The organism is Pseudomonas sp. Irchel 3A7, from assembly GCF_900187565.1.
In the GTDB taxonomy this organism is placed as follows: Bacteria; Pseudomonadota; Gammaproteobacteria; order Pseudomonadales; family Pseudomonadaceae; genus Aquipseudomonas.
In genome coordinates this window covers 113486-227367 of sequence record NZ_FYED01000011.1, presented here as the reverse complement: position 1 = coordinate 227367, position 113882 = coordinate 113486, and the positions used below count along the sequence as shown (strand labels likewise).

The window sequence follows — 113882 nt, the reverse complement described above, 5'->3', positions numbered from 1 at the left end:
CTTGAAGCTGCCTTTGTCGATTTTGGCTCTGAGCGCCACGGCTTCCTGCCCCTCAAAGAAATCTCCCGCGAATACTTCAAGAAGGCCCCCGAAGGCCGCGTCAATATCAAGGACGTCCTGAGCGAAGGCCAGGAAGTCATCGTGCAGGTCGAAAAAGAAGAGCGTGGCAACAAGGGCGCTGCCCTGACCACCTTCATCAGCCTGGCCGGTCGTTACCTGGTACTGATGCCGAACAACCCGCGTGCCGGCGGTATTTCCCGTCGCATCGAAGGTGAAGAGCGTAATGAACTGCGTGAAGCCCTGAACGGTCTGGTTGCCCCGGCCGACATGGGTCTGATCGTGCGCACTGCCGGCCTGGGCCGCAGCAGCGAAGAAATGCAGTGGGACCTCGATTACCTGCTGCAACTCTGGACCGCCATCAAAGAAGCGTCGCTGGATCGTTCCGCGCCATTCCTGATCTACCAGGAAAGCAACGTGATCATCCGCGCCATCCGCGATTACCTGCGCCAGGACATCGGCGAAGTGCTGATCGACAGCGTCGAAGCCCAGGACGAAGCCCTGACCTTCATTCGCCAGGTCATGCCGCAGTACGCCAGCAAGATCAAGCTGTACGAAGACAGCGTTCCACTGTTCAACCGCTTCCAGATCGAAAGCCAGATCGAGACCGCCTTCCAGCGCGTCGTCGAACTGCCTTCCGGCGGCTCCATCGTGATCGATCCGACCGAAGCCCTGGTGTCCATCGACATCAACTCGGCGCGCGCCACCAAAGGCAGCGACATCGAAGAAACCGCCCTGCAGACCAACCTTGAAGCCGCCGAAGAAATCGCCCGTCAGTTGCGCCTGCGCGACATCGGCGGCCTGATCGTCATCGACTTCATCGACATGACCCCAGCCAAGAACCAGCGCGCCGTGGAAGAGAAAGTCCGCGAATGCCTGGAAGCCGACCGCGCTCGCGTGCAAGTCGGCCGTATCTCGCGCTTCGGCCTGCTGGAAATGTCCCGTCAGCGCCTGCGTCCATCCCTGGGTGAAAGCAGTGGCATCGTTTGCCCTCGCTGCAGCGGCACCGGCATCATCCGTGACGTTGAATCGCTGTCGCTGGCGATCCTGCGCCTGATAGAAGAAGAAGCCCTGAAAGACCGCACTGCCGAAGTGCGCGCCCAGGTGCCGATCCCGGTCGCAGCATTCCTGCTCAACGAAAAACGCAACTCGATCACCAAGATCGAACTGCGCACCCGTGCCCGCATCGTCATTCTGCCGAACGATCACCTCGAAACGCCGCACTTCGAAGTTCAGCGCCTGCGCGATGACAGCCCGGAAGCTGCCACCAACCAGTCCAGCTACGAAATCGCCGCTGCCGCTGCCGAAGTGGAAGAAGTCCAGCCAGCCGCTGCGACCCGCACCCTGGTTCGCCAGGAAGCCGCGGTCAAGACGGCTCCGGCCCGCGCCAACGCTCCGGTTCCAACCGAAGTCGTCGCTCCGGTTGCTGCACCGGTCGCCGCACCAGAGCCAAGCCTGTTCAAAGGCCTGGTGAAGTCGCTGGTCAGCCTGTTCGCCACCAAGGAAGAGCCTGCCGCTCCGGTCGTGGTTGAAAAACCGGCTGCCGAGCGCCCTGCCCGCAACGAAGAGCGCCGCAACGGTCGTCAGCAGAGCCGCAACCGTAACGGTCGCCGCGATGAAGAACGCAAGCCTCGCGAGGAACGTGCACCGCGTGAAGAACGCGCACCACGTGAACCACGCGAAGAGCGTCAGCCACGCGAAGCCCGCGAAGAAACCCCGGCGGTAGCTCGCGAAGAACGCGCACCTCGCGCGCCCCGTGAAGAACGTGCACCGCGTGCTCCGCGTGAAGACCGCAAGCCACGTGGCGAGCGTGAAGAGCGTGTACGTGAACTGCGCGAGCCTCTGGATGCCGCTCCGGCCGCCGCTGCTACCGCTGAAGAACGTCCGGCCCGTCAGCCACGGGAAGAGCGCGCTCCACGCCCACCGCGTGAAGAACGTCAACCGCGCGCCGAGCAAGCCGCTGCTGCCGTTGCCGAAGAAGAGCTGCCAACCAACGAAGAGCAACTGCAGGAAGAAGGTCAGGACGGCGCCGAAGGCGATCGCCCACGCCGCCGCTCCCGTGGCCAGCGTCGTCGCAGCAACCGTCGCGAGCGTCAGCGTGATGCCAACGGCAATGTGATCGAAGGTTCGGATGACTCCGAGTCCGGCGAAAGCAGCGAAGCGCCAAGCACTGCCGATCTGGCCGCCGGCCTGGCTGTTACCGCAGCCGTTGCCAGCACCGTGATCAGCGCTCCGGCCGAAGCACAGGCCAACGAGCAAGCCGAACGCGCCACTGCCGCCACCCTGGAGACAGCTCCGGTCGAAGCGCCAGTCGTTGAAGCGACAACACCGGTCGAAACCACCGCATCGCCGGAAGTCGAATTGGCACCCGCGCCTGAGGCACAGCCAGTAGTTGAAGCTGCCGCCGAGCCTGCCATCGTCGCCGAAGCGCCTGCCGTGATTGCAGAACCTGTGGTCGAAGCTGTAACCGAAACCGTGACCGAAACCGTTCGTGAAGTTCGCGAAGAGCAAACCGCGTTCAACTGGGTTGCCGAGCCAACTGTAGCCGAGGCACCAGCACCGGCACCAGCCGCTGAAGCCGAAGTGGCTGAGGCCATGATCTCCGAGCCAGTGGTTGCCGCTGCCGAACCTGCTCCTGCAGTTGAAGCACCGGTTGTTGCCGAAGCGCCTGCTGCAGTGGTCGAAGCCGCGCCTGTCAGCGCCCTGACGCCAAGCGGTCGTGCGCCGAACGACCCGCGTGAAGTGCGTCGTCGCAAGCGTGAAGCCGAGCGCCTGCAGAAGGAAGCCGAACTGGCTGCCGCTGCTGCTTCGGTTGAAGCGGTTGTCGCTGAAGAACCGGCGCCAGGAGCTGCTGAAGTCGTCGAGGCAGCGCCTGCCCCGGTTGCCGAGGTCGCTGCCGAGCCAGCTGAATCCGTGATCCACGAAGCCCCGCGCTCCGTGCAGGAAGCAGTAGAGCAACACGAACAGGCCCAGGAAAAAGAGCACGAGCCTAAACCGCTCGTCTGATTCCGTCGGCCACTAAAAAGCCCCGCCTGGTGAACCCAGGCGGGGCTTTTTTCATGTCTGCTGTAAAACAGGTAAACCGCGTTATCGTTCATCGCGGGCAAGCACCGCTCCCACAGGTCTTGCGTCGTTCAATGATTATGCAAGCGACACAAGACCTGTGGGAGCGTGGCTTGCCCGCGAAGCGATCTATCAGACAAAGACCAGCTTTTCAGGCACATCCACATCCCACAACACACCGGGATCATCCACCGTTACTTCAACCACCCGACCCTGCGCAAACAATGCCTTGGCCCCGCGGTCACCGGATAATGCCATCAACCCCGGACCAAAGTTGCGACCAAACCCCACGGGATGTCCGAATTCGCCCTCCTGCACCGGCACACTGATGCAATCATCGACAACTTGCGCCACGACCTGCCCAATGCTGGACGGCAGGATAAACGGCATATCCCCCAGCACCATCAACCAGCCATTGAGCTGCGCACACGCCGCCACCCCTGCCGCAATGCTGTCACCCATTCCGGTCGACTCGACCAGCACGATCTCGCAGCCATAGGCCTTGGCCATACGGATGACTTGCGGGCGATCCGCGGTGGTCACCAATACACGCCTGTCCAGTTCAGCCGGCAAATTCACCAGCACCTGCTCGATCACCGAACGGACAGCGTCATCAAGCCCCGTACAGTCCGCCAGCAACTTGTCCTTTTCATCGCCTGCAACCTGCCGAAACCGGCTGCCCTGCCCCGCTGCCAGAACGATGACACCGATAGGTTCGCTCATGCGCCCTCCCGCAACGGCTTTTTCTGTTTCAGCTCCACGCCATTCTTGATCGCCACAATCTCGGCCATCAGCGACAAAGCGATTTCCGCCGGGCTATGGCTGCCAATGTGCAGGCCAATCGGACCGTGCAGCCGTTCGATGGACTGCTGCGACAAGCCTAGTTGAGCCAGATTATCCCGACGTTTCTGGCTGTTGACCCGCGAGCCCAGCGCGCCGACATAAAAAGCCCTGGAGTCGAGGGCCGTGAGCAGCGCCATGTCATCCAGACGCGGGTCGTGGGTCAAAGCGACGATGGCCGTGCGTTCGTCGGTCTGAATATTCAGCACAGCCTCGTCGGGCATGCCCGAGACAAACCGGCCGTGCTGTTCTTCCCAGCCGTAGACAAATTCGCTGCGCGGATCGCAGATCAGCACTTCGAAATCCAGAAGCCGCGCCATCTCGGCGACATAACGGGACAGCTGCCCCGCACCGATCAGCAACAAGCGCCAGCGCGGGCCATAGATCGCACGCAGGGTCTGCCCGTCAAACACCAACGCATCCGTTTTGCTGGCTGGCTGCAGAACAACTTCCCCGCTTGCGATATCAAGCGAACGCGCCACGATTTCATGGGCCTCGCAGCGCATCAGTAACTCGGCGACCCATGCCGGGTCGCCTACGCGCTCTTCGGTCAGACGCAATGTGCCACCGCATGGCAAACCAAAACGCGCTGCCTCCTCGCGGGTCACGCCGTAGGTGATCAGTTGCACCGGAGGCCCATCGGCCGGAATTCGGCCGTCGTGCAACCGCGCAATCAGGTCATCCTCTACGCAGCCACCGGACACCGAACCAATCACCACGCCATCTTCACGCAACGCCAGCATGGCGCCAGGCGCCCGGGGTGCAGTACCCCAGGTCTGGACCACGCTGTACAACACCACCCGCTGACCGGCGCGACGCCACTCCAGCACGCTGCGCAGGACGTTCAGATCGACGCTGTCCATCAGGCTCCCGCCTTATTCCAGCCCTGCAGCTGGTAACGAACCGGCAGGTCGCGGATACGTTTACCCGTGGCGGCGAATATCGCGTTGCACAGTGCCGGGGCAATCGGCGGCACACCCGGCTCGCCGACACCGCCCAACGGCACGGTGCCCGGCGGTGTGACCAGATGCACGGTGACTTCCTTCGGCGCCAGCGACATGCGCGCCACTTCGTACATGTGGAAGTTGTCCTGCTGGACCTTGCCGTCCTTGAAACTGATCTCACCCAACACCGCGTTGCCCAGGCCCATGACACAGGCACCTTCGAATTGCGCGCGAATCCGCTCGGGGTTGATCTGCGGCCCGCAGTCCACGGCGATATCAGCCTTGTGCACGATCAACGTGCCATCGTCTTTGACTTCGACCTCGATTACCGCCGCCACGTAGGTCACGAAGCTGTAATGCACCGCCAGACCCAGGCCCCGGCCCTTCGGCACCTCGCGCCCCCAACCGGCGGCTTTGGCGGCGGTTTCCAGCACCGTACGCAACCGCGCAGTGTCGATCGGATAACGCTCGGGCGATTCGCCGTAGTTCCACTCTTCACTCAAGGTACGTGGATCGATCTGCCGATCAGGGCCGAGCAGCTTGATCTGGTACTTGAGCGGGTCTTCCTTGGCCTTGTGCGCCAATTCGTCGATAAAGCTCTGAATGGCAAAGCCATGAGGAATGTTCGACACCGAGCGGTACCAGCCCACGCGGGTATGGACGGTCGCCTCGGGGTTTTCCAGGCGGATGTTGGGAATCGCATAAGCCATGTTGGTGAAACCCATGCCCAACTCGAAAGCCGCCTCGTGATTCATGCCCGGTGCGAACAACGCAGTGATGCTCGGCGCCACCGTACGGTGCAACCAGCCGGACGGCAGGCCATCCTTGTTAAGGCTGGCCTTGAGGTGTTCGACCGACACCGTGTGGAAGTAGGAGCAATGGATGTCGTCTTCACGGGTCCATTGCACCCGCACCGCCTTGCCAGGGAATTCCTTGGCCAGGATGGCCGCTTCGATGATGAAGTCAGGCTTGGACTTGCGACCAAAACCACCGCCAAGCAAGGTGACATTGAAGGTGACCTTGTCGAATGGCACGCCCAGGCGTTCGCCAATCCGTTCGCGGGTGACTTGCGGCGCCTGGCTCGGCCCCCAGGCTTCGCACACGCCATCGTTGTAACGGGCGATGGCGACCATTGGCTCCATCGGCGACTGTGACAAATGCGGCAGGTAGTAGGATGCTTCCAGCGTACTGTCGGCGCTTTTCATGGCTTCGTCGATGTTGCCGGTGTTGCGCACCACTTTGCCGGGTTTCAGGGACGCGGCTTCCAGCGCCTTGCGGTAAGCAATGGAGTCGTAGCTGGCGTTGGGACCGTCATCCCATTCGATTTTCAATGCCTCGCGGCCCTTGATCGCCGCCCAGGTATTGTTCGCCACCACAGCGACGCCGCCCAGCGGTTGAAACTCCGATGGCAGCGGTCGGCTCTCGATCTGCACGACCTTGACCACGCCAGGGACCTTCATTGCCGCCGCGGCATCGAAACTCTTGACCTTGCCGCCATACACCGCCGGCCGGGCAATCGTGGCGAACAGCATGCCGTCGAAATGCACGTCGGCGCCATACACGGCGCGACCGTTGACGATGTCGTCACCGTCGATGGCCTTGGTACCTTCCTTGCCGATGTAGCGGAATTCCGATGGCTCCTTGAGCCTCAGGCTGTCACGCGCCGGTACGGCCAAGGCACTGGCAGCAGCGGCCAGGGCGCCATACTCCAGCTCGCGTCCGGAAGGTTTGTGGATGACTTTATGCAGTTGCGCATGGCATTCGCCCACTGGCACTTTCCAGTGGTCGGCAGCGGCCTGTTCCAGCATGGTCCGCGCGGCGGCACCACAACGGCGCATCGGCTCGAACCAGTGGCGCATACTGCGCGAACCGTCGGTGTCCTGGTTGCCGAAGCGTATCTCGTCGCCCGGCGCCTGCTTCACTTTGACCCGCGCCCAGTCGGCTTCCAGTTCATCGGCCACGACCATGGTCAGACTGGTACGAACGCCCTGGCCCATTTCCGAGCGGTTGCAAACCACAGTCACCGTGCCATCAGTGGCGATGCTGACGTAAACCTTGGGATCATCGATCCAGCCATTGGGCATGCCGTCGGCGCCGAATTTCTTCTCTTTTTCTTCGGCAAAAACGTCTTGCCAGCCCCAGCTCGCAGCGACCACCAGGGCACCAGTAGCACCCACACCCTTGAGGAAACCACGGCGGCTGAGGTTGCTCAGGGCAAAATCATTCGGTAACCGGCTCATGCCTTGGCCTCCTTCAGGTGAGTAGATGCCTGGCGGATGGCGGTCTTGATACGGTTGTAAGTGCCGCACCGGCAGATGTTGCCGACCATCGCCTCTTCGATCTGTTCATCACTCGGGTTCGGATTCGTCTTGAGCAGCGCGGTGGCGGACATGATTTGCCCACCCTGGCAGTAACCGCACTGGGCCACGGCGGTATCAAGCCAGGCTTGCTGCACGACTTTGCCCACCGGGTCGGCGTGCAGATTATCGATGGTGGTGATGTTCTGCCCGACAACCGAACCGATCGGCGTGATGCAGCTACGCGCCGGAGCGCCTTCGATATGAATGGTACAGGCACCGCACAGGCCCATGCCGCAGCCGAACTTGGTGCCGTTGTAACCGGCCACGTCACGGATTGCCCAGAGCAGCGGCATGTCCTCGGTGACGTCGAGTTGATGGTCTTGACCATTGAGCTTCAGGGTAATCATGGGCACGCCCGCATAGTATTGGGTTATGGGGTCGAGCAATCTGCCGCCGGAAATCGGCGGTTGGCATCACGCAGATCGACTCAGGCTAAAGGGGCTCTCTTATGCCGACGGGGACGTCTGCACCGGGCCTTTGGTGGAACAAATGCATTGCATCGTTAGCTCGCTAAGTTAACGCAGCATTAACAAAAAAGCCCTGCTGAGACAGGGCTTTTTAGCTGCAAGCTTTAAGCTGCAAGCTTCAAGTAGAAGCAATGCAGCAAAGCTCGATATCTAGAGATTGTAGCTTGCCGCTTGAAGCTTGAAGGTTGCCACTGCTCCTCTAATACCGGTTCGGCTCCATTTCCAGCTCGACATGGAAACGTTCAGAAATGTCTTTCTGGATACGCTGCGCCAGGTCGAGTAATTGCAACCCCGTCGCGCTGCCGTAATTGACCAGCACCAGCGCCTGCAATTTGTGCACACCCGCATCGGCTTCGCGGAAACCTTTCCAGCCTGCCCGCTCGATCAGCCAGCCGGCGGCCAGCTTCATCTGCCCGTCCGGTTGCGCGTAAGCCACCAGATCCGGGTATTCGCCTTTGAGCCGGGCTACCAGCGCCGCCGACACCAAGGGGTTCTTGAAGAAACTGCCGGCGTTGCCGAGCACCGCAGGGTCCGGGAGCTTTTCGTTGCGAATGCTGCAAATGGCCTGGCTGACATCGGTGGGGGTCGGGTGTTCGATACCTTGGTCGGTCAGGCGTTGACGCACCGGGCCGTATTCCAGATGCAGGTGTGCGGTGCGATCAAGGGCGAAACGCACGCGCAGGATCAACCAGCGCCCCGGTTCCTGTTTGAACAGGCTGTCACGGTAGGCGAAGTTGCATTCTTCCAGGGTGAAGTCACGCAACTCACCGTTCTGGCGATCGAGGGCGGTCAGGCCGGCGAAAACATCCTTGATCTCTACCCCATAGGCGCCAATGTTCTGCATCGGGGCTGCACCTACGGTGCCGGGAATCAGGCTGAGGTTTTCCAGTCCCGACAGTCCATGCACCAGCGTGTGTTGCACAAACGGGTGCCAGGGTTCGCCCGCCTCGGCTTCAATCACCACTTTGCTGCCGTCGTCGCTCAGTACGCGAATCCCGCGTGTGGCCATGCGCAGCACCAGCGACGGGATATCGGCCGTCAGCAGCAAATTGCTACCACCGCCAATCACCAGCAGCGGCACCTCATGCGCCTGTGCGTAGGCCAGGGCTTCCCGCACGTCGGCGTCGCTATGGGCCTCGGCAAACAGGCGGGCCTGAACGTCCACGCCAAAACTGTTGTACGGTTTGAGCGAAACCTGCGATTGCACCTGCAAACTCATAACCGTCCCTTCAGTTCGATCACCAGCCGATCGCTGGCACGCTCGATCAAGTCCAGCACCTGCTCGAAACCCTGGTCGCCGTCGTAATACGGGTCAGGGACTTCATCGACTTCAGATTCATAGCGGCGCAGGAACAGGTCCAGCTCGGCCTTGCCCTTGGCCGGCTGCAAGGCCTTCAGGTTGCGCAGGTTGCTGTTGTCCATCGCCAGGATCAGGTCGTACGCAGCGAAATCGGCGCGAGTGACTTGCTGGGCGCGCTGGGCCGACAAGTCATAGCCACGCAGCTTGGCCGCGGCCTGGCTGCGCCTGTCCGGCGCCTTGCCGACGTGCCAGTCACCGGTGCCGGCGGAGGCGACTTCGACTTGATCGGCCAGCCCCGCCTCATGCAGTTTGTGGCGCAACACACCTTCGGCGGTGGGTGAGCGGCAGATGTTGCCCAGGCAGACAAACAGAACCCGCATCAGGCCTCCAGCAGGCGACGTACGCGCTCAAGGTCTTCAACGGTGTCGACACCGGCCGGCGGCGCGATGAGTGCGTCGGCGACGTGAATCCGTACGCCATGCCAGAGTGCCCGCAATTGTTCCAGGCATTCGGTGTTTTCCAGCCAGCACGGTCCCCAGCTGACGAAGTCATGCAGGAAACCGGCGCGATAGGCATAGATGCCGATGTGGCGACGGTAAGGCACGCCCTGCGGCAACTGTTCACGGCTCTGGGCAAAGGCATCCCGCGCCCATGGCAACGTGGCGCGGCTGAAGGTCAGTGCCAGGCCATTGATGTCGCTGACGACCTTGACCACATTGGGATTGAACAGGGTTTCAACGTCTTCGATCGGCTCGCCCAGGGTGGCCATGCGCGCTTCAGTGTAGGCCGCCAGGTTGGCGGCGACCTGATCGATCACGCTCGGCGGGATCAACGGTTCGTCACCCTGGACATTAACCACGATGGCGTCTGGCGCCAGGCCCAGTTTCGTCGCGACTTCCGCCAGGCGATCGGTGCCGGAATTGTGATCCTCGCGGGTCATCACCACTTCGGCTCCAAACTCGATGCAGGCCGCGCGGATGCGTGCATCGTCAGTCGCCACCACCACGCGCTGGGCGCTGCTTTTGCTCGCCTGTTCCCAGACGTGCTGGATCATCGGTTTGCCGGCGATCAACAGCAGCGGCTTGCCCGGCAAGCGGGTGGAGGCGTAACGCGACGGAATGACAACGGTAAAGGCTGTGGTCATTTATCCAGACGCTCGTCGGTGGTCAAGGTGCGGGCTTCGGATTCGAGCATCACCGGGATACCGTCGCGAATCGGGTACGCGAGACCTGCGCCCTTGCTGATCAGTTCGGTCTTGTCGGCGCTGAGCTTGAGCGGTCCTTTGCAGACCGGGCAAGCGAGGATGTCGAGCAATTTGGTGTCCATGAACATTCCCTGGATAAATACGGTTTTAAGGCAACAGACGAGCCGGCAACAGGCGCATCAACTGTGTATCGAACCAGGCCACGAAAGCCGGCGACGGCACAGCATCGACCGCCAGGTACCACCAGTCGGCGGCGGCGAAGGCACGGCACTTCACCGCGTCCTTTTCGGTCATCACCAACGGCAATGACGGGGTGAAATTCAAGGCCTGCACGCTGTATTCGGCGTGGTCGGCGAATGCATGCGGGACTGGCTGCCAGTGTAGCGTTTCGAGGGTCTTGAAGAAACGCTGCGGGTTGCCAATCCCCGCCACGGCGTGCAGCGCCTGGCCTGGGGCAAAGTGGTCGAGAGGACGCCGTTCGCCGCTGCGCAGATTGATCAGTAAGGTCGGTTGTAACTGGAAGGCATAGCCGCCCTCGCGGTCATCTGTAGCACCGTTGTAGAGCACCGCGTCGACGCTTTGCAGACGTTCGGCCGGTTCGCGCAATGGCCCGGCCGGCAAGCAACGCTGGTTGCCCAGACCACGGGCGGCGTCGATCAACACCAGTTCCAGATCGCGAGCCAGGCGGTAATGCTGCATGCCGTCATCAGAGAGGATAAGGTCCAGTGGCTCGCTGGCCAGCAAGGCTTTGACGGCGCGGCTGCGGTCCGGGTCGATCATCAAGGGCACACCCGTGCGCTGAACGATCAACAGCGGTTCGTCGCCGGACATTCCTGCGCTTTGATCTGCCTCGACCCGCCACGGCAAGTGCGGGGGTTTGGCGCCGTAACCGCGACTGACGACGCCGACCCGCAAGCCGCTGCGCTGGCAATGCTGGATCATCCACAAAATCAGCGGCGTCTTGCCGGTGCCGCCGACAGTGATGTTGCCGACAACGATCAACGGCACAGGCGGCTGATAGATTTCTCCCTCACCCGCCAGGAAACGCTTGCGCTTGTTGTTGACCACGCGCCGGTAGAGCCACTCCAGTGGCTGTAACAACTTTAAGGCCGGATGACCTCGATACCAGGCGGTGAGCAGACGATCGGACATGGCCATCAGGGCGCGGACGGCGCCGCCTCGACTGTGGTCATGCGCAAGTGGTTGAAGCCAAGCTTGCCGGCGGCATCCATGGCGATGATCACAGACTGATGCTGGGATTTGCCATCGGCGCTGATGGACAGCGGCCGATTGGTATCGCCGTTGGATTCTTTCTGCAGGGCTTCCATCAAGCTGGCCAGATCGCTTTTCGGCAAGATCTGGTTGTTCACCGAGAACACACCGTCGGCACTGATGGCGATGTCCAGTTGTTTGGTCTGGTCTTCAGCCGGCGATCCGCTGACCGCTTCCGGCAAATCAACGCGCAACTGGGTTTCACGGGTAAATGTCGTGGTCACCACGAAAAACAGCAGCAGGATAAACACCACGTCGATCAGCGACGCGAGGTTGATGTCCACGTTCTCCCGTTGCTTGCGGCGGAATTTCACGCTTTGCCCCCAGCGAGATCCACATCTCGGTCGCCCTGAACGACTTCGACCAACTTGATCGCTTCCTGCTCCATGCCCACGACCAGTTCATCGATCCGGCGTTGCAGGAAACGGTGGAAGAACACCGAAGGGATACCGACCATCAGGCCCGCGGCCGTGGTGATCAGCGCCTTGGAGATACCCCCGGCCAGTACGGAGGCATTGGTGGTCATGCCCGTGCCCATGAACGCGCTGAAAATGTCGATCATGCCCAGCACCGTACCCAGCAAGCCCAGCAGCGGCGCCATGGCGGCAATGGTGCCCAGGGCATTGATGTAGCGTTCCAGTTCGTGGATGACCCGTGCGGCAGCCTCTTCGATGCACTCCTTCATGATCTCGCGACCATGCCTGGAGTTGGCCAGGCCCGCCGCCAGGATCTCGCCCAGCGGTGAGTTGGCGCGCAATTCCTTGAGCTTCTCTTTATTGAGTTGCTTGTCCTTGATCCAGACCCAGACCTGCCCAAGCAAGTGCTCGGGGGTCACGCGGCTGGCACGCAGGGTCCAGAGACGCTCGGCAACGATCGCCATGGCCGCGATGGAACTCAGGATGATCGGCAGCATCATCCAGCCGCCGGATTTGACCAATTCCCACACAGTGTCAGTCCCCTCGAAAAAGTGCGCCACTCTAACATAGGGGCTGGACGCACCGAAGACCGTGATGTCGCATCCGGTCGGGCTTTCATGATCCGCGGTCACTGCGCAGAGCGCCAGAAACGCGGTTCCTGGCGCATCGACCACGGCGGTTTGAAGTGCCCCAGTGCCAGACGGATGGCACCCTGCTCGGCGCTGTCATGGATCGTCATGTCGCGGGCTCGATAACGCGCAATGACGGTGGGATGGGGATGACCGAAGGAGTTTCCCTGGCCGCGGGATATCAGTGCCGCCTTGGGTTGCAACACGGCGAGCAGGGCCATCGATGACGAACTGCGACTGCCGTGGTGCGGTGACTGCAACCAATCGGTGGTCACGGCCAGCGGACTGTCGAGCAGGACGCGTTCGGCCGCAGCGTCGATATCACCGGTCAGCAGCAATCGCTCGCCATTGGCTTCGATCTGCAGCACGCAGGATTTTGGATTGCTTTCCCGGGCATCCGCCCATCGCCAGAGTTCAAAATTCACACCGTCCCAGGTCCATTGCCGACCGCTCTCGCATTCCCCGGCTTGCAGTTCCGCCGGCAACGCCTCGGGTTCGCCACTGATCACCTGCTTCACCGGCAGTCCCTTGGCGACAGCACGCGCGCCACCGGCATGGTCGGCGTGGGCGTGGCTGATCAGCATCAGGTCGAGACCGTCCACGCCCAATTTGCGCAGCGTCGGCAGAACGACGCGCTCGCCCAGGTCGTTATCACCCAAACGCGGCCCGGCGTCATAGAGCAGCGCATGATGGCGGGTACGCACCAGGATGGACAACCCCTGCCCCACATCCAGCTGCCAGATTTCGGCCATGCCTTCAGGCAGATTGGATTGGGGCGGAAAAACCAGCAATAGCAGCAAAGGCCAGCCCAACGGCCGCAGCGGAACGCCTCGCGGCAGCAAGAGCAGGAACGCACCGAGTGCCCCCATGGTCCATGCCCACCAGGGAACCGCCACGGGTATCCACGCGGGAACCTGCCCGGCCATCAACGCCAGGCCCTGGAATAGCCAGTCGATCAGTCCTCCAGCCAGCCACAGCATGCCCTCCCCCACATGAGGCACGGGTAGCAGCAGGGTTCCGAGCAAGGCAGGCGGTAGCACCAGCGCGCTGATCCAGGGCACGGCCAGCAGATTGACGAGCGGCCCGCTGAGGCTGATCGGCAACCCCAACACCAGCAATAACGGCGCCAGGCCAATGGCGATCAGCCATTGGGCGCGGGTCCAGGTTTGCCACCATCGCCAGGGACCCAGGCGACCGCCGAAGGTGAAAATCAGTACCGCCACCGCCCCGAACGACAACCAGAACCCCGGTTGCAGACTGGCCAGCGGGTCCAGTGATAGAACACCATTGAGCGCCAGCAATAGTGGCCACCAGGCGCCGAGATGACGAAATCGCAGGCGCCATAACAGCACCAGGCCGACCATCAGGCAGGCACGGCGCACCGGCACCTCGAAACCGGCCAACAACCCGTAACCGAGGGCGGCCGCGAATGCCAGGCCGCAAGCCCAGGGCAGCCACGGCAGACGGTTTGGCCACAGCCCATAGCGGGCAAGCCCGGCGATCAGCATATAGACCAGGCCCGCCAGCAACCCGATGTGTTGCCCGGAAATCACCAACAAATGCACGGTGCCGGTGTCCTGCAACACCTGCCAGTCTTCGCGACTGAGCCCGGTACCATCCCCCAGTACCAGCGCCGCCAGCGCGCCCGTTCGCCCTTGAGCATCTACTGCCTGTAATTTCTGACGAATGCCATCACGCCAGGCCCCTCGCGCCTCGGCGAGTCGCTCACCGTCTTTGACCGTCCCGGTCGCGCCGATACCACGCGCCAGCAACCAGGCCTCGTAATCGAAAGCATGGGGATTGAGCAGCCCGGCGGGACGCTTCAACTTGACCGCCAACCGCCAGCGCTCGCCGCTGTTGACAGGCGGTCCGTCATACCAGGCCAGGCGCATGAGCTGTGGCACTTTTGCGCGCCGTGACCGGGCGTCGGCCAGTTCGAAACGCACGACGCCCTCGCCGTGCTGGGGCAGTCCCGCTACCCGCCCTTCGATCCAACGTGTTTCGCCATCAAGCTTCGGTGCCAGCCGATCATCCAGCGCCCATTGCGCCTGTGCACAGGCCCAACTCAAACCGAACAGGAAAAACGCCACGGGGTACGTCCTGAACGGCAACAACATCAAACCCACCACCGGCATCAACAACCACAACCCGACCGGCGGCAACGCCGGTAAAAAACGCAGGGCCAGCAAACCCAGCGCCAACGCCACCATCCCTGTGCGCATACGCCCGTCCTAGAGAGTTCCGTCTCTAGTCATAGCGGTTCGACTGCACGGCCGTCGTTATCAATTGTCACAAAGTCTGAATGGGCGGTTCATAGAATCCAGACATACTTGCCGCCTTAATCGACCGAGAAGCCCTATGCCCCGGCGCTTATTCAAACGTTACATGCCAGATCCGACCAGCATCAGGGAACACAAATCCTTACGCTTTCTCGGCACGCTGCTGCATGACCCGAACCTCTGGCACCTCAACCGCCATTCCGTCGCCCGAGCGATGGCCGTCGGTCTGTTCGCGGCGTTCCTGCCGATTCCGCTGCAGATGCTGCTCGCCGCCATCCTCGCCATCGTCGTGCGCGGCAACATGCCGATTGCCGTCAGCCTGGTCTGGCTGACCAATCCGATCACCATGCCCGCTGTTTTCTTTTGCACCTATCAGACCGGCGCCTGGCTGATGGACGTTCCCGCCCGCCATCTGCCGGACGAATTGACCTGGGAATGGATCAGCGGCGAACTCTCGACCTTGTGGCAGCCGTTCCTGCTGGGCTCGGTGGTGACAGGACTGGTGCTCGGTGCGTTGGCCTATTGTCTGGTGATGATGTATTGGCGCTGGTGGGTCGCGCGGCAGTGGAAACGGCGCCGGCAGAGTCGGATGTAAGAATGCAAAACGGCCTCCGATTGGGAGGCCGTTTTTTTGTGGCATCTGGAATGACGCCTTCGCGAGCAGGCTCGCTCCCACAAGAGCACATGGATACCTGCAGGAGCTAGGCTTGCCCGCGAAGAAGGCAACGCCGTATTGCTTAGGTACGCATCCCCCGCCCACTCACCAACAACCGTGCACAACCAAAATACAGAATCACCGTCGCCACCAACATGAACGCAATCGCCACGCTGATCCGGATATCGGAAACACCGAGGATCCCGTAACGAAACGCATTGACCATGTGCAACACAGGGTTGGCCAGGGACACGGTCTGCCAGAACGGCGGCAGCAGCGAGATCGAATAAAACACCCCGCCCAAATACGTCAAAGGCGTGAGCACGAATGTCGGAATGATCGAGATGTCATCGAAGTTGCGCGCAAACACCGCGTTGATGAAACCCAGCAGCGAGAAGATCGTTGCCGTCAGTACCACCACCAGAATGGTCACGCCCAGGTGATGAACCTGCAAGTCGGTGAAGAACAGCGACAGCAACGTCACGATGATCCCGACCATCAATCCACGCAGCACGCCACCGAGGGTGTAGCCGACCAGAATGGTGTGCGGAGAAACCGGCGACACCATCAATTCTTCAATGGACCGCTGGAACTTGCTGCCAAAGAAACTCGACACCACGTTGCCGTAGGAGTTGGTGATCACCGACATCATGATCAGCCCCGGCACGATGTACTCCATGTAGGTGAAGCCACCCATGTCGCCAATCTGCCGACCGATCAGGTTACCGAAGATCACGAAGTACAGAACCATGGTGATGGCCGGCGGCAGCAGAGTCTGCGGCCAGATCCGGGTAAAGCGCCGGACTTCACGGTAAACGATGGTGTTGAGGGCAACGAGGTTGGGGCGCAGCTCGGAACTCATACCGCCACCTTCGACAGATTTTTCTCCACCAGGGACACGAACAACTCCTCAAGGCGATTGGTTTTGTTACGCAGGCTCAGCACCTCGATGTTCTGCTGGGCAAGCTGGGTGAACAGCGCGGTGATGCCCATGCTTTTGTCGACCTGCACTTCCAGGGTGTGACCATCGAGCAACCGTGATGGATAGCCGATCAGTTGCGGCGGCGCGCTCAGACTGCTCTTCAAATCCAGCAGGAAGGTTTCGACATGCAACTGGCCGAGCAACTGCTTCATGCTGGTGTTTTCGACGATGGTGCCGTGGTCGATGATGCCGATGTTGCGGCACAGCTGTTCAGCCTCTTCCAGGTAGTGCGTGGTGAGGATGATGGTGATGCCTTTTTTGTTCAGCTCGGTGAGGAAGCTCCACATCGAGCGACGCAGTTCGATGTCCACCCCGGCGGTCGGTTCGTCGAGGATCAGCAGGCGCGGTTCGTGAACCAGCGCGCGGGCGATCATCAATCGACGCTTCATGCCGCCGGACAGCGAACGCGACGGAACATCGCGCTTGTCCCAAAGGCCGAGTTGCGTCAGGTATTGCTCGGCGCGCTCCTTGGCGACTTTCGATGGAATGCCGTAGTAACCGGCCTGGGTCACGACGATGTCGAAGGTTTTTTCAAACTGATTGAAGTTGAATTCCTGGGGCACCACGCCGATGGATCGCTTGAGCGCCGCCGGGTTCTTGTCCAGGTCGTGACCGAAGATATTCACCGTGCCGCTGGTCTTGTTCACCAGGGTCGAGAGAATGCCGATGGTCGTGGATTTGCCGGCGCCGTTCGGGCCGAGCAAGGCGAAGAAGTCACCTTCGGCGACATCCAGATCGATACCACTCAAGGCCTGGAAACCGTTGCCGTAGGTTTTGGTTAGCTGCCGGATGGACAGAGCGGAACTCATATCGGATTTACGCACCAAGAAGGAAAGAAAGGAATAAATAGGGGCGAGCGGCGATCAACACAACCACAGCGCATTGGCACAATGGTGCTTGTCGCCGCCACACAAGTACAGTCAAGTGTGTCGATAGTGAGTATTAAGTCAACGCGGTCATGACCGCCTTGCGATACGCCGGACGCTGTTTCAACCGAGCGTACCAGACCTCCAGATGGGGTTGCGGCGCGCGCTCGATCGGCATCTCGAACCAGGCATAAATAAAACTGCCCAGGGGAATGTCACCCATGCCGATCTGTTCACCGGACAGGTAGGGACTGGCCGCCAATGCCTGATCGGCCATTGTCAGCAGCGCGTCGCACTCCTTGATCGCAGCCTTGATGGCGGTCCAGTCCTGTTGATCTGCCGGGGTGCGCAGGACACCCCAGAATACGGTGCGGAAGGGACCTGCAAAACTGGAGGTGGTCCAGTCCATCCACTTGTCAGCGGTGGCTCGTGCTTGCAGATCCGACGGGTACCACGGGGTATTCGCGGCATGCCTGGCCAACAGGTATCGAACGATGGCGTTGGACTCCCACAACACGAAACCATCGTCTTCGATCACCGGAACACGGCCATTGGGGTTCATGGCACGGTACTCAGGCGTATCGACGACACCAAAAGCGCCGCCCGCATCGATGGCTTCATAGGCCAGTCCTAGTTCCTCGGCGGCCCACAAAGGCTTTCTGACATTCGATGAATTTTTCCGACCCCAGATCTTCAGCATGACCGCCTCTCGATTGATGAATGCGCAGGCAGCATACGCCGGATCAGGCGCGACTCAAATCACTCTGCATGTCCCCCAGTAGAGGTTGCAGTTGCTCGCCGAACAAGTGTGGATAGCACTTGCGCAGATGCTCGAAGAAGAACGCTTCGGGCACGTCCGTGAACTGGCCGTGATCGATCAGGTACTCCATAAGTTTCTCGCCATCGCGATTGAAAGGATGGAAAACGCTATCGTTGATTGCGTCGAACTCCAGCGGCGCGACATTGAATAAATCGCACAAGCCTTGATTGAACGCTGGCGTGGCCTTGACCCAGCGACCGTTCAGAAACAACTCGGTGTAGCCGTGCATGGCGAACACGTCGCTCTTGAGCAATTCGAGCAGACGCGGCGTCGACAAATGATTGCGCACGTCCGCCAGGCCGATCCGCGCAGGTATCGCGCAATGTCGCGCACAGCCCGCTAGCAGTGTGGCTTTGGGCACGCAATAACTCTCCCCGGTCACCAGCGCGTAACTGCCTCGCAGGGTCTGCGGATCGAGGCTGAAGGTGTACGGGTTATAGCGCACCGCCTCACGCACTGCGTAGTAGAGATGTATCGCCTGCTCGATCGGGTCGCGACGGGGGCCACGATGTTTTTCGGCGAACTCCACCACCGAGGGGTGGTCACTATCGATGAAGCGGCCGGGGCTTAGATACTCGTGCATGCGGGCAATCTCCTGGAGAAGCCCCGAGTCTAGCGAGAGGTTCAGCACAGAGATAACGACGTTTCGGCCAAATATGGACGCTTTGTCGCCCGCTCGATGAACGATTTTTCACGGTCTGCCGCGCATCAGGCCTACAAAATCATCCATGGTTTCCCACGTTTTCAATCACCTTGCTCTGACCACCCTGTTTCGCGGATGCCGTCTAAGCTCTGTGGGTTGGTTCGCCCTGGTTTCACGGAGGATTAAATATGCTGCTGTTGTGGATACTGGTTCTGGTTGTCGGGATAGCTTATTTAGCCCACCGTCGTATCGCACCACTGCCTGCCCTGGGCATCGTGGCTGTCTACCTGCTGGCAATGGGGGCCTTCAGTCACGCACCGGGTTGGCTGCTGCTGACTTTCTGGGTATTGATCGCCGCCGTGGCCGCACCGCTGCTACTGCCTGATCTGCGCCGCAAATTCTTCAGCGCGCCGATGTTCAACTGGTTCCAGAAAACCCTGCCGCCCATGTCACAAACCGAACGCGACGCCATTGAAGCCGGCACTGTGTGGTGGGACGGCGAACTGTTCAGCGGGCGCCCGGACTGGAACAAACTGCTGTCCTACCCGAAAGCGCAATTGAACGAAGAGGAACAGGCCTTCATTGATGGCCCGACCGAAGCGCTCTGCGCCATGGTCAGCGACTGGCAGCTCGGTCAAACCATGGACCTGCCGGCCGATGCCTGGACCTTCATCAAGGACAACGGCTTCTTCGCCCTGATCATTCCCAAGGAGTTTGGCGGTAAGGGTTTCTCGGCCTATGCCCACTCGCAAGTGGCCATGAAACTGGCGAGTCACAGTGGCGATCTCGCCTCCACCGTGATGGTCCCCAACTCCCTCGGTCCCGCCGAACTGTTACTGCATTACGGCACCGATGAACAACGCAATCACTACCTGCCACGCCTGGCGCGCGGCGACGATATTCCCTGCTTCGCACTGACCGGTCCGCTGGCCGGATCCGACGCCGGCGGCATGCCCGACACCGGGGTGATCTGCAAAGGTGAATGGGAAGGCAAGGAAACCCTCGGACTGCGCCTGAACTGGGAAAAACGCTACATCACTCTCGGCCCGGTAGCCACCCTCCTCGGCCTGGCGTTCAAGGCCTACGACCCGGACCACCTGCTGGGCGAGAAAGAAGACCTGGGCATCAGCCTGGCACTGGTTCCAACCGATATTGCCGGTGTGGAAATCGGACGCCGACACTTGCCACTGGGGGCGGCATTCATGAACGGCCCGAACGCCGGCAAGGACGTTTTCGTACCGCTTGAGTTTCTGATCGGCGGACAGGAAATGCTTGGCAAAGGCTGGATGATGCTGATGAATTGCCTCTCGGTGGGACGGTCGATCTCGCTGCCGGCGGTGGGCACCGGCATGGCCAAGTTCACCAGCCTGGTGACCGGCCAGTACGCGCAGATTCGCGAGCAGTTCAATGTGCCGATTGCGGCGTTCGAAGGCATTCAGGAAGCCATGGCCCGCATCGGCGGCAACGCCTGGATGATGGACGCCGCGCGTATGCTGACGGCCAACGCGGTGGATCTCGGCGAGAAACCGTCGGTGCTGTCGGCAATCCTCAAGTATCACCTCACCGAACGCGGCCGCGAATGCATCAGTCAGGCGATGGATGTGCACGGCGGCAAGGCGATCATCGAAGGACCGAACAATTACCTCGCTCGCAAATGGAACGGCGCGCCGATCTTCATCACCGTGGAAGGTGCGAACATTCTCTCGCGCAACCTGATGATCTTCGGTCAGGGCGCGATTCGCTGCCATCCCTTCGTACTCAAGGAAATGGCGCTGGCCACCCGTGAGGACAAGGATCAGGCACTGATCGAGTTCGACGGCCTGTTGCTCAAGCACATCGGTTTTGCCGTGGGCAACGCGGCCAGCACCCTGGTACTGAACCTCGGTTTCGGTCATCTGGAACATGTGCCGGGCGACAAGCTCAGCCAAGGTTATTTCCGCGCCCTCAACCGCCAGGCTGCGGCGTTCGCATTGCTCGCCGACCTCAGCATGATGTTGCTGGGTGGCGAACTGAAACGTCGCGAACGGCTATCGGCACGACTCGGCGATGTACTGAGCAACCTGTACCTGGCCAGCGCCGCACTCAAACGCTACAACGACCTCGACGCGCCGGCGTACATGGAGCCGCTGTTTACCTGGGCCATGGAGGAAAGCCTCGGACAAGCCGAACGGGCCATGGATGAACTGCTGAACAATTTCCCGAACAAGGTGCTGGCGTGCCTGTTGCGGGTGATCGTGTTCCCGTTCGGTCGCCGCCACAAAGGGCCATCGGACAAGCTCGGTGCCGCGGTCGCAGCGGTGATCGGCCGCAGCAAGGGCGATCCAGCCCTCGAAGAAGTGCTTCTGGGTTGCTACCGTCCACAATCGAACGAAGACCCGGTCGGCGCCCTGCAACACGCCTGCAACCTGTTGAACGCTGCGCAGCCCTTGCAAAAGAAACTGCATGTGGCGCTCAAGAGCGGTCAGGTCAAACCGGTTGCCGGCGAGCACGTCATCGATGCCGCACTGGAAGCCGGCGTGCTGCAACCGGTGGAAGCGCACACCCTGCGTGAGGCCGAAGCGGCACGGCGCAAGGTGATCGATGTCGATGATTTCAGTAAAGAGGAAATAGCGCTGACCGACGATAAGGTCCGCTGATCCAGCGAACGCCGTACAGCATGTAAAAAAGGGCGCGGGAGCTTTATACTCCCGCGCCCGTTTTGCTCTTGAGGACTTATCTCGTGTCCAACATCGTTGCCGATCATCTCGTTTTGCTCGACCACCTGCGCAGCATCCTGGTCGCCGTGGGTGAGGCCGAGCAGGTTCCCGACGAAAGCCATGCCTTGTTCCTGGAGCGTTTTGACGAACTGCTTGCCCTGCTGCCGGTCGACCCGATCGAAAGCCAATACCTGGGCCAGGACATCCTGTGCCAGGTCATCACCCGCTACCCGCAAATCGCCCACCTGGTCCCCCGCGACCTGCTGTGGTACTTCGCCGGCGACTGCCTGCATTACATGCCCGATGATGAAATCGACCTGTACCAGGCACTGGAGGAACGTCGCTTCGAAGCTGAACAGAATGACGAACCCTTCGACTGGAACCAGGAAAAACAGCTGCTGGCGTTGTCGAACCAGGACAGCAAGCACTGATCCTGAATCCGAAATGCAAAAGGCCCGCATGGTTGAACATGCGGGCCTTTTTATTGCCCAGGTGATGTGGTGATTGGACGGACAGCTTCGCGAGCAGGCTCGCTTCCACAGGGGATTTGTGAACGACACAGATCAAATGTGGGAGCGAGCCTGCTCGCGAAGGGGCCGGTCAGAACAACCCATCCCTTTCGGGCAACTCATATTCCGCCCAATCACTGGGCTTGCCCGGCTTGCTCAGCGTCGGCTCTTTCTCCAGGCACGCCACCAGATAATCGATAAACACCCGCAATTTTGGCGGCAGGTAACGGGTCGGCGAATGCAGCAACCAGGCGCCGCCGTGATAGGACGCAAGGAAAGTCCAGTCCGGCAGCACCTGCACGATCCGCCCCTGCTCCAGCGCATGCCGCGCCGTGAAATATGGCAGGCTGCCAATACCGATGTGCTGCAACACTGCGCCCAAACGGACACCGGTGTGATTGGCGGCATAGCGCCCGCGCACGCCAACCGTCACGGCTTTGCTGCCTTTCTTGAATTTCCAGCGCGCATCGCTCGGGGTTTCACCCAGGTAAATGCAGCTGTGGTTGAGCAGGTCATGGGGATGGGTCGGTGTGCCATGTTCGGCCAGGTATTGCGGGGTGGCACAGAGCATATGGTCGATGGTCAGCAATTGCCGCCCCACCAGCCCGGCGGGAGGTCGATCGGTAATACGGATCGCCAGGTCGACGTTGTCATCGATCAGATCCACCTGACGGTCCTCAAGCAATAATTCCACATCCACCTTGGGATAGCGGCGCAAAAATTCCGGCATGTGCGGGTGAATCACGAACCGCCCAACGGCCTTTGGCACGCTGACACGCACCAGTCCTTCCGCCTCGTGGGTGAACTGACCGCTGATCTCCATCACCGAGCGGGCAGCGCTGACCATGTCCTGACAACGCTTGAACACTTCCTCGCCACCATCGCTCAGGCGCAACTTGCGCGTGGTTCTTTGCAGCAGACGGGTGGCGAGCGCCTTCTCCAGCCGCGAAATGCTGCGGCTTACCGCCGAGGGCGAAGAGCCCAGCTGGCGAGCCGCCTCGGAGAAACTGCCGGTCTCGACGACCTTGACGAAAATCGCCATTTCACCCAGCAGCGGCAGAGGAAGATTTATGCTCACGACGCAACAGTCCTTTGATGTTTGAACGGATTATCACGTAATTCCACGCTCCATATAATGAAAAATGGAAACATTAATACGAGCATGGAATATGACGCTTCGCCTCTTTTTCCATAGTGATGACCTCAAGGCCAATGTGGAAGTCCTGGAATGCACGCCCCACGAGAACGAATTCGCCGTGGTGTTGCGCGCAACATTGTTCCACCCCCAGGGCGGCGGACAACCCTGTGATACCGGCTGGATCGGCGAAAGCCAAGTGCTGCGCGTCGTGCAGGAACCGGATCGAATCATCCATTTCGTCGCCAGCGCGGTAGAAACCGGCATGACCCGGATCCAGGTCGATGAACAGCGTCGCCGTTTCAATACGCGCATGCACTCCGCCGGTCACCTGATCGGGCACTTCATTCAGGCCATGGGCTGGATGCCGATCAAAGCCCACCACTGGCCAGGCGAAGGGCGTGTGCAATTCAAACCAGCAGACACGGCGCAGGAGGTTGAGATCCAGACCCTGCAACACGGAATTCAACAGTGGGTTGCCCACGATTTACCGCGTTTGACCTCGTTGCGCGAAGGTGCCCGGGAAATCGGTTTCGGTGAATTACCCGCCTACGGCTGCGGCGGTACCCATGTTCGTAGCCTGAAGGATTTGGGCACGGTCACGATCGAATCCCTTTCGCACAAGAAAGGGACGTTATCCGTCTACTACCACGTGGACTGAAAACTTCAGGCGATGCCGCTGCCGTCATCGCCCGACGCCGGGGAAGCCTGCATTCGCAGGCTTCGTTGACTCTCTGATAGATGGACCTAAGACATGATGCTTGACGTCGAGCGTCTCGATGAGACGTGCATAAAAAAGCTGGCCAATGAAGAAGTCCTCGCCATCCGTGTCAAAGGCTTCTTGCCTCGACCGCTGGCGATCCAGATCGGCGACAAGATCCTCGCCCCCGGCTTCGAAGGCTATATCAACGCGCCCAGCATCGGCCGCATCGGCATGGCGTTTTACGAAGCGGAAAACCAGCCGCTGCTGATCGAGGACTATTTCGAGCGCGCCACTCGCAATATCGCGGAACTGCGCAACCGTTGCGCGCCCTACTCATCTCCGGTCGACACCCTGCGCTGCATGCTCGATGAATCCTGGCCAGCGGGTGCCCATCTGGAAAACCTCTATGGCCGCAAGATGTATGTCGGGCTATCGCGAGTCGTGAAACCCGGCGTGTGTTTCCTGGCCCACCACGACATTTTTGCCAAGGACGCCCCGGACAGTTTCCAGGCCAAAAGCCTCGATGCGCAGTTTGCCTGCAACGTTTACCTGAACATGCCCACCGAGGGTGGCGCACTGCAGATGTGGGACCACGATATTTCTCCGGACCAGTTCGACGAAATGCGTGGCGACAGTTACGGCATCGATCCGTCCCTGCTTGGCACTCCGACTCTGGAGGTTCGCCCCGAACCGGGCGACTTCATCATGTTCAATTCGCGCCGCATGCACTCGGTGACGCCAGGTGTGGCCGATCCGCGCTTGAGCCTTTCTTTTTTTGTCGGCTATCGCGGTAACGCGTCACCCCTTACTTTCTGGAGTTGAAATGCAGTTTTCGAATTATCTGGGCGAGTTTCTGGCACTGGCGACGATCCATTTTCTGGCGGTAGTCGCCCCCGGCCCGGATTTCGCCGTCACGATCCGACAGAGCGTACGCTTTGGCCGCTGGGTGGGCATCTGCACCGCACTGGGCATCGGCGCCGGCATTTCCGTGCATGTGCTGTACACCCTGCTCGGCGTTGGGGCGCTGATGCACACAACGCCCTGGTTATTGACCGTGGCCAAAGTTATCGGGGGTGCCTACATTCTCTACCTCGGCGTCAACCTGTTGCGCAGCAAACCCAAAGCCGTGCTTGAAGGCGAAAAAGATTCAGACGAACCGGTCGTGGAACAAACACTGCTGAAGGCGTTCACCACCGGTTTTCTGACCAACGCCACCAACCCGAAGGCGACGCTGTTTTTCCTGGCAATCTTCACCACCCTCATCAGCGCCACCACACCATTGGAGATTCAGGCGCTGTACGGCGTGTGGATGTGCGGTGTAAACGCATCGTGGTTTGTGATCGTTGCACTGTTCTTTTCAAGCAACAAAGTACGATTGCTGTTCCTGCGCATGGGGCACTGGTTCGAACGCACCATGGGCGTTATCCTGATTCTTTTTGCCGGACGGTTGATTTTGTCGATGTAAGAACGCCTGACATGCAAAAGGCCCGCTCAGTCATACTGGCGGGCCTTTTTTCTGTGCAACGCATAAATCGCGCACAAACAAAAACGCCGCTCAATGAGCGGCGTTTTCGTTAAATATGGAGCGGGAAACGAGACTCGAACTCGCGACCCCGACCTTGGCAAGGTCGTGCTCTACCAACTGAGCTATTCCCGCAAATGGCGTCCCCTAGGGGACTCGAACCCCTGTTACCGCCGTGAAAGGGCGGTGTCCTAGGCCACTAGACGAAGGGGACACGCTACCCGGAACACATGGTGTGTGTTTCGGTGTCCAGATCCGCATCCGAAGACTTGGTTCTGGTTTCACTCAGCCCTGCCCGAAAGCAATGCTGTTTAAAATTGGAGCGGGAAACGAGACTCGAACTCGCGACCCCGACCTTGGCAAGGTCGTGCTCTACCAACTGAGCTATTCCCGCATTGGCGTCCCCTAGGGGACTCGAACCCCTGTTACCGCCGTGAAAGGGCGGTGTCCTAGGCCACTAGACGAAGGGGACACACTACAACATTCACTCCCTGCTTCGTTTCGCTGTGTGCTTTACGCTGCAAGTGGCGCGCATTCTATGGATGGATTGAGAGGTCGTCAACCCCCTGTATTAAATTTATTTAAATCAATGACTTCGCCCTGCTTTGACGTCCCTGTCCGGATTTTCCGCCACCCGGTGTTTGGCGCCTATATTCTGACACTCGCCAAGGCGTTATAGTCGACGCCATCAATGATGGCGATCTGCTTCACTGTTGCCAGCATTTATAAAGCAGGACTGCGGCCGATACAGGTTGAGCCTTCTCGAACCAACTCGTCGAGCGGTCCTGGGCGCTTAAATGCCAAGCCACTACACTCGCACGCGAACCCTATAAAAGAGGTCTTACCGGTGACACCACTCATGATCACCCTGCTCGTCGTAGCCGGGATCGCATTATTGATCGCCATTGGCTACATCAACCATGTGGTGGAAAACAATAAGCTGGAAAGGGCCCGTACCAAGGTTGAACTCAATGATCGCCTGCGGCGTTGCGGAGAGATCACCGAGACCTTCCCAGGCCAGTTGATGACACCGGCGCTCAAGCTGCTGCTGACCCGCCTGGAATTGAATGTCTGCCAACGCCTGCTGAACCTGGAAAAAACCAGCGCCAACCTCAAGGCGCGGATTACCGAACTGACGGCGCTGGTTGCACAGGGCGAGTCGATTCCGGTCAACAACCCGCCAGCACCGATCCAGACGGAAGCCAAGGCCAAGGACGTGCGTTTCCTGCTTGAAGCCCTGCACGGCCAGATCACCCGCGCCGCCCAGGATGGCTTCCTGCCCCCCAACGAAGCCAAGCGCTGGATCCGTGAGGTCCGTCATATTCTGGTGCTGTTGCACATCGAATTCTTCAACAACCTTGGCCAGCACTCGCTGCAACAGAACCAGCCCGGCCAGGCGCGCCTGGCGTTCGAACGCGGTGTGCAATACCTGCGCAAGCAGCAGGAACCTCAGATCTATGCCGAGCAGCTGGAGTACCTGGAAAAACTCCTGGCCCGTGCCAACGCACAAGTCATGGACCGCATCGCCCCGGTGGAAGGCGAAGTGAACCAATTGACCGAAGGCCTCAAAGACGTCGAGGCCGATGCGGACTGGAAGAAGAAAGTGATCTACGACTGATCATTCGAGCAAAGTAGAAAAGCCACCGGATCAGGTGGCTTTTTTTTTGCCTTGCAGGAGCAAAGCTTGCTCGCGATAGCGGTTGGTCGGCTGTATCGATGTTGACTGACATTCAGTCATCGCGAACAAGCTTTGCGCCTACAGGGATTGGCTACAACCGCAGAACCCTGGGTGACTGTCAGGCCGCCTTCGCGAGCAGGCTCGCTCCCACAGGATACGCAATGCAGGTTTAAAGCCTGAAATGCCCCACCATTCCCTTCAGCTCAACACCCAACTGCGCCAGTTCGATACTCGACGCTGCATTCCCCTGCATCGCCAGCGAAGACTGATCCGCACTGGCACGAATGCTCGTGACACTGCGATTGATCTCCTCGGCCACCGAACTCTGCTCCTCGGCAGCAGCTGCGATCTGCTGGTTCATCTGCTGGATCAACGATACCGCCGCCGCGATACTTCCCAACGCACTTTCAGTCTGCAGCGCATCGCTGACCGCCAGCTTCACCAGTTCGCCACTGCTTTGAATCTGCTGCACCGACGTCTGCGCCGCCGAGCGCAAGGCGCTGACCAACCGCTCGATTTCCTCGGTCGATTGCTGGGTCCGCTTGGCCAGTGCACGCACCTCATCGGCCACCACCGCGAAGCCCCTGCCCTGCTCGCCAGCCCTTGCGGCCTCGATGGCCGCGTTGAGCGCCAGCAGGTTGGTTTGTTCAGCCACGCTTTTGATGACACTGAGCACGGTGCCGATGTTCTGGATTTCCGCGCTCAAACTCTCGATGCTCGAACTGGCCGAGGTGGCCGAATCCGCCAGTTGCTCGATGCGCGCCATGCTCTGACGCACCACGAGCTGACCGCTTTCAACCTTGCCGTCGGCTGTTTGCGCTGCCACGGCGGCCTCTTCGGCGTTCCGCGCCACGTCGTGCACGGTGGCAGTCATCTGGTTCATCGCCGTGGCAACCTGTTCGGTTTCTTCCTTCTGGCTGCTGACTTCAAGGTTGGTCTGTTCAGTGACCGCCGACAGCGATTGCGCTGACGTGGCCAGTTGTTCGATACCCGCCTGCAAACCGCTGACGATGTGGCTCAGTCCCGCCCCCATCTGCTGCATGGCCTGCATCAACTGGCCGATCTCATCACGGCGGGTCACTTCGACCGTCCCGCTCAAATCCCCGGAAGCAATCTGCTGCGCCACACCAATCACACTTCGCAGCGGCCCGACGATCAATCGGGTAATGACCCAGGCTGCAATCAATCCGACCAGCAACGCCAACGCGGAAGAGCCGATGATCAGCAGCGAATTCTTGTTCAGCTCTGTCTGCATCGACTGGTCTTCGGCGGTATAGGCCTGATCCACCCGCTCCATCACTTGGGCGGCGCGTTGATGCAATTGCTGATAGACAGTCTTTTCCTGTTCCAGCAGGCCGGTGTACTCGGCGAGCTTGTCGCTGAAACTGGCGATGTGACCGATCACTTCATTGAGAACGGTCTGATAACCCTCATCCTTGACTGAAGTTTTCAGCTGTTCGGCCTGGGTCAACGCCTGGCTGGCCTGTTCGATCTTGCCTTGCCCCGCGCTGTCATCCCCCTTGCGGCTCTGGTCCAGACGCACGCGCGCTTCGTTCATGGCTTGCAACATCAACCGAGACACCTGGCTGACCTGATTGGCCTGCTCGACGAATTGCGCACCGTCCTTGCCCTCGGATTCCTTCAGGTTGTAGGTACCGTCATCGGCAAGCCCGGACTGCAGCACGTCGAGGTTATTCGCCACGCTGGAGACCGACCAACTGGCCATTTCCAGCGCCAGGTCCTTGGCCTGACTGAGCGAGACAAACTCGTCGAACGCCTTGCGGTAGGCGCCGAGGGATTGCTCGACATCGTTCATGACCGGCACATTGGCAGCAGACGCAGCCTTGAGCTGATTCGCCAGGGCAATCAAGCCATCGACGCCTTCGCGCAGGGCATCGGCCGTTTTCGGGTTGCCGTGCAAGGCATACTCTTGCTCCAGCAGGCGGACCTTCAGCAATCCACTGTTGAGCGACGACATTTGCTTGAGCCCGTCGAAGCGCTGACTGATGGTTTGCAGGGACCAGACGCCGATGGCCGCCACCAGGGCGGTCAACAACAGCACCAGCACAAACCCGATACCCAGTTTTTTTGCCATACCGAGGTTGGCAAAACGTCCTTGCACGGCCGAAATCATTGCACTTAGTCCCCTGCCATTATCTGTAGATGGAGATTCGCAACGGGCCTGTGGCAACACAAGTCTTTGGCGTCTGAATAATGGCAAAAAGCTACGTCCACGTCGTTTTCAGAACGCTTGAGGTCGATTCGCAGCGGCAGCCTGAAAAAGTGCCCTGATTCAGAACGCCGTGACACCACCATCCACAGCCAACGAATGCCCAGTGGTAAACGCTGCGCCGTCACTGCACAGGTAAAGCACCGCGCTGGCGATTTCCTCGACCTTGCCGATGCGGCCCACCGGGTGCATGGCGTTGGCGAACTCGCCCTTCTTCGGGTCGGCTTCATAGGCGCGACGGAACATATCGGTGTCGATCACCGCCGGGCATACCGCATTGACCCGGATCTTTTTCTTGGCGTATTCGATGGCCGCCGATTTTGTCAGGCCGATCACTGCATGCTTGGAAGCGGCGTAGATGCTCATTTTCGGCGCAGCACCGAGCCCTGCCACCGAAGCTGTATTGACGATGGCGCCACCACCCTGGGCCAACAGCAATGGCAGCTGGTACTTCATGCACAACCAGACGCCTTTGACGTTGACGCCCATGATCGCGTCGAATTCGTCGACGGTGCCTTCGGCGAGTTTGCCCTTCTCGATCTCGATACCGGCATTGTTGAAGGCGTAGTCAAGACGGCCGTAGGTCTTGACTACCTCTTCCATCAGATTTTTTACTTCGCTTTCCACAGTGACGTTGCAGCGCACGAAGGTCGCTTCGCCGCCCGCCGTACGAATCAGCGCAACCGTCCCCTCACCGCCCGCCGTGTCCATGTCGGCCACCACCACTTTCAAGCCTTCGGCGGCGAACGCCTGGGCCGTCGCGCGACCAATGCCATTGGCTGCGCCCGTCACTACGGCGACCTGTCCGGAAAACGTCATGCTCATTGTTATGTCCTCGAAGAGAAGTTTGCGGGGGATCGGTTTTTTTCAGTCTAGCCACGCAGCCCCTGACGCGGCAGCACTATCAAAAGGCCGGTTGGGCACCCATGAGTTGCAGTGATGGAACTACCGTACCAACTATCACTGCACTGGATCAGCCTGCATTCGCCGCATGAGCCAAACTTGCGACATTGCCCATGAAGGACTATCAACAAGGCTTCATTCATCTTGAGTGCCTGTCATGACTACCCAGACCAATCGCCAGTTCCTGCTCGCCAAACGTCCCGTCGGCGCGGCAACCCGCGAGACCTTCACCTATCAAGAAGTACCGGTCGGCGAGCCGGCGGCGGGTCAGATCCTGGTCAAGAACGAATACCTCTCGCTGGACCCGGCCATGCGTGGCTGGATGAATGAGGGCAAGTCCTACATCCCGCCGGTCGGCCTCGGTGAAGTGATGCGCGCCTTGGGTGTCGGCCAGGTCGTGGCTTCGAATAACCCCGGCTTCGCGGTCGGGGACTACGTCAACGGGGCGTTGGGTGTGCAGGATTACTTCCTCGGCGAACCGCGAGGCTTCTACAAGGTCGATCCGAAACTGGCACCGCTGCCGCGTTATTTGTCCGCGCTGGGCATGACCGGCATGACGGCTTACTTCGCCCTGCTCGACGTCGGCGCCCCCAAGGCGGGTGAGACGGTGGTGTTGTCCGGTGCAGCCGGTGCGGTGGGCAGCATTGCCGGGCAAATCGCCAAGATCAAGGGATGCCGGGTGGTCGGCATCGCCGGCGGCGCAGACAAATGCAAGTTCCTGGTCGATGAATTGGGTTTTGACGGCGTCATCGATTACAAAAACGAAGACGTCATCGCCGGCCTCAAGCGTGAATGCCCAAAAGGTGTCGACGTGTATTTCGATAACGTCGGCGGCGACATTCTCGACGCAGTGCTGAGCCGGCTCAACATGAAGGCGCGGGTGGTGATCTGTGGCGCCATCAGCCAGTACAACAACAAGGAAGCGGTCAAGGGCCCGGCCAACTACCTGTCACTGCTGGTCAACCGTGCGCGCATGGAAGGCTTTGTGGTGATGGACTACGCCTCGCAATTCGTCGCTGCCGGGCAGGAAATGGCCGGCTGGATGGCCAAGGGGCAACTCAAGAGCAAGGAAGACATTGTTGAAGGACTGCAGACGTTCCCGGAGACGCTGATGAAGTTGTTCAGCGGGGAGAACTTCGGGAAGCTGGTGCTGAAGGTTTAACCCAACATTCGAAGTGCACTAAAAAACATTGTAGGAGCGGGCTTGCCCGCTCCCACAGGTTTCGCGGAGTTTAGGCCAGCTCAGCCACAACGTTTGCCAATGCTTTTGCAGGATCCGCCGCCTGGCTGATCGGACGGCCGATCACCAGATAGTCGGAACCGGCTTCCAGCGCCTGACGTGGAGTCAGGATGCGACGCTGGTCGTCCTGGGCACTGCCCGCCGGGCGAATCCCCGGGGTCACCAGTTGCAGCGACGGATGCGCCGCTTTCAAGGCCTGGGCTTCCAGGGCCGAGCATACCAGGCCGTCCATCCCGGCTTTTTCCGCCAGGGCAGCCAGGCGCAGTACCTGTTCCTGCGGCTCGATATCCAGACCGATACCCGCCAGATCCTCACGTTCCATGCTGGTCAGCACGGTCACGCCGATCAACAGCGGCTGCGGGCCACTGCGCTTGTCCAGTACTTCACGGCACGCAGCCATCATGCGCAGGCCACCGGAGCAGTGCACGTTGACCATCCACACACCCATTTCCGCGGCAGCCTTGACGGCCATGGCGGTGGTGTTGGGGATGTCGTGGAACTTGAGGTCCAGGAACACTTCGAAACCCTTGTCACGCAGGGTGCCGACGATTTCCGACGCGCAGCTGGTGAACAATTCCTTGCCGACTTTGACCCGGCACAGTTTCGGGTCCAACTGATCGGCCAGCTTCAGTGCGGCGTCACGGGTGGGGAAATCCAGGGCGACGATGATAGGAGTCTGGCAGGCGGACATGAGCGGGCTCTCAGGCAAGTCGAAATCGGCGCGCATTGTAGCGGAACCAGCGCCACTGCGGGACCCGATGATCAGTAAATCGTCGAGAACGCTCAGGCAAGACTAGCCTTTGCGGCAATTGTGTCGAGTTCGGTACATAGCTGACACGCCCACAACACCCTTGCCCGCTACCCTCGCCAGCCGCAACACGTCCTTACAGCACTTTGCGCCTGCGGGCCAGACGCCTATGCTGAAGCCACAACCTCGCCGCCTATCTTTGTGGTTGGCAGCCTATCCGGCAGATGAACACACGCATGCACAACACCCCCACACCTGTGAACGACGATCAAAAAGCGTCCGGCGACGACAAACGCTGGAGCATTCGCGCCCTGATCGTCGACGATGACGTCCCGATCCGCGAATTGATGATCGACTACCTGGCCCGCTTCAGCATCCACGCCAGTGGCGTCACCGATGGCGCGGCCATGCGCCTGGCCATGCAAGCGGAGCATTTCGACGTGGTGGTGCTGGACCTGATGCTGCCCGGTGAAGACGGGCTGTCGCTGTGCCGCTGGCTACGCGCCGAGTCGGACATCCCGATCCTGATGCTCACCGCCCGCTGCGAACCCACCGACCGGATCATCGGCCTGGAACTGGGTGCCGACGATTACATGGCCAAGCCGTTCGAACCCCGGGAATTGGTAGCGCGCATCCAGACCATCCTGCGCCGGGTGCGCGATGACCGCACCGAACAACGGGCGAACATCCGCTTCGACAACTGGCGGCTGAACAGCGTCCTGCGCCAGTTGATCGCAGCAGACGGCCTGGTGGTGCCACTGTCCAACGCCGAATTCCGCCTGCTCTGGGTGTTCATCGAGCGTCCGCGCCGGGTATTGAGCCGCGAACAACTGCTGGACGCCGCCCGCGGCCGCTCGATCGAAGCCTTTGATCGCAGCATCGACCTGCTCGTGTCACGACTGCGCCAGAAACTCGGCGATGACCCGAAAGCACCGCAGTTGATCAAGACCGTGCGCGGTGAAGGCTACCTGTTCGACGCCCGGGACATCGGTTGATGCGCGGGCGCTTCGATACGCTGTTCGGCCGTCTGTTCGGCGTGCTGCTGATCGCGATTATCCTGGCGCACCTGCTGGCTTTTGCCTGGTTTCATCATTACGGCCCGCCGCCACCTCCGCCTCCACCACCGCAATTCTCCGAAGACTTCGACGGCCAACGTCCGCCAGATGACCCGCGCTTCGCCAATCGACCACCCCGGCCGTGGTTCGGTGGACCGCTGGTGCCGCTGACCTTTCAATTTATCTCGCTGATCATTGCAGCCTGGTACGGCGCCAAACTGTTGAGTCGCCCGATCCAGCGGCTCAGCGACGCCGCCGAGCGCCTGAGCGAGGACCTCAACAGTCCGCCACTGGACGAGTCCGGTCCACGGGAAGCGCGGCAAGCGGCACACACCTTCAACAAAATGCAGCGACGCATCATCGAGCAAGTGAAACAACGCTCGCGGATGCTCGGCGCGGTGTCCCACGACCTGCGCACGCCGTTGTCACGGCTCAAGCTGCGGCTGGAGCAGATTGATGACAACAGGCTGCAGGGCCAGATGCGCCAGGATCTGGACGATATGATCAGCATGCTCGACGCGACCCTCACCTACCTGCACGAACAACGCACCAGCGAGGCGCCACAGTGGATGGACGTGCAGGCGCTGGTGGAGTCCTTGAGCGAAAACGCCCAGGACCAGGGCGCCGATGTCCGGGTCAGCGGCCACTGTGCACCGCTGCAAGTGCAGCCGATGGCGTTACGTTCCTGCGTCAACAACCTGCTGGACAATGCCCTGCGTTATGCCGGGCAGGCGCTGATTACCCTGGAGGATCATCGGGAAGAGCTGTTGATCAGAGTGATCGACCACGGGCCGGGAATCGCGGCCGAGCAGCGCGAAGCGGTGTTTGAACCGTTCTTTCGCCTGGAGGGTTCGCGCAATCGCAACTCCGGCGGTGTCGGGCTGGGCATGACCATCGCCCGCGAGGCGGCGGAACGTCTGGGCGGGCAGTTGAGCCTGGAAGAAACCCCGGGGGGCGGGTTGACCGCCATCATTCGCCTGCCGCGAGTTTGAATGACACCCCGACCCATTGTGGGAGCGAGCCTGCTCGCGAAGACGACGGCACATTCAACATCAATGCGGCTGACAGACCTCTTCGCGAGCAGGCTCGCTCCCACAGGGTTAGGGGTGAACCGCGAACTCAGCGCTTGCGCAGAATCACGCTACCGATCGAGTAACCGGCGCCGAACGAGCTGAGCACCGCCAGCGAACCCGCCGGCAGATCATCCTGATTTTTGTGGAACGCAATCACGGAACCGGCGGAGCTGGTGTTGGCGTAGGTGTCGAGAATCACCGGGGCTTCCTGCTCGGTGGCGTCGCGGCCCAGCAGTTTCTTGACGATCAGGTGGTTCATGCTCAGGTTGGCCTGGTGCAGCCAGAAGCGCTTCACGTCGCTGACGTTAAGCTGGTTCTCTTCCAGATGCGCACCGATCAGTTCGGCCACCATCGGGCAGACTTCCTTGAACACCTTGCGGCCTTCCTGGACGAACAGTTTGTCCTTGGCGCCGATGCCCTCTTCCGCCGCGCGGTTGAGGAAGCCGAAGTTATTGCGGATGTTGTTGGAGAACTTGGTCAGCAGTTTGGTGCTGACGATGTCGAACTGGTACTTGGAGGTAGCCTGGTCGGCGCGTTCGATGATGACCGCAGTGGCGGCATCGCCGAAGATGAAATGGCTGTCACGGTCGCGAAAGTTCAGGTGACCGGTGCAGACTTCCGGGTTGACCATCAGGATCGCCCGGGCCTGGCCCAGCTGGATGCTGTTGGCGGCGGTCTGGATGCCGAAGGTCGCCGAAGAACAGGCCACGTTCATGTCGAAACCGAAACCCTGGATGCCCAGCGCTTCCTGCACTTCAATGGCAATGGCCGGATAGGCGCGTTGCAGGTTGGAGCAGGCGACGATCACGCCATCGATGTCCGCTGCGGTCTTGCCCGCGCGTTGCAAGGCTTGCTCGGCCGCGCCGATGGCCATCTGGCAAAGCACCGACCATTCGTCGTTGGTACGCTCCGGCAGGCGTGGCGCCATGCGTTGCGGGTCGAGGATGCCGTCCTTGTCCATGACAAAGCGGCTCTTGATGCCAGAGGCTTTTTCGATAAACGCTGCGCTGGACTCGGTCAACGCCTCGACTTCACCGCGCGCGATAGCGTCGGCATTATCGGCGTTGAATTGCGCCACATAGGTATTGAAAGACTGCACCAGCTCTTCGTTGGAGATGCTGTTGGCCGGAGTGTAAAGGCCGGTGCCGCTGATGACGACATTATGCATGGTCGTGTCTCTAATCTGTTCAGGCAGAAAGCATTGGTACCGACGTACCAATACACAAAGGGTCTATTCCCATCCTGGGGACGCAAACCTGGCATCGCTTTATTCCGTCGCGCGACCGGGCGAAGGCTCTAGTCCGCGAAACCGGCGTTTATGGTCGCGAAGTTTGCCATAAACCTTGGGTTTTGGCGCCTTTTGCAAGAACAATGAGTTACCTGTGGGAGCGAGCCTGCTCGCGAAGGGGCCGTCAAATTCAACATCAATGTTGACTGACATACCGCATTCGCGAGCAGGCTCGCTCCCACAGGGTTAAGGGTCAGCTTCAGGGCTCGACCTGGCTCCACTGCTTGCTCAGGCGCTTATCGGAAATCGGCACCTTGGTTCCCAGTTGCTGGGCGAACAGCGAAACCCGGTATTCCTCCAGCCACCAGCGATACAGCTCCAGCTGCGGATCGCGCTTGCCTTCCTGGGCGTGTTTGTTGGCGCGGGTCTGGTATTGGGTCCAGAGATTGGACAATTCGCCACTCCAGACCCGGTCCTTCTGCACCTGGGCACCCAGTTTTTCGAAACGCTGCTCGATGGCCTTGAGGTAACGCGGCAGTTCCTTGAGCCATTGCATCGGTGTTTCACGGACAAACCCCGGATATACCAGTTGGCTGAGCTGCTGCTTGATGTCGTTCAAAGCCACGGCTTGCGCCAGGTCGATCTTGCCCTTGAAGCGTTTTTGCAGGCCGTGCCAGAGCTTGAGGATTTCCAGGGTCAACTTCGCCAAACGTTCGGCATGTTCGGTCCAGGCGCCGCGCTTGCGCTCGGCCAGCGACGCCAGCCCGGCACCATCGCGGGGCAACGGGTCTTCGCCATCGAGAATGCAGCTGTCGAGGCTGGCCAGCAGAATGTCTTCGACCAGCGCGTCGACGCGCCCCATGTCGCGGTACAGCAGGCCCAGTTCGGTCAGGCCCGGTAGCTTGCCACGCAGGAACTTCGCCGGCTCCGCCAGCTGTTGCATCAGCAAGCGTTGCAACGCGCGGCGATGCTGGAATTCGGCTTCGGCCGGCGTCGAGAAACGGCCTTCCTTGACGGTGCCGCCCTCCTCCACCAGCGCCGGGTACACCGTCATCGACAGCCCGGCGATCTTCTGCTGGGTTTTCTCGGCCACGGCGGCGAACACTTTCGGCTCGACCGGTTGCTGGCTTTTCGCGGTTTGCGGCACGGCCAGCGCGGCTTGGCTGGCTTCGGCGAAACGCGCGGTAAGTTCGGCGAGGTCACGGCCTTCACCGAGGAATTTGCCCTGTGCGTCGACGATTTCCAGGTTCATCCGCAGATGGTTTTCCACCTGCTGCGCCGCTTCGGCCCAGGCTTCGTCGCTGACCCGGGCGCCGGTCATGCGCAGCAGTTCGCGACCCAATGCCTGGGGCAACGAACCTTCGGCGAAGGTCATGCGTTGCAAGGCGGCTTTGACGAAGTCCGGTACCGGTACGAAATTCTTGCGCAAGGCCTTGGGCAGGTTGCGCACCAGGGCAATGCACTTGGCCTCGATCACGCCCGGCACCAGCCACTCCAGACGCTCCGGCGGCAGCATCGGCAACAGCGGTGCCGGTACACGCAGGGTCACGCCGTCGCGCGGGTGGTTGGGTTCAAAGTGGTAGCTCAGCGCCAACTCCAGATCACCGATGTGCAGGGTGTCCGGGTAATGCTGGGCGGTGACTTCACTGGCCTCGCGGGCCAGCACGTCTTCTTCGCGCATGATCAGCAGCTGCGGGTCTTTCTGGCTGTTGATCCGGTACCAGCTGTCAAACGTCGCGGTCTGGTGAATCTCCGCCGGCAGCCGCGCGTCGTAGAAAGCGAACAGGGTTTCTTCGTCGGCGAGAATGTCGCGGCGGCGGGCCTTGGCCTCCAGTTCGTCGAGCTGTTCCAGCAGCTGCTTGTTGGCGGTCAGGCATTTGGCTTTCGACTGAATCTCGCCACGCACCAGCGCTTCGCGGATAAACAGTTCACGGGACACCACCGGGTCCACCGGGCCGTAGTGCACTGGCCGGCGACCGACCACGATCAGCCCGAACAGGGTGATCTGCTCGAAGGCCACGACCTGGCCACGCTTCTTCTCCCAATGGGGTTCGAAGTGGTTTTTCTTGATCAGATGCCCGGCCAGCGGCTCGATCCAGTCGGCGTCGATCTTGGCCACCATGCGCGCGTAGAGCTTGGTGGTTTCCACCAGTTCGGCGGTCATCAACCATTGTGGGCGTTTCTTGCCGATCCCCGACGAGGGGTGAATCCAGAAGCGTCGCTGGCGCGCGCCGAGGTAGTCGCCGTCTTCGGTTTTCTGGCCGATCTGGCTGAGCAGGCCCACCAGCACTGCTTTATGCAGCTTCGGATAATCGGCCGGTTCTTTGTTGAGGCTCAACTGCATGTCGCGGCAGATCAGGCTCAACTGGCGGTGGGAATCACGCCACTCGCGCAGGCGCAGGTAATTGAGGAAGTTCTTTCGGCACCAGTTGCGCAGCGGACTCGCGGTCAGCGCCTGGCGTTGCTCCTCGAATCCGCGCCACAGATTGACCAGCCCGGCGAAATCAGAATCGGTGTCTTTCCATTGTGCGTGGGCCTGGTCCGCTGCTTGCTGACGCTCCGGCGGACGTTCGCGCGGGTCCTGGATCGACATGGCGCTGGCGACGATCAGCACTTCCTGCAAACTGCCCAGCTTCGCCGCTTCCAGCAACATGCGGCCCATGCGCGGGTCCACCGGCAGCCGCGCCAGTTGGCGACCGAGCGGGGTCAACTGGCTGTTGCGGTCCACCGCCGAAAGTTCTTGCAGCAGGTTGAAACCGTCGCTGATGGCCTTGCCATCCGGCGGCTCGATAAACGGGAACGCCGTGATCTCGCCGAGGCGCAGGTGCAGCATCTGCAAAATAACGGCTGCAAGGTTGGTCCGCAGAATTTCCGGATCGGTAAATTCCGGGCGCCCGAGGAAATCTTCTTCACTGTACAGGCGCACGCAAATACCCGGCTCGACCCGTCCGCAGCGTCCTTTGCGCTGGTTGGCGCTGGCCTGGGAAATCGCTTCGATGGGCAGGCGCTGGACCTTGGCACGGTAGCTGTAGCGACTGATGCGCGCGGTGCCGCTGTCGATCACATAGCGGATGCCCGGCACGGTCAGCGAGGTTTCCGCGACGTTGGTCGCCAGGACCACGCGACGCCCCGGGTGCGACTGGAAAATCCGCTGCTGCTCGGCCGGCGACAGGCGCGCGTACAAGGGCAGGATCTCGGTGTGCTTGAGCTGGGCTTTGCGCAGCATGTCGGCGGCGTCGCGAATCTCGCGCTCGCCGGGCAAAAACACCAGCACGTCACCCGGGCTGCGGCGTTCGCTGCGTTCGTACGCGGCGATTTCATCGAGGGTGGCGAGAATGGCCTGATCCACGGTCAGGTCGTCCTCGACGCGGTTGCCCTCTTCGTCCTGCTCCAGGGTCAGCGGTCGATACCAGGTGTCCACCGGGAAGGTGCGGCCGGAGACTTCGACAATTGGCGCGTCATCGAAATGCTTGGAAAAGCGCTCCAGGTCGATGGTCGCCGAGGTGATGATGACTTTCAGGTCGGGACGACGCGGCAGCAAGGTTTTCAGGTAACCGAGCAGGAAGTCGATGTTGAGGCTGCGTTCATGGGCTTCGTCGACGATGATCGTGTCGTAGCGTTCCAGATAGCGGTCGTTCTGGGTTTCCGCCAGCAGGATGCCGTCGGTCATCAGTTTGATCAGCGTGTTGGAATCGCTCTGGTCCTCAAAGCGCACCTGATAACCGACCAGCGCGCCCAGCGGCGTGCCCAGTTCTTCGGCGACCCGGCTGGCGACACTGCGTGCGGCGATCCGCCGTGGCTGGGTATGGCCGATCAAGCCATGCTGGCCGCGACCGATTTCCAGGCAGATCTTCGGTAACTGGGTGGTTTTACCCGAGCCGGTCTCGCCGGCGATGATCAGCACCTGATGCTTTTCCAGCGCCTTCTTGATTTCGTCGCGCTTGGCGGCGATCGGCAGGCTGTCGTCATAACGAATCACCGGCAGGCTGGCCTTGCGCGCCAGCACCTGATCACAGGATGCCTGCATGCGCGCCACCCACTGGGCCAGCTTGGCCTCGTCAGGTTTCTTGCGCAGCTCAAGCAACTGCCGCCGCAGCCGGTGGCGGTCGGCGAGCATGGCGTGATCGAGATTTTTCAGCAGTTTGTCGATGGAGGGCGATTCGTCGGTCATCGGGTACGCAATTCAGTCGTCTAGTGGCGCAAGGTTGCGGATTGTCGCAGAAAAGCAGCTTCAAGCGGCAAGCCTCAAGCTACAAGATGAACGCAGCTTTATCTTGCAGCTTGAAGCTTGTGGCTTACAGCTGCTTCCTCCGATACGGGAATACATCAATCACCTTCCCCGCCCGAATCGCTTCCTGCAAACCCTTCCAGTAATCGGCGTTGTACAACTCGCCGTGCAGTTGATCGAACAACTTGCGCTGCCCGGAGTCGGCGAACAGGAACGGTGGAAACTCCTCCGGGAACACGTCCAGCGGCCCGATGGAGTACCAGGGCTCGGAGGCCATTTCATCTTCGGGTGTGCGCGGTGCCGGGATGTGACGGAAGTTGGCTTCGGTAAGGAAGCAGATTTCGTCGTAGTCGTAGAACACCACGCGACCGTGACGGGTGACGCCAAAGTTTTTCAGCAGCATGTCCCCGGGAAAGATGTTCGCCGCCGCCAGTTGCTTGATCGCCAGACCGTAATCTTCCAGCGCCTCGCGCACCTGTGCCTCGCTGGCGTTTTCCAGGTACAGGTTCAGCGGTGTCATCCGCCGTTCGGTCCAGCAGTGACGGATCAGCACCGTGTCGCCTTCGACCGATACCGTGGACGGAGCGACTTCCAGCAACTCCTCCAGGCACGCCGGATCAAACTTGCTCAGCGGGAACCGGAAATCGGCGAACTCCTGGGTATCGGCCATGCGCCCGACGCGGTCGACGCTTTTCACCAGGCGGTACTTCTCGATCACCGTGGCGCGGTCGACGTTTTTCGATGGCGAGAAACGGTCCTTGATGATCTTGAATACGGTATTGAACCCCGGCAGGGTGAACACGCTCATCACCATGCCGCGCACGCCCGGGGCCATGATGAACTGGTCGTCGGTGTTGGCCAGGTGATTGATCAGCGCCCGGTAAAACTCGGACTTGCCGTGTTTATAGAAACCGATCGAGGTGTACAGCTCGGCGATGTGTTTGCCCGGCAGGATGCGCTTGAGAAAGCCGATGAACTCCGCCGGCACCGGCACATCCACCATGAAATACGAACGAGTGAACGAGAAGATGATCGACACATCGGCTTCGTCGGTGATCAGCGCATCGATCTGGATGCCGCGCCCCTCAAGGTGCAGCAGCGGAATCGCCAGCGGCCATTGCTCATCGGCGGTGTAGATGCGTCCCACCAGGTACGCGCCCTTGTTGCGGTAGAGCACCGAGGAAAACAGCTCGACACTCAGCTCCGGGTCCTTGCACACCCAGTCCGGGAGGTTTTCGCGCAGTTGCGCTTCAAGACGGCGCAGGTCGCCTGGCAGGTCGGCGTATTCCTCGCTGAAGCGGTAATCGGCAAAGATGCTCGCCAGCATGCCCGACAACTGGCCCTGGGGTTTATAGGTACGGGTTTGCGCGGCCCGCGCCCGACGCAGGCTCGGCCGGGTGGTGTGGATGAACATGCAGCCGTCGCTGATCAAGTCATGGCTGAACAGCCCGCAGAAAATCGAGTTGTACCAGGTCTCCGACAGCTCATCGTCGAAGCGCAGGTCGATCAGGCTGATGTAGGCGCTTTTGACCAGCGGCCAGCAGCTGACGTCCAGCGTGTCGGTGTCGAAAGCGATGCGCAGCCGGTCGACCGTTTCGCTGACTTTCTCTTCGTAGAGGTTGATCCGCGCCGCCGAGGCGACTTGTGTCTCCTGCCACTGGGCCTGCTCGAAGCGCGCGCGGGCACCGTCGGTGATCTGCCGGAAGTGCTCGCGGTAATCGTCGAAGCCATCGAGGATCAAGCGGGCGATGTCGGCGGCTGGCCAATGCTGCGGCATGGTGAGACCTCTGCGGGAATTCGTGAGTCCTGAGCTTAGCCAGTGAAGCGGGTGCAGGAGAAGTGTAATTTTCCAGCGCGAATTGAATGCCTGTTTTCCGGTTGCCAGACGCAAGGCGCTCGGCAACACTCTCGTCCCGATCAAGCAAGGAGAGCACCGTGAACCCCGTCGATCTATTCCGATTACTGTCGCTGGCGGCCATTTGGGGTGCGAGTTTTCTGTTCATGCGCATCATCGCCCCGGTGATTGGCACGATTCCCACCGCATTTTTCCGCGTATCGATCGCCGCCGTCGGGCTGCTGGTGATTCTCGGGCTGATGCGTATCAGCTGGGATTTCAAGGGCAAGCTGAAAACAGTGATGCTACTCGGGGTGATCAACTCCGGCATTCCCGCGACCCTGTATTCGGTGGCCGCGCAGGTGCTGCCGGCCGGTTACTCGGCGATTTTCAACGCCACCACGCCATTGATGGGCGTGCTGATCGGCGGCCTGTTCTTCCATGAGCGGCTCACCGGCGCCAAGCTCGGCGGCGTGTTTTTGGGGTTGTTCGGCGTTGGCGTCCTGACACGCGCCGGCCCCGTGGCGTTCGACATGGAATTGCTGCTGGGCGCCATCGCCTGCCTGCTCGCCACCACCTGCTACGGCTTCGCCGGCTTCCTCGCCCGCCGTTGGCTCGATCAGGCCGGAGGGCTCGACAGTCGTCTATCGGCGCTGGGCAGCATGCTGGGGGCGACCCTGTTCGTATTGCCGCTGTTCGGCTACAGCGTGATCAGCCAACCACCGGTCAGCTGGGGTGGCTGGAACGTCTGGTTGTCGTTGTTGGGGTTGGGACTGGGATGCACGGCGTTTGCGTACATCATTTACTTCCGCTTGTTGAGTTCGGTCGGCCCGGTGAAGTCGATGACCACGACTTTCCTGATCCCGCCGTTCGGGGTGTTGTGGGGGGCGTTGTTTCTGGATGAGCCGCTGTCGATGGCGCATATCTATGGCGGGGTGTTGATTGGGGCGGCGTTGTGGTTGGTGTTGAAGCCGGCGGTGAAGAAATCTGTTGAGGTGACTACCAGATAGCTCTGCGGTGCCACTGATGTCGCCTTCGCGAGCAGGCTCGCTCCCACACTGGATCGCCTTGAACACATTTTCTGTGTGAACACCGAGGTCAACTGTGGGAGCGAGCCTGCTCGCGAAAGCGGCAGGCCTGACACCACAATTCACAAAGCCAGATCACTGACCTCCCCATCCACCAACCGCCGAATCCCCAGCGGATTACCGTTCTGCAACGCCTCAGGCAACAACGCATCCGGATAATTCTGGAAGCACACCGGCCGCAGGAAGCGGTCGATGGCCAGGGTGCCGACCGATGTTCCTCGCGAGTCCGAGGTCGCCGGGTACGGCCCGCCATGCACCATCGCCTCGCACACCTCGACCCCGGTCGGATAACCGTTGAGCAGAATCCGCCCGACCTTCTCTTGCAGCAACTCCGCCAGCCAGCGGTACTCCAGCAATTCGTCCGCCTCGCCGATCAGCGTCGCCGTCAGTTGCCCGCGCAGGCCGTGCAGCGCTGCGGCCAGCTGTGCGCGGTCCTCGACTTCGATGACGATGGTGGTCGGCCCGAAGACTTCCTCCTGAAGCAATTCATCGCCCTTGAGCAGCAGGCTGACGTCCGCCTTGAACACCTGTGGTTGCGCCTGATTGCCCTGTTGCGGCTTGCCCGCCAGGTGCGTCACTCCCGGGTGTTCGTGCAGTTCGCCCAGGCCTCGGCTGTAGCTGGCCAGTGCGCCGGCATTGAGCATGGTTTGCGCCGGTTGCTGGTTCATGCTGGCGCAAAAGGTTTGCAGAAAAGTGCTGAACTGCGGCGAGCGCAGGCCGATGACCAGACCGGGGTTGGTGCAGAACTGACCGCAACCCAGCGTTGCCGAACCGGCCAGTTGCGCAGCGATCTGCTCGCCGCGTACCGCCAGCGCTTCGGGCAGCAGGAATACCGGGTTGATGCTCGACATCTCCGCGAACACTGGAATCGGCTGAGGCCGGGTCGCCGCCATGTGGCTCAGGGCGTTGCCGCCCTTGAGCGATCCAGTGAAGCCCACGGCCTGAATCGCCGGATGCTTGACCAGCCACTCACCGACGCCAGCCCCATAGATCATGTTGAATACACCGGCCGGCATCTCGGTGCGTTCGGCGGCGCGGATGATCGCGTCCGCCACCCATTCGGCCGTTGCCATGTGCCCGCTGTGGGCCTTGAACACCACCGGGCAACCGGCGGCCAGCGCCGAGGCGGTATCGCCACCGGCGGTGGAAAATGCCAGCGGAAAGTTGCTGGCGCCGAACACCGCCACCGGCCCCAGTGCGATACGGTACTGACGCAGGTCCGGGCGTGGCAACGGTTGGCGATCAGGCAATGCGCGGTCGATCCGCGCACCGTAGAAATCCCCGCGACGCAGCACCTTGGCGAACAGGCGCAACTGGCCACTGGTGCGGCCGCGCTCACCTTGAATGCGCCCGGCCGGCAACGCGGTTTCGCGGCACACGGTGGCGACGAACTCATCACCCAGTGCATCGATTTCGTCGGCGATGGCGTCGAGGAACGTCGCGCGTTTTTCCGCGCTGAGGTTGCGGTAGATCGGGTACGCCGCGGCGGCGGCTTTGGCGGCGGCATCCACTTCAGCTTCGCTGGCCTGAAAGAAACGGGCTGCCAAGGGCTCACCGGTGGTAGCGTCAAGACTTTGCAGTTGCAAGGTGCCGTTGGCGCTACGACGCCCGCCGATGTAGTTGTGTCCAGATAACGTGGTCATGAGTGGTTCCTTGATCGTCTGGCTAGCTGGGACCTTGTAGGAGCGAACATGCTCGCGATGATCGCTAACGATGGCTCGTGTCTGTTGGTTAAACGCGGCGCTCTCAAGTCCATCGCGAGCATGCTCGCTCCTACAGGGCACGCACCTGACCGATTGGCAACGGTTGGGCACTTTCACCGATACCGTTTTCCAGCGGCGCACCAAACTCCTCGAGGCTGATCTGGAAACGATCACCGGGCCGGGTTTTCACGCCATCGGCAAACGACAGCGTTGCGGTGCCGAAGTAATGCACATGAACATCGCCGGGGCGCAGAAACTGTGCGTACTTGAAGTGATGGAATTCCAGGTTGGCGAGGCTGTGGCACATGTTGTCTTCGCCGCTGAGAAACTCCTTCTCCCAGAGTGTTTCGCCATTGCGGGTGATGCGGCTGGTGCCGGCCAGATGCCGAGGCAGTTCACCGACGCGCAGCTCCGGGCCATAGGCGCAAAAGCGCAGTTTCGAATGGGCGAGGTACAGGTAGTTGCGCCGCTCCATCACATGGTCGGAAAACTCGTTGCCCAGGGCATAACCGAGGCGATATGGCTGGCCGTCCTCGCCGATCACGTAAAGCCCGGTCAGCTCCGGTTCTTCGCCGGCATCCTCGGCAAACGGCGGCACAGGGAAATCCGCACCGGGACGCACGACGATGCTGCCGTCGCCCTTGTAGAACCACTCCGGTTGCGCGCCGACCTGCCCGTGCGCCGGTTTTCCGCCCTCCAGGCCCCATTTGAACATGCGCATGGTGTCGGTCATGCCGGCTTCCACCGCGCCGTCCTGCTGGTGCATCTTGTCCCGGGCCGAGGCGCTGCCCAGGTGCGTCAGGCCGGTGCCGCTGATCAGGCAATGGGCCGGGTCTTCATGGTCCAGGGGTGGCAGGATCCGGCCCTGCTGCAACAGTTGCGCATAGTCAGGACCAGGCTCGGCACCACGCAGGGCGACTTCTTCCTGCAGGCTGCGTTTGCTGCGGATCGCCGCCAGTGCCAGCTCACGGGTACTTTGGGTGCTTTTAAGCACCTGAACCTGTGAGCCTTCGACGACGCCAACGTGGCGTTCACCGGCGGTGCTTTCAAATTGAATCAGGCGCATGACAGCCCTCCGAAAAGTCGTGGTTTGTGGCGAGGGGATTTATCCCCTCGCCACAGGGTCACTCGATGATGTTGAAGTCGCTCAGGTACTCATCGGAGATTTCCAGGCCCAGGCCCGGCTTGTTGTCGTCCAGCTGGATGTAGCCGTTGACCGGTTGCGGTTCGCCCTTGAACACGTAGTAAAAGAGTTCGTTGCCGACTTCGACGTCGAACACCGGGAAGAACTCGGCCATCGGCGAGGCGGTGGTGGACATGGTCAGGTGGTAGTTGTGCATCTGCCCGGCGTGGGGAATCACCGGCACCGACCAGGCTTCGGCCATGGCGTTGATCTTGCGCGCGGCAGTGATGCCACCGACGCGGTTGGTGTCGTACTGGATGACGTCGACGGCGCGGCGTTCCAGCAGGTCCTTGAAGCCGTAGGAAGTGAATTCGTGCTCACCGCCGGAGATCGGCATGATCCCCATTTTTTTCAGCTCGATGTAACCCTCGATGTCATCGGCGATCACCGGTTCTTCGAGCCAGCGCGGTTCGAACTCGGCGAGTTTTGGCAACATGCGCCGCGCATATTCCAGGGTCCAGCCCATGTAGCACTCGAGCATGATGTCGACGTCGGGACCGGCCAGTTCACGCAGGGCGCGCACTTGTTCGATGTTGCGACGCATGCCCGCCGGGCCGTCTTTCGGACCGTAGCCGAAGCGCATTTTCAGCGCGGTGAAACCCTGGCTCAGATAACCCTGGGCTTCTTCAAGAAACAGATCGAGGTTGTCATTGGCGTAGAGCTTGGAAGCGTAGGTCCAGATCTTTTCCTTGGTGCGTCCGCCCAGCAGCTTGAACACCGGCTTGTTCACCGCTTTGCCCATGATGTCCCAGATCGCGATGTCGATGGCCGAGATCGCCGCCATGCCGATGCCTTTGCGACCCCAGGCGTGGCTCTGGCGGTACATTTTCTGCCAGATGTATTCGTTGTCGAACGGGTCTTCGCCAATGGCGATCGGTGCCAGATACGTGTCGATGATTTCCTTGGCCACACGCGGCGCCAGCGCGCAGTTACCGATGCCGACAAGACCGGTGTCGGTCTCCACTTCAACCACCAGCCAACCGTGAAAACGGAAGGAGCCCATGGCGTCGCCGCGCTCGAACAAAATGTCACTGGCGTTGGTGCAGAAGTGCGCTTGAGGTGGGACGACTTTACCTTTCCACTCGAAAACGCGGGTACGGATTGCTTTGATTTTCATGGATACAGATTCCTTGCGCTGCTGGCTTCTTGTTGTAGTTGTTGGGGATTTGATGGAGCGACTTTAGCCAGCGCTCGGGAGTGGCGGATAATCACTTATGCGTATCCGCCGATAACCTGGGGTGATACCAAAAAACGGTTATTGGGTAGATCGAGTTATCGGCCACACACAAACAACTGTGGGAGCGGGCTTGCTCGCGAAAGCGGCGAGACAGTCACTGCAATAGTGTCTGTCAGGCCGCCTTCGCGAGCAGGCTCGCTCCCACAGGGGTACTGCATTCGATCAGTCGCCGTTGCGCCCCATCCGGCAGGCGATCTCGAATGCCTGGCGCGTCGCGCCGACGTTGGCCTTGCCCTGCCCCGCGATGTCGAACGCGGTGCCGTGGGCCGGGGTGGTAATGGGGATCGGCAGGCCGCCCTGCACGGTCACACCGCGGGAGAAGCCCATCAACTTGATCGCGATCTGGCCCTGGTCGTGGTACATCGTGACCACCGCATCGAAGGCGCTGATATCACCCTGGACCTTGAGGAAAATAGTGTCCCCCGGATACGGCCCCTCCGCCGCGATACCCAACGCCTGGGCCGAGCGCACCGCCGGGCCGATGATGTCCAATTCTTCGCGGCCGAACGAACCATTGTCGCCGTTGTGCGGGTTCAGGCCGCAGACACCGATGCGCGGTCTTTCCAAACCGTTGCGCTTGAGTGCGGTGTCGATCAGTTGAATCGCTTCCACCACGCGCTTTTCATTCAGCAGCCCCGAAACATCGGCCAGCGCGACATGGGACGTCACCCGTGAAGTCCAGAGGTTGTCGAGCACGTTGAACTCGCAGAATGGCCCGTGGAAATCCAGCAGCTCGGCGAACCAGTGCAACTCGTCGCTGTGGGCCATGCCGGCCATGTGCAGCGAGGTTTTGTTCAGTGGCCCGAACAGCACCGCATCGGTGATCCCGGCCTCGGTCAGGCGCAGGGCTTTTTCCAGCGTGTCGAGGCTGTAGCGACCGCCGATCACGCTGGCTTGGCAGCGCGGGAACTCACCGATCGTATCGCCACGAAAATCATAGAACAGCGGCGTGTCGTCGACGAACGACAGCTGCTCCAGCGACTCCACGCGGCGATAGGGAAACTCTGTCCCGGCGATGCGCATGCCTCGACGCATTTCCGCCTCGTCGGCAATCAGGATGACATGGGCCTGGCTGCGCACTTCAGGCTCGCCGAGCAAGCGTGCGATCAGTTCCGGGCCAATGCCCGCCGGGTCCCCCAGGACCATGGCGATGGTGGTTTTTTTCATGCTTCACTCCTCAAGGGTTCAGGCCACGCCCGGTCGATGGCGCAAGGTTCGCAGCGATAAACCCGCTGCGCGTTGCTGTAGAACAGTCGCTCCTGATCGGCCAGTGGCAGATCGGCAACGATGGATTTGAAACCGCTGTAAATGTCGTCGAACGAGCCGCACAGGCTGTCCACGGGAAAATTGCTGGCGAACATGGCCCGCCGGGTACCGAACATCGCGATGATCTCGCGCACGATCCAGGCGTTGTCGATGGCGCGCCATGCCCTGCCCGCCTGGCCAAGGCCGGAAATCTTCACCTGCACGTTCGGCCACTCGGCCAGCCGCGCCATCGCAACCCGCCACCCCGCCAGGCCTTCGGCGCTGCGGTCGTTGGGTAATCCGGCGTGGTTGAGAATCAGGGTGATGCCGGGAAAGTCCCGGGCCAACCGTTCAGCTTCGGGCAGGTTCCACCACGGAGTCTGCAAATCGAAATGCAGCCCCAATCCTTCAAGCGAAGCGTAACTGCGCCGCCAGCGTTCGTCGCTCATCAGGCTTCGCACACGACCGAACTGCTCGGGTGACGTCGCGCCGCCGGGTTTGTGCCGCACGCTGCGCACACACTTGTAACTGGCCTGTTCGGTCAGCACCGCGATGGCGTCCGGATGATCCAGCCAGGCTTGGGCGACGATCGCATTCGGCACGCCGTAGCGGGTGGCCAGTTGCTCGATGAAACGGGTTTCGCCAATCGGGTCTTGCGGGTTCCATTCGGTCTCGACGTACACCGTTTGCACCACCCGGTGCTCACCGGCGTCGGCAAAGTAATCCTCGGGAAAATAGCGACGCTTGATCGCGCTGTAGTCGCCATAGCGAAACGGGATGTTCGCCTGCGGCGCGAGCCACGGGTGGTCGTTGATGGTCGGGTCCCAGAAGTGATGATGGGCGTCGATGATCGGGCCCTTCCATGCTGTGTCGGGCCAGCGCTTATCCATGGCGTACCTCGTCGAGACTGATGAACAACGTGGCGAAGACAAACACCGCCGAACACGCCGCAAAGAACCCGAGCACCGGGGCAAATCCGCCGGTCATTTGTAGAATCACGCCCACCAGAATCGGCACCGCGATACCACCCGTACTGCCGGCCATGTTCATCACACCGCCGATCAGACCAACCCGCGCCGGAGCGGCCAGCAACGCCGGGAAACTCCAGTAGAGACTGCCCCACATCAGGAAAAACGCGGTCATGGCCAACAACGCCACAGCGGCAAAAGGGTTGCTCAAGGTCGGCAACAGCAGGAACGCGCCGAGGGCCACCAGGCCGGAGAACGCCAGCAGGCCCTTGACTGCCACCCCGCGACTGACGCCTCGGCGGATCAAGCCATCGCACAAAAAACCACCGGTCAACGAACCCAACGCGCCGCAGACGAAAATCACGAAGGTTGCCGCACCGATGCCCTTGATATCAAAGCCTCGGGCCTGGGACAGATAACTCGGTCCCCAGGTCAGCAAACCGAAGTACACCATGGCCCAACTGGCCCGGCCGATCAGCAAACCGCTCAGGGAACGGGCGGCGATGCCCAAACCTTTTACCGGCACACGGGCGGCTTCGGCAGCCGCAGTGGCGCGTCCGGCGTTGATCTTCTCCAGTTCCTGGACATTGACCTGCGGGTGGCTGGCCGGGTCATCGCGCAGATAACGCCGCGCCAGCCAGGCCAGTACCAATGTCGCGACACCAGCGATCACGAACGCCAGACGCCAGGAATCCAGCGAAGCAATCAAGTAGGCGATGATCAGCCCGCCGAGGGCCACACCGAGGGGACTGCCGCTGTCCATCAGTACCGCGCCGCGGCTACGTTCGCCGGGCGCCAGCCAGAGGGAAATCAACTTGCCGCCGGACGGGAACAACGGCGCTTCCGAAGCCCCCAGCGCCACTCGGGCGAACAGCAAAGACAAACCACCGGTAGCAAACGCCGCCAACACCTGGAACGTGCCCCACAGCCCGGTGGACCAACTGATGACCCGATGCGGTCCGAAACGATCGATCAGCCAGCCGCCAGGTATCTGCAACAGGGCATAGGCCCAGAAAAAGCTGCTGAGGATCAGGCCCTGGGTGCTGGGTGACAGGGAAAATTCGTGGGCGATGGTCGGCATCGCGATGGACAGCGAGACCCGATCGATCAGGTTGACCATGGTCAGCGCGAAGATGATCGCGAAGATCCGCCAGCGCACATTGCTGGCCTTGACGGTGGAGGCCTGCGGTGTTGCCGCCGCTGCGGGCGAAGCATCGACGCCGGGCAGCTGCAGGGAAGCACTGGGGCGAGCCATGGTGCGTACCTCTTTATTATTTTTGTAGGGAACAACAGTGCCGTCTGTCTGTAGGAGCGAGCTTGCTCGCGATGGACTCAAGAGCACCGCGCTTAACCAGAAAGCCAGCGTTATCGTTAACGACCATCGCGAGCTCGCTCCTACATAAAAAGCGGCGTTGGTGAGCACTATCGAAGGCTCAGCGATAACCGTCTAATCAAAACTTGAAATATGGCGATAGCCTCGAGTTATGGCATACCGGACTTTCAATGAGCTTTCAGGGGACAGGTACTGTTTCGACTTGTTGCAAATTCCGCTCTAGTCCGAAGCTTTGCGCCAGTGCCGTGGCTTTTGCTTTGGCGAGCTATAACCCCAGGCTATCGGTGTATGTATTGTTTTGACTAGACGCGACGACGCAGCCTTCCCACACTCGACCCAGGCTTGCGGCTTTACCGCACAGACAAGCCGCCCATAACAATTACAAAAACACAAAACGAGGCCCTTCCATGCGAAATGCATTCGTCCGTCGCACATCCCGTCTGTTTCTTGGCTGCACGCTGATCGCCGCAGGCAGTCTTCCCGCACTCGCTCACGCCGCATGGCAACCTGACAAGAACGTCGAAATCGTCGTTGCCGGCGGCCCCGGTGGCGGTACCGACCAGCTCGGTCGCCTGATCCAGTCAATCATCACCACCCACAAACTGCTCGACGTCAACACCATCGTCCTCAACAAGGGCGGCGGCAATGGCGCCGAAGCCTTTCTCGACATGAAGATGAACAAAGGCGATGCCGAGAAGCTGGTGATCGGCACCAACAACATCTACCTGTTGCCTCTGGTGTCCAAGCTCGGCTACCAGTGGCAGGAACTGACGCCGATTGCCGCCGTGGCCGAGGATGACTTCATTCTCTGGAGCTACAAGGGTGCGCCATGGAAAGACGCCAGGGGTTTCTACGAAGCGGCGAAGGCCGATCCCTCGAAACTGCGCATGGGTGGCAGCCAGTCCAAGGATGTCGACCAGACCCTGACCTTGCTGCTGAACCAGACCAACAACAGCAAACTGGTGTACATCCCGTTCAAGAGCGGCAGTGAAGCCGCGACGCAATTGGCCGGCAAACACATCGCCGCCAACGTCAACAACCCCAGCGAAAGCATCAGCCAATGGCGCGGCGATCAGGTCGAGCCGCTGTGCGTGTTCAGCCAGGAGCGCATGAGCTACACCGAAAAAGTCGCCGGCGATAAGTCCTGGGCCGACGTGCCCACCTGCCATGAACAGGGCCTGGGCATCGATCAATACCGCTTCCCGCGCACTGTGTTCATGCCCGGCGACATCAGCACCGAACAGCGCGCGTTCTACGTCGAGCTGATGCGCAAAGTCACCGAGACCCCGGAGTTCAAGGCCTACGTCAAGCAGAACGCACTGGTACCGACCTTCCTGGAAGGCGAACCGCTGACGGCCTACATCGAAAAAGACACCGCTCGCGTCACTCCGGTGTTCAAGGAAGCCGGCTGGCTGAAAAACTGAGTTGTTCACGGCCGTTCACCCGCGAACGGCCTTCACCTGCTGGAGGTGATTCATGTCCCATTCTTCGGATTCACCGGCGCTGATCGGCACCCGCTGGGTTGAACTCGGCCTGACACTGTTCACCACCCTGATTAGCGTGGTGGTGATGTTCGGCAGCATCGAACAAGGTATCGGCTGGGGTGATGCCGGCCCCGAGCCGGGATACTTCCCCTTCTATATCGGCCTGCTGTTGAGTGCCGCAAGCGTGGCCAATGGCGTATTGACCCTGGTGCGCTGGCAAGCCCTGAGTGTTGCCTTTGTCAGTCGCAGTGCGTTCAGGCAAGTGCTGTCGGTGTTCGTGCCGATTGCGTTGTTCGTCGGTGCGATGCCAATCACTGGCATTTACCTCGCCTCGGCGGCGTTCATCGCCTGGTTCATGTGGCGTGACACCACCCGCGCCAAGCCCTATGGCAAATGGATGATCGCTGGCGTGTCCCTCGGCGCGGTACTCGCCAGTTACCTGATTTTTGCGCTGTGGTTCAAGGTCCCGCTGGATGCCGGCCCGATGGGCGACTGGATTGCCCTGGCCGGGAGAAACTTCAAATGAGCGAATTCGATTCCCTGCTGCAAGGCATGAACCTGATCCTGACCCCGGGCCACATCGGCCTGATGGTGGTCGGCGTGCTGCTGGGCATTCTGGTCGGCGTGTTGCCCGGCCTCGGCGCCCCCAATGGCGTGGCTCTGTTGCTGCCTCTGACGTTCACCATGTCGCCGGTGTCGGCGATCATTTTGCTGTCGTGCATGTATTGGGGTGCGCTGTTCGGTGGTTCGATCACTTCGATCCTGTTCAACATTCCCGGTGAGCCCTCATCGGTGGCGACGACGTTCGACGGCTACCCGATGGCCCGTGAAGGTCGCGCCGCCGAAGCCCTCACCGCCGCATTCAGCTCGGCACTGATCGGTGCCCTGGCCGGTGTCTTGTTGCTGACATTCCTGTCGACCCGGATTGCCGAGTTCGCCATGTCGTTCAGTTCCCCGGAGTTCTTCGCGGTGTACCTGTTGGCATTCTGCACCTTCATCGGCATGAGCAAGAACCCACCACTGAAAACCGTCGTGGCGATGATGATCGGTTTCGCCATGGCGGCGGTCGGCATGGACACCGTCTCCGGCAACCTGCGCCTGACCTTCGACCAGCCGGTCCTGATGACCGGTATCAGTTTCGAAGTGGCGGTGATCGGTTTGTTCGGTATCGGCGAAATCCTCTGCACGGTAGAAGAAGGCCTGGTGTTCCGTGGCGAACATGCGCGCATTACACCGATGGTGATTCTGCGCACCTGGGCCAAGTTGCCCCGCTACTGGTGGACCATTGTGCGCAGCACCCTGGTCGGTTGCTGGATGGGGATTACCCCTGGCGGTCCGACGGCGGCTTCATTCATGAGCTACAGCCTGGCACGGCGTTTCTCGAAGAAGCGCGAGAACTTCGGCAAGGGCGAACTCGAAGGCGTGATCGCCCCGGAAACCGCCGACCACGCCGCCGGCACCAGCGCTCTGTTGCCGATGCTGACCCTGGGCATTCCCGGTTCAGCCACGGCGGCGGTGATGCTCGGCGGCCTGATGATCTGGGGCCTGCATCCCGGCCCGACGCTGTTCGTCGAACAGCATGATTTTGTCTGGGGCCTGATCGCCAGCATGTACCTGGGTAATGTGGTGAGCCTGATCGTGGTGTTGGCCACCGTGCCGTTGTTCGCCTCGATCCTGCGCATTCCGTTCTCGATCATCGCCCCGATCATCATCATGGTGTGCGCCATCGGTGCGTACTCGGTGCACAACTCGTTTTTCGACGTGGTGCTGATGCTTGGCTTCGGCGCGCTGGGGTATCTGTTCAAGAAGCTTGGCTACCCGATCGCCCCGTTGGTGCTGGCTGCGGTACTCGGCGACAAGGCCGAAGATGCATTCCGCCAGTCGATGCTGTTCTCTGACGGACAATTGGGGATCTTCTGGTCCAACCCGTTGGTGGGCAGCCTGACCACGGCGGCACTGCTGATGCTGTTCTGGCCATTGATTTCCAAGGCGCTGCAAACCCTGATGGGCCTGCGAAAATCCCCGGTCGCCAAGCCAAAATCGGTGCTTTGACACAGCAATGCTGGCAACGCCTGACATTTGTTGTCAGGCTTGCCGCACTCTTTTCTGCGAGCGCGGCCCATGACCCGAATTCCTGTTGCCAATGTGATCCACAGTCGACTGCGTCTGCGCCAACTGCGGCTGATGCTGGCGTTGCAGGAATTCGGATCGTTGCGCCGTGCCGCCGACCACATCGGCATGACTCAGCCGGCAGCCACCAAGATGCTGCATGAGGCTGAGGACCTGCTCGGCGTTGAACTCTTCGAGCGCCTGCCCCGGGGCATGCGCTCAACCCCGTTCGGGGAAACCGTCATCTACTACGCACGCATGGTCTTCGCTGAACTCAGCGGCATGCGCGAGGAGTTGGTGGCGCTCGAATCCGGCAACCTTGGCCGGGTGGCGGTCGGTGCGATTCCGGCGCTGGCGTCGGGCCTTCTGACCCGCACCATCGCGACCTTGAAACAGAGCCATCCGCGGTTGTCCATGAGCATTCAGGTCGATACCAGCGACGTGCTGGTGCAGGCATTGTTGCAGGATCAACTGGACATCGTGCTGGGGCGGATTCCGGCCGGTGCCCGGGCCGAGGAATTACTGTTCGACAGCCTCGGCGAAGAAGCCTTGTGCGTGATTTGCGGCGCACAAAACCCACTGGCGCAAGAAAAGCAACTGAGTTGGGCCGAGTTACAGCATCAGACCTGGGTGCTGCAACAGCATCCCAGCCCGATGCGCGCGATCATCAATCAGGTGTTCCACAACGCACGGGTCGATATCCCCAGCAGCATCGTCGAAACCACCTCGATCATGACCTTGCTCTCGTTGATCCAGCAGACCGACATGCTTGGCGTCACCCCGGTGTCGGTGGTCGAGGATTATCCCGGCCGCGATTTGCTGGCCGTGTTGCCGATCAAGTTCGAAGCGCGATTGCCCCCCTACGGGCTGATCACACGGCGTCACCGCATCCAGTCGTCGGCGATGCAGGCGTTCATGAATTCGGTGCGGGCCGAGCATGCGCATTCGATCCCTTTGTAGGAGCGAGCCTGCTCGCGATGGACGTCAACGATAACGCGTGCTGTCTGAATGATCGCATTGTCTGAAAGTCCATCGCGAGCAAGCTCGCTCCTACACACTCACACTGTTTTACGGAACACAAACACCAGACCGACGATGATCAACAGCATGCCCAGCATGCTCAACGTCGCCAAGCGATTACCGAAAAACAGGTAATCCATCACCGCCGTCACCGCCGGCACCAGGTAAAACAGGCTGGTGACATTCACCAGGTTGCCCCGGGCGATCAAGCGGTACAGCAGCAAGGTCGCCAACACTGACACCACCAGCCCCATCCACAACACCGGCACGATAAAACCGCTGTTGTGCTCGAAGTGAAAGGGCTGGAACGGCACGAAGATCCCGCACAGCAACAAACCAGCCAGGTACTGCACCGGCAGCGTGCCGAGGGGATTGTCGGTGATGCGCTTCTGCATGATCGAACCGAACGTCATGCTCGCCAGCGCCAGTAAACCGAAGAGCATCCCGGCCAACGACATGCCGGCCAGACCGATACCCTGGAAAACCACCATGATCAACCCGGCCAACCCAAGCGCCAAGCCAAACAGGCGGCTGGCTGATCGCTGACGCTCCATGATCACCACCGTGAGAATGGGTTGCACCCCCATGATGGTCGCCATCACACCGGGTGTGACTTTCAGGTCCAGGGCCAGCAGATAAAAAATCTGATAAGCCCCCAGCAACACGATCCCGGTGGACATCGCGTAGAGCATCGGCCTTCCACCCTTGGGCAACTTCAGCTTGAGCAATGGCACCAGCAACAACAGACCGCACAAGGCAATGACAAAGCGCACCAGCAGAAAGGCAAAGGGCGCCGCATGGGCCAGCCCCCATTTGGAGAAGATCGCCCCGCTGCTCCACAGCAGGACGAACAGGCTCGTGGAAGCCGCCGCGAGCGCGGACTTTTGAGTAAGGACAAACATGAGTACCACCTGTAGTCAGGCAATAAAAAGCCAACTCAGCCGAAGCTGAAATTCAGTAGTTGTGTTCAGGTGGGCGCGGGGGAACAGCAAAAAAGCTGATCAGCCCGAAACGCCAACGCCCGGCGGTGATACGACTGCGCACACCGGCGTGCTACTGACAGGTGGTGGGTAATGACTGATCTGCACAGGCTGCTGATTCCCGCACGGCACGACGCCAGCGTTGACCGCTGAATCGACTACCGCGTTGATCCGGGATGCAGGCATTGGGCTGATCTTTTGTAGAGGGATGAAAAAGTGGGTTCGGGAACTCACTGTGCGCCGACTATAACCAGCGCGAGACATGGATTGCAATAAGTGAACGGCCACCTGTAGGAGCGAGCTTGCACGCGATGGTCTCAAGGGCTCCGCGTCCATCCAGAATGCACGCGTTTTCGTTAATCTCCATCGCGAGCAAGCTCGCTCCTACAGGGGCGTTAACCGAATAGCCAATAACCCAACAAGATCAGCACGACTACCGCCAGCACCGGGCGCAGTACTCGATAGGTCTTAGGGTTGCGCCGCTTCCACTGCTTGACCGCGCCACTGGCTTTGTCACTGGAGTTCTTGCTCCACGCGTAAGCCTGATTGATCCCGCCCACACGCTCGTCATCCAGGTTTTGCGGCGCGGTCGCACGGCCCAGAAATGCACTGATCGAGCGGTTGATGCGGGTCATGAAGCGGTTGCTCAGCGGTCGTTCGATGTCGCAAAACAGAATGACGCGCGTCTTGTCGGTTTCGTTCTTGACCCAATGCACATAGGTCTCATCGAACATGACGTCTTCACCATCGCGCCAGGCATACACCTGACCGTCGACAAAGATGCGGCAATCGTCTGAGTTGGGGGTCGACAGACCAAGGTGATAACGCAGGGAACCGGCGAACGGATCGCGGTGCGGGTTGAGATGACTGCCGCCCGGCAGCAGGGCGAACATGGCGCCTCTGACGTTGGGAATGCCGCTGACCAGCGCCACGGTTTTGGGGCACAAGCGTTCAGCTGAAGGCAATGGTTTGTCGTACCACTTGAGGTAGAAGCGCTTCCAGCCCTTCTTGAAAAACGAGCCGAAACCGGCGTCGTTGTTCCTCTCGGCGGCGCGGATATACCCCTCGTCGAACAGGTGCATCGCTTCGTCGCGAATAACCTCCCAGTTGTCCTTGAGCACGTCCAGTTCAGGGAATTTGCTGCGGTCCAGATAAGGTCTGGAGGGCACGCGGGAGAACAGGTACATCAATGCGTTATAGGGCGCGAACAACGCAGAATGGTTGACGAATTGACGCAAGACCGGCAACCGCACCTTGCCGCGCAAATGCACATAAAGCGTACTGCCGAAGAACAGCAGCAACACTGACGCCTTCGCGGCAAAGGAAAGGGTCATCAACAACTCCTTGATGGTTGACACTTTGCACAACGCCATTTACCCGACGTTGCAGCCGGCATGATAAACACTACCCACTTCGGGAATAACCCGCCTCTTCCAACATTCAGTGTTAAGGATTGTGCAATAAACCCTTCTTGACACAGGGCGGCTGAACGCCCGCTGAACTGCACCACGCTATTTGTTCAGAGACCGCTGCGCGGTCCATCGCGGGTAATCCTTGCCCGCGATGACGTCTGAATGGGTGCCGCGTATCCCAAGCGTTACTGCTGGTTCTCCTGCTCGGTAAACAAATCGCTGAACAGCATGCTCGACAAGTAACGCTCTCCAGAATCCGGCAGAACCACTACGATGGTCTTGCCCTGCATTTCCGGGGTCTCGGCCAATCGAACCGCCACCGCCATTGCCGCGCCGCAGGAAATACCGCACAGAATCCCTTCTTCCTGCATCAAACGCAGGGCCATGGCCTTCGATTCCTCATCGCTGACCAATTCCACCCGGTCGACCATCGACAGGTCCAGGTTCTTCGGCACAAAACCGGCACCGATACCCTGGATCTTGTGCGGGCTGGGCTTGATCTCTTCACCGGCCAAGGCCTGGGTGATCACCGGCGAAACGGCGGGCTCCACCGCCACCGAGAGGATCGGTTTTCCCTGGGTATTCTTGATATACCGCGAAACGCCGGTGATGGTTCCGCCCGTTCCGACGCCTGACACCAGCACATCAACGGCACCGTCGGTGTCGTTCCAGATCTCGGGCCCGGTGGTTTTTTCGTGGATGGCAGGGTTGGCCGGGTTATCGAACTGAGCCGGCATGAAGTATTTGGACGGATCGCCGGCAACGATTTCACCCGCCTTTTCGATGGCGCCCTTCATGCCCTTGGCCGGTTCAGTCAGCACCAATTCCGCACCCAGCGCCTTGAGCACCTTGCGTCGCTCGATGCTCATGGACGAAGGCATGGTCAGCATCAGTTTGTAACCCCGAGCGGCGGCCACGAAGGCCAGGCCGATTCCGGTATTACCGGAGGTCGGTTCGACGATGGTCATGCCAGGCTTGAGTTTTCCGGTGCTTTCGGCATCCCAGATCATGTTCGCGCCGATCCGGCACTTGACCGAATACCCGGGGTTGCGCCCTTCGATCTTGGCCAGGATGGTCACACCGCGCGGCGCGATTCGGTTGATCTGCACCAGCGGTGTATTGCCGATGGAATGGGCGTTGTCTGCGAAAATACGACTCATGGCTGGGTCCTTGATACAGCATTTATTAAGCGCATCAAGGTATGCCTGTTGCCCGCAGGCGTCCAGTCAGGTCGAACGTCCGGTTATCAGCGCAGTCAATGGCTTTAGATCGCCAGAGATTTGCCACCATGAAACGTCTATACAGCTGGCCCCTTTGGACACTCTGCGGCCTCGCTGTGCTGCTGATAACCCTGCACTTCTCCCTGCCCTGGCTGGTGCGCGACTACCTCAACGAAAAACTGTCAGACATGGGCGACTACCGTGGCCAGATTGCCGACGTGGACCTGGCCCTGTGGCGCGGTGCCTATAAAATCAACGGCCTGAAAATCGTCAAGGTCGACGGCAAGGTGCCAGTGCCGTTCGTTAATGCACCGTTGATCGACCTTTCCGTCAGCTGGCGTTCCCTCTGGCACGACCACGCCGTGGTGGCCGAGGTGCTGTTCATCAATCCCGAAGTGAATTTCGTCGACGGCGGCGCCAACAAAAAGAACTCCCAGACTGGTGAGGGTACCGACTGGCGTGCGCAATTGGGAAAACTGCTGCCGGTTACCTTGAACGAAGTACGGATCGATGACGGCAAAATCAGCTTTCGCAACTTCAATTCCAAACCACCTGTGAACATGAACGCCACCAAGGTCGATGCCAGCATCTACAACCTGACCAACGTGGTCGACACCAAAGGCAAGCGCGACGCCCGTTTCGAAGGCAAGGCGCTGCTGCTGGGGCATGCACCGCTGGAAGCCACCGCGACGTTCGACCCGCTGAGCAATTTCGAAGACTTCGAGTTTCGATTGCGGGTCAGGGACATCGAGCTCAAACGCATGAACGACTTCGCTTCGGCCTACGGCAAGTTCGACTTCAATGCCGGCCATGGCGACGTGGTGATCGAAGCGAAAGCCCAGAAAGCCAAATTGACCGGTTACATCAAACCGCTGCTGAGGGACGTCGACGTATTCAATTGGCAGCAGGACGTGGAAAACAAGGACAAAGGGATTTTCCGATCCATTTGGGAAGCCATCGTCGGTGGCTCCGAAACCGTGCTGAAAAACCAGGGCAAGAACCAGTTTGCCACCCGTGTCGAACTGAGGGGCAATGTACACCGGCAAGATATCAGCGCGTTCGAGGCTTTTTTGCAGATTTTGCGTAATGGGTTCATCGAAGCATTCAACGCACGCTATGAGCGGCCGAAACCGGATGCCGGTTAACGTTAGTGTAACGTTACAGCAACCCGCTTCTTCGGCGACCAGTGGCAGCTGCAATTGCTGGCTTGCCCCAAGACCGAGTCAAGATGTGACGCCCCATTCAGAGACTGAATAAGCCGTCTGCGTTCACAGTCGACCGGACACCGCGTTATAGTCGGGGCTGACCATTTATTGCGCCCCGCCCTGCCTCGTTCAGGTCGGCGTTACCGTTCGAGGATTAGCAGATGAAGTTCGAAGGCACCCAGGCCTACGTCGCCACCGATGACCTGAAGCTGGCGGTCAACGCCGCCATCACCCTGGAGCGGCCGCTGCTGGTCAAGGGCGAACCGGGCACCGGCAAGACCATGCTCGCCGAGCAACTGGCCGAATCTTTTGGCGCCAAGTTGATCACCTGGCACATCAAGTCCACCACCAAGGCCCATCAAGGTCTTTACGAGTACGACGCCGTCAGCCGCTTGCGCGATTCGCAGCTGGGCACGGAAAAGGTCCACGACGTTCGTAATTACCTGAAAAAGGGCAAGCTCTGGGAGGCTTTCGAATCCGAAGAGCGGGTAATCCTGTTGATCGACGAAATCGACAAGGCCGACATCGAGTTCCCCAACGACCTGCTGCAAGAACTCGACAAGATGGAGTTCTACGTTTACGAGACCGACGAGACCATCAAGGCCAAGAAGCGTCCGATCATCATCATTACCTCCAACAACGAAAAAGAGCTGCCGGACGCCTTCCTGCGCCGTTGCTTCTTCCACTACATCGCGTTCCCGGATCGCGTCACGATGCAGCGGATCGTCGACGTGCACTACCCGGACATCAAGAAGGACCTGGTCAGCGAAGCGCTGGACGTGTTCTTCGACGTGCGCAAGGTGCCGGGCCTGAAGAAGAAGCCCTCGACTTCCGAACTGGTGGACTGGCTGAAACTGCTGATGGCCGACAACATTGGCGAAGCGGTGCTGCGCGAACGCGATCCGACCAAGGCCATCCCGCCATTGGCCGGCGCTTTGGTGAAGAACGAACAGGACGTGCAATTGCTTGAGCGTCTGGCATTCATGAGTCGTCGCGGCAGTCGCTAAGCAGAGGCCAACGCCATGTTGCTCAATCTGTTCAATGAAATGCGCGCCGCCAAGGTCCCGGTCTCGGTGCGCGAGCTGCTGGACCTGATCAACGCGCTGAAACAGCGCGTGACCTTCGCCGACATGGACGAGTTCTATTACTTGTCCCGGGCGATTCTGGTGAAGGACGAACGGCATTTCGACAAATTCGACCGCGCATTCGGTGCCTACTTCAATGGCCTGGAAAAGCTCGACGACCACTTGCAGGCACTGATTCCCGAAGACTGGCTGCGCAAGGAATTCGAACGCTCCCTGACCGACGAAGAGCGGGCGGCGATCCAGTCCCTCGGCGGCCTGGACAAACTGATCGAAGAGTTCAAGAAACGCCTGGAAGAGCAGAAGGAACGCCATGCCGGTGGCAACAAATGGATCGGCACCGGTGGTACCAGCCCGTTCGGTTCCGGCGGTTTCAACCCGGAAGGCATTCGGGTTGGCGATGCCGGCAAGCGCCAGGGCAAGGCGGCCAAGGTCTGGGATCAGCGCGAGTACAAGAACCTCGATGATTCGGTGGAACTCGGCACGCGCAACATCAAGGTTGCCCTGCGCCGACTGCGTAAATTCGCCCGTCAAGGCGCCGCGGAAGAGCTGGACATTGACGGCACCATCGACCACACCGCTCGCGATGCAGGCCTACTGAACATTCAGATGCGCCCCGAGCGTCGCAACACGGTCAAGTTGCTGCTGCTTTTCGATATCGGCGGTTCGATGGACGCTCACGTAAAGATCTGCGAAGAGCTATTCTCGGCCTGCAAGACCGAGTTCAAGCACCTGGAGTACTTCTACTTCCACAACTTCATTTATGAATCGGTGTGGAAGAACAACATGCGCCGGACCTCCGAGCGCACGTCGACCATGGACCTGCTGCACAAGTATGGCGCCGACTACAAAGTGATCTTCATCGGCGATGCCGCCATGGCGCCCTACGAAATCACCCAGCCCGGTGGCAGCGTCGAGCACTGGAACGAAGAAGCCGGTTATGTGTGGATGCAGCGGTTCAGGGAGAAGTACAAGAAGCTCATCTGGATCAACCCGTACCCGAAAGACACCTGGGGCTACACCTCCTCGACCAATATCGTCCGCGATCTGATCGAAGATCAGATGTATCCGTTGACGTTGCGGGGGCTGGAGGAAGGAATGCGGTTTCTTTCCAAGTAATCTCGTTGTCCTTTCGGGCGCCTTCGCGAGCAGGCTCGCTCCCACATTGGATCTTTGCCGTACATGAGATCCTGTGGGAGCGAGCCTGCTCGCGAAGCTTTTAACGGTTGCCGAATCGGCGCAGATACGCGACTTGTTCGCGATGCGCCACTTCCTGCACCACCGGCCGCAACCGTACCTGCGCCCCCGGCAGGCACTGCGCCAACCGAGCCAGTGCCAGCGGCGTCAACGCTCCCAACCGCGGATAACCGCCAATGGTCTGCCGATCATTGAGCAACACGATCGGCTGCCCGTCCGGTGGCACCTGGACCGCGCCCAGCGGGATGCCTTCGGAAATCATCGGTTTGCCCTGGTACTGCAACGCCGTACCCAACAGACGAATACCCATTCGGTCGGCGCGGCTGTCGAGGTTCCATACGCTATTGAACGCATCGAACAGGCTTTGCCCGCTGAACTCACCGATTTGTGCACCGAGCACCAGGTCCAAAGGTGAATCGAGGCTCAGGTCCGGTCTTTGTTCTGGCGACAACTCCCGCAGCAGCATCACCGAATTGCCCGAATAGCTCAAACACGCGCCTTTACTCAGCGCACGGCCCATGCCATCCAGACCGCCGAGTTCTTCACGGACCACCGTCGAACTGCTGCCCAATACCTTCGGCGCATCAAAGCCACCCGGCGCGGCCAGATAGGCGCGAGCGCCGAGCAATGGCTGGGTGAACTGCAAAACCTGACCTTTATGCAGCCTGAAGCTGCGCCACGGTGCCAGCGGCTCACCGTCCACCTGTGCGCCCAGATCCGCCCCGGCCAGCGCCAGCACGCAATCGTCTTGCGCCACCAAGGCAAACCCGCCGAGGGTGATTTCGATCACCGGTGCATCCAGCCCGTTACCCAGCAGCCAGTTGGCCCAGGACATCGAGCGCCAATCAAGCCCGCCACCTTGGGTCACCCCCAAATGTCGCACGCCGAATCGCCCGGCATCCTGCAACAGACACAGCGGCGTACTCGCTTCAATCGTCAAACGGCTCATGCCAGGCCCTCCAAAGGCGTGTCGTCACCACCCAGGCTGATGAATTCGGCATGGCCGACCGCTTCAAAGCGCACAGTGTCACCCGGTTGCATCAAGCTATAGCCGTCACGGTTGCGGTCAAACAATTTGGCCGGGGTGCGACCGATCAGGTTCCAGCCGCCCGGCGATACCACCGGATAGGCCGCTGTCTGTCGTTCGGCGATGCCGACACTGCCGGCGGCGACTTTCTTGCGTGGCGTGTTCAAACGTGGCGCGGCAAGTACTTCCTCCACCAGCCCCATGAAGGCGAACCCCGGTGCGAAACCCAGGGCGAACACCTGATACTCGCGTTCGCTGTGACGGCGGATCACCTCCTCCACCGCCAGTCCGCTGCGTTGCGACAACAGCGTGAGCTCCGGACCGACGCTCAAGTCGTACCACACCGGCAACACATGGCAGGTGCCGCGGCTACGCGCGTTGGGCGACAGGTCGATCAAGGCTTCGGCGATCAATTCCCTGGCCTGGACCGGGCTCAACGCGGTCAGGTCGTAATGCACCATCAAGGTCGTGTAAGACGGCACCAGATCGATCAGGTGTTCAGCGAACGCTGCCCGCAGGCTTTCGCTGGCCGCCAGCATCCACGGCATGTTGGCTTCGGCGATTTCATCAAAAAGACGCACCATCAGGCAATCGAGCGCGACCACTTCCACCCGCAGCTTCATGGCGCACTCTGCGCATTCAACGCTTCACGAATGCGTCGTACGGCAGCAACCGAACTGGCGTTGTCGCCGTGCACGCAGAGGGTATTGGCCTGCAAATGCAGAGCGCTGCCGTCGCTGGCGGTGAGATGGTCGCCACGGGCAATGATCAACGCCTGCTCGATGATTTTCTCCGGATCGTGATGCACCGCACCTGGCAAGCTCCGCGAAACCAGCCTGCCGGCGCTGTCATAGGCGCGGTCGGCAAAGGCCTCGAACCACAGGGTGACGCCGTACTCATCGCCCAACTGCTGCGCCGCACTGTTGTCGCGGGTGGCCATCAACATCAACGGCAAGCTGCGGTCATAAGCGGCCACGGCCTGCAGCACCGCACGCAACTGCGCCGGGTTGGCCATCATGTCGTTGTACATCGCGCCGTGGGGTTTGACGTAACTGACCCGGCCGCCCTGGGCCCGGCAGATGCCGTCGAGGGCGCCGATCTGGTAATGCAGAATGTCCTGAAGTTCCTGGGTGGCATAGGCCATGGAACGGCGGCCGAACCCCACCAGGTCCTGATAAGCCGGATGTGCGCCAATCTGCACACCGTGGCTGAGGGCCAGGCTGACGGTCTTGCGCATGATGCTCGGGTCGCCGGCATGGAAACCGCAGGCGATGTTGGCGCAATCGATGAAGGGCATGACTTCCGCGTCCAGACCCATGGTCCAGTTTCCGAAACTCTCGCCGATGTCACAGTTCAATAGCAGGCGGCTCACGATGAACACTCCTGTAGGCTTTATTCTTCTTAGCTGCAGGACCTATCCGCAAGACAGGTCCGCAGGTTATCCGTTACTGAGCGTCGAGTTGCTTGCCACGGGTTTCCGGCAGGCTCAGGGCCGCAAGGATCACCACGCCGTAGGACACTGCCGCAAAGGCACCGATGCCCACGCTCAGCGGCACGGTCTGGCTGAGCAGACCGATCAGCAGCGGGAACAACGCCGCCAGCGCACGACCGATGTTGTAGCAGAAACCCTGGCCCGAACCGCGAATGCGGGTAGGAAACAGCTCCGTCAGGAACGAACCCATGCCGCTGAAAATCCCCGAAGCGAAGAAGCCCAGCGGAAAGCCCAGCCACAACATCACGCCGTTGCTGACCGGCAATTGGGTGTACAGCAAGACGATGGTGAATGAGCCGACGGCGAACAGGATGAAGTTCTTTTTGCGCCCAAGGATGTCAGTCAGATAGGCGCTGATGACGTAACCGACGTAGGAGCCGACAATCACCATCGCCAGATAACCGCCGGTGCCAAGCACGCTCAAACCGCGTTCGTTCTTCAGAAAGGTCGGCAGCCAGGAGGTGATCGCGTAGTAACCGCCCAGCGCACCGGTGGTCAGCAACGAAGCACGGATCGTGGTGAACAGCATGCCCGGAGCGAAGATCTCATAGAACTTCGAGGGGTTGCTCGGGGCTTCCTTGGCTTTGGCTTCGCGATAGATTTCCGGGTCCTTGACCAGGCGACGGACGAAGATCACGAACACCGCCGGCACGATGCCGAGGATGAACAGTGCGCGCCAGGCGTCCTCCGGCGGCATGACCGAAAACAGCAACGCATACAGAATCGCCGTCAGGCCCCAGCCCAATGCCCAACCGGACTGGACCATGCCCACGGCCTTGCCGCGGTCCTTGGCACGGATCACTTCACCGATCAGCACCGCACCGGCGGTCCACTCGCCGCCGAAACCGAAGCCCATCAGGGTGCGCGCGATCAGCAGTTGCTCGTAGTTCTGGGCGAAACCGCAGAGGAAGGTGAAGAAGGCAAACCACAGCACCGTCAGTTGCAGCGTGCGTACGCGGCCGATGCGATCGGAGAGAATACCCGCCACCCAGCCACCGATGGCCGAAGCGATCAGGGTGCTGGTGTGAATCAGCCCGGCCTGCCCGGTGGTGATGCCCCACATGGCAATCAGCGTCGGCACCACAAAGCTGAGCATCTGGGTGTCCATGCCGTCCAGGCCATAGCCGATCTTGCAGCTCCAGAAGGTGCGGCGTTCCTGCTGATTGATGTTGCGATACCAGTCGAAAGGTCCCGGGCGAGCGGTGGCTTTCGGAATGGCGGTGGTGTCGGGCGCACTCATGGCAAATCTCCGCGCTGATTTTATTGGTATTGTTCTGAGCCCCGACGACGCCTATCGTGGGAACCGGATGGCCTGATTCTTGGGTGCGTCACCCTGCCGCGTCCAACTAATAAAAACCCGCCTTAGGCATAAGAAATCTTTATCCCATGAACCTGAAGTTTCTCGAGACCTTTGTCTGGGTCGCCCGACTCAAGAGTTTCCGCCTCACCGCCGACAAGCTCTTCACCACCCAGGCGTCGATTTCCAGCCGGATCGCCGTGCTTGAAGGCGAGCTCGGGGTGAAGCTGTTCCTGCGTGATTCGCGGGGGGTGAGCCTGACACCCGAGGGTCTAAAAGTGCTCGATTACGCTGAGCAGATGATGGACACCATGCAGGCGCTCAAGCACTCGATCGAAACCCGTTCGAGCAAGGCCGGACGTGTACGCATCGGCGTGATGGACACCGTGATCCACACCTGGCTCAGTCCGTTGGTCGCGCAGATGACCGATCACTACCCCTTGGTGGAAATCGAATTGGTGGCCGATACGTCGCTCAACCTCTGCGATCAGCTGCAAAAAGGCTTCCTTGATGTCATTCTTCAAACCGATCTGTTGCGCCAGGAAAGCGTGCGCAGCCTGGAGCTGGCCAGCCATCCCATGGGCTGGATCGTCGCCAGCAACTCGCTGTACAACCGTGAGTATTCAGGCGTCGCCGATCTGGCCAATGAGCGGATCATTACTTACTCGAAAAATTCTCATCCGCATCAGGAAGTACTCGCCCTGATGCAGGCCAACGGCGTGATTGCGCCAAGGCTCAACTGCGTGAACTCGGTGTCGGCGATTACCCGATTGCTGCGCGATGGTTTCGGCATCGGCGCCTTGCCACCGGTGCTGGTGGCCGAGGAACTGGCGCGTGGGGAACTGACCTTGCTGGACATCGAGCAGCGCCCCCCGAACCTGCAGGTGGTGGTGTCGTGGCGAGTGGGTGCGGAATGGGTCGAGGAGATTGTGGCGTTGTGTCAGCAGGTGCTGGAGGGGTATGCGCGTCGGGTGGGCGAAAACTACATCGTATTGGCTGGTTGACTGCATCTGTGGCGAGGGGATTTAGCGAAACGTCGCACCGCCCCGTTGGGCTGCGAAGCGGCCCCAAAAAATGGGACTGCTGCGCAGTCCAACGGGGATAAATCCCCTCGCCACAAAAAACGTGCCGGTCGTTACAACCCCCGCAAATCCCGCTCTTCGATCGGCCGGCTCTGGCGCAGGCGCTTGCCGCCCAGCACCACCCAGTCGATCAGGCGGAACAGGCATTCGATCCCGAACGACAGCAGCAACGCACCGCTCATGCCCCAGATCATCGCTTCCGGCGTCAACAGGATCTGGTAGCTGTAGCCATTCCAGGTTTCCTTGCGAATATCCGGATCAGCGGCCAGCACCACTTGCAGCAAGCGGATGTACCACGGCCCCTGCATCGCCTGGAACTGCTTGTCCAGGGCCTGCTGACGGGTCAGCAGGTTGTTCAGGCTTTCGGCGTCGCTGCGGAAGATCGGGTCTTCGCTGGCACGATAATGAGCCACCAGTGCCTGCATATCGCCCTTGAAGAACTGATTGGCGGTGCCCTGGAACCCGCTCAGACCGGTCTGCGCTTCAATCAGATGCGCTTCTACCCGCTTGGCGTAATCGTTGATGAACCCTGGTACCTGGACACCGATCAACAGGCCCGCCGCGAACAACACCAGCCGTAGATAACTGAGCAACATGGGGAGCAGATCCTTATTCGGTCATGCCCTGGCTGACGCATTCACCGCGTCGCCACAGGCTCCATTGGCCCGGTTCGTAGCGGGTCCAGGTTTCGTTTTCGGTCAAGGGTTCGGTGGCGATCACCGTGACCACGTCGTTGGGCGTGGTTTCGGCCTGAAAGTCGACGATCACATCGACATCCTTCAAGCGCGCCGGGCCAAACGGGGCACGACGGGTGATCTGCGCCAGTTTGGTCGAGCAGTAGCAGAACAGCCAGTCGCCATCGCTGAGCAAGCAGTTGAACACGCCTTTACTGCGGTACTCGGCGCAAGCGGCCACCAGGTCCGGCAACAGTTCTTCGACCTCGACCGGCTCGGGGAATGCCGCTCTTACACGGTTGAGCAAATCGCAGAACGCGGCTTCGCTGTCGGTATCGCCCACGGGACGGTAGAAGCTGGCAGTCGGCTGGAAGTCTGCCAACTGGCCGTTATGGGCGAAACACCAGTTGCGGCCCCACAACTCGCGCACGAACGGATGGGTGTTGGACAAACAGACCTTGCCGACGTTGGCCTGGCGGATGTGCCCGATCACCACTTCGCTCTTGATGGGATAGCGCTGTACCAGGTTTGCGACTTCCGACTCACTGCTTGCTGCCGGATCCTGGAACAATCGCAATCCGCGGCCTTCATAGAAAGCGATGCCCCAACCGTCACGGTGCGGACCGGTGCGCCCGCCGCGCTGCATCAGCCCGGTGAAGCTGAACACAATATCGGTCGGGACATTGGCGCTCATGCCCAATAACTCACACATGCTCGGACTCTCGCTTCAAACCTGGGGCAACGTTACAGACGGGGTTCGACCCGCATACGCTGGGGATTGCTTGGCACAGGCGGGCGACCGTAGCGATCATCGCCGGCACCGCCGAACGGGTGTTCTTCTTCCGGTTCGTCGGCACGGGCTGCGGCTTTGGCGGCAGCGGCCTGTTCCTTGCGCGCATTGGCGGCGCGTTCGATGGGGAAGCGGATGGCCACGAACACCAGGTAAATGCCGAAAGCGATCATGCCGTACATGAACAGATCGGAAATGGCCCGCCATGCGTTATTGCCGACCTTGAACAACAGGTCCAGGGCGGTAATGGCGATGGCCGGGGCGACCTTTTCCTTCACCGGGTCGATGATGGTCGGGCTGAACAGCAGCACCGCCATCAGCAACCGCAGCGGTTCACGCAGCCAACGCCACATCCAGCGGGTGATGCGCATCCACACCAACAGGCAGCCCAAAGCGGCAAAGGCGTAGAGGCCCCAAGCGATCAGATAGTCGTTCTCGGTCATGGTGTCCATGGCAAGGCAGGCAAAGAGGCGCTTATGATAACGGCTTTTCGCACGTCAGGCTTGCCCCAAGCGCAATCCATGTGGGAGCGAGCCGGCTCGCGAAAGCGGTGGCTCAGTCAACATTGAGGTTGAATGTGATGACTCTTCGCGAGCAGGCTCGCTCCCACAGGTTTCCAGGCCCACTTTTACGTACATTGATCGAGAGTCCTTCATGCCCCTATCCGCCAACGTTTCCGACGCCCCGATCGCCCGCAAGGCCGAGGGTGATGACCCGTATGCCTGGCTGCAGGAGCGCGACACCGATGCGGTGCTCGACTACCTGAAGGCTGAAAACCGCTATCAGGAAGCACAAACCGCCGACCAGGCCGGGCTACGTGAGACCCTGTTCGAGGAGATCAAGGGCCGGATTCTCGAAACCGACCTGTCCCTGCCCTCACCGTGGGGACCGTATTTGTATTACACGCGCACCACGGCGGGTGACGAATACGCCCGGCATTACCGCTGCCCGCGTCCGGCCGACGACAGCCTGAAACTCGATGAAAGCCAGGAACAACTGCTGCTGGACCCGAACGCACTGGCCAACGGCGGCTTCTTTTCCCTCGGCGCGTTCAGCATCAGCCCGGACCACCAACGCCTGGCCTACAGCATCGACTCCACGGGTGACGAGATCTTCACCCTGTTCGTGAAGGAACTGTCCGACGGACGCGTCAGCGAACTGGAATTCCAGGACTGCGACGGCAGCATGACCTGGGCCAATGACAGCCTGACCCTGTTTTTCGGCGAGCTGGACGACACCCATCGCCCGCACAAGCTGTTCCGCTATCGCCTGGACGGCACGGCGGCCGAAGAAGTGTTCCATGAGCCGGACGGCCGCTTTTTCATGCATTGCTACCGTTCCAGTTCCGAGCAGCAACTGCTGTTGTCTGTCGGCAGCAAAACCACCAGCGAAGTCTGGGTACTCGATGCCAACCAGCCGCAGCATGCCTTTACCTGCATTGCGCCACGGGTCGAAGACCATGAATACGACGTCGACCACGGCGCGCTCTCCGGCCAATGGACCTGGTTCATACGCACCAATCGCGACGGCATCAACTTCGCCCTGTACACCGCAGTCGATACCGGCGTCGCGCCTGTCGAATCCGCCTGGCACAACCTGATCCCCCATAGCGACACAGTGATGATCGAAGGCATGAGCCTGAACGCTGGCGCCATGACCTTGAGCCTGCGTGAAGGTGGCTTGCCGATCATTGAAGTCTACCCACAGGACTTGCCGAGCTACCGGGTGCAACTGCCGGACGCAGCCTACAGCCTGCACGTGCAGAACAGCCTGGAGTTCATCAGCGAGCGAATCCGCCTGCGCTACGAAGCGTTGAACCGTCCGGCGCAGATCCGCCAGCTGGAACTGGTCAACGGCGAACAGAAAGTCCTCAAGGAAACGCCGGTACTCGGCCCGTTCGACGCCGATGCCTACGTCAGCCAGCGCCTGTGGGCGACAGCGCCCGACGGTACGAAAGTGCCGATCAGCCTTGTGGTCAAACGCGAAGCGCTCGGCAAGCCGACGCCCCTGTACCTGTACGGCTACGGCGCCTATGGGGAAAGCCTCGACCCGTGGTTCTCCCACGCACGCCTGAGCTTGCTCGATCGCGGCATGGCGTTTGCCATCGCGCACGTGCGCGGCGGTGGCGAGCTGGGTGAAGCCTGGTATCGCGCCGGCAAACAGGAACACAAGCACAACACCTTCAGTGACTTCATCGCCTGCGCCGAGCACCTGATTGCCAATGGCTTCACCACCGCGCCACAACTGGCGATCAGTGGTGGCAGTGCCGGCGGCCTGCTGATCGGTGCGGTACTCAACCAACGGCCAGAGCTGTTCGGCGCGGCAATTGCCGAAGTGCCGTTCGTCGATGTACTCAATACCATGCTGGACCCGGATCTGCCGTTGACCGTCACCGAATACGACGAGTGGGGCAACCCTGAAGAACCGGACGTCCATGATCGGATCAAGGCCTACGCCCCGTACGAAAACGTTACCGCGCAAGCCTATCCGGCGACCTTGGTGATCGCCGGCTACAACGACAGCCGCGTGCAGTACTGGGAAGCCGCCAAGTGGGTAGCCAAGTTGCGCGCGACCAAAACCGACACCAATCCCCTGCTGCTCAAGACCGAACTGGGCGCCGGACATGGCGGGATGAGCGGTCGGTATCAAGGATTGCGTGACGTAGCACTCGAATATGCATTTTTGTTCAAGGTTTTGGGGGTTGCCTGAGGAACTTGACGCGGTACTCCGGTCTTAATTCCGGACACCGGGTCCGATGCAACAATGATCCCCTGTGGGGGCGAGCCTGCTCGCGAAGGCAATGTTTCAGTCGACATATGTGTTGAATGTAATGGCCACTTCGCGAGCAGGCTCGCTCCCACAGAAGGGATTGCGGTGATTTCAATATCGAGCCCGTAACAGACACAACAATAAAGACCGCCCGACATGTCAGAACCGACTCATTTGAACAACGAAATCCGCGACTGGCTGATGGACTGCGGCCTGTTCAACCAGTTGCTGCCCGCCGACTTCGCCGCGGCCTCGGGTTATTTCAGTATCAGCACCATTGCCCAGGGTGAAGAGATTTTCCACGAAGGCGATGCCGGCAGTTTCATGTGCATCATCCACACCGGTCAGGTGGCCGTGCAGAAGACCACCAGCGACGGGCAACGGGTGACCATTGCTACGCTACGCAGTGGCCGCTCGTTCGGCGAAATGGCCGTACTCGATGGCGAACGCCGCTCGGCCAGTTGCGTGGCGGCGAGCCACTGTCAGTTGCTCAACCTGGGCAAGGATTCCCTGGAAAAGATGCTTAACGATGCGCCGAAAATCGCCGCCAAGATCATCCGTGCCCTCGCCGTTTCCCTGTCCAGGCGCCTGCGCATGGCCGACGGCCAACTGCTTGCGCAGCAGGTCTAACCGCCGGGCGACTTGACCTTCGGCGGATTCTGCTCGATCCCTGGCACCGGCTGATCCTTGGTCGGCGGGCTGGGCATCTCGATAGGCACCAGCGGTGGACCGCCACTGCCGGGGCCGACCTTGGGCAAGGGCGCAGGGGTGATTTGCGGATACGGCGTGGGTGTCGCGGTGCCAGGTGAACCGGGCATCGCTGCGGGACTGACGGGCGTGGTTTGCAGCGGTTGGGCCTGCACTGCAGTAATCGAGAGCGCGGCCAGGGCAATGACCGTTAGAATGGTGCGCTTCATCAATGGCTCCGTTGGCCTTGTTGTCATGTGCAGGCTACTCCCAACTGCGTCCGTTTGCCCTCCCCTCTGCCGCCATTTTCTCCTCAAGTGAGCCCCATGAAACGTTTCGTTCTACTCGACACCACCCCTATTCCCGAGAACGGCGGTGCCCTGTGCCTGTTCGAGTACGGCGAGGACTTCGTCATCAAGATCCAGGGTGGGGACGGCGGACAACTGATGAACACCCGTATGCACGGCTCCGAGGATGCCTTGGCCGAAATCCCTTGTCGCAAGGTTGCAGGGCGCCCGCATTCGCGGGTGCTGATCGGTGGTCTGGGCATGGGTTTCACCCTCGCCTCGGCGCTCAAGCATTTGGGCAAGACGGCTGAAGTGGTGGTCGCCGAACTGGTACCGGGCGTGGTGGAGTGGAATCGCGGGCCATTGGGCGAGAAAGCCGGGAACCCGTTGCTTGATCCACGCACCGTCATCCGCATGGAAGACGTGGCCAAAGTACTGCAAGCCGAGCCGCAAGGTTTCGATGCGATCATGCTCGACGTCGACAACGGCCCCGAAGGCCTGACCCAGAAGGCCAACAGCTGGCTCTACTCCGCCGGCGGCCTGAGCGCCTGCGCCAAGGCCCTGCGGCCAAAAGGCGTGCTGGCGGTCTGGTCGGCCAGCGCAGACCGGCAGTTTTCCGACAAACTGAAAAAAGCCGGGTTCAAGGCCGAGGAAGTGCAGGTCTTCGCCCATGGCAACAAAGGCACCCGCCACACGATCTGGATTGCCGAGAAGCTCAAGGGCTGAGCTAAACTCTGTTCATAACCGTCATTAGTCTTTTTACAAAGGTGAACCCATGAGTTCGTCCACCCCAACCAATACGTCGAAGCTGGACCGCATCCTCGCCGACAACCAGCGCGACAAGGAAATGGGTTACCGCGACAAGGCCCTGAAGATGTACCCGCACGTGTGCGGCCGCTGCGCCCGTGAATTTTCCGGCAAGCGCCTGAGCGAGCTGACCGTGCATCACCGCGACCACAACCACGACAACAACCCGCAGGACGGTTCGAACTGGGAGCTGTTGTGCCTGTACTGCCACGATAACGAACACTCGCGCTATACCGACCAGCAGTATTTTGATGAAGGCTCGTTGAGCACGCCAAAGATCGCCAAGGCGACGCATAACCCGTTTGCGGCGCTGGCCGGATTGATGAAGAAAGACGAATAATCTTCAGCGACAGTCCCGGCCTCATCGCTGGCAAGCCAGCTCCCACAGTGATTGGGGTGGCCACCTATTCTGTATACACCTCAGGCCCTGTGGGAGCTGGCTTGCCAGCGATAGCGATCACCCGGACACCGCCAATCTCCAAACTGACCACTGCCAGCCAATCCCCGTATAATCGCGCTTTTTTCCCGAAAGGCACCCCGCTCGTGGCAGACAAACGGTACAGCTGCATTGGTTTGTATAACCCCAAGTCACCGGAGAACGTCGGTTCGGTGATGCGCGCCGCTGGCTGTTATGGCGTGGCATCGGTGTTCTATACCGGCAAGCGCTATGAGCGTGCTGCCGACTTCGTCACCGACACCAAGCGCGTCCACTACGACATCCCGCTGATCGGCATCGACGACTTGAAGAAAATCCTGCCACTGAACTGCGTTCCGGTCGCCGTGGAGCTGGTCGACGGCGCCCGCCCGTTGCCTGAGTACACACACCCGGACCGCGCGCTGTACATCTTCGGCCCGGAAGACGGCTCGCTGGATAAGGAAATTCGCGACTGGTGCGAAGACGTGGTCTACATCCCGACCACCGGCTGCATGAACCTGGCCGCCACGGTCAACGTTGTGCTGTACGACCGTATGGCCAAGGGCCTCAATACCCGCTCGGGGCCGAAATTCCGCTGAGTTGCGGCTTATCCGATGGAACCGGCTGACCGTCCCGGCAGTCAGCTGACTATCCACTACTGAACCGAAGCCTGGAGACAGATCATGAGCGAACTCAAACGCGTAGAGCGCATCGAATCCACCCCGTTCCAGACTCATACCGACCACAACGTTCAAGGTTGGGAACGCATCGGCTCCCTGGCCGGTGGCGTCGTGATGGTGGGCAAGGGTCTGCGTCGCGGCGGCATCTTCGGCTTGATTCAAGTGGCCATCGGTGGTGTCGCCCTGGCACGCGGCATCACTGGCCATAGCTCGGCGAAAAGCCTGCTGGAAAAAAGTCGTCAGGACATGAACAACGTGCGGGCGAAAATCCAGCGCGCCGGTGAAGAGTTGAGCCAGTTGAAGGCCAATGCCGAGGCGGCGACCAAAACCGCGACGGTGACGGGTAATGATTCGTTGAAATCGCCAAAGACCGGGGTTTGATCCGGATCGTGTAGTGAGTTTGAAGGCCCTTTCGCGAGCAGGCTCGCTCCCACATTTGATCCGTGTTATGCACAAACCCATGTGGGAGCGAGCCTGCTCGTGAAGGCGGTATTACTGAAGCAACCCGGTATCAAGCACTCTGGAGGAGTCGCCAATCACGCTCTCCGAGAGCTGAACAAATTCCTTGGTATCCAGACTCCCCAGCCGCATCGCCCCGCGCAGTACATCATCCAGCGAACGCTTGTTACGAGTCTTCAGGCGAATCTCGCGATCCAGCTCCTGCATCAACACCACCGCTTTGGAAATCTGCGCCGGGCTGGCCTGCTCGCCGCGCAAGGTGGTGACTTTCTGACTGTCCTTCGCCAATCGTCCCTGCAAACTCTGGTAGCGCTCATCACTCATGCCACCCGCACGTCGCACCAGTTCGATGGCGTAATACTCGGCAAAACCTTCACTGATCCAGTCGCTGCGCTGCCGGTCGTTGATCCGCCCGAACAGCTGCGCCAACTCCCGCACCAGTGCACTGCTGCCGCTTTCGCTGACCAGCGGCAAGCGGCTGTTGAGGTAGATCGACTCGTGGGCTGCGAGACTGCCGCGCCACATCGGATCATTGGCGCCGACGATCAGCAGCTTCGTGGGATGACGAGGGAACACGGCTTGCACTTGCGGCCATACAAACGTCAACAGGGTCAGCACATCCATACGCCGCATGCCCTGGCCTTGAGGCGAAGCCACGGTGACTTCGGTTTCCCCCAGGCGAGTGCGGCGGCTGCCCAGGTGACCGGCGAGCATCCAGCCGGTGGGCCGGTCGAACAAGCGGGAGACGTTGTCGATGCGGAACTTGTTCCTGCCGATTCGCGGCCAGGCGGTTTCCACGCTTTTCCAGCCGTTGGGCAACTCGAATTCAAGGCGTGACACCAATTCGATACCGTCTTGCTGGTCAAGCCTGGCGGCAGGTACCAGATCGTCACCGCGCAGTAACGACCAGGTCGGGGTCATGCGTGTATCGAAGCTGCCGCTCTTGCGGCCTTGGCTGATGCGTACACGGTAGGTCAGGCTGGCCTGGTCGGCAGCTGGATGCCAGACACCTCGGGCCTGCTTGCCCGGTGTCAGTTGCCATTGGCCGTCGGCCTTGAAATCGCTGTAATGGCTGCCATCGCCAAGGTTGAAATCCAGACTGCGGACCGCCGAGCCTTGCGCCAGCGTGAGGCGCACTTCAGCCTGGTCGCTTTGCGGCAACAGGCGTACGTGGTAATCCAGATCGACCTTTTTCGCCGCCCATACGGGCGAACTCAAGGTCAGTAGCCCAACGACCAACGCCCGCCGCCATCCCCCAGCCATACACACTCCTTGGTGCAACATTCACTCGCTGGACGATCAACCCGCCCGGAAAATCAGATGGTCTTCCCAGTCATCTTCGGGGACGCTGCCTTCGGCGAGCATGCGTCCGGACTGGGAAATGCGTTCGTGATGCACGGCATCTCGATCACCGCACACCAGGTGATGCCACAGCGGCAAGTCCTTGCCCTCGCTGACCAGACGATAACCGCAGGTCGGTGGCAGCCACTTGAATTCGTCGGCCTTGCCCGGGGTGAGCTGGATGCAATCGGGCACCGAGTCGCGACGGTTCGGGTAATCGCTGCACTGGCAAGTTTTCAGATCCAGCAGTTTGCAGGCTATTCGCGTGTAATAGACGCTGTTGTCGTCTTCATCTTCGAGTTTTTGCAGGCAGCACAGGCCACAACCGTCGCACAGCGATTCCCATTCCTCTTGATCGAGTTGATCGAGGGTTTTGCGTATCCAGAACGGTTCGACTTTGGCGGCCATGGCTCAAGCATCAACATCAGGTGGTGAAAAGGCCGCCAGTCTAGTGCCCGCGGCCGCGCGGGCCAAGCACTGGCGACTACCGGTAGATCGGGGCTTGTCAGTTTTGGCGTCGCCAAGTAGCTTTGCCAGTCGCAAGGAGCCCTACCCAAGTGCCATTAACGCTCGACCGCGTTGCATGACGGTGAACCGCCACGGCTCTCGACAGACCTCATCGCTCAGCTCAACTGCGCCCGCAGGTTCAGACGTCCCTCACTTTCAAACGTAGCAAGGAATCTCTTGATGAGTGCAAACCCACGCGTTGCCGATTACGCCATCCACCCTCAGTTCACCGATCGCTGGTCGCCCCGCGCCTTCACCGGCGAAACCATCCCGGAAGAAACACTGTTGAGCTTCTTCGAAGCCGCACGCTGGGCGCCTTCGGCGTATAACTCGCAGCCTTGGCGCTTTCTCTATGCACGTCGCGACACGCCGAACTGGGAGCGTTACCTGGGCCTGCTGAACGAGTTCAACCGCAGCTGGGCGCAACACGCCTCGGCACTGGTGATCGTGATCTCGAAGACCACCTTCGCGGTGCCTGGCGCCACCGAAGAAACCCCGGCCCTGTGGCACACCTTCGACACCGGGTCGGCCTGGGGTCACCTGGCGCTGCAAGCGAGCATCAGCGGCTGGCACACCCACGGCATGGCCGGTTTCGATCAGGAACTGACCCGCAAGGAGCTGAACATTCCAGAGGGCTACGCCCTGCACGCCGCCGTGGCGATCGGCAAACTGGGTGACAAGGCCACCCTGGCCGAGTACCTGCAAGCCCGTGAAGAGCCAAGCCCGCGTCGTCCGCTGAGCGAACTCGCTGCCGAGGGCGATTTCGCCCTCTAACCGACGCTGAAAACCAATGTGGGAGCGAGCCTGCTCGCGAAAGCAGAGTGTCAGTCACCCTAATCATCGACTGACACACCGCCTTCGCGAGCAGGCTCGCTCCCACAGGTTTTGCATAACATTCAAGCCAGCAGATCAATACCCGCGTTCGAAATCCACTTCCCCGCGCAACGCCTCACCCGCCTGATACGCCCGCAGGTTCTCGACAAACAGCTTCACCATCAAGGATGGCGACGTCGGAGCCGAGCTGTGGCCGGTCAGCAGCAGGCCCCAGGCCGTCCAGAACGGATGACGCTGCGGCAGTGGCTCCTGACGGCAGACATCGATCACCGCCCCCACCAGATGGCCTTCTTTCAAAGCGTCCACCAGGTCTGCATCGACCACTGCCACGCCACGCCCGACGTTGATGAACAATCCGGTCGGCTTGAACTGTTTGAACAGTGCTGCATTGTAGATATCGTGGGTGTTCGGCGTATTTGGCAGCAGATTGATCACGTAATCCACTTGACCAACCAAACGCGGCAAGTCGGACAATGAGCCGACTTCGACAAACGGCGCCTGTTCACGGGCCTCACTGGCGATGCCATACAGCTCGACGCCAAAGGGTACGAGGAACTGCGCCACGGTCTGCCCGATGTCACCGGTGCCGACGATCAGCACCTTGCGCCCCGCCAGGCTCTGGCCATGGCGACTGTCCCACTTGCGCTCGACCTGGCTGACCAGCCTTGCCAGCACTTCACGCTCGTGACCGAGCATGTAGGTCAGCACGTATTCGGCCATGACCTGGCCGAAAATCCCCACTGCGCGGGTCAGGCGATAGTGGCGTGGCAAACCGTCGGCCAACAGCGGCGTGATCCCCGCCCAGGTCGACTGCAGCCATTGTGGCTGGTGGCCTTGACGCAGCAGGGTCGCCAGCAGGTCGGGTTGGCCGAGCCAGACCGGACACTCGGCAGCCTGGCGAGCCAGTTCGGCGGAGTCACTGCTGGTCAGCACTTCCAGCTCCGGCGCGGCCTCGCGCAGAAGTTGGGCGTACACAGGGTGGTCGTGTTCGGCAATCAGAACGCGCATGCTTCAACCTTTCAAAAAACGCTGCAGACGGCCGCCGACGGAGCATCCCCGCGTCGTCGCGGCCATCGCCAAAATCATTCCAGTGTTTAACAAAGGCTCTGAACAGAGCCTGTCTGCCGGTTACATCGGGTCGTTGCGGCGCAACAGCTCTTCCGGCAAGTGCTCGATGTATTCCTCTTCGGCCGGCGGCATTTGCAGGTGATAGCCCTGCTTGTCGAGGTTTTCCAGGACGACGGTGATGTCCTCGCGCGACAGCTTGCGCTCGGGGGTCAATACCAGGTCGAAAGCGTGGATGGCTTTGCCGAAGGCGGCCATCAGAGGCTCCGGTACACGCTCGAGTGCATCGCTTTTGAGCACATAGAGGTACATCTCGTTTTTCTTCGAACTGCGGTAGATGGAGCAAATACGTTTCAAGGCTGTTCTCCGGCGGTGGCCAGGCTGTCGAGCAGCGCCTGGCCCATCAATTCGCGGCGCCAGCCACGCAGCGAATCAGGCAATTGGTAGGGACCATTGGGGAAGCCGCTTTTGAGCAGCGCTTCCAGGGTTTTCTTGCGCAGCATCAGTTCCGGCGCGATGTTCAGGCGCTCGGCCTCGGCCTGGCCAATGGCTTTCAACTGTTTGAGCAGGGCGGCGGCGTCTACCGGCAACGGTTCCGGTACGGCTGGCGGCCATTGATCTGGCGACACACTGCCAGAGCGCTTGATCAGATCAAGCAGAAACTCGCCGTCCTGACGCACGGTACGCGGATGCATGTCTTCGATTTTCGCCAATGCGCCGAGATTGTCCGGCTGGGTGCGCGCCAGTGGCCACAGCGAGTGTTCGCGGATGATGCGGTTGCGCGGCAGGTCACGGGCACGAGCCTCAGTCTCACGCCAGGCGCAAAGTTCACGCAGCACGGCCAGTTGGGCGCGGGACAGCTTCCAGGCCAACTTGGCGTCGCGATAGACCTCATAGGGATCGGTCTCGCGGCGCAGGTTGGCCACCAGCTCGGCGCCGTCTTCCAGGACCCATGCATATTTATCGTCGGAAAGCTTCGGACGCAGCTGTACGAAAACTTCCGCAAGGTGCACGGCGTCTTCAGCGGCGTAGCTGATCTGGGTCTCGGACAGCGGACGTTGCAGCCAATCGGAACGGGTTTCGCCCTTGGGCAGATCGATGCCGAGCACTTCCTGCACCAGCCGCGAATAGCCCATGGAAAAACCCAGGTTCAGGTAAGCGGCGGCCAGTTGCGTGTCAAACAACGTCGCCGGCAGGCTGCCGGTCAGGCGCAGCAGAACTTCGAGGTCTTCGCTGCAGGCATGCAGGACTTTGACCACGGCCGGGTTTTCCAGCAGCGCGGCCAGCGGCTGCCAGTTGTCGATGCTCAGCGGGTCAATCAGGTAGGCGCGCGTGCCATCGCCCACCTGCAGCAGGCCGGCGATCGGATAGAAGGTGTCGACCCGCATGAATTCGGTGTCGAGGGCAACGTAGGGCAACTGCTGCCACTCGGCGCAAAACCGGCCGAGGCTATCGTTGTCGCGAATCCAGTGAATATCGATGGCCACACGGCTCTCCCTTGAAGAATGGCCCGCAGTATATATCGCCCCCGACGATTTCCGCGCATCCACTGAACAAGAGCTTGAGCGAAAAAACCTTACGCACGGCTGGAAAAGCTGCCATTTGCCCGACACAAGTACATCACCGACGCGCTGAAGGCTTTCACTCTTTGGCCAACACTCCGTCGATTACCGCCCCGCGACAACCGGCAAACATATCCAGATCCTGGTTGTAAGCCTTGCTGTTGACCTCCAGCAGCCCCAGCATCGAATGAAACAGGTTGTCCTGGCTCAGGGGCTTTTCCCGGCTCAGCTGCAGGCAATGAGTGTCCACCGAAAACGACTTTTGATAGCTGTCGGAGAACCAGGCCAGCATGGCCACATGTTTCTGTTGTTCCGGCGCCAGCATGTAAGGCGTGCCATGCAGGAACAAGTTGTATTCGCCCAGGGATTCACCGTGATCCGACAGATACAGCATGGCGGTATCAACCTTGTCCTGATTGCTGCGCAAAAGATCGATCAAGGTCGACAGCACGTGGTCGGTATACACCAGCGTGTTGTCGTAGCCGTTGACGATACTTTCGCGACTGCAATTGTTCAGCGCATTACTTTCACAGACCGGGGTGAAGCGTTCGTATTCTTTCGGATAGCGTTTGAAATACTCCGGACCATGGCTGCCCATCTGGTGCAGCACCAGAACGGTATCTTTATCGAGGTTGTCGATAAAATGCTGCAGTCCTTGCAGCAGGATCTCATCGCGGCATTCACTGTTGGCGCACAGCGCCGGGTCTTTCAGGTTACTGACATCGTCGAGTGTCACCCGGTCGCAAGTGCCCTTGCAGCCCGACTGGTTATCGCGCCAAATCACCTCCAGCCCCGCCCGCTTGAGTACGTCCAGCAGACCTTCCTCATTCTTTGCCTTGCTGGCGTTGTAATCCTTGCGACCCATGTTGGAAAACATGCAGGGCACCGATACGGCGGTTTCCGTACCGCAGGAGTGCACGTCCGTAAAAGCGATGAGGCCGGCCTCTTTATCAAGTTTTGGCGTGGTATCGCGGTCGTAACCGAGGACGCCGAAGTTCTCCGCCCTCGCACTCTCGCCCACCACCAGCACGGTCAGGGATTTGCGGCCATGGGTTTGCCAGGCGGGGTTTCGCTGGGCATCCTCACCGACTTTGACAAAGGGTTGTTGCGCAGAGGCGACCTGTTCACCCACGTAATTGAATGAGGCACCGATGTAGTTGCTGGGCACCAGCATCAAACGCAGTTCATGGTGATTACGAAACAACGACGAAAGACCTTGATAGTTAATTAATGCCACACCACCGATGACGGCAACCGATGCAATACTCACCAGAGCCTTACTTAACAGCTCACGGTGCCAGCGACGGTAATTGATTGGTGTCTTCCACACTAACCACGCAGGTAAAATACCGAGCAGCACAATATACACAAGCAACTTTATCGACAGTAAATCACGCACTTCCGTGACATTGGTTTCTGCGAAGTTACGCAGCATGCCGGCATCGATCAATACGCCATATTGACTCATGAAGTACGCAACGCCGGCGCTGATCATGAACAGCAACATCAGGACCGGCTTCAGGAAAGGCCGGAATGCCATCAGGGTCAACACGATATTGAAGGCCGCCAGGATCATTGCACCGAACGCAATGCGCATGACGATACCTTTACCGTCAGCCGCGGTGATTTCAAACAGGTGTTGCCACAACACCAGGTTGAATGCGATCAATAAAAAGGCGCTGGCAATGAGTGTCACCCACTCCGGGCGCACGACTTTAATCTTCAACATGATGATCGACTGTTCCTGAAAAGAAGTGCCTTCGATAAATGTGAAAATTTCATTTACCGCGACAGCACTAACTCTAGGCAGCCGACCATCAATTTTTTGTGAAAAATAAGCCAACGATTAGTTGGGCACCTGGAAAACAAATTGAAACTTTCAGCTTATTTGAGAATGGTTCAGCTCGGGTTCAGGGTACTGGCCCGGGTAATGTAACTCCCCTTCAGGGAATGAGCCCGTTGGCTCTATTTGTAAACGGAGTATTTGATTTCCAAATACCTGTGTGGACTTTTTGATTTGCCGCCTCCGGCAGGTGCGCGCCTAATCGGATCCCTGCAAACCAGGAAATCCCACCATGAAACACAACGGTTTCGCCCTCGCTCACGCTGGCATGTTGCTTTGGGCCTTGCTGATCGCTGCCTCGTTTGCCGCTGCGGCGCAGGTCAGTCAAGCCATCGACCCGATCCTGCTGACCGGGTTGCGTCTGCTGTTTTGTGCCCTGGTGTTTTTGCCCCTGCTACTGATCAAAGGCGATAGCCCCATCACTGCCCGCGGTCTACTTGGCCATGGCGTGCTCGGTTTGTTGCTGGCGGTGTATTTCGGCTCGCTGTTCGAGGCGCTGCGCTACACCTCGGCGGTCAACACCGGAACGATGTTCACCCTGGTGCCATTGCTGACCCTGGCTTTTGAAGCGGTGCTGATGCCCGACAGCCACCTCAAGCAACGGGTGGCACCGATGCTGATTGCCGCTGCCGGGGCCGTGTTGCTGGTGATGAAAGGCACCGGTCCGGGCGAGCTGCCCTCGCCGTACGCATTGTCGGTATATGGGGTTGGTTGCCTGGCGTTGGCGCTCTATTCGCCCCTGAGCCAGCGACTCAAGGCCGGCAGCCTCAAGGGGCGCGGACCGGTGGGCATGACCTTCTGGAACATGCTGTTCGGTGCACTGTTTCTGCTGGCGTTCTGCGGTTTCAGTGGCGGATGGCGTTCGGCGTCATTGCTGGCTATGAGTGATTTTTACTGGCTGGTGTACCTGGCACTGTTCGCTACCCTGGCGACTTTCTGGCTGCTGCACCGAGCCATTGGCGTGATCGCTCCGTCCTCGGTGATTTCCTATATCTACCTGAGCACGCTGTTTATCACGATGTTTCACTGGTTCTGGTGGCGCCAGTCGCCAATGCCGCTGGAAGTAGTGGGCGCAGCGTTGGTCGGAATCGGAATGCTGGCACTGTTGCTGTCCAGCCGACGCGCGATACCCGTCACGATTCAGAGTTGATTACTGACAGGACGTTCTCCTCGCTCCTGCATTCCGCTAGGATCAATCGCACAAGATTGCGCAGGTCAGCGCAACGAGCACTTCGAGACGGAATGGATGCTGAACAGTAACGTGCTAAGAAAGCTGGATATGCAGGACCTCATGGTGTTCGTCGCCGTGTATGAGCAAAACAGCGTCACCGAGGTCTCCGAGGCGCTTTGTGTCAGCCAGTCCACCGTGAGCTACTGCCTGAAAAAACTGCGCAACAGCTTCGAAGACGAGCTGTTCATCAATACCCGCACAGGCATGCGCCCCACCTACAAGGCCGGCAGCATGTACCCCCATGTACTGAAGATCATCGAAAGTATCAACCTGTGCCACGCCGGGCCGTCAGCCTTCGATCCCACTTCACAGCCGGTCACCTTCAACATTTGTGCGCCGGAATACTTCGAGCAGTTGATCCTGCCGCGTCTACTGAAGGACTTCGCCTTCGCCGATCTGCCGGTAATGATCAATATGCACAAGCTGGAAACCGACATCCCGGCCGAGGCATTGCGTGATGGCAGCCTCGACCTGGTGATCGGATTCGGCCCGAACTTTCATCGCAGCCACGGCGACTTCAACACCAGGACACTACTCAGAGATGACCTGGTTTGCGTCTTCGACCAACGTGCCACCCCGCTGGAGACGCGCTTGAGCCTGCAAACCTTTGTCGAGCGCCGGCATGTGTTTCCGACACCCTGGATGTCCACCACCAACATGGTCGACGGCTGGCTGGCGCAGCAAGCCCGGCAACGACAGATTGTCGCGCGGGCCAATAGCTACAGTGCGGCACTGAAGATGATCACCGGCACCGATTTGATCCTCACGCTGCCGCGGCGTATCCAGCAATTGCTGGGCAATGAGGCCATCTTCGATCACCGCGAAGCGCCCAATGGACTGCCGGGGTTCACCCTCGACATGCACTGGAGCCAAAGCGTCGATCAGGACAGCGCCAACACCTGGTTGCGTGGGCAAGTCATCAAGGCCTGCGCCGCGCCACTAATGACCTGAAATTCAAGGACCGATGGCGGCCTTTGTGTACGACTCGCGATCGATGTCGAGGATTTCCACACACAACTGGACCTCGACATTTGCAGGCCACTCACACAGCTCCTTCACCACCGCCAGCAGGCTTTCGGATAGCTGCTGCTTGATCTGCGGCGAGCGTCCGCTCAACAGCGCCAGCTTCACATGCACGAACGCCCGCTCGGCCAATGCCGTGCCGACCTTGAACGTATCGACCTTCACCGCCCGACTCTTGATGTCGAATTCGGCACCGAATTGACCAGAGGCCACCAGCGTGTTGTTAAGACGCATCAACGCCACATCGGTGTTCAGTTCAGGCAAGTTGGCGGTGTATTCCAGGTGCAGGTGAGGCATGGTGTAACTCCTGTTGGTCGGTGGAAAGTTCGTACGCGTAAAACAGTGCTGCCCTGTTCATTGGGGCAGCGAGAACAGATTGCGCTCCCCCATGAACGCCTCAAGTCGTGAACGCAGCCAGCGTTCGGCAGGATCGCTGTCGACATGACTGAGCCAGACCATGGATAACTCAAGGGTCGGGGTCTTGAACGGAAACGGTTCCTTGAACAACTGCCCTGATGCCGCCATCGCCTCGGCGGTGTAATCCGGCAGGCTGGCAATCAGGTCAGTACCAGCGAGTAACGCCGGCAACGAACTGTATTGCGGCACCGACAGCACGACCTGGCGCGAACGGCCGATCTGCGCCAGCCACTCATCGGCGAAACCGCTGACATTGGCGATATGAGACACCAGCACATGCGGGCGCGAGCAATATTCATCGACGGTCAGCGGCGTATCGGAGGCATCGGCACGTAACACGGAAGGATGGATGTGCCGCAACAATTTGCGCTTGGCGTTGGCCGGCAGACCGCGCGTCTGGGTGATACCGACCGTGATATCGCCCGCCGCCAGCAAGTCGGGAATCCGCCAATAATCGACACTCTGCACCACGAACACCACCTTCGGCGCTTCCTGGCGCAACGCGCGCAGCAAGGGCGGCAACAGCGCATACTCGACATCGTCCGACATACCGATACGAAAGGTCATCGTGCTGCTGCTCGGGTCGAAATCGTGGGTCAGGCTCAATGCCACCGATAACGAATCCAGCGCCGGCGACAGGTGCCGAAAGATCTCCTCGGCCCGCGCCGTCGGCTCCATGCGGTGACCGACGCGAATGAACAACGGATCGTTGAACATCGTACGCAAGCGGTTGAGCGCCGAACTGATGGTGGGCTGACCGAGAAACAACTTCTTCGCCACCTTGGTGACATTGCGCTCAAGCATCAGCGTTTCAAACACCACCATCAGATTGATGTCGGCCTTGCGTAGTTCGTTGCGATTCATCCATTGGCCCCGCGCCCTTTAACTGCCGACAGTTTAGGGAGGTGTCGCAATCGCCGTCTATGCAACCTGAGCGAATCGCCTCAAGCATTTGCGTTTAATGCGAAAGTGCTCACTGAGAGCGCCCGACTGAAACGAAGCTGCTCTGATTGAGCAGCTTCACCACCTGAAGCCTAGATCTCCTTGACCGGGGTCTGATCGCAAGTCCCCTTGATCAAACTGATGGCATGCACGCAGTCAGACTTGTTGACGTAAGCCTCACCACTGGCAACCGTTTCATGATTCCCCGCCCGCAAACGCCACCGCCATTGGCCCTTACCATGCTGAGCGGTGCCACGGGTTTGCCTGTAAATCTCAAAATACATTATTCGCTCCTTGCGATTACTGGTTACGGCAGATCAGTGATCTGCGAAAAACAGAGTAGAGGAGGATTTTTTGAAGTGGAGTGATGGAGTGTCAGGGGATATTTCGAGGGGAAAGAATGGATCGCGGGACGTGACACGCACAATGAAAAAGCCCCGTAGCTTATACACCTACGGGGCTTTTCTATGTATGACGGAGAGATAGGTACCTCCGCTAAATGCTCTGCAGCCCTCCCGAAACACAAGCACCATAAGGGCTACAGCTTAGTTTTGGTACCAAATACTGGTCAAAATGCTGTCTCCACCTGGTATGCCAACACAGAAAAAGTGTACCTCCTATGTGTTAGTTTAACCCCAAGAAGAGATACTAAAGACTGGTTTGACGATCCTCATCAGGTTACCACGTCATTCAACAGCCGATCTCTCGAAGTGGCGGCTGTTTCGTCGATACATAGTAGTTCACACCTGTCATTACCTTATGACAGATCTGGCTAAAAAAATATTCAGCCCTGCTAAACAGCGAATCAGCCACTAAATACAAAATAGCTCATTAGGGCTTTTTACTTTATGCATCAGACATAAATATTTTCTTAATTCTGGTCCATACCCCTCTCCCTTCTCTTTCCCTCTCTAATTCTTCTTTCAATCCATTAACCTCATGAAACTTTTGGGCATAACCCTTCTTGTATTTCGCTAGCTCACCCTCAAGCTCGTTAAAACTTTGACTCAACTCGCCAGCATTGGTGGCAAGCTCATTCTTTTCTTTTTCGACCAAATCTTTTGCTACCACAAGTTCGTCCCTTTCCTTGGTAACCGTAACGACTATCGATTCTGTATCGCGGTATTTTTTGAAAAGGAGCATAGTCTCATGCTTATTCTTATCAATCAGTTCAACCCGTTCCTTTTCAAACTGCCTGACATAATCCTGATGAAATCGCGTACTCACTGGATCAGAGAGAACTTTGCAATACAATTGCCGTGAGACAATTTCAGCAATCTGCTGATAGCGCTTTTCTAGACTTCCCTCAACATCATCGGAACGAATGTACTTCTCAACCTTGATGCCGTCGGTAATCTTAACTTCGAGGATCGGTATTCCGTGATCACGAAAATCAGCAATCTTTTGTATGCTGCACGGATTTGCATAACAGACCTCAATAGCAACCTTTCCACCCCACTTCTTATAGTAAGGATTGTTGGCTGTAAATTCGCCGTACAGGTCTGGAATATAGCTATTTCCATTCCCAAATTTAAGGTGGGCTTCTTCTGCTACTAGGCGTGTGAAGGTGAAAGGAACCAGCTCGTTATTGATGACGAAATTAATCGTTTCGAGCTGCGCCAGAATGGTTATGAGGGTGGCATGAGATAGCGTCTCGCCGTCACTATCGCCAGATCGAGCAACTTGAACCTCATTGCTTTTATACCGGAAATACCCGTTCTTTACGGCAACCATTTCCCGGCGCTTGTCTTCACGCGAATGGGTACTGAAGAAGGTCAGAGCATTGAATTCGGATGGGTTTTCGCGCCTCATCTTGAGCACTTGCCAGATAAAATACAGCCTGTACCGACCGTCCTCACGATTGATGTAGCCGGTAGGACCCTTCGCACACGCCCAAATCTTCATGCCGCTCCCTTATGGTGAAAAACTCTAAAACAGAGCATATCAGCGCCTGAGAGCGTTTCAAATGGACGGCGTGCCGTCAGTAGCCGAGCGTTTCCCCGGTCTGCTTGCAGCTTCGTAACCGACCTTTAACCTGGCCAGTCAGCAGTCCGCAGCAGGTAAACGAATTGGGCGGCGCGCTGGATGTCGGCGAAGGTTTCGGTGCGAGTCAATTTCTGCCACTCAAACACCTAGCGTGACCTGAGCGCCCATATGAATTGGGGCACAAACTCTTCGAGGTGTATCTGCCACGACGCGGTATAGCGTAACCACATCGCCGTTGATATCGTTGAGAACTTCGACAGGCGATGGCTGGGGACGCATGAAGTACAACGCAGCAACGCCCGCCAAGACTTCGACGTAGCATTCGTAAGGCGAAAAAAAAGGAATGAGACGGTCGGCTAGGCGGCGTTTGCCGCCCATCCAAAGAAAAGGGAAGATGTTTATTTTTCTCACGTTTTCTCAGCGCCGAAAAATAAATCTGCCCTTATCATACGGCAGTAACTGTCAGCCAGAATAGAAACTCTAGATTGCCTTCCCCGCATGCCCACTCTGATTAATCATTCAAGAATGCTACCAGACTCCCTAGTCTAGACGTACGTGATCCTCAGCCCAATAGACGTGGCGTCAGCCTCACTCAAAAGGCAAATGAGACATATCGAAGTCAGGGTGTAGAACGTATGCCCGACCGTCTGGAGACAAAGAAACGACTCTGTTGCCATGGCCGGTGTAGTACTCCTCAACAAGCTTACGTTTCATCAGCACATCAACGGCACCATCAGCTTGAACCATCGTAAATTTGATTCTTTGGCTGAGGTCTTTCACATAGCACTGCTCATCTGAATTGTCGTAATACGCGATAGCAGCAAGGACCATACGTTGGTGCTCAGTAAGGGGCTGCTCCTTGGGAGTTTGTAGGTCAGCAATTTTGGCGTTAGCAGTGTTCAACTCTGATTCGACGGCATCTAGCTTCAGCTTGGTAGATTTCAGTTCCTTTGTGGTCGCATTCAGCGTGGCGTCTACAGCATTCAACTTCCCGATAACCTCTCTTGCTTTCGCATATGCTTTCTCCTGTTCGGCCGTCGCAACACCCACTTCGAGGCGTTTCTCTAGAAAATTCCAGACTCCAAACACCCCCAGCAATGCGGAAACGACAACCACAACCCAAAACAACCACAGCTCAACCGAAATCGTCTGATCTAGCCAATTCGCCACCCCAGTCCCAACGACCGCAAACATTGAGCTAAAAAACGTAACGTCAAAGTAGCTCTCCGCCAGCTTAGTAGCAGGAACGCCCAAGACAGGTACAAGCATTGCTGCCGCTAGCCATTTCAACAGTTTCAATCCAACCCCCTGCTTTACGTTGTCCGTCTGCATTTCTTCACCCATATCCACCCGGTGTCGCGGATGTTAACTGAGTCATTCGTCTGAAAGCCAACCAGAGCGGCGCATCCGAGGAACACAACTTTTGAGTAATTCCACAGGCTCAAACACTGCCTATTCATGCAGGCCATGATTTCACCGCGATGAAAGACGATTTGATCGATGGTTTGATTGACGATTCCTGGGTTAGAAAAAGACAAGGAGACAAATTTATTTTTTCTCACGTCCTCTCAGCGCCGAAAAATAAATCCGCCCCCATAAATCTTTTTTGAGAACAAGTTCGGCAAGCGCCGGATCGTCGACATCAGCAAAAGCGATATCGAGTTGTTCCAGGCGCAGCTACTCAAGCAAGGGTTGGCTCCAAAGACGGTAAATGACATCTTCACCGTTCTCCGAGGGGTATGGGCTGATGCCTTCAGCGACGGCATCCTGAAAGCCAACCCTCTCGACAGGATCAGCAACGTTGGATTGGATGTCGACCTAGAGCATGCCGATCCCTTCAGTCGCACCGAGATAGAGCTGATTGGCAAAGCGGATCCCGACCGCCGAGCCGATGCCCGAATAATCGAGTTCAACTGCTGGGCCGGGCTTTCCCTGTCCGAGCTGATTGGGCTCGCCGTTGAAGACGTAGATCTCGAAACCGGCCTGGTAAACGTCCGCCGGGCATTGGTCGTCGGCGAATTCAAAGTCCCCAAAGAACGCTCCACGGTTCAAGTCGTCGAGCTCATCGACCCAGCCCTTGAACTGATGCGGGAGATTGTTGCAGCTGCCAAGGACGCTCCCACCGTGGAGATCACTGTCATTCAGCGCGACAACATCACCTCTAAGAAAATGAAAGTCAGATTTCTTTTCCGCAGCTCGACCAGCGGCCTGCTGTGGAGTGGCAAGACGTTGGGCAACTGGTTTACCGCTCATCTGAAAAAAAGCTGAGGTCAGGCACCGCGGGGCGAACCAGTGTCGCCACACCTTTGCCAGCCAGATGCTGTCGCGCTACGTCCCTGTCGAATGGGTAACCAGACAACTCGGGCATGCGGATACAATGATGGTGAGAAAACATTACGGAAGATGGATACCGAAGGACACCAAGAGCATGGCGGGTATCGTTTCTAAAATGCTTGGTTTGAGGGAGGAATGAATTGGGCGCCCTTCAAATTAGGGCACCCGCCTAGCTACCTACCAGCAGCAAAGGTTTTGCCCTGGTCGTTTTAGATTTCCAGATACTTAGCCAATTGATCGAGGAAAAAGTCTTCATCAAACGGAAGGAACTGCGGCCGAGCCGGCGGCCTCTGAGTCGATTGAATCATGGCGCTCCATTCATTCGATCCGTCAGTAGACAGAATTATTCCTAACTCTGTTTTTCCCAATTTGAAATCGACGCGCCCACCCGTACCGATCATAAAGCGAGCAAAGGGTTCGACAACGACTGTTTTATTGCCGAATCGCATCGTGAGCTTGTGGGTTTTATATCTGAAATTATATCCCGGCGGGTTTTCATTTTTTATTTCTTCGGTCCGCGTAACGCTTAAGCCAGACGCCTTCAATGGGCTAACCCACCGTTCGATGTTTGTGAGCAACCCCTCTACCTGTACCGGCCACTCGTCCATCACCGCTTCAAGCTTTGCTTTACCCTCAGCGTCCTGATCCGATTTCAACTTCAACGCCGCTGCCATTTCTTCTGCTTTGCCCATGTCACATATCCTTCGTTGGGTTTTTAGTACAGGCCGTGATGGCACAATATCACTGCCTCGAAAAGACATGTAAAGCCGAAAAATGTGACCGGTTCGGCCAGACCTGAAATCACAGAATCAAAAAGAACAGCTGGATTACGGCCGGCAGGGGTCTATTGCGGGCTGGGCACGCCAAAATCTGCCCTAACGCAAAAGCCAGAAACGAAAAAGCCCCTGAAATGTTTAACCATTTCAGGGGCTTAGTCTTGTTCAATAATGGCGGAGAGATAGGGATTCGAACCCTAGGTACCGGTGAAGGTACAACGGATTTCGAATCCGTCCCATTCGGCCACTCTGGCATCTCTCCAACGGCGCGCATCATAACAACACTTTCGCCGGAAGCGAACCCCCTTTCGCGAAATATTTCTGTGCTATCAGATGCTTGCGTCGGTTAAAGCGGTACGCCCAGACGTTTGGCCACTTCTTCGTAGGCTTCGATGACATCACCGAGGCCCTGACGGAAGCGGTCCTTGTCCATTTTCTTCTTGGTGTCCTTGTCCCAGAGGCGGCAGCCGTCCGGACTGAACTCGTCGCCCAGTACGATGGAGCCGTCGCTGAACACGCCGAACTCCAGCTTGAAGTCCACCAGCAGCAGGCCAGCGTCGTCGAACAGCTTGGTCAGCACTTCGTTGACCTTGAGCGACAGTTCTTTCATGCGAACCAGTTGCTCAGCGGTGCCCCAGCCGAATGCCACGACGTGGGATTCGTTGATGAACGGGTCGCCCTTGGCGTCGTCCTTCAGGAACAGTTCGAAGGTGTAAGGGTTGAGCTTCATGCCCTCTTCGACACCCAGGCGCTTGACCAGGCTGCCGGCAGCGTAGTTACGCACGACGCACTCGACCGGGATCATGTCCAGCTTCTTCACCAGGCACTCGTTGTCGCCCAGCAGTTTGTCGAATTGAGTCGGCACGCCGGCTGCTTCGAGTTTCTGCATGATGAAGGCGTTGAACTTGTTGTTCACCATGCCTTTGCGGTCGAGCTGCTCGATACGCTTGCCGTCGAACGCCGAGGTGTCGTTGCGAAACAGCAGGATCAAGCGGTCAGCGTCGTCGGTCTTGTAAACCGACTTGGCTTTGCCGCGGTAGAGTTCTTCACGTTTTTCCATGATGGGCTCCGCTTGCTAAGTAGATGGGCTAGGCGATATGTCGCCAGTCGAGCCCTGAATCTTGATCGGCCAGTTGCAGCCAGTCCGGGTCGCACCCGAGGGTGTCGACAAAACATTGCCGGGCCAGCTGCGGCAGGTTGTTCTTGCTGCTCAGATGGGCCAGGACCAGGTGTTGCAGGCCTTGCCAGCCCAACTCGGCCACCAGGAATGCCGCCTGATGGTTGTTCAAATGTCCCAGTTCACCGCCCACCCGCTGCTTGAGAAAGTACGGGTAGTGACCGCGAGCCAGCCTGTCACGGCAATGGTTGGCCTCGATCATCAATGCATCGAGATCCCGATAGCCGTCCAGTACCCTGCTGCAATACGAGCCCAGGTCGGTCAACAGGCCGAAGCGCCGCTGACCGTCACTGAATACAAATTGCGTCGGTTCTTGCGCATCGTGGGCCACGGCAATGACGCCAATGCTCAAGTCGCCGATCTGCAGTTGCTCACCGCCCGCCAGAAAGCCCGTGGGTTCGACGGGTTTGCGCATCCCGCGCAAGGTGCCGCGACTGAGGTAGACAGGCAGATTGTAGCGCCGAGACAGCAAACCCACGCCATGCACGTGGTCGGCATGTTCGTGGGTCACGAGTATCGCGCTCAGCTGCGCAGGGTTCACACCCAGGCGCAACAGGCGTTTTTCGGTTTCCCGCAGGGAGAAACCACAATCCACCAGCACGTACGTATCAGCGCTGGCTATCAGCGTGCCGTTCCCTTGGCTACCGCTGCCGAGAACGGCAAAACGCATGTGATCAGCCCAGATTGTCCTGAATCACGGTCAACACTTTGCGCGCCACGTCAGCCGGCGCCACGGTGTTGATGTTCTTCTCGACAGTGACCTGAACGCTATCGCCCACCTTGCTCAGGCGAACCTGATAACGCTCGGCGCGGGCTTCAACTTCTTCCTTGTTCGGCGCACTGCCGAACAGGCTGCTGAAGAAGCCTGGCTTGTCGTCTTTCTTCTCGGCCTTTTCAGCCAGGTTGATGTAGTACAGGCCCAGGCTGCGGTTGATGTCTTCAACACGCCACTCGCCCTGCTCCAGTGCACGACCGACGCTCGACCAGGCACGATCCAGGTCGGAGCCGACGTTCAGGACAGGGTTGCCACTGCCATCGACGTTCAGGCTGACACGGCTCGGCGTGTCGAAGTCACGGGAGGCCAGCATGGAGACCGAACCGCCCTTCTCCGAGATGCGGCTCATGCTCGCGAGCATGTCGTCGACCAGTGCCGCGTCCAGGCCGGTATTGACCGAACGATTGGTGAAGGCCACGTCGGCGGTGCTGCCGGCAGGACGTTCGGCGGTGACCACATAGATTTCACTGGTGTTGCGCTGCACACCTGGCTCGACACGCACCCGAGCGCGGATTTCGCTATCGGTGCTGACACCTGCCGCGCTCAGGCGCTTGGCCATGGCTGCCGACAGTTCGTCGGAACGCTGCCAGGTGGTGGTGAATTCACCGGTTTGCGGGCGTTGCTCGTCCAGGCGGAAACCGTTGTCCTGGAAGAACTGCACGGCCACTGGCCAGGCTTCTGCAGGCGGGTTTTGCGCCAGGATGGAGCGCGAATCGCCGCTCTTCTGCAGGGAGTAAGCGCTGGCGTCAGCGCCGGCCGACAATGGCTGTGGCCGAGGAACGACATACTCACCCTTGGCAGTGTCATCAGCCACGTTGCGCGGGATCGGCAACAGCGGATCCAGACGCTTGGCGGTGCTGACATCCGGTGGCAGTTGCATCGGTGCAGTCTGTTGCGCTTCCAGGTAATCGCTACCACGGTCACGGAAATAACCTTCCGGGCCCCAGATCCATCCGCAACCACTGGTGCTGGAGATAATCAAGGCAAGTGCGGAAAGTCCGGCCATTCGCTTCATGCGTAGTACTTCCTCAATTAAACCAGGACGCCGGACAGGCGCATGGCCTGGCGCAGCGGTTCGTGACATTCGGCACTGAGCCAGGTGAGCGGCAGACGGATACCGTCCGGCATCAAGCCCATTTCATGCAGCGCCCATTTCACGGGGATAGGGTTGGATTCGATAAACAGGGTTTTATTGAGCGGCATCAGCTTTTCATGAATGGCACGCGCCTTCTCGGCATCGCCGTTCAGGGCCGCGATACACAGGTCGGCCATTTCGCGCGGGGCGACGTTGGCGGTGACCGAAATATTACCCTTGCCGCCCAGCAGGATCAGCTCGACTGCGGTGGCATCGTCACCGGAGATCACCAGGAAATTGCTGCTGACACCGTCGATGATGGCTTTGGCACGCTTCAGGTCGCCGGTGGCTTCCTTGATGCCGATGATGTTCTTGACGGTCGACAGGCGGATCACGGTCTCGGCCTGCATGTCGCACGCGGTGCGACCAGGCACGTTGTAGAGGATCTGCGGGATATCGACGGCTTCGGCGATGGCCTTGAAGTGCTGGTACAAGCCTTCCTGGGTCGGCTTGTTGTAGTACGGCGTGACCAGCAGGCAGGCGTCGGCGCCGGCGTTCTTCGCGTTAGTGGTCAGCTCGATGGCTTCGCGCGTCGAGTTTGCGCCGGTACCGGCGATCACCGGAATGCGACCATTGACCTGCTTCACTACGCGCCGGATCACTTCGATGTGTTCGTTCACATCGAGGGTGGCCGATTCACCTGTAGTGCCGACCGCCACGATGGCGTGGGTGCCGTTTTGCAGGTGAAAGTCCACCAGTTTGCTCAGGCTGTCCCAGTCGAGATTACCTTGTGCATCCATGGGTGTGACCAGTGCCACCATACTGCCCGCAATCATGCAACCGCTCCTGCCGGAAAAAGAGAGCCGTAATGGTACTGGCGCCAAGATGCTTGTACAAGCGAAGTACTGCGCTGCCGCCATTCCCCTTGGCGTCGCTTTTCGCTACCCTTCAGACTTTGATCGGTACTGACAAGCTCGTACGTCGGGTTTGAGCCTCCATTTTCGGCATCACAAGCCCCATTCTAGCGTTGCCACCGCCCGCTCCTGCCATACTGGAGCACGTTGCAACCTGCGCCCGGGACTTTCTGAATTCGCATCCGCAGGCTCGCCCCCGGCAAAACAAGCCGATAGAAGTACCGACCGCTCATCGCTTTAGGAATGCTGCATGTCCACCCCCACAGTTCGCGAACAATTCCTTGTCATCAGTGCCCTCGGCGCCAACCCCATGGAGCTGACTAACGTCCTGTGCCGCGCCAGCCATGAAAACCGCTGCGCCGTGGTCACCTCTCGCCTGACCCGTCACGGCGAGTGCAGTGCGCTGGTCCTCGAAGTCTCCGGCAGCTGGGACGCCCTGGCACGCCTGGAAGGCAGCCTGCCAGTACTGGCAAAACGGCACGCATTCACGGTCAACGTGGTGCGCAGCGCGGCCCTGGAGAACCGTCCCCAGGCCCTGCCGTACGTCGCTTATGTCAGTTCGGCTTACCGCTCGGACATCATCAACGAGCTGTGCCAGTTCTTCATGGACCACAACGTCGAGCTGGAAAACCTGACCTGCGACACGTATCAGGCTCCGCAAACCGGCGGCACCATGCTCAATGCCACCTTCACCGTGACCCTGCCGGCCGGCGTGCAGATCAGCTGGTTGCGCGATCAGTTCCTGGATTTCGCCGACGCGCTGAACCTGGATGCCCTGATCGAACCGTGGCGCCCACAAAACCCAATGTAAGGAAGCTTTCATGGCCGTTGCCATCGATCAACCGGTTGCCGACTTCGAAGCCCCCGCCACCAGCGGGCAAACCGTCAGCCTGGCGGCACTCAAAGGCAAGCAGGTGGTGATCTACTTCTATCCGAAGGACAGCACGCCGGGCTGCACTACTCAAGGCCAGGGTTTTCGCGACCAGCTTGAAGCCTTCAAAGCAGCCAATACCGAAGTGTTCGGCGTTTCCCGCGACAGCCTGAAATCCCACGAGAACTTCAAGGCCAAGCAGGCGTTTACGTTCGAGCTGATCAGTGACAAGGAAGAAGCGCTTTGTCAGCTGTTTGACGTGATCAAGTTGAAGAAGCTGTACGGCAAGGAATACATGGGCGTGGATCGCAGCACGTTCCTGATCGACAGCAATGGCGTATTGCGTCAGGAATGGCGCGGTGTGAAGGTACCGGGGCATGTTGATGCGGTGTTGGCGGCTGCTCAGGCACTGAACAAGGCCTGATTGATCGGGCGCCTGTTCAGGCGCCTTCCCGAGCAGGCTCGGCCCACATTGGTGTTGTGTTCAGCACAAACTTGCCTGTGGGAGCGAGCCTGCTCGCGAAGGGGCCACCACCTCACCGAACAAATCAGAGCCACCCGTTACAACAACGGCGCAACTATGGGCTCCTTGCGCGGCCACGCGTCCAGCACGGCCTTGAACAGGGTCGCCAGAGGAATCGCGAAGAATACCCCCCAGAATCCCCACAACCCGCCAAACAACAAGACTGCACAGATGATCGCCACCGGGTGCAGGTTGACCGCTTCCGAAAACAGCAGCGGCACCAGTACGTTGCCATCCAGTGTCTGAATGATCCCGTAGACCGCCATCAAATAGATGAACTGATCGCTCCAGCCCCACTGGAACAGCGCGATCAAAAGCACCGGAACGGTCACCACCACGGCCCCGACGTAGGGCACCACCACCGACACACCGACCAGCAACGCCAACAGCGCCGCGTAGTTGAGTTCCAGAACGACGAAGGCGATGTAAGTCACACCACCACAAATGAAGATCTCGATGACCTTGCCGCGAATGTAATTGGCGATCTGCCGGTTCATTTCATGGGCGACACGGGTGATCAGCGCTCGCTCGCGAGGCAGGTAGCCGCGCACCCATTGACCGATCATCGCCCGATCCTTGAGGAAGAAAAACACCAAGATCGGCACCAGCACCAGATAGATCATGATGTTGACCAGCAGCGGCAGGCTCGACAGCGAGAACGTCAGCGCCCACTGCCCAAACTTGCCAATCTCGCCCCGCGCCACTTCGATGGCTTGCAACACCTGCTCGTCGGAAACGAGATGCGGATAGCGTTCCGGCAGCAACAATAGCAGCGACTGCCACTTGGCGAGCATGCCCGGCAACTCGTTGAACAAGGTGATCAGTTGATGCCAGAGCAGCGGCACCACGACCACGATGAACACCAGCAGCACGCCCATGAACAACGCAAAGACCAGACCCACCGCTACCCCGCCCGGCACACGCAGGCGCTCCAGGGTCAGCACCAGCCCTTGCATCAGGTACGCCAGCACCATCCCGGCCAGTACCGGCGCCAGCATCCCGCCCAAGGTCAGCACGGCGGTGAACGCCAGGACCAGCAGAACCGCCAGAACCACAGCTTCTTCATCGGAGAAGTAGCGCTGAATCCAGTCGCGCAACACTTTGAACATCAATAATCCTTAAGAACAAATGCCGCAGGTTTCAGGCTTTTTTCAACCAATAGCGGTACACGCCCGCCTCATCTTCTTCACGAAGCAGCGTATGACCGGCCAATCGGGCAAAGGTGCGAAAATCGCGCTGCGAGCCCGCATCGGTGGCAATCACCTTGAGCACCGCACCACTGACCATACGGTTGAGTTCCATCTTGGCCTTGAGCAACGGCAACGGGCAATTCAAGCCACTGGCGTCCAGTTCAACGTCATGGGCTACAGCGTCGGTCATTGCATCACTCCGGTTCAGGTGGTTGAGCTGCCTAGAATATCTGGTCGCGAGGCTGGTGTCCGGCTACAGTAAGGTCTTTGTCGACTAAGGCTTTGTGCATGACTTTTTTGCGCCCTACCCTGCTGACGCTCGCTTGCCTGCTCGCCTCACCGGGCTTCGCCGACGACCTGCCGTCACTCGGTGACGCCAGTTCTGCCATCGTCTCGCCGCAGCAGGAATACCAGTTGGGCCGCGCGTGGCTGGCCCTTTTGCGCAGCCAGGTGTCGCAGCTCAACGACCCCCAACTCAAGGACTATGTCGAATCCAGCGTCTACCGGCTGGTGGAGACCAGCCAGGTCAATGACCGGCGCCTGGAATTCATCCTGATCAACAGCCCGCAACTCAACGCCTTTGCGGCGCCGGGCGGGATCGTCGGGGTGAACGGTGGCTTGTTCCTCAATGCCCAGACTGAAGGCGAATATGCCTCGGTACTGGCTCACGAATTGGCTCACTTGTCGCAGCGCCACTTTGCCCGTGGCGTAGAAGCCCAACAACGCATGCAAGTGCCGATGATGGCTGCGCTGCTGGCCGGGATCGTGATTGCCGCGGCCGGTGCCGGCGATGCCGGGATCGCCGCCATTGCGGGGACACAGGCTGCAGCGATTCAGGAACAGCGGCGTTTCTCGCGTCAGAACGAACAGGAAGCCGACCGTATCGGCATCCTCAATCTGGAAAAGGCCGGTTACGACCCACGCTCGATGCCCTCGATGTTCGAGCGCCTGGGTCGTCAATACCGCTTCGACGCCAAGCCACCGGAATTCCTGCTGACTCACCCGGTGACGGAATCGCGTATCGCCGACACCCGCAACCGCGCCGAACAGGCCAAACCGGGCGGTATCGAAGACACCCTGCGCTATCAGCTGATTCGCGCACGGGTCCAGCTGATCTATGAGGAAACCCCTGGATTGGGCGCCAAGCGTTTTCGAGCGCAACTGGATGAAAATCCGAAAAGCGATGTCGCTCGCTACGGCCTGGCAATCGCCCAGATCAAGGGCGGGCAGTTGAACGAAGCACGGGAAAATCTAAAGCTGCTGCTGGCCAAATCGCCAAACGAGATCATTTACAACCTCGCGCAAATCGATCTGGATATCACCAACAATCGCCTGGCGGACGCGCAAGGCCGGGTAGACCGGATGCTGACCCAGTACCCCGGCAACTATCCGCTGAACCAGGTGCGCGTCGACCTGCTGCTGAAACAGAACCGCGCCGCCGATGCCGAAAAAGCGCTGGAAGGCCTGCTCAAGTCGCGTCCGGACGATCCGGACGTGTGGTACCAGGTAGCCGAGACTCGTGGCCTGTCAGGCAACATTATCGGCCTGCATCAGGCACGTGCCGAGTACTTCGCTCTGGTCGGTGACTATCGCCAGGCTATCCAGCAACTGGATTTCGCCAAACGCAAGGCCGGCAGCAACTTCCCGCTGTCATCGCGAATCGATGCCCGTCAGCGAGAGTTGATGGAACAGGAGCGGATGATCAAGGACATGATGGGCTGACGGCTTCGGAAATCATTGATTTCAGGCACAAAAAAACCGCCTCTTTCGAGGCGGTTTTTTATTCAGCCAGCAACCGGATTATTCAGCCAGTTTGAACGTAATGAAGCTGGCGCGACCTTGGCGCAGAACCCGCATCGACACCGAGCGATTCTTCGGCAGCGCCTTGGCGATGTCGGTGAATTGCTGAGTGGACTCGATGGCCTGATTGTTCAGGTGAGTAATGACATCGCCCGGCTGCAAGCCGATCATGGCAGCAGGACCGTCCTGAACCTCCTTGATCACCACACCGCCTTTGAGGTCGTAGGCTTTCTTTTGCTCCGCGGTCAGCTCGACGACGGAAACACCGAGACGATTACTGCTGCTCTCGACGCCCGATTTCGGTAGTGCACCCAGCTCTTTGTCCTCGTCTGGAATGGCGCCAACCGTCAGCTCGACGTTCTTGCGCTTGCCTTCACGAATCACTTCCAGGTTGGCCTTGGAGCCAGCCTTCAGCGCACCCACCAGATGTGGCAGATCGGCGGACATCACGATGGGTTGACCATTCATGCTCAGGATCACGTCGCCAACTAGCAGGCCACCCTTGGCTGCCGGGCCGTCATCCTGGATCTGGGCGACCAGCGCACCGGCCGGCTTATCCAGGCCGAATGACTCGGCCAGATCCTTGTTCACTTCCTGGATCACCACGCCCAGCCAGCCCCGGCTGACTTTGCCACCGCTTTTCAGCTGATTGGAAACGTCCATGGCCACATCGATAGGAATCGCGAACGACACACCCATGAAGCCGCCGGAACGGGTGTAGATCTGCGAGTTGATCCCGATCACCTCGCCATTCAGGTTGAACAGCGGTCCACCGGAGTTACCCGGGTTAATCGGCACGTCGGTCTGGATGAACGGCACATAGTTTTCGTTCGGCAGGCTGCGGCCGACGGCACTGACGATGCCTTGGGTCACCGTGTGGTCAAAGCCGAATGGCGAACCGATCGCCACGACCCATTGACCGGCCTTCAGATCCTGGGACTTGCCGAGTTTCAACACGGGCAGATCCTTGCCTTCGATTTTCAGCAGTGCCACGTCGGAGCGCGGGTCGGTGCCGATCAACTTGGCTTTCATTTCGCTGCGGTCAGCGAGACGGACGAGAATCTCGTCGGCATCGGCAATCACGTGGTTGTTGGTCAGGATGTAGCCGTCAGGCGAGATGATGAAACCCGATCCCAGGGACTGGGCTTCACGCTGACGATCACCGCGGGGTGTGCGCGGTTGTGGCGGCATGCCACGCTCAAAAAACTCGCGCAGCATCGGTGGCAAGCCTTCGAGATCGGGCATCGGCTGGTTCACTTTGCGGTCCGGCAGTTTCTGCGTGGTACTGATGTTCACAACTGCCGGTGAAGCTTGCTCGACCAGCTGCGTGAAGTCAGGCAATTCGACCGCTTGTGCGGCGACCGCGTGACCGAGCACCAGCACGGTGGCAAAAATGGAGAGATAAGACTTCAAACGTGGTATCGACATACGGCTCCCGTTACGACGAGCATGGTTAAGCGATATGGATCAAGGAACACCGGGAAAGATACGCCGGTATTTTTGTTCCGGGAACAACAAACAAGGCCAGAGCCGAGGGGCTCTGACCTATAAAAAATTTGGGAGGGATTTGCAAATTGAAATGCTCACGAAACATTTCGATTTCAGCTCACTGCTTGCTGGCAGCGGCATCAGTACGCATGGATAACGCAATTCGCTCCGCGGTGCCTGCCGGAATTTCGCCTACCACGGTCACCATCATCTCGCCTTGTGGTGTGGTCAAGCGCCTGGAAACCGCAACGGTGGGACCCAACTGAGTTCGAGTGTCGATGACGGCAGCGCCATTCAAAGGCTCCAGGAACACCGAAAATCGCGCCAGGCCATCATCATAGAGCAGGCTGCTGACCTGGGTTTTGGTTTGCGGATCCTTGCGTGCAGAACTGCTGGTCAGCTCAAAGCCGGGAGGCAACCAATCCGAATGCCAGACCTGTGCAGCCTTGATCGCCGAGGCCTTGTCGCTGGCGAGGTTGATTGGCTTGCAATCAGCGCCAGGCTGCAAATCACTGTCCGAGGGAAGATCGACGGTATCGAGTTGCGTGAACTGGAAGCGCTCCAGCAACTGCCCTTTGTCGTTAAGTAGTAACGATTTGAGCGGCAGGCCGGTTTCTTTATCCAGATGCAGTTCAAACCCGTAACGGTGTTGATCGCGGGGCGTCAGTGAAACAATCACTGCCGCACGCCCGGCCACGCGCGACTTGCCGATGACAGCAAGGTCATACCAGTTCTTGAGCTTTTGTGGATCGAGTGTACGAGCTGCGGAGTTTGGCGAATCCCCCAGCCCGGCTATCAGGGTGCCGCTGACGCATTGAGTATGACCATCAATGCGTACGACTTCCTGCGCTGAGCCGTCGAGCTGGAGCAAACGCTCGCGGACCTTTCCGTCCTGGACGCGGTGCCAGATGTTATGGGTAGAAAAACTACCGTTACGCTCGTAGACAAAAGTACCGTGAAAGCTTTGCTGCTGCTCGGCCTGACCAAGACGGGTCAACCAGTCCTGGGCTTCATCGGCGTGGGCTGGAACAACAAACCAGCCACTCAGCAGAAGCGAAAGTAGAGGTATGGCGCGCATGATCCTCCTTAACGGTTTTCCAGGCTTGCTGCACGCGCGTAAGGCAGAGCGCTCTCAGTACCTTTCAGTGCAGCCTGTTGAGCGTGTTGACGCAAGTAGCTCGGCAGACGTTGATCGTGCCAGCCCGGCTGACCTTGCAATACGCCGTTGGCCATAGGGCCAGTGGCTTCCGAACCCTCATTATAGCCTGCCAGAACAGCCGGGCCTTTTACTTGAGGAGCAGCCAGATTCTGTTGGGTCGACTGCTGCGCCAGTTCGACACCAGCGATCTCATCCTGGTTGTACAGACGAACACCTGCCAGTACGGCAACGGTCACCGAAGCAGCCACTGCCAGGCGACCCAGGCTGCGCCATGGACCACGGGAGACTTTTGCCGGAACGGTTTCGTCAGCCAGAGCTGCAGAGACGGCCGCTGCGATATCCAGGCGTGGAAGCAACAGATCCTTGTGCATCGCTGCCCGAGCGATCTGATAACGAGCCCAGGTTTCACGGGTTTCAACATCGTCGCAGGCACTCAGTACCCGACGCAATTCCAATTCGTCCGCTTCGTTATCCATCACTGCGGACAGCGATTCCTGCAGGGCTTCCCGACTCATGGCGTTCCTCTCTTGGCTGTCGCCGCTGTCTTTAGTTTTCCTGCAACAACGGCTGCAGGGCTTTATCGATGGCCTCCCGGGCGCGGAAAATCCGGGAGCGCACGGTGCCCACCGGACATTGCATGACGCTCGCAATGTCCTCGTAACTCAGACCATCGAATTCACGTAAAGTTAAAGCCGTACGCAAATCTTCCGGCAGTTGCTGAATGGTTCGATGGACGGTGCCTTCGATCTCATCCCGCAGCAAAGCCCGTTCTGGCGACTCGAGATCCTTGAGGCCATGATCGCCATCGTAGAACTCTGCATCCTCGGAACTGACATCGCTATCCGGCGGCCGACGGCCGCGTGAAACCAGATAGTTTTTCGCCGTGTTAATGGCGATGCGGTAAAGCCACGTATAAAACGCACTGTCTCCGCGAAAATTTCCAAGCGCGCGATACGCCTTGATAAAGGCTTCCTGCGCCACATCCTGGGCTTCATGGGTGTCGTGCACAAAACGCACGATCAACCCGAGAATTTTGTGCTGGTATTTCAGCACTAGCAGATCGAAAGCACGCTTGTCGCCGCGCTGAACGCGTTCGACCAGCTGCTGATCCTCTTCCTGGGTTAGCATGAACACTCCTCGATAAGCTCGGAGGAGGCTTGCATCACTAAACGACCGGGCTTGCAAACATAGACTCGGGCTTTTCGCAAAAGTTCTCCCCCTCCAGGCAAGTTTCCTGCGGCCTCTGAACCGGCACGCACGAAAAGCGCAGCGCGAGATGCCCCGGCTGCGCGAATAATCTTGTCATCGGATTCGCGACAAGGATCCAGCTGCAGATCCTCCACTGAAACCGACACTGTCCCTTTTATCAGGCAACCGTCTATTGATCTTGGGCCTTTGGCAAAAGTTCCAAATATTTATAGCTGCGCGAATCCGACATTGTGCAACCATGAAGCGAAAAAGACTGTTAAATCCACGATACAGTCCTCTTGTCGCCGAACCGACCAAATATCCATCCGACGAAGCGTCCGGTTTTTTCCGTCACAGTAGTTTCACAATGCCATATGGACCCGGCTATTGTGCCGCTCCCCCCCTCTATATACTAGTGGGCTGTGCGGTTGCCTGACCTTGCATGTCCAGATGTCCAGCGCCTCCCCCGACCCGGGTCGCCTTGAGCGGAATCCTGAAATGAGCCAACAGTTTCAACACGATGTTCTGGTAATTGGCAGCGGTGCTGCCGGCTTGAGCCTTGCGCTGACCTTGCCCGGTCATTTGCGCATCGCCGTACTGAGCAAAGGCGACCTCGCCAACGGCTCGACGTTCTGGGCCCAGGGCGGCGTCGCTGCCGTGCTGGACGACACCGACACTGTCGAATCCCACGTCGACGACACGCTCAATGCCGGCGGCGGCCTGTGCCACGAAGACGCCGTGCGCTTTACCGTCGAGCACAGTAAAGAAGCGATTCAATGGCTGATCGATCAGGGCGTACCCTTTACCCGCGATGAACAGTCCGGCACTGAAGATGGCGGATTCGAATTCCACCTCACTCGCGAAGGCGGCCACAGTCATCGACGGATCATTCATGCCGCCGATGCCACCGGTGCGGCCATTTTCAGGACTCTACTGACCCAAGCCACACAGCGGCCGAACATCGAACTGCTGGAACAGCGGGTGGCTATCGACCTGATCACGGAAAAACGCCTCGGACTCGAGGGCGATCGCTGCCTGGGTGCCTATGTGCTCAATCGCGGCACCGGCGAAGTCGACACCTATGGCGCCCGTTTCGTGATCCTCGCTTCCGGCGGCGCAGCCAAGGTTTACCTCTACACCAGCAATCCCGACGGCGCGTGCGGTGACGGTATCGCCATGGCCTGGCGTTCGGGCTGTCGGGTGGCGAACCTGGAATTCAACCAGTTCCACCCCACTTGCCTGTATCACCCGCAAGCCAAGAGCTTCCTGATCACCGAAGCCCTGCGCGGCGAAGGTGCGCACCTGAAACTGCCCAACGGCGAGCGTTTCATGCAGCGCTTCGATCCAAGGGCCGAACTCGCCCCGAGGGACATCGTCGCACGGGCCATCGACCATGAAATGAAGCGTCTGGGCGTCGATTGCGTTTACCTGGACATCAGCCACAAATCCGAAGCGTTCATCAAGTCGCACTTCCCGACCGTATACGAACGCTGCCTCGAGTTTTCCATCGACATCACCAAACAACCGATTCCAGTGGTGCCGGCGGCGCACTACACCTGTGGCGGCGTCATGGTCGACCAGCAAGGCCGCACCGATGTGCCGGGGCTGTACGCGATTGGCGAAACCAGCTTCACGGGCCTGCACGGCGCCAATCGCATGGCCAGTAACTCCTTGCTGGAATGTTTTGTTTACGCCCGTTCGGCGGCGGCAGACATCATGGAGCAGCTGCCGCAGGTTTCTGCCCCTGTCGCCCTGCCCGCCTGGGATGCGAGCCAGGTGACCGACTCTGATGAAGATGTGATCATTGCGCACAACTGGGATGAACTGCGGCGCTTCATGTGGGACTACGTCGGCATCGTGCGTACCAACAAGCGCTTGCAGCGGGCCCAGCATCGAGTACGCCTGCTGCTCGATGAAATCGACGAGTTCTACAGCAACTACAAAGTCAGCCGGGACTTGATCGAACTGCGCAACCTGGCCCAGGTCGCCGAACTGATGATCCTCTCAGCCATGGAACGCAAGGAAAGTCGAGGCCTGCATTACACACTCGACTATCCGAACATGTTGCCAGTGGCCCTGGACACTATTCTGGTGCCGCCCACCTACGCCGACTGAACTTGAGCCGGACCCGCAGGCGTCGGTGCAGATCCGCCGCCTGCGAATCCCGGGGCACGCAAATGGCCCTGACTCGCCGCTCACCGCGCAAACGAAAGCGCAGCACAACGAGCCATGGCAATGCCAGGCTGTCCGGCCTCATCTGTACCGGCTGCCACCCCGCTGCCTGACTCCACAACTGCCAGCCCTCGGCGTCGCGTCGCAAGCCACGGAACGCGTGTGGATGCGTCAGCAGTATCTGTCGTGGCAGCGTCCAGGTGGCGTGCAGCAGGCAGCAAAAAGCGCCGAACAGACAAGCCCAGAGCGGAATAGAGAGTAGAAACAACGCACCCAGCACAGACAACTGGGCCAAAAGATAGGCCGCCAGCAAATGCCGTGAGGCATGCCAGCGGCATTCGAACGAATTACTTGGGCTGGACACGATCCAGGATCATGCGAACCATGCGCTGAAGCTCCGGATCTTCCGATTCGGCACGCTCCATGAACCAGCCGAACATGTCCTGATCTTCGCATTCGAGCAACCTGACGTAGCAGGCGCGGTCCACTTCGTTGAGGTGCGGATAGACCTCTTTCACAAACGGCACCAGCAACACGTCAAGCTCAAGCATGCCGCGACGGCTGTGCCAGTAGAGGCGATTCAGTTCAACATCTTCGACCATGGAGCGCTCCTCAAATAGGCCGCAAGTATACAGCCCCGCGCCTCATCGAACAGTCGGCTTTGGTCGGTCACCGACGATCCTTTGTGAACTACCCATTTCGAGGGCGCCCCCTTATCATGTCCGCCAGACTCTTTACCCTGCGATGACCCATGGCCGATTCTGCTTTTTTCTGCACGCTGTCTCATGAAGGTGTTCTGGCGGTCCGCGGCGCGGACGCCGGCAAGTTCCTGCAAGGCCAATTGACCTGCAATCTCAATTACCTGAGCGACACCCAGGCCAGCCTCGGTGCGCGCTGCACGCAGAAAGGCCGGATGCAATCGAGCTTCCGCATTCTGCTCGAAGGCGATGGTGTGCTCCTGGCCATGGCCCGCGAACTGCTGGAACCGCAATTGGCGGACCTGAAGAAGTACGCGGTGTTCTCCAAGTCCAAGTTGACCGACGAAAGCACCGCCTGGGTTCGCTTCGGCGTTGAACAGGGTGATGCAGCACTCAATAGCCTCGGGCTTGGGTTGCCGGCAGAAACCGACAGCGTTGCGCGCCACGACGGTCTGATCGCCATTCGCGTTTCGCCTGATCGTGCCGAGCTGTGGGTCGCCGCCGATCAAGCCGATGTCATCAAGGGCAAACTGTCCGCCCTGCTGGCCGAAGGTGATCTGAACCAATGGCTGCTGGGCCAGGTCCGCGCCGGAATCGGCCAGGTGATGCCAGGCACCCGCGAATTGTTCATCCCGCAAATGCTCAATCTGCAAGCCGTCGGTGGCGTGAGTTTCAAAAAAGGCTGCTACACCGGCCAGGAAATCGTCGCGCGCATGCAGTACCTGGGCAAACTCAAGCGTCGCCTGTATCGCGTGCAATTGGATGCCAGCGAACTGCCGGAACCCGGCACCCAACTGTTTTCCCCAAGCCACGCCAGTTCGATCGGTGAAGTGGTGCTGGCTGCCAGTACCGGTCAGCACATCGAACTGCTGGCGGTGTTGCAAGCCGAAGCGGCCGAGGCCGGTGATATCCACGTCGGCGCGCTTGACGGCCCTGCCCTGCATTTGCTCGACCTGCCTTACCAACTGGACCGCGACCGCGAAATCCAGCGTTAACCGCAGTATTTTTTGCGACACCTAGAGAAACGAAATGAGTGAGCTGGCGGAAAAGGTCCAGAGGGATTTGGTTGAGGCCATCGATAATGATGACCTGGTTCTGCCGACATTACCGGAAGTGGCGTTGCAGATTCGCAAGGCCGCTGAAGATCCGGAAATCAGCATCAGCACCCTGAGCAAAGTGATCGGCCGCGATGCCGCGCTGTCGGCACGCCTGATCAAAGTGGTCAATAGCCCCTTGTTGCGCGCCACCCAGGAAGTCACCGACTTGCACACGGCGATCACGCGCCTGGGCATCAACTACAGCAGCAACCTGGCCATCGGCCTGGTCATGGAGCAGATTTTCCATGCCCGTTCCGAAGTAGTGGAACAGAAGATGCGCGAAGTCTGGCGCAAGAGCCTGGAAATCGCCGGCGTCAGTTATGCGTTGTGCCGCAGCTATACCCAGCTCAAGCCCGATCAGGCAGCCCTTGGCGGGCTGGTGCATCAGATCGGTGTACTGCCGATCCTGACCTACGCCGAAGATCACTATGAACTGCTGTCGGATCCGGTCAGCCTCAACCATGTGATCGACCACATTCACCCGTTGCTCGGCGACAAGCTGCTCAGGGTTTGGGAGTTTCCGGACATGCTGGTGCAAGTGCCGCAGCTGTACCTGAATTTCAAGCGACAGTCTGGAAAGATCGACTACGTCGACCTGGTGCAAGTGGCCAGCCTGTATTGCCACAAGGACACCGATCACCCGATCTCGCGCATTGATCCTTTCAACGTGCCGGCCTTCATCAAGCTCGGGATCGATCCGGACAACAAGGCAATGTGCGCCGACCTGGAAGAAACGCGCTCGATGTTTTACTGATCATTGTGGGGAGGGAGCTTGCTCCCGCTCGGCTGCGAAGCAGTCGTAAAATTGCTAAATAGCAGTTTGTCCGGGATACCGCGGTGTCTGGATTGAGGGCCGCTTCGCAGCCCAACGGGAGCAAGCTCCTTCGCCACAAAAGCAGCATTCACTCCCCGGCAATAAAACTCACCCGTACTTTCAACCCCGCCCGCTCGCCATCGTGCAGGCTGATCTGTGCCAGGTGCGCGCGGCAGATCTCGCCGACAATCGCCAAGCCCAAACCAGATCCGGCCACTTGCTGGTTGCGTCGGTAAAAGCGTTCGAACACCCGGTCACGCTCCTCCAGGGGAATGCCCGGGCCATCGTCCTCGACCTCCAGCACCGCCGGCGCCGAGACCCGCAGAATGACGTTGCCGCCTGGAGGTGTGTGGGCCAGCGCGTTATCCACCAGGTTGCTCAACAGCTCGTTCAACAAGGTCGGCTCGCCCCGCAGCCATACCGGCTCGTCCGCTTCCAGCGCCAGCGCCACCCCGCGCTTGTGGGCCAGCGGTGCCATGGCCATGCCCAGTTCACGCGCCAGTTGACTCAGATCCAGCAACTGCGCACCGCCCTCGGCAATCGCCCGGGCGCCATTTTCGACCCGCGCCAGGGAGAGCAACTGGTTAGCCAGATGGGTCAAGCGATCGGTACTCTGAGCGGCGTTTTCCAGGGTACTGCGCCAGGTTTCGGGCTCGTTCGCCCGCAGGCCAAGCTCAAGTCGCGCCTTGAGGGCTGCCAGCGGCGTACGCAGTTCATGGGCGGCATCGGCGATGAATTGCGCCTGCCGCTCGAATTGCTCACGCAGGCGTTCGGTAAAGTGATTCAGTGCACGCACCAATGGCCACAGCTCATGCTGGACTTCCACCAACGGCAACGGACGCAGATCATCGGATTGCCGCTCTTCCACCGCCGTGCGCAAGCGCTCCAGTGGACGCAGCGCGGCGCTGACGGCAAACCACACCAACAGCAGCGCACCGACCGCCAGCATGCCCAAGCGCAGCAAGGTATCCGCCGCCAGGCTGCGCGCCATGCTCACCCGCGCCTCATCGGTTTCGGCAACACGAATTTCCGCCATGCCGTTCATGTTCGGTTCGCTGACCGGCTTGAGCAGGCTGACCACGCGCACGTTCTGCCCGCGATAGGTGGCGTTGTAAAAACGCGCCAGTGCCGGGTAATCATCGGTGCGCGGTGTTCCGGGAGGTGGAGCGGGTAGGTTTTCGTAACCGGAAATCAGGTTCTGGTGGATGTCGTTGACCAGGTAAAAAATCCGCCCGGCGCTGTCGTAGGCGAAGGTATCCAGCGCCACGTAAGGCACGTCGGCGCTGAGCGTTCCGTCACGTTGGGAAACACCTGCCGCAATGGTCCGCGCCGAGGCCAGCAAGGTCCGGTCATAGGCGGTGTCGGCAGCCTCGCGACCATTCCAATAGGCGCTCAAACCGCTGGCCAGCATCAACACCACCAACAACAGCGCCAGGTTCCACAGCAGGCGCCAGCGCAGGCTGCTGGGCTTATGCATCGCGGCTTTCCAGCAAATAACCGAGACCGCGGAAAGTCACGATGGCCACCGGTTGACCGTCAAGTTTCTTGCGCAAGCGATGCACATAGATTTCGATGGCGTCGGGGCTCGCCTCCTCGTCCAGACCGAAGACCTGAGAGGCCAGTTGCTCCTTGCTCATCACCCGGCCGGGACGAGCGATCAGTGCTTCGAGCACGGCCTGCTCGCGGGAAGTCAGGGTCAGCAACTCTTCACCCAGGGTGAAGCGCCGGGTGTCCAGGTCATAGGCCAGCACGCCACAGCGTTGCAGCCTTTCACCGCCCAGCACGCTACGGCGCAACAAGGCTTTGACCCGGGCTTCGAGTTCGGTGAGCTCGAAAGGCTTGGCCAGGTAATCGTCGGCGCCGAGGTTAAGGCCGTGGACACGATCCTTCACGTCGCTGCGCGCGGTCAGCATCAGCACCGGCAAGTTCTTGCCCCGCGCGCGCAGACGCGCCAGCACTTCGAAACCATCCATGCGCGGCAGGCCGACATCGAGGATCGCCATGGCGTATTCCTCGCTGCCCAGCGCCAGGTCGGCAGCCACGCCGTCGTGCAGCACATCCACGGTCAACCCGGTGCTCTTGAGCGCCTGGGCGACGCTTTCGGCGAGCTGCAGATGGTCTTCGACGAGCAGAACACGCATGGATCTTTACCTCATTCAGGGATGGTCGACGCCATTCTTTGGCGCGGAGTTTACAGCCACCTCCGCTGCTGTGAAGCCCGCAAAGCCGTTAAAGCCTGATGAAAGGTTAGCGAAAGGTTGGCTGGTTAGAGTCGAGTTACGGAATGTTTCAAGTTCCGTCGCTGCTGCCACACAGCGACCCGAAAAACGCCACGAAGCGTTTTCGACCAATAAGAACAATAAACGGAGTACGTCACCCATGCAGTCCTTGCAGACCCAGGCTTGCGCGCCTGCCCGCCTCTCCCGTTTCAGCCACACTGCCCTTGCCAGTGCTGCCGCGCTTGCCGGCTTTTCGCCGTTGAGCCAGGCCGATTTCATCGAAGACAGCTCGGCCACTTTCGAAACCCGCAATATGTACTTCAACCGCGATTTTCGCGATGGCACCAGCGCCCAACAGTCCAAGCGTGACGAGTGGGCCCAGGGGTTCATGCTCAATCTGCAATCGGGTTACACCGACGGCACCGTGGGGTTCGGGGTCGATGCGTTGGGCATGTTGGGGGTCAAGCTCGATTCCAGTCCTGATCGTACCGGGACTGGCCTGCTGCCGACCCACGATGACGGTCGCGCGGCTGACGAATACTCCAAATTGGGCCTGACCGGCAAAGTGAAGGTCTCCGCCACCGAGTTGAAAATCGGCAGCCTGATACCGGAATTGCCGATCCTCAAGCCAAACGATGGGCGCATCCTGCCGCAGACGTTTGAAGGCGGCCTGCTGACGTCCAAAGAGATCAAGAACCTGACCTTCACCGGCGGGCGCCTGGAAAAAGCCAAGGACCGCGACAGCACGGATTTCGAGGACATCGCCCTCAACAACAAGAACAGCCGTTTCGCCGGTACGGTTGCCGGCAAGCATTTCGACTTTGGCGGCGTGGACTACAAGTTCACCGACAAAATCACCGGCAGTTACCACTTCGCGCAACTCGATGAAGTCTATAACCAGCACTTCCTCGGTGTGATTGCCTCGCAGCCGTTCGGGCCGGGGACCTTCGGTACCGATTTGCGCCTGGCCATCAGTGATGACGAGGGTGCAGCCCGTGGCGGCAAGATCGACAACAAATCCCTCAATGGCCTGGTGAATTACGCCTTGAGCGGGCACAAGTTCAGCGCCGGCTATCAGCACATGTCCGGCGACAGCGCGTTCCCCTATGTGGATGGCGCCGACCCGTACCTGGTCAACTTCGTGCAAATCAACGACTTTGCCGGCGCCGAAGAGCGCTCATGGCAGGCACGTTATGACTACGACTTCGCCAAACTCGGCGTTCCCGGCCTGAGTTTCATGAGCCGCTACTTGAGCGGTGACAACATCAAACTCAAGAACGGTGATGAAGGCAAAGAGTGGGAACGCAATACCGAGATCAAATATGTCGTGCAAAGTGGCGCCCTCAAGGACGTCGCCCTCCGCCTGCGCAATGCCACTTACCGTTCCAATTATTCTGCTCGCGATGCCGATGAAGTGCGTCTGCTGGTGAGCTATAGCGTTGCCCTTTGGTAATTCAGTACGTCCATAACAAAAACTCCCAAGGAGACTTGAATGAACCTGTCAATGCGTAAAAAAGTAGCCCTCGCCGCCAGCTGCATGTTGTTCGCCGGCCAACTGATGGCTGAACCCAAGCGCCCGGAATGCATCGCCCCGGCGTCCCCTGGCGGCGGTTTCGACCTGACCTGCAAACTGGCGCAAAGCGCGCTGGTGAATGAAAAGCTGCTGACCAAGCCGATGCGTGTGACCTACATGCCCGGCGGTGTCGGCGCGGTGGCCTACAACGCGGTGGTTGCCCAGCGGCCGGCGGATGCCGGGACCCTGGTGGCGTGGTCCAGCGGTTCGCTGCTGAACCTGGCACAAGGCAAGTTCGGTCGTTTCGATGAAACCAACGTGCGCTGGCTCGCGGCCGTCGGCACCAGCTATGGCGCCATCGCGGTGAAAAGCGATTCGCCCTACAAGACCCTGGACGATCTGGTACAGGCTCTGAAGAAAGACCCGAGCAAAGTGGTGATCGGTTCCGGCGGCACCGTCGGCAGCCAGGACTGGATGCAGACCGCCCTGATTGCCAAGGCCGCCGGGATCAACCCGCGCGACCTGCGTTACGTCGCCCTCGAAGGCGGCGGTGAAATCGCCACGGCCCTGCTTGGCGGCCACATCCAGGTCGGCAGTACCGACATCTCCGACTCCATGCCGCACATCCAGAGCGGTGACATGCGCCTGCTGGCGGTGTTCTCCGACAAGCGTCTGGACGAGCCGGAAATGAAAGACATTCCAACCGCCAAAGAGCAAGGCTACGACATCGTCTGGCCGGTGGTTCGCGGTTTCTACCTGGGGCCGAAAGTCAGCGACGAAGACTACGCCTGGTGGAAGGACTCCTTCGACAAGCTGCTGGCGTCCGAAGACTTTGCCAAGCTGCGCGACCAGCGTGAACTGTTCCCGTTCGCCATGACCGGCCAGGAGCTGGACACCTACGTGAAGAAACAGGTCGCGGACTACAAGGTGCTGGCCAAAGAGTTCGGCCTGATCCAGTGATCGTCACTGTCTAGCGGCCACGGTCCCGTTTTGCGGGGCCGTGGCACAGGAGTTCCCCATGCTCTTACAACGCATTTTTGCTTCGGTGCTGTTGCTGGCCTGCCTCAGCCTGGTGCTGATGGCCTGGCCCTACCAGGCACCTTTTTCCTACGAACCGATCGGCCCTCGGGCTTTCCCCTTGTTGATGCTGGGGCTGATGGGCCTGGCGCTGGTGTACATGGTGTATCGCCCCTCGCCGATCAAGCACACCGATGAAGATCCGCCGATGGACCGCGAGACCCTGACCAAGATTGGTGTCTGCGTGCTGTTGCTGCTGGTTTTCGCCGGGCTGTTCGAACCGCTGGGCTTCATCCTCAGCAGCATGCTGGTAGGCATTCCGATGGCACGCCTGTATGGCGGGCGTTGGTTGCCGGGCGTGGTGATCATCAGCCTGATGAGCGTCGGCCTGTACCTCCTGTTCGACAAAGTCATGGACGTGCCACTGCCTCTGGGCCTGCTCGACGTTCTGGAGAACTGATATGGATACGCTTGGTTATTTGAGTCACGGCTTCGGCGTCGCACTGACCCCTTACAACCTGGTGACCGCGCTCAGCGGTACGTTGATCGGTACGATCGTCGGCCTGCTGCCGGGATTGGGACCGATCAACGGCGTGGCATTGCTGATCCCGATTGCCTTCGCCCTGGGCCTGCCGCCGGAGTCGGCGCTGATCCTGTTGGCCGCGGTCTACCTGGGTTGCGAATACGGCGGCCGGATCAGCTCGATTCTGCTGAACATTCCGGGCGAAGCCTCCACCGTGATGACCACCCTCGACGGCTACCCGATGGCCCGCCAGGGCCTGGCCGGTGTCGCGTTGTCGCTGTCGGCCTGGAGTTCGTTCATCGGTGCTTTCATTGCGACCTGCGGGATGGTGGTGTTCGCGCCGATGCTGGCGAAATGGGCGATTGCCTTCGGTCCGGCGGAATACTTCGTGCTGATGGTCTTTGCGATTGTCTGCCTCGGCGGCATGGCCGGCGACCGTCCCCTGAAGACGTTCATTGCCGCGCTGATCGGCCTGTTCCTGTCGACCGTCGGCATTGATGCCAACAGCGGTGTGTACCGGTTCACCGGCGATAACATTCACCTCACCGACGGCATTCAGTTCGTGGTGCTGGTGCTCGGCCTGTTCTCCATCAGCGAAATCCTGTTGCTGCTGGAAAAAACCCACCGTGGCCAGGAAGCCTTCCAGGCCACCGGCCGGATGCTGTTCAACTTCAAGGAAGCCGCTTCGGTGTTCTGGGTGAACATGCGTTGCGGGGTGCTCGGTTTCATCATGGGCGTGCTGCCGGGAGCCGGCGCGACGCTGGCCAGCGCCGTGGCCTACATGACCGAGAAACGCATCGCCGGGCCGAACGGCAAATTCGGCCAGGGTGACAAGCGCGGCCTCGCAGCCCCGGAAACCGCCATCGGTGCCGAAGCCTGCGGTGCGCTGGTGCCGATGCTGACCCTCGGCGTTCCGGGTTCGGGCACCACGGCGGTGATGATCGGCGCGCTGTCGCTGTACAACATCACGCCAGGCCCGCTGCTGTTTCAACAGCAACCGGACATCGTCTGGGGCCTGATCGCGTCGCTGTTTATCGCCAACATCATGCTGGTGATCCTCAACATTCCGATGATCCGCTTCTTCACCAAGATCCTCGCCGTACCGAACTGGGCGCTGGTGCCGATGATCGCCATCATCACCGCCATCGGTGTGTATGCGGTGCATGCCACCACCTTCGATCTGTTCCTGATGATCGGTATCGGCATCTTCGGCTACATCCTGCGCAAGCTGGACTTCCCATTGTCGCCGGTTTTGCTGGGCTTCATCCTCGGTGGCTTGATGGAGCAGAACCTGCGT

Annotated in this window: 106 protein-coding genes, 5 tRNA genes and 2 pseudogenes (2 of these 113 running past the window's edge); 40 read left to right on the top strand and 73 right to left on the bottom strand. The window is 59.6% G+C overall.

The window, feature by feature from the left end:
- A protein-coding gene (rne, locus tag CKW21_RS19460; RefSeq protein ID WP_095195563.1) for a ribonuclease E crosses the window boundary here: on the top strand, positions 1–3063 show its 3' portion. The gene continues 156 nt to the left of window position 1, outside the view; 3063 of the gene's 3219 nt are visible here — the last part of the coding sequence; its start codon lies beyond the left edge, outside the window; it ends in the stop codon at positions 3061–3063.
- 189 nt (positions 3064–3252) lie between these two features.
- Here rne and CKW21_RS19455 read toward each other — a convergent pair whose 3' ends face one another.
- The 12 genes from CKW21_RS19455 to CKW21_RS19400 form a co-directional block, all read right to left on the bottom strand.
- The gene (locus CKW21_RS19455; RefSeq protein WP_095195562.1) at positions 3253–3843 is read right to left on the bottom strand and encodes an NTP transferase domain-containing protein; all 591 of its coding nucleotides are present in this window, start codon (positions 3841–3843) and stop codon (positions 3253–3255) included.
- Entirely contained in the window at positions 3840–4823 is a 984-nt protein-coding gene (locus CKW21_RS19450; RefSeq protein WP_095195561.1) for an XdhC family protein, read from the bottom strand. The genes CKW21_RS19455 and CKW21_RS19450 overlap by 4 nt, the downstream gene beginning before the upstream one ends.
- Complete coding sequence (locus tag CKW21_RS19445; RefSeq protein WP_095195560.1) at positions 4823–7144, bottom strand: xanthine dehydrogenase family protein molybdopterin-binding subunit; 2322 nt, start codon at positions 7142–7144, stop codon at positions 4823–4825. Before CKW21_RS19445 ends, CKW21_RS19450 begins: the two co-directional genes overlap by 1 nt.
- On the bottom strand, positions 7141–7611 hold the full coding sequence (locus tag CKW21_RS19440) for a (2Fe-2S)-binding protein (protein WP_095195559.1): 471 nt from the start codon (positions 7609–7611) through the stop codon (positions 7141–7143). Before CKW21_RS19440 ends, CKW21_RS19445 begins: the two co-directional genes overlap by 4 nt.
- A gap of 319 nt (positions 7612–7930) precedes the next feature.
- Complete coding sequence (murB, locus tag CKW21_RS19435) at positions 7931–8950, bottom strand: UDP-N-acetylmuramate dehydrogenase (RefSeq protein ID WP_095195558.1); 1020 nt, start codon at positions 8948–8950, stop codon at positions 7931–7933.
- A complete protein-coding gene (locus tag CKW21_RS19430; RefSeq protein WP_095195557.1) occupies positions 8947–9411 on the bottom strand; it encodes a low molecular weight protein-tyrosine-phosphatase in 465 nt (154 codons plus the stop codon). Before CKW21_RS19430 ends, murB begins: the two co-directional genes overlap by 4 nt.
- A complete protein-coding gene (kdsB, locus tag CKW21_RS19425) occupies positions 9411–10175 on the bottom strand; it encodes a 3-deoxy-manno-octulosonate cytidylyltransferase (RefSeq protein WP_095195556.1) in 765 nt (254 codons plus the stop codon). The genes CKW21_RS19430 and kdsB overlap by 1 nt, the downstream gene beginning before the upstream one ends.
- Positions 10172–10357: a Trm112 family protein gene (locus CKW21_RS19420; protein WP_003179363.1), complete on the bottom strand. Its 186-nt coding sequence runs from the start codon at positions 10355–10357 to the stop codon at positions 10172–10174. Before CKW21_RS19420 ends, kdsB begins: the two co-directional genes overlap by 4 nt.
- Before the next feature lie 25 nt (positions 10358–10382).
- Positions 10383–11393, bottom strand: a complete 1011-nt coding sequence (lpxK, locus tag CKW21_RS19415; RefSeq protein ID WP_095195555.1) for a tetraacyldisaccharide 4'-kinase — start codon at positions 11391–11393, stop codon at positions 10383–10385.
- The gene (locus tag CKW21_RS19410) at positions 11393–11821 is read right to left on the bottom strand and encodes a biopolymer transporter ExbD (protein WP_095195554.1); all 429 of its coding nucleotides are present in this window, start codon (positions 11819–11821) and stop codon (positions 11393–11395) included. Before CKW21_RS19410 ends, lpxK begins: the two co-directional genes overlap by 1 nt.
- A complete protein-coding gene (locus CKW21_RS19405) occupies positions 11818–12453 on the bottom strand; it encodes a MotA/TolQ/ExbB proton channel family protein (protein WP_170948694.1) in 636 nt (211 codons plus the stop codon). Before CKW21_RS19405 ends, CKW21_RS19410 begins: the two co-directional genes overlap by 4 nt.
- A 98-nt stretch (positions 12454–12551) precedes the next feature.
- Entirely contained in the window at positions 12552–14774 is a 2223-nt protein-coding gene (locus tag CKW21_RS19400; RefSeq protein ID WP_095195553.1) for a DNA internalization-related competence protein ComEC/Rec2, read from the bottom strand.
- 136 nt (positions 14775–14910) lie between these two features.
- Between CKW21_RS19400 and CKW21_RS19395 the strand changes: the two genes are divergently transcribed.
- Positions 14911–15426 (top strand): DUF2062 domain-containing protein, encoded by a 516-nt coding sequence (locus CKW21_RS19395; protein ID WP_095195552.1) that lies wholly within the window; start codon positions 14911–14913, stop codon positions 15424–15426.
- A gap of 142 nt (positions 15427–15568) precedes the next feature.
- Here the strand turns inward: CKW21_RS19395 and CKW21_RS19390 are convergent, their stop codons facing one another.
- The 4 genes from CKW21_RS19390 to CKW21_RS19375 form a co-directional block, all read right to left on the bottom strand.
- Complete coding sequence (locus CKW21_RS19390) at positions 15569–16348, bottom strand: ABC transporter permease (RefSeq protein WP_095195551.1); 780 nt, start codon at positions 16346–16348, stop codon at positions 15569–15571.
- Complete coding sequence (locus tag CKW21_RS19385) at positions 16345–17277, bottom strand: ABC transporter ATP-binding protein (RefSeq protein WP_095195550.1); 933 nt, start codon at positions 17275–17277, stop codon at positions 16345–16347. Before CKW21_RS19385 ends, CKW21_RS19390 begins: the two co-directional genes overlap by 4 nt.
- A 133-nt stretch (positions 17278–17410) precedes the next feature.
- Positions 17411–18034 (bottom strand): glutathione S-transferase family protein, encoded by a 624-nt coding sequence (locus CKW21_RS19380; RefSeq protein ID WP_095195549.1) that lies wholly within the window; start codon positions 18032–18034, stop codon positions 17411–17413.
- A gap of 43 nt (positions 18035–18077) precedes the next feature.
- The gene (locus CKW21_RS19375) at positions 18078–18737 is read right to left on the bottom strand and encodes a transglutaminase family protein (RefSeq protein ID WP_095195548.1); all 660 of its coding nucleotides are present in this window, start codon (positions 18735–18737) and stop codon (positions 18078–18080) included.
- A 248-nt stretch (positions 18738–18985) separates the two neighbouring features.
- Between CKW21_RS19375 and CKW21_RS19370 the strand changes: the two genes are divergently transcribed.
- Together CKW21_RS19370 and CKW21_RS19365 are read left to right on the top strand one after the other, a co-directional pair.
- Complete coding sequence (locus CKW21_RS19370) at positions 18986–21433, top strand: acyl-CoA dehydrogenase (RefSeq protein WP_095195547.1); 2448 nt, start codon at positions 18986–18988, stop codon at positions 21431–21433.
- Positions 21434–21516: 83 nt separating this feature from the next.
- On the top strand, positions 21517–21924 hold the full coding sequence (locus CKW21_RS19365; RefSeq protein ID WP_007972361.1) for a PA2817 family protein: 408 nt from the start codon (positions 21517–21519) through the stop codon (positions 21922–21924).
- 169 nt (positions 21925–22093) lie between these two features.
- On the opposite strand, the gene CKW21_RS19360 is transcribed toward CKW21_RS19365, so the two are convergent.
- Complete coding sequence (locus tag CKW21_RS19360) at positions 22094–23080, bottom strand: LysR family transcriptional regulator (RefSeq protein ID WP_095195546.1); 987 nt, start codon at positions 23078–23080, stop codon at positions 22094–22096.
- A gap of 91 nt (positions 23081–23171) precedes the next feature.
- Between CKW21_RS19360 and CKW21_RS19355 the strand changes: the two genes are divergently transcribed.
- The 3 genes from CKW21_RS19355 (at position 23172) to CKW21_RS19345 (ending at position 25305) form a co-directional block, all read left to right on the top strand.
- Positions 23172–23798, top strand: coding sequence for a hypothetical protein (locus tag CKW21_RS19355; RefSeq protein WP_095195545.1), 627 nt, complete (start codon positions 23172–23174; stop codon positions 23796–23798).
- Positions 23799–23891: 93 nt separating this feature from the next.
- Positions 23892–24662, top strand: a complete 771-nt coding sequence (locus tag CKW21_RS19350) for a 2OG-Fe(II) oxygenase (protein WP_095195544.1) — start codon at positions 23892–23894, stop codon at positions 24660–24662.
- 1 nt (position 24663) lies between these two features.
- Positions 24664–25305 (top strand): LysE family translocator, encoded by a 642-nt coding sequence (locus CKW21_RS19345; RefSeq protein ID WP_095195543.1) that lies wholly within the window; start codon positions 24664–24666, stop codon positions 25303–25305.
- A gap of 116 nt (positions 25306–25421) precedes the next feature.
- Here the strand turns inward: CKW21_RS19345 and CKW21_RS19340 are convergent.
- From CKW21_RS19340 to CKW21_RS19325, 4 genes are all read right to left on the bottom strand, one after another.
- Positions 25422–25497 (bottom strand) — tRNA-Gly (locus CKW21_RS19340).
- Between the two features lie 3 nt (positions 25498–25500).
- Positions 25501–25576 (bottom strand) — tRNA-Glu (locus CKW21_RS19335).
- Between the two features lie 104 nt (positions 25577–25680).
- Positions 25681–25756 (bottom strand) — tRNA-Gly (locus CKW21_RS19330).
- Between the two features lie 2 nt (positions 25757–25758).
- Positions 25759–25834, bottom strand: a tRNA-Glu gene (locus tag CKW21_RS19325).
- A gap of 387 nt (positions 25835–26221) precedes the next feature.
- Between CKW21_RS19325 and CKW21_RS19320 the strand changes: the two genes are divergently transcribed.
- Positions 26222–26980 (top strand): hypothetical protein, encoded by a 759-nt coding sequence (locus CKW21_RS19320; RefSeq protein ID WP_170948693.1) that lies wholly within the window; start codon positions 26222–26224, stop codon positions 26978–26980.
- Positions 26981–27209: 229 nt separating this feature from the next.
- Here CKW21_RS19320 and CKW21_RS32350 read toward each other — a convergent pair whose 3' ends face one another.
- The 3 genes and pseudogenes from CKW21_RS32350 to CKW21_RS19310 all read right to left on the bottom strand — a co-directional run bounded on the left by CKW21_RS32350 (position 27210) and on the right by CKW21_RS19310 (position 30095).
- A complete protein-coding gene (locus CKW21_RS32350) occupies positions 27210–28073 on the bottom strand; it encodes a methyl-accepting chemotaxis protein (protein WP_371917531.1) in 864 nt (287 codons plus the stop codon).
- Positions 28071–28295 (bottom strand): annotated as a pseudogene (locus CKW21_RS32345) (HAMP domain-containing protein); the annotation flags it as partial. The gene CKW21_RS32350 and the pseudogene CKW21_RS32345, both read right to left, overlap by 3 nt.
- Before the next feature lie 1038 nt (positions 28296–29333).
- On the bottom strand, positions 29334–30095 hold the full coding sequence (locus tag CKW21_RS19310) for an SDR family oxidoreductase (RefSeq protein ID WP_095195540.1): 762 nt from the start codon (positions 30093–30095) through the stop codon (positions 29334–29336).
- Between the two features lie 235 nt (positions 30096–30330).
- Here CKW21_RS19310 and CKW21_RS19305 point away from each other — a divergent pair, with 235 nt between their 5' ends.
- Entirely contained in the window at positions 30331–31335 is a 1005-nt protein-coding gene (locus CKW21_RS19305) for an NADP-dependent oxidoreductase (protein WP_095195539.1), read from the top strand.
- A gap of 70 nt (positions 31336–31405) precedes the next feature.
- Here CKW21_RS19305 and pyrF read toward each other — a convergent pair whose 3' ends face one another.
- Positions 31406–32104, bottom strand: a complete 699-nt coding sequence (pyrF, locus tag CKW21_RS19300; protein WP_170948692.1) for an orotidine-5'-phosphate decarboxylase — start codon at positions 32102–32104, stop codon at positions 31406–31408.
- 293 nt (positions 32105–32397) lie between these two features.
- On the opposite strand from pyrF, the gene CKW21_RS19295 reads away from it, so the two are divergent.
- Complete coding sequence (locus CKW21_RS19295; RefSeq protein ID WP_095195537.1) at positions 32398–33156, top strand: response regulator; 759 nt, start codon at positions 32398–32400, stop codon at positions 33154–33156.
- Positions 33156–34208: a HAMP domain-containing sensor histidine kinase gene (locus tag CKW21_RS19290; RefSeq protein ID WP_095195536.1), complete on the top strand. Its 1053-nt coding sequence runs from the start codon at positions 33156–33158 to the stop codon at positions 34206–34208. Before CKW21_RS19295 ends, CKW21_RS19290 begins: the two co-directional genes overlap by 1 nt.
- Positions 34209–34335: 127 nt before the next feature.
- On the opposite strand, the gene CKW21_RS19285 is transcribed toward CKW21_RS19290, so the two are convergent.
- The 3 genes from CKW21_RS19285 to aceK form a co-directional block, all read right to left on the bottom strand.
- Positions 34336–35457: a beta-ketoacyl-ACP synthase III gene (locus CKW21_RS19285; RefSeq protein ID WP_095195535.1), complete on the bottom strand. Its 1122-nt coding sequence runs from the start codon at positions 35455–35457 to the stop codon at positions 34336–34338.
- A 319-nt stretch (positions 35458–35776) separates the two neighbouring features.
- Positions 35777–39688, bottom strand: coding sequence for an ATP-dependent RNA helicase HrpA (gene hrpA / locus CKW21_RS19280; RefSeq protein WP_095195534.1), 3912 nt, complete (start codon positions 39686–39688; stop codon positions 35777–35779).
- A 124-nt stretch (positions 39689–39812) separates the two neighbouring features.
- On the bottom strand, positions 39813–41522 hold the full coding sequence (gene aceK / locus CKW21_RS19275) for a bifunctional isocitrate dehydrogenase kinase/phosphatase (RefSeq protein WP_095195533.1): 1710 nt from the start codon (positions 41520–41522) through the stop codon (positions 39813–39815).
- A gap of 158 nt (positions 41523–41680) precedes the next feature.
- On the opposite strand from aceK, the gene CKW21_RS19270 reads away from it, so the two are divergent.
- Positions 41681–42589, top strand: coding sequence for a DMT family transporter (locus CKW21_RS19270; RefSeq protein ID WP_095195532.1), 909 nt, complete (start codon positions 41681–41683; stop codon positions 42587–42589).
- A gap of 140 nt (positions 42590–42729) precedes the next feature.
- On the opposite strand, the gene CKW21_RS19265 is transcribed toward CKW21_RS19270, so the two are convergent.
- From CKW21_RS19265 to CKW21_RS19235, 6 genes are all read right to left on the bottom strand, one after another.
- Entirely contained in the window at positions 42730–44310 is a 1581-nt protein-coding gene (locus tag CKW21_RS19265) for an aldehyde dehydrogenase (NADP(+)) (RefSeq protein ID WP_095195531.1), read from the bottom strand.
- Positions 44311–44440: 130 nt separating this feature from the next.
- Positions 44441–45436, bottom strand: coding sequence for an AraD1 family protein (araD1, locus tag CKW21_RS19255; RefSeq protein WP_095195530.1), 996 nt, complete (start codon positions 45434–45436; stop codon positions 44441–44443).
- A gap of 58 nt (positions 45437–45494) precedes the next feature.
- On the bottom strand, positions 45495–46670 hold the full coding sequence (locus tag CKW21_RS19250) for an L-rhamnonate dehydratase (protein ID WP_015096352.1): 1176 nt from the start codon (positions 46668–46670) through the stop codon (positions 45495–45497).
- A 282-nt stretch (positions 46671–46952) separates the two neighbouring features.
- Complete coding sequence (locus CKW21_RS19245; RefSeq protein ID WP_095195529.1) at positions 46953–47957, bottom strand: 4-hydroxythreonine-4-phosphate dehydrogenase PdxA; 1005 nt, start codon at positions 47955–47957, stop codon at positions 46953–46955.
- Complete coding sequence (locus CKW21_RS19240; RefSeq protein ID WP_095195528.1) at positions 47954–48925, bottom strand: amidohydrolase; 972 nt, start codon at positions 48923–48925, stop codon at positions 47954–47956. The genes CKW21_RS19245 and CKW21_RS19240 overlap by 4 nt, the downstream gene beginning before the upstream one ends.
- Complete coding sequence (locus CKW21_RS19235) at positions 48918–50258, bottom strand: MFS transporter (protein ID WP_095195527.1); 1341 nt, start codon at positions 50256–50258, stop codon at positions 48918–48920. Before CKW21_RS19235 ends, CKW21_RS19240 begins: the two co-directional genes overlap by 8 nt.
- Positions 50259–50743: 485 nt before the next feature.
- Here CKW21_RS19235 and CKW21_RS19230 point away from each other — a divergent pair, with 485 nt between their 5' ends.
- From CKW21_RS19230 to CKW21_RS19215, 4 genes are all read left to right on the top strand, one after another.
- Positions 50744–51760 (top strand): tripartite tricarboxylate transporter substrate binding protein, encoded by a 1017-nt coding sequence (locus CKW21_RS19230; protein WP_095195526.1) that lies wholly within the window; start codon positions 50744–50746, stop codon positions 51758–51760.
- A 52-nt stretch (positions 51761–51812) separates the two neighbouring features.
- The gene (locus CKW21_RS19225) at positions 51813–52346 is read left to right on the top strand and encodes a tripartite tricarboxylate transporter TctB family protein (protein WP_095195525.1); all 534 of its coding nucleotides are present in this window, start codon (positions 51813–51815) and stop codon (positions 52344–52346) included.
- On the top strand, positions 52343–53872 hold the full coding sequence (locus tag CKW21_RS19220; protein ID WP_095195524.1) for a tripartite tricarboxylate transporter permease: 1530 nt from the start codon (positions 52343–52345) through the stop codon (positions 53870–53872). Before CKW21_RS19225 ends, CKW21_RS19220 begins: the two co-directional genes overlap by 4 nt.
- A gap of 69 nt (positions 53873–53941) precedes the next feature.
- Complete coding sequence (locus CKW21_RS19215) at positions 53942–54889, top strand: LysR family transcriptional regulator (protein WP_095195523.1); 948 nt, start codon at positions 53942–53944, stop codon at positions 54887–54889.
- Positions 54890–54987: 98 nt separating this feature from the next.
- Here CKW21_RS19215 and CKW21_RS19210 read toward each other — a convergent pair whose 3' ends face one another.
- The 3 genes from CKW21_RS19210 to cysK form a co-directional block, all read right to left on the bottom strand.
- Complete coding sequence (locus CKW21_RS19210) at positions 54988–55851, bottom strand: DMT family transporter (RefSeq protein ID WP_095195522.1); 864 nt, start codon at positions 55849–55851, stop codon at positions 54988–54990.
- Between the two features lie 473 nt (positions 55852–56324).
- Positions 56325–57263, bottom strand: a complete 939-nt coding sequence (locus tag CKW21_RS19205) for an aspartyl/asparaginyl beta-hydroxylase domain-containing protein (protein ID WP_095195521.1) — start codon at positions 57261–57263, stop codon at positions 56325–56327.
- Positions 57264–57526: 263 nt separating this feature from the next.
- Positions 57527–58501 (bottom strand): cysteine synthase A, encoded by a 975-nt coding sequence (gene cysK / locus CKW21_RS19200; protein WP_095195520.1) that lies wholly within the window; start codon positions 58499–58501, stop codon positions 57527–57529.
- 128 nt (positions 58502–58629) lie between these two features.
- Between cysK and CKW21_RS19195 the strand changes: the two genes are divergently transcribed.
- The 3 genes from CKW21_RS19195 to CKW21_RS19185 all read left to right on the top strand — a co-directional run bounded on the left by CKW21_RS19195 (position 58630) and on the right by CKW21_RS19185 (position 61967).
- Complete coding sequence (locus tag CKW21_RS19195) at positions 58630–59706, top strand: DUF748 domain-containing protein (protein ID WP_095195519.1); 1077 nt, start codon at positions 58630–58632, stop codon at positions 59704–59706.
- Between the two features lie 221 nt (positions 59707–59927).
- A complete protein-coding gene (locus CKW21_RS19190) occupies positions 59928–60773 on the top strand; it encodes a MoxR family ATPase (protein ID WP_095195518.1) in 846 nt (281 codons plus the stop codon).
- Positions 60774–60788: 15 nt separating this feature from the next.
- Entirely contained in the window at positions 60789–61967 is a 1179-nt protein-coding gene (locus CKW21_RS19185; RefSeq protein ID WP_095195517.1) for a VWA domain-containing protein, read from the top strand.
- A gap of 100 nt (positions 61968–62067) precedes the next feature.
- Here CKW21_RS19185 and CKW21_RS19180 read toward each other — a convergent pair whose 3' ends face one another.
- The 4 genes from CKW21_RS19180 to CKW21_RS19165 all read right to left on the bottom strand — a co-directional run bounded on the left by CKW21_RS19180 (position 62068) and on the right by CKW21_RS19165 (position 65804).
- A complete protein-coding gene (locus CKW21_RS19180) occupies positions 62068–62994 on the bottom strand; it encodes a biotin-dependent carboxyltransferase family protein (RefSeq protein WP_095195516.1) in 927 nt (308 codons plus the stop codon).
- Positions 62991–63695, bottom strand: coding sequence for a 5-oxoprolinase subunit PxpB (gene pxpB / locus CKW21_RS19175; protein WP_095195515.1), 705 nt, complete (start codon positions 63693–63695; stop codon positions 62991–62993). Before pxpB ends, CKW21_RS19180 begins: the two co-directional genes overlap by 4 nt.
- Positions 63692–64444: a 5-oxoprolinase subunit PxpA gene (locus CKW21_RS19170; RefSeq protein WP_095195514.1), complete on the bottom strand. Its 753-nt coding sequence runs from the start codon at positions 64442–64444 to the stop codon at positions 63692–63694. The genes pxpB and CKW21_RS19170 overlap by 4 nt, the downstream gene beginning before the upstream one ends.
- 73 nt (positions 64445–64517) lie before the next feature.
- Positions 64518–65804, bottom strand: coding sequence for an MFS transporter (locus tag CKW21_RS19165; RefSeq protein WP_095195513.1), 1287 nt, complete (start codon positions 65802–65804; stop codon positions 64518–64520).
- A gap of 146 nt (positions 65805–65950) precedes the next feature.
- Between CKW21_RS19165 and CKW21_RS19160 the strand changes: the two genes are divergently transcribed.
- Positions 65951–66865: a LysR family transcriptional regulator gene (locus tag CKW21_RS19160; protein ID WP_095195512.1), complete on the top strand. Its 915-nt coding sequence runs from the start codon at positions 65951–65953 to the stop codon at positions 66863–66865.
- A 131-nt stretch (positions 66866–66996) separates the two neighbouring features.
- Here the strand turns inward: CKW21_RS19160 and CKW21_RS19155 are convergent, their stop codons facing one another.
- The 3 genes from CKW21_RS19155 to CKW21_RS19145 are packed head-to-tail and all read right to left on the bottom strand — an operon-like array spanning position 66997 to position 68859.
- Positions 66997–67539 carry a DUF2937 family protein gene (locus CKW21_RS19155; RefSeq protein WP_095195511.1) on the bottom strand — a complete coding sequence of 181 codons (543 nt, stop codon included), beginning with the start codon at positions 67537–67539 and terminating at the stop codon, positions 66997–66999.
- A 13-nt stretch (positions 67540–67552) separates the two neighbouring features.
- Positions 67553–68329 carry a class II glutamine amidotransferase gene (locus CKW21_RS19150; RefSeq protein WP_095195510.1) on the bottom strand — a complete coding sequence of 259 codons (777 nt, stop codon included), beginning with the start codon at positions 68327–68329 and terminating at the stop codon, positions 67553–67555.
- Between the two features lie 32 nt (positions 68330–68361).
- Positions 68362–68859 carry an MFS transporter gene (locus CKW21_RS19145; protein WP_095195509.1) on the bottom strand — a complete coding sequence of 166 codons (498 nt, stop codon included), beginning with the start codon at positions 68857–68859 and terminating at the stop codon, positions 68362–68364.
- A gap of 202 nt (positions 68860–69061) precedes the next feature.
- Here CKW21_RS19145 and CKW21_RS19140 point away from each other — a divergent pair, with 202 nt between their 5' ends.
- Both CKW21_RS19140 and CKW21_RS19135 read left to right on the top strand, forming a co-directional pair.
- On the top strand, positions 69062–71116 hold the full coding sequence (locus tag CKW21_RS19140; RefSeq protein ID WP_095195508.1) for a S9 family peptidase: 2055 nt from the start codon (positions 69062–69064) through the stop codon (positions 71114–71116).
- 216 nt (positions 71117–71332) lie between these two features.
- The gene (locus tag CKW21_RS19135) at positions 71333–71806 is read left to right on the top strand and encodes a cyclic nucleotide-binding domain-containing protein (protein ID WP_095195507.1); all 474 of its coding nucleotides are present in this window, start codon (positions 71333–71335) and stop codon (positions 71804–71806) included.
- On the opposite strand, the gene CKW21_RS19130 is transcribed toward CKW21_RS19135, so the two are convergent.
- On the bottom strand, positions 71803–72093 hold the full coding sequence (locus CKW21_RS19130; protein WP_095195506.1) for a hypothetical protein: 291 nt from the start codon (positions 72091–72093) through the stop codon (positions 71803–71805). The two genes, CKW21_RS19135 and CKW21_RS19130, sit on opposite strands and share 4 nt — an antisense overlap.
- 96 nt (positions 72094–72189) lie before the next feature.
- Between CKW21_RS19130 and CKW21_RS19125 the strand changes: the two genes are divergently transcribed.
- The 4 genes from CKW21_RS19125 (at position 72190) to CKW21_RS19110 (ending at position 74433) form a co-directional block, all read left to right on the top strand.
- Positions 72190–72876, top strand: coding sequence for a spermidine synthase (locus tag CKW21_RS19125; protein ID WP_095195505.1), 687 nt, complete (start codon positions 72190–72192; stop codon positions 72874–72876).
- 49 nt (positions 72877–72925) lie between these two features.
- Complete coding sequence (locus tag CKW21_RS19120) at positions 72926–73297, top strand: YajD family HNH nuclease (RefSeq protein ID WP_084323260.1); 372 nt, start codon at positions 72926–72928, stop codon at positions 73295–73297.
- A 203-nt stretch (positions 73298–73500) separates the two neighbouring features.
- The gene (locus CKW21_RS19115; RefSeq protein ID WP_046816778.1) at positions 73501–73971 is read left to right on the top strand and encodes an RNA methyltransferase; all 471 of its coding nucleotides are present in this window, start codon (positions 73501–73503) and stop codon (positions 73969–73971) included.
- 84 nt (positions 73972–74055) lie between these two features.
- Positions 74056–74433 carry a DUF2892 domain-containing protein gene (locus CKW21_RS19110; protein WP_095195504.1) on the top strand — a complete coding sequence of 126 codons (378 nt, stop codon included), beginning with the start codon at positions 74056–74058 and terminating at the stop codon, positions 74431–74433.
- A 111-nt stretch (positions 74434–74544) separates the two neighbouring features.
- Here CKW21_RS19110 and CKW21_RS19105 read toward each other — a convergent pair whose 3' ends face one another.
- Both CKW21_RS19105 and CKW21_RS19100 read right to left on the bottom strand, forming a co-directional pair.
- Positions 74545–75774, bottom strand: coding sequence for a hypothetical protein (locus CKW21_RS19105; RefSeq protein ID WP_095195503.1), 1230 nt, complete (start codon positions 75772–75774; stop codon positions 74545–74547).
- A 36-nt stretch (positions 75775–75810) separates the two neighbouring features.
- Entirely contained in the window at positions 75811–76260 is a 450-nt protein-coding gene (locus CKW21_RS19100; RefSeq protein ID WP_095195502.1) for a YcgN family cysteine cluster protein, read from the bottom strand.
- A gap of 279 nt (positions 76261–76539) precedes the next feature.
- Here CKW21_RS19100 and CKW21_RS19095 point away from each other — a divergent pair, with 279 nt between their 5' ends.
- Positions 76540–77133: a nitroreductase family protein gene (locus CKW21_RS19095; protein WP_095195501.1), complete on the top strand. Its 594-nt coding sequence runs from the start codon at positions 76540–76542 to the stop codon at positions 77131–77133.
- A 135-nt stretch (positions 77134–77268) separates the two neighbouring features.
- On the opposite strand, the gene CKW21_RS19090 is transcribed toward CKW21_RS19095, so the two are convergent.
- From CKW21_RS19090 to CKW21_RS19075, 4 genes are all read right to left on the bottom strand, one after another.
- The gene (locus CKW21_RS19090) at positions 77269–78201 is read right to left on the bottom strand and encodes a D-2-hydroxyacid dehydrogenase (protein WP_095195500.1); all 933 of its coding nucleotides are present in this window, start codon (positions 78199–78201) and stop codon (positions 77269–77271) included.
- A gap of 120 nt (positions 78202–78321) precedes the next feature.
- Positions 78322–78615 (bottom strand): YcgL domain-containing protein, encoded by a 294-nt coding sequence (locus tag CKW21_RS19085; RefSeq protein ID WP_095195499.1) that lies wholly within the window; start codon positions 78613–78615, stop codon positions 78322–78324.
- A complete protein-coding gene (gene rnd, locus CKW21_RS19080; protein ID WP_095195498.1) occupies positions 78612–79745 on the bottom strand; it encodes a ribonuclease D in 1134 nt (377 codons plus the stop codon). Before rnd ends, CKW21_RS19085 begins: the two co-directional genes overlap by 4 nt.
- 154 nt (positions 79746–79899) lie before the next feature.
- Positions 79900–81549 carry a phosphoethanolamine transferase gene (locus tag CKW21_RS19075; RefSeq protein ID WP_095195497.1) on the bottom strand — a complete coding sequence of 550 codons (1650 nt, stop codon included), beginning with the start codon at positions 81547–81549 and terminating at the stop codon, positions 79900–79902.
- A gap of 346 nt (positions 81550–81895) precedes the next feature.
- On the opposite strand from CKW21_RS19075, the gene CKW21_RS19070 reads away from it, so the two are divergent.
- Both CKW21_RS19070 and CKW21_RS19065 read left to right on the top strand, forming a co-directional pair.
- Positions 81896–82813 carry a DMT family transporter gene (locus CKW21_RS19070; RefSeq protein ID WP_095195496.1) on the top strand — a complete coding sequence of 306 codons (918 nt, stop codon included), beginning with the start codon at positions 81896–81898 and terminating at the stop codon, positions 82811–82813.
- Positions 82814–82909: 96 nt separating this feature from the next.
- Positions 82910–83845 (top strand): LysR family transcriptional regulator, encoded by a 936-nt coding sequence (locus CKW21_RS19065; RefSeq protein ID WP_095195495.1) that lies wholly within the window; start codon positions 82910–82912, stop codon positions 83843–83845.
- Between the two features lie 3 nt (positions 83846–83848).
- Here CKW21_RS19065 and CKW21_RS19060 read toward each other — a convergent pair whose 3' ends face one another.
- The 6 genes and pseudogenes from CKW21_RS19060 to CKW21_RS19035 form a co-directional block, all read right to left on the bottom strand.
- Positions 83849–84214 (bottom strand): 5-carboxymethyl-2-hydroxymuconate Delta-isomerase, encoded by a 366-nt coding sequence (locus CKW21_RS19060; RefSeq protein WP_095195494.1) that lies wholly within the window; start codon positions 84212–84214, stop codon positions 83849–83851.
- Between the two features lie 57 nt (positions 84215–84271).
- Positions 84272–85198 (bottom strand): LysR family transcriptional regulator, encoded by a 927-nt coding sequence (locus tag CKW21_RS19055; protein WP_095195493.1) that lies wholly within the window; start codon positions 85196–85198, stop codon positions 84272–84274.
- 170 nt (positions 85199–85368) lie between these two features.
- A complete protein-coding gene (locus tag CKW21_RS19050; protein WP_095195492.1) occupies positions 85369–85560 on the bottom strand; it encodes a DUF1508 domain-containing protein in 192 nt (63 codons plus the stop codon).
- A gap of 562 nt (positions 85561–86122) precedes the next feature.
- Positions 86123–87181, bottom strand: a complete 1059-nt coding sequence (locus CKW21_RS19045; RefSeq protein ID WP_095195491.1) for a hypothetical protein — start codon at positions 87179–87181, stop codon at positions 86123–86125.
- Between the two features lie 152 nt (positions 87182–87333).
- Positions 87334–87640 (bottom strand): annotated as a pseudogene (locus CKW21_RS19040) (DNA adenine methylase); the annotation flags it as partial.
- A 210-nt stretch (positions 87641–87850) separates the two neighbouring features.
- The gene (locus CKW21_RS19035; protein ID WP_095195490.1) at positions 87851–88606 is read right to left on the bottom strand and encodes a hypothetical protein; all 756 of its coding nucleotides are present in this window, start codon (positions 88604–88606) and stop codon (positions 87851–87853) included.
- A 318-nt stretch (positions 88607–88924) separates the two neighbouring features.
- Here CKW21_RS19035 and CKW21_RS31650 point away from each other — a divergent pair, with 318 nt between their 5' ends.
- Positions 88925–89530, top strand: coding sequence for a tyrosine-type recombinase/integrase (locus CKW21_RS31650; RefSeq protein ID WP_371917530.1), 606 nt, complete (start codon positions 88925–88927; stop codon positions 89528–89530).
- A gap of 275 nt (positions 89531–89805) precedes the next feature.
- Here CKW21_RS31650 and CKW21_RS19025 read toward each other — a convergent pair whose 3' ends face one another.
- The 6 genes from CKW21_RS19025 to dapA form a co-directional block, all read right to left on the bottom strand.
- Positions 89806–90288, bottom strand: coding sequence for a hypothetical protein (locus CKW21_RS19025; protein ID WP_095195489.1), 483 nt, complete (start codon positions 90286–90288; stop codon positions 89806–89808).
- A 256-nt stretch (positions 90289–90544) separates the two neighbouring features.
- Positions 90545–90634, bottom strand: a tRNA-Ser gene (locus tag CKW21_RS19020).
- A gap of 84 nt (positions 90635–90718) precedes the next feature.
- Positions 90719–91432, bottom strand: a complete 714-nt coding sequence (purC, locus tag CKW21_RS19015; protein WP_095195488.1) for a phosphoribosylaminoimidazolesuccinocarboxamide synthase — start codon at positions 91430–91432, stop codon at positions 90719–90721.
- A 28-nt stretch (positions 91433–91460) separates the two neighbouring features.
- Positions 91461–92219 (bottom strand): MBL fold metallo-hydrolase, encoded by a 759-nt coding sequence (locus CKW21_RS19010; protein ID WP_095195487.1) that lies wholly within the window; start codon positions 92217–92219, stop codon positions 91461–91463.
- A gap of 4 nt (positions 92220–92223) precedes the next feature.
- Positions 92224–93339: an outer membrane protein assembly factor BamC gene (gene bamC, locus CKW21_RS19005; protein WP_095195486.1), complete on the bottom strand. Its 1116-nt coding sequence runs from the start codon at positions 93337–93339 to the stop codon at positions 92224–92226.
- Positions 93340–93356: 17 nt separating this feature from the next.
- Positions 93357–94235 carry a 4-hydroxy-tetrahydrodipicolinate synthase gene (gene dapA, locus CKW21_RS19000; RefSeq protein WP_095195485.1) on the bottom strand — a complete coding sequence of 293 codons (879 nt, stop codon included), beginning with the start codon at positions 94233–94235 and terminating at the stop codon, positions 93357–93359.
- A gap of 328 nt (positions 94236–94563) precedes the next feature.
- Here dapA and CKW21_RS18990 point away from each other — a divergent pair, with 328 nt between their 5' ends.
- Positions 94564–95124, top strand: a complete 561-nt coding sequence (locus tag CKW21_RS18990; protein ID WP_056856013.1) for a glycine cleavage system protein R — start codon at positions 94564–94566, stop codon at positions 95122–95124.
- A 10-nt stretch (positions 95125–95134) separates the two neighbouring features.
- Entirely contained in the window at positions 95135–95608 is a 474-nt protein-coding gene (locus CKW21_RS18985) for a peroxiredoxin (RefSeq protein WP_095195484.1), read from the top strand.
- 137 nt (positions 95609–95745) lie between these two features.
- On the opposite strand, the gene CKW21_RS18980 is transcribed toward CKW21_RS18985, so the two are convergent.
- Together CKW21_RS18980 and CKW21_RS18975 are read right to left on the bottom strand one after the other, a co-directional pair.
- A complete protein-coding gene (locus CKW21_RS18980; RefSeq protein ID WP_095195483.1) occupies positions 95746–96816 on the bottom strand; it encodes an AI-2E family transporter in 1071 nt (356 codons plus the stop codon).
- Positions 96817–96847: 31 nt separating this feature from the next.
- Positions 96848–97087, bottom strand: a complete 240-nt coding sequence (locus tag CKW21_RS18975) for a sulfurtransferase TusA family protein (protein WP_095195482.1) — start codon at positions 97085–97087, stop codon at positions 96848–96850.
- A gap of 98 nt (positions 97088–97185) precedes the next feature.
- Between CKW21_RS18975 and CKW21_RS18970 the strand changes: the two genes are divergently transcribed.
- Complete coding sequence (locus tag CKW21_RS18970) at positions 97186–98619, top strand: M48 family metalloprotease (RefSeq protein WP_095195481.1); 1434 nt, start codon at positions 97186–97188, stop codon at positions 98617–98619.
- Between the two features lie 78 nt (positions 98620–98697).
- On the opposite strand, the gene CKW21_RS18965 is transcribed toward CKW21_RS18970, so the two are convergent.
- The 4 genes from CKW21_RS18965 to rpoE form a co-directional block, all read right to left on the bottom strand.
- Positions 98698–100125 carry a DegQ family serine endoprotease gene (locus CKW21_RS18965; RefSeq protein ID WP_095195480.1) on the bottom strand — a complete coding sequence of 476 codons (1428 nt, stop codon included), beginning with the start codon at positions 100123–100125 and terminating at the stop codon, positions 98698–98700.
- Positions 100126–100303: 178 nt separating this feature from the next.
- Entirely contained in the window at positions 100304–101263 is a 960-nt protein-coding gene (locus CKW21_RS18955) for a MucB/RseB C-terminal domain-containing protein (protein WP_095195478.1), read from the bottom strand.
- 8 nt (positions 101264–101271) lie between these two features.
- On the bottom strand, positions 101272–101859 hold the full coding sequence (locus tag CKW21_RS18950) for a sigma-E factor negative regulatory protein (RefSeq protein ID WP_095195477.1): 588 nt from the start codon (positions 101857–101859) through the stop codon (positions 101272–101274).
- Between the two features lie 31 nt (positions 101860–101890).
- Positions 101891–102472 carry an RNA polymerase sigma factor RpoE gene (gene rpoE / locus CKW21_RS18945; protein ID WP_003172477.1) on the bottom strand — a complete coding sequence of 194 codons (582 nt, stop codon included), beginning with the start codon at positions 102470–102472 and terminating at the stop codon, positions 101891–101893.
- Positions 102473–103030: 558 nt separating this feature from the next.
- Between rpoE and nadB the strand changes: the two genes are divergently transcribed.
- Positions 103031–104647 (top strand): L-aspartate oxidase, encoded by a 1617-nt coding sequence (nadB, locus tag CKW21_RS18940; protein ID WP_095195476.1) that lies wholly within the window; start codon positions 103031–103033, stop codon positions 104645–104647.
- Here nadB and CKW21_RS18935 read toward each other — a convergent pair.
- Both CKW21_RS18935 and CKW21_RS18930 read right to left on the bottom strand, forming a co-directional pair.
- Positions 104616–105068: a protein YgfX gene (locus CKW21_RS18935; RefSeq protein WP_095195475.1), complete on the bottom strand. Its 453-nt coding sequence runs from the start codon at positions 105066–105068 to the stop codon at positions 104616–104618. The two genes, nadB and CKW21_RS18935, sit on opposite strands and share 32 nt — an antisense overlap.
- On the bottom strand, positions 105052–105306 hold the full coding sequence (locus tag CKW21_RS18930; RefSeq protein ID WP_007898624.1) for a succinate dehydrogenase assembly factor 2: 255 nt from the start codon (positions 105304–105306) through the stop codon (positions 105052–105054). The genes CKW21_RS18935 and CKW21_RS18930 overlap by 17 nt, the downstream gene beginning before the upstream one ends.
- Positions 105307–105455: 149 nt before the next feature.
- Here CKW21_RS18930 and CKW21_RS18925 point away from each other — a divergent pair, with 149 nt between their 5' ends.
- Together CKW21_RS18925 and CKW21_RS18920 are read left to right on the top strand one after the other, a co-directional pair.
- Entirely contained in the window at positions 105456–106397 is a 942-nt protein-coding gene (locus tag CKW21_RS18925) for a folate-binding protein YgfZ (RefSeq protein ID WP_095195474.1), read from the top strand.
- Between the two features lie 34 nt (positions 106398–106431).
- A complete protein-coding gene (locus CKW21_RS18920) occupies positions 106432–107253 on the top strand; it encodes an HDOD domain-containing protein (RefSeq protein WP_095195473.1) in 822 nt (273 codons plus the stop codon).
- A gap of 148 nt (positions 107254–107401) precedes the next feature.
- Here the strand turns inward: CKW21_RS18920 and CKW21_RS18915 are convergent, their stop codons facing one another.
- On the bottom strand, positions 107402–108790 hold the full coding sequence (locus tag CKW21_RS18915; RefSeq protein WP_095195472.1) for a sensor histidine kinase: 1389 nt from the start codon (positions 108788–108790) through the stop codon (positions 107402–107404).
- The gene (locus CKW21_RS18910; protein ID WP_075947499.1) at positions 108783–109454 is read right to left on the bottom strand and encodes a response regulator; all 672 of its coding nucleotides are present in this window, start codon (positions 109452–109454) and stop codon (positions 108783–108785) included. The genes CKW21_RS18915 and CKW21_RS18910 overlap by 8 nt, the downstream gene beginning before the upstream one ends.
- Positions 109455–109692: 238 nt before the next feature.
- Here CKW21_RS18910 and CKW21_RS18905 point away from each other — a divergent pair, with 238 nt between their 5' ends.
- The 4 genes in view from CKW21_RS18905 to CKW21_RS18890 are tightly spaced (at most 58 nt apart) and all read left to right on the top strand, a layout consistent with a single transcriptional unit that may run on beyond the window.
- Positions 109693–110985, top strand: a complete 1293-nt coding sequence (locus CKW21_RS18905) for an OprD family porin (RefSeq protein WP_095195471.1) — start codon at positions 109693–109695, stop codon at positions 110983–110985.
- A 39-nt stretch (positions 110986–111024) separates the two neighbouring features.
- Entirely contained in the window at positions 111025–112005 is a 981-nt protein-coding gene (locus CKW21_RS18900; RefSeq protein WP_095195470.1) for a tripartite tricarboxylate transporter substrate binding protein, read from the top strand.
- A gap of 58 nt (positions 112006–112063) precedes the next feature.
- Entirely contained in the window at positions 112064–112522 is a 459-nt protein-coding gene (locus CKW21_RS18895) for a tripartite tricarboxylate transporter TctB family protein (protein WP_095195469.1), read from the top strand.
- A 1-nt stretch (position 112523) separates the two neighbouring features.
- Positions 112524–113882, top strand: the 5' portion of a protein-coding gene (locus CKW21_RS18890) for a tripartite tricarboxylate transporter permease (protein ID WP_095195468.1). The gene runs 156 nt beyond the window's last position; the window shows 1359 of its 1515 coding nt (coding positions 1–1359); the start codon lies at positions 112524–112526; its stop codon lies beyond the right edge, outside the window.

Coding starts and splice junctions, on each gene's coding strand:
- CKW21_RS19420 (WP_003179363.1), bottom strand. CDS start 10,357: ATGGACACCAAATTGCTCGACATCCTCGCTTGCCCGGTCTGCAAAGGA.
- CKW21_RS19045 (WP_095195491.1), bottom strand. CDS start 87,181: ATGAAGATTTGGGCGTGTGCGAAGGGTCCTACCGGCTACATCAATCGT.
- CKW21_RS18980 (WP_095195483.1), bottom strand. CDS start 96,816: ATGTTCAAAGTGTTGCGCGACTGGATTCAGCGCTACTTCTCCGATGAA.
- murB (WP_095195558.1), bottom strand. CDS start 8,950: ATGAGTTTGCAGGTGCAATCGCAGGTTTCGCTCAAACCGTACAACAGT.
- CKW21_RS18910 (WP_075947499.1), bottom strand. CDS start 109,454: ATGCGTGTTCTGCTCGTCGAAGACCATCTGCAGCTCGCCGAAAGCGTC.
- CKW21_RS18900 (WP_095195470.1), top strand. CDS start 111,025: ATGAACCTGTCAATGCGTAAAAAAGTAGCCCTCGCCGCCAGCTGCATG.
- CKW21_RS19265 (WP_095195531.1), bottom strand. CDS start 44,310: ATGACCACGTTATCTGGACACAACTACATCGGCGGGCGTCGTAGCGCC.
- CKW21_RS19355 (WP_095195545.1), top strand. CDS start 23,172: ATGACGCTTCGCCTCTTTTTCCATAGTGATGACCTCAAGGCCAATGTG.
- CKW21_RS18950 (WP_095195477.1), bottom strand. CDS start 101,859: ATGAGTCGGGAAGCCCTGCAGGAATCGCTGTCCGCAGTGATGGATAAC.
- CKW21_RS19455 (WP_095195562.1), bottom strand. CDS start 3,843: ATGAGCGAACCTATCGGTGTCATCGTTCTGGCAGCGGGGCAGGGCAGC.
- CKW21_RS19320 (WP_170948693.1), top strand. CDS start 26,222: ATGATCACCCTGCTCGTCGTAGCCGGGATCGCATTATTGATCGCCATT.
- CKW21_RS19395 (WP_095195552.1), top strand. CDS start 14,911: ATGCCCCGGCGCTTATTCAAACGTTACATGCCAGATCCGACCAGCATC.
- CKW21_RS19150 (WP_095195510.1), bottom strand. CDS start 68,329: ATGTGTGAGTTATTGGGCATGAGCGCCAATGTCCCGACCGATATTGTG.
- bamC (WP_095195486.1), bottom strand. CDS start 93,339: ATGAAGCGAATGGCCGGACTTTCCGCACTTGCCTTGATTATCTCCAGC.
- CKW21_RS18915 (WP_095195472.1), bottom strand. CDS start 108,790: ATGCATAAGCCCAGCAGCCTGCGCTGGCGCCTGCTGTGGAACCTGGCG.
- purC (WP_095195488.1), bottom strand. CDS start 91,432: ATGGAAAAACGTGAAGAACTCTACCGCGGCAAAGCCAAGTCGGTTTAC.
- cysK (WP_095195520.1), bottom strand. CDS start 58,501: ATGAGTCGTATTTTCGCAGACAACGCCCATTCCATCGGCAATACACCG.
- CKW21_RS19225 (WP_095195525.1), top strand. CDS start 51,813: ATGTCCCATTCTTCGGATTCACCGGCGCTGATCGGCACCCGCTGGGTT.
- CKW21_RS32350 (WP_371917531.1), bottom strand. CDS start 28,073: ATGGGGGCGGGACTGAGCCACATCGTCAGCGGTTTGCAGGCGGGTATC.
- CKW21_RS19075 (WP_095195497.1), bottom strand. CDS start 81,549: ATGTTGAAGATTAAAGTCGTGCGCCCGGAGTGGGTGACACTCATTGCC.
- hrpA (WP_095195534.1), bottom strand. CDS start 39,688: ATGACCGACGAATCGCCCTCCATCGACAAACTGCTGAAAAATCTCGAT.
- nadB (WP_095195476.1), top strand. CDS start 103,031: ATGAGCCAACAGTTTCAACACGATGTTCTGGTAATTGGCAGCGGTGCT.
- CKW21_RS19240 (WP_095195528.1), bottom strand. CDS start 48,925: ATGGATAAGCGCTGGCCCGACACAGCATGGAAGGGCCCGATCATCGAC.
- CKW21_RS19180 (WP_095195516.1), bottom strand. CDS start 62,994: ATGAGCCGTTTGACGATTGAAGCGAGTACGCCGCTGTGTCTGTTGCAG.
- CKW21_RS19055 (WP_095195493.1), bottom strand. CDS start 85,198: ATGAATCGCAACGAACTACGCAAGGCCGACATCAATCTGATGGTGGTG.
- CKW21_RS18955 (WP_095195478.1), bottom strand. CDS start 101,263: ATGCGCGCCATACCTCTACTTTCGCTTCTGCTGAGTGGCTGGTTTGTT.
- lpxK (WP_095195555.1), bottom strand. CDS start 11,393: ATGGCCATGTCCGATCGTCTGCTCACCGCCTGGTATCGAGGTCATCCG.
- CKW21_RS19025 (WP_095195489.1), bottom strand. CDS start 90,288: ATGGGCAAAGCAGAAGAAATGGCAGCGGCGTTGAAGTTGAAATCGGAT.
- CKW21_RS19155 (WP_095195511.1), bottom strand. CDS start 67,539: ATGTTGCTCAGTTATCTACGGCTGGTGTTGTTCGCGGCGGGCCTGTTG.
- CKW21_RS19345 (WP_095195543.1), top strand. CDS start 24,664: ATGCAGTTTTCGAATTATCTGGGCGAGTTTCTGGCACTGGCGACGATC.
- CKW21_RS19135 (WP_095195507.1), top strand. CDS start 71,333: ATGTCAGAACCGACTCATTTGAACAACGAAATCCGCGACTGGCTGATG.
- CKW21_RS19285 (WP_095195535.1), bottom strand. CDS start 35,457: ATGCATAATGTCGTCATCAGCGGCACCGGCCTTTACACTCCGGCCAAC.
- CKW21_RS19375 (WP_095195548.1), bottom strand. CDS start 18,737: ATGCACGAGTATCTAAGCCCCGGCCGCTTCATCGATAGTGACCACCCC.
- CKW21_RS19105 (WP_095195503.1), bottom strand. CDS start 75,774: ATGGCTGGGGGATGGCGGCGGGCGTTGGTCGTTGGGCTACTGACCTTG.
- araD1 (WP_095195530.1), bottom strand. CDS start 45,436: ATGCGCCTGATTCAATTTGAAAGCACCGCCGGTGAACGCCACGTTGGC.
- CKW21_RS19165 (WP_095195513.1), bottom strand. CDS start 65,804: ATGAGTGCGCCCGACACCACCGCCATTCCGAAAGCCACCGCTCGCCCG.
- CKW21_RS19290 (WP_095195536.1), top strand. CDS start 33,156: ATGCGCGGGCGCTTCGATACGCTGTTCGGCCGTCTGTTCGGCGTGCTG.
- CKW21_RS19125 (WP_095195505.1), top strand. CDS start 72,190: ATGAAACGTTTCGTTCTACTCGACACCACCCCTATTCCCGAGAACGGC.
- CKW21_RS18970 (WP_095195481.1), top strand. CDS start 97,186: ATGACTTTTTTGCGCCCTACCCTGCTGACGCTCGCTTGCCTGCTCGCC.
- CKW21_RS18895 (WP_095195469.1), top strand. CDS start 112,064: ATGCTCTTACAACGCATTTTTGCTTCGGTGCTGTTGCTGGCCTGCCTC.
- CKW21_RS18905 (WP_095195471.1), top strand. CDS start 109,693: ATGCAGTCCTTGCAGACCCAGGCTTGCGCGCCTGCCCGCCTCTCCCGT.
- CKW21_RS19310 (WP_095195540.1), bottom strand. CDS start 30,095: ATGAGCATGACGTTTTCCGGACAGGTCGCCGTAGTGACGGGCGCAGCC.
- CKW21_RS19130 (WP_095195506.1), bottom strand. CDS start 72,093: ATGAAGCGCACCATTCTAACGGTCATTGCCCTGGCCGCGCTCTCGATT.
- CKW21_RS19090 (WP_095195500.1), bottom strand. CDS start 78,201: ATGCGCGTTCTGATTGCCGAACACGACCACCCTGTGTACGCCCAACTT.
- CKW21_RS19295 (WP_095195537.1), top strand. CDS start 32,398: ATGCACAACACCCCCACACCTGTGAACGACGATCAAAAAGCGTCCGGC.
- CKW21_RS18920 (WP_095195473.1), top strand. CDS start 106,432: ATGAGTGAGCTGGCGGAAAAGGTCCAGAGGGATTTGGTTGAGGCCATC.
- CKW21_RS19385 (WP_095195550.1), bottom strand. CDS start 17,277: ATGAGTTCCGCTCTGTCCATCCGGCAGCTAACCAAAACCTACGGCAAC.
- CKW21_RS19140 (WP_095195508.1), top strand. CDS start 69,062: ATGCCCCTATCCGCCAACGTTTCCGACGCCCCGATCGCCCGCAAGGCC.
- CKW21_RS19350 (WP_095195544.1), top strand. CDS start 23,892: ATGATGCTTGACGTCGAGCGTCTCGATGAGACGTGCATAAAAAAGCTG.
- CKW21_RS19400 (WP_095195553.1), bottom strand. CDS start 14,774: ATGCGCACAGGGATGGTGGCGTTGGCGCTGGGTTTGCTGGCCCTGCGT.
- CKW21_RS19430 (WP_095195557.1), bottom strand. CDS start 9,411: ATGCGGGTTCTGTTTGTCTGCCTGGGCAACATCTGCCGCTCACCCACC.
- CKW21_RS19070 (WP_095195496.1), top strand. CDS start 81,896: ATGAAACACAACGGTTTCGCCCTCGCTCACGCTGGCATGTTGCTTTGG.
- CKW21_RS18990 (WP_056856013.1), top strand. CDS start 94,564: ATGTCCACCCCCACAGTTCGCGAACAATTCCTTGTCATCAGTGCCCTC.
- CKW21_RS19370 (WP_095195547.1), top strand. CDS start 18,986: ATGCTGCTGTTGTGGATACTGGTTCTGGTTGTCGGGATAGCTTATTTA.
- CKW21_RS19050 (WP_095195492.1), bottom strand. CDS start 85,560: ATGTATTTTGAGATTTACAGGCAAACCCGTGGCACCGCTCAGCATGGT.
- CKW21_RS19445 (WP_095195560.1), bottom strand. CDS start 7,144: ATGAGCCGGTTACCGAATGATTTTGCCCTGAGCAACCTCAGCCGCCGT.
- CKW21_RS19060 (WP_095195494.1), bottom strand. CDS start 84,214: ATGCCTCACCTGCACCTGGAATACACCGCCAACTTGCCTGAACTGAAC.
- CKW21_RS19190 (WP_095195518.1), top strand. CDS start 59,928: ATGAAGTTCGAAGGCACCCAGGCCTACGTCGCCACCGATGACCTGAAG.
- CKW21_RS19215 (WP_095195523.1), top strand. CDS start 53,942: ATGACCCGAATTCCTGTTGCCAATGTGATCCACAGTCGACTGCGTCTG.
- CKW21_RS18965 (WP_095195480.1), bottom strand. CDS start 100,125: ATGTCGATACCACGTTTGAAGTCTTATCTCTCCATTTTTGCCACCGTG.
- CKW21_RS19195 (WP_095195519.1), top strand. CDS start 58,630: ATGAAACGTCTATACAGCTGGCCCCTTTGGACACTCTGCGGCCTCGCT.
- CKW21_RS19010 (WP_095195487.1), bottom strand. CDS start 92,219: ATGCGTTTTGCCGTTCTCGGCAGCGGTAGCCAAGGGAACGGCACGCTG.
- CKW21_RS19305 (WP_095195539.1), top strand. CDS start 30,331: ATGACTACCCAGACCAATCGCCAGTTCCTGCTCGCCAAACGTCCCGTC.
- CKW21_RS18925 (WP_095195474.1), top strand. CDS start 105,456: ATGGCCGATTCTGCTTTTTTCTGCACGCTGTCTCATGAAGGTGTTCTG.
- kdsB (WP_095195556.1), bottom strand. CDS start 10,175: ATGACCACAGCCTTTACCGTTGTCATTCCGTCGCGTTACGCCTCCACC.
- CKW21_RS18985 (WP_095195484.1), top strand. CDS start 95,135: ATGGCCGTTGCCATCGATCAACCGGTTGCCGACTTCGAAGCCCCCGCC.
- CKW21_RS19210 (WP_095195522.1), bottom strand. CDS start 55,851: ATGTTTGTCCTTACTCAAAAGTCCGCGCTCGCGGCGGCTTCCACGAGC.
- CKW21_RS19035 (WP_095195490.1), bottom strand. CDS start 88,606: ATGGGTGAAGAAATGCAGACGGACAACGTAAAGCAGGGGGTTGGATTG.
- CKW21_RS19230 (WP_095195526.1), top strand. CDS start 50,744: ATGCGAAATGCATTCGTCCGTCGCACATCCCGTCTGTTTCTTGGCTGC.
- aceK (WP_095195533.1), bottom strand. CDS start 41,522: ATGCCGCAGCATTGGCCAGCCGCCGACATCGCCCGCTTGATCCTCGAT.
- CKW21_RS19450 (WP_095195561.1), bottom strand. CDS start 4,823: ATGGACAGCGTCGATCTGAACGTCCTGCGCAGCGTGCTGGAGTGGCGT.
- CKW21_RS19145 (WP_095195509.1), bottom strand. CDS start 68,859: ATGGACACCATGACCGAGAACGACTATCTGATCGCTTGGGGCCTCTAC.
- dapA (WP_095195485.1), bottom strand. CDS start 94,235: ATGATTGCGGGCAGTATGGTGGCACTGGTCACACCCATGGATGCACAA.
- CKW21_RS19205 (WP_095195521.1), bottom strand. CDS start 57,263: ATGACCCTTTCCTTTGCCGCGAAGGCGTCAGTGTTGCTGCTGTTCTTC.
- CKW21_RS19185 (WP_095195517.1), top strand. CDS start 60,789: ATGTTGCTCAATCTGTTCAATGAAATGCGCGCCGCCAAGGTCCCGGTC.
- CKW21_RS19160 (WP_095195512.1), top strand. CDS start 65,951: ATGAACCTGAAGTTTCTCGAGACCTTTGTCTGGGTCGCCCGACTCAAG.
- CKW21_RS19065 (WP_095195495.1), top strand. CDS start 82,910: ATGCTGAACAGTAACGTGCTAAGAAAGCTGGATATGCAGGACCTCATG.
- CKW21_RS19250 (WP_015096352.1), bottom strand. CDS start 46,670: ATGAAAATCAAAGCAATCCGTACCCGCGTTTTCGAGTGGAAAGGTAAA.
- CKW21_RS19220 (WP_095195524.1), top strand. CDS start 52,343: ATGAGCGAATTCGATTCCCTGCTGCAAGGCATGAACCTGATCCTGACC.
- CKW21_RS19120 (WP_084323260.1), top strand. CDS start 72,926: ATGAGTTCGTCCACCCCAACCAATACGTCGAAGCTGGACCGCATCCTC.
- CKW21_RS19100 (WP_095195502.1), bottom strand. CDS start 76,260: ATGGCCGCCAAAGTCGAACCGTTCTGGATACGCAAAACCCTCGATCAA.
- CKW21_RS19235 (WP_095195527.1), bottom strand. CDS start 50,258: ATGGCTCGCCCCAGTGCTTCCCTGCAGCTGCCCGGCGTCGATGCTTCG.
- CKW21_RS19095 (WP_095195501.1), top strand. CDS start 76,540: ATGAGTGCAAACCCACGCGTTGCCGATTACGCCATCCACCCTCAGTTC.
- pyrF (WP_170948692.1), bottom strand. CDS start 32,104: ATGTCCGCCTGCCAGACTCCTATCATCGTCGCCCTGGATTTCCCCACC.
- CKW21_RS18930 (WP_007898624.1), bottom strand. CDS start 105,306: ATGGTCGAAGATGTTGAACTGAATCGCCTCTACTGGCACAGCCGTCGC.
- pxpB (WP_095195515.1), bottom strand. CDS start 63,695: ATGAAGCTGCGGGTGGAAGTGGTCGCGCTCGATTGCCTGATGGTGCGT.
- CKW21_RS19390 (WP_095195551.1), bottom strand. CDS start 16,348: ATGAGTTCCGAGCTGCGCCCCAACCTCGTTGCCCTCAACACCATCGTT.
- CKW21_RS18975 (WP_095195482.1), bottom strand. CDS start 97,087: ATGACCGACGCTGTAGCCCATGACGTTGAACTGGACGCCAGTGGCTTG.
- rpoE (WP_003172477.1), bottom strand. CDS start 102,472: ATGCTAACCCAGGAAGAGGATCAGCAGCTGGTCGAACGCGTTCAGCGC.
- CKW21_RS19245 (WP_095195529.1), bottom strand. CDS start 47,957: ATGAAAAAAACCACCATCGCCATGGTCCTGGGGGACCCGGCGGGCATT.
- CKW21_RS19440 (WP_095195559.1), bottom strand. CDS start 7,611: ATGATTACCCTGAAGCTCAATGGTCAAGACCATCAACTCGACGTCACC.
- CKW21_RS19110 (WP_095195504.1), top strand. CDS start 74,056: ATGAGCGAACTCAAACGCGTAGAGCGCATCGAATCCACCCCGTTCCAG.
- CKW21_RS19380 (WP_095195549.1), bottom strand. CDS start 18,034: ATGCTGAAGATCTGGGGTCGGAAAAATTCATCGAATGTCAGAAAGCCT.